The organism is Micromonospora sp. RL09-050-HVF-A, assembly GCF_019374995.1.
GTDB lineage: Bacteria > Actinomycetota > Actinomycetes > Mycobacteriales > Micromonosporaceae > Micromonospora > Micromonospora antibiotica.
In genome coordinates, this window is the sequence record NZ_JAGKQP010000002.1 from 5311567 (window position 1) to 5425268 (window position 113702).

107 protein-coding genes, 2 tRNA genes and 3 pseudogenes (2 of these 112 only partly in view) are annotated in these 113702 nt (G+C 72.6%); 71 read left to right on the forward strand and 41 right to left on the reverse strand.

The annotated features are described in order from the left end of the window. Nucleotides 1–843, reverse strand: the start of a protein-coding gene (locus tag J7462_RS23590) for an amino acid adenylation domain-containing protein (RefSeq protein WP_219466762.1). It extends 855 nt beyond the left edge of the window; 843 of the gene's 1698 nt are visible here — the first part of the coding sequence; the start codon lies at nucleotides 841–843; its stop codon lies beyond the left edge, outside the window. 453 nt (nucleotides 844–1296) lie between these two features. Here J7462_RS23590 and J7462_RS23595 point away from each other — a divergent pair, with 453 nt between their 5' ends. Continuing rightward, nucleotides 1297–1542, forward strand: a complete 246-nt coding sequence (locus J7462_RS23595) for a hypothetical protein (protein WP_219466765.1) — start codon at nucleotides 1297–1299, stop codon at nucleotides 1540–1542. 96 nt (nucleotides 1543–1638) lie between these two features. Here the strand turns inward: J7462_RS23595 and J7462_RS23600 are convergent, their stop codons facing one another. Both J7462_RS23600 and J7462_RS33415 read right to left on the reverse strand, forming a co-directional pair. Beyond that, nucleotides 1639–2235, reverse strand: a complete 597-nt coding sequence (locus tag J7462_RS23600) for an ATP-dependent Clp protease proteolytic subunit (RefSeq protein WP_208565766.1) — start codon at nucleotides 2233–2235, stop codon at nucleotides 1639–1641. 136 nt (nucleotides 2236–2371) lie between these two features. After that, nucleotides 2372–3022 carry a helix-turn-helix domain-containing protein gene (locus tag J7462_RS33415; RefSeq protein ID WP_219466766.1) on the reverse strand — a complete coding sequence of 217 codons (651 nt, stop codon included), beginning with the start codon at nucleotides 3020–3022 and terminating at the stop codon, nucleotides 2372–2374. Between the two features lie 287 nt (nucleotides 3023–3309). On the opposite strand from J7462_RS33415, the gene J7462_RS23610 reads away from it, so the two are divergent. Then, on the forward strand, nucleotides 3310–4323 hold the full coding sequence (locus J7462_RS23610) for a TrkA family potassium uptake protein (protein ID WP_219466769.1): 1014 nt from the start codon (nucleotides 3310–3312) through the stop codon (nucleotides 4321–4323). A 159-nt stretch (nucleotides 4324–4482) separates the two neighbouring features. Here J7462_RS23610 and J7462_RS23615 read toward each other — a convergent pair whose 3' ends face one another. The 3 genes from J7462_RS23615 to J7462_RS23625 form a co-directional block, all read right to left on the reverse strand. Continuing rightward, entirely contained in the window at nucleotides 4483–5517 is a 1035-nt protein-coding gene (locus J7462_RS23615) for a 2-oxoacid:ferredoxin oxidoreductase subunit beta (RefSeq protein WP_219466770.1), read from the reverse strand. Then, nucleotides 5510–7357, reverse strand: coding sequence for a 2-oxoacid:acceptor oxidoreductase subunit alpha (locus J7462_RS23620; RefSeq protein ID WP_219466773.1), 1848 nt, complete (start codon nucleotides 7355–7357; stop codon nucleotides 5510–5512). Before J7462_RS23620 ends, J7462_RS23615 begins: the two co-directional genes overlap by 8 nt. 286 nt (nucleotides 7358–7643) lie before the next feature. Beyond that, complete coding sequence (locus tag J7462_RS23625) at nucleotides 7644–9050, reverse strand: hypothetical protein (protein ID WP_308291006.1); 1407 nt, start codon at nucleotides 9048–9050, stop codon at nucleotides 7644–7646. Between the two features lie 154 nt (nucleotides 9051–9204). Between J7462_RS23625 and ndhC the strand changes: the two genes are divergently transcribed. After that, on the forward strand, nucleotides 9205–9582 hold the full coding sequence (gene ndhC / locus J7462_RS23630) for an NADH-quinone oxidoreductase subunit A (protein WP_091254266.1): 378 nt from the start codon (nucleotides 9205–9207) through the stop codon (nucleotides 9580–9582). A 140-nt stretch (nucleotides 9583–9722) separates the two neighbouring features. Here ndhC and folP read toward each other — a convergent pair whose 3' ends face one another. Further along, complete coding sequence (gene folP / locus J7462_RS23635; protein WP_208570356.1) at nucleotides 9723–10592, reverse strand: dihydropteroate synthase; 870 nt, start codon at nucleotides 10590–10592, stop codon at nucleotides 9723–9725. Between the two features lie 190 nt (nucleotides 10593–10782). On the opposite strand from folP, the gene J7462_RS23640 reads away from it, so the two are divergent. From J7462_RS23640 to J7462_RS23660, 5 genes are all read left to right on the forward strand, one after another. Continuing rightward, the gene (locus tag J7462_RS23640) at nucleotides 10783–11394 is read left to right on the forward strand and encodes a DivIVA domain-containing protein (RefSeq protein WP_219466777.1); all 612 of its coding nucleotides are present in this window, start codon (nucleotides 10783–10785) and stop codon (nucleotides 11392–11394) included. Further along, complete coding sequence (locus tag J7462_RS23645) at nucleotides 11391–11909, forward strand: SRPBCC family protein (RefSeq protein WP_219466780.1); 519 nt, start codon at nucleotides 11391–11393, stop codon at nucleotides 11907–11909. Before J7462_RS23640 ends, J7462_RS23645 begins: the two co-directional genes overlap by 4 nt. A 79-nt stretch (nucleotides 11910–11988) precedes the next feature. Next, complete coding sequence (locus tag J7462_RS23650; protein ID WP_219466782.1) at nucleotides 11989–12585, forward strand: DNA-3-methyladenine glycosylase I; 597 nt, start codon at nucleotides 11989–11991, stop codon at nucleotides 12583–12585. Next, entirely contained in the window at nucleotides 12582–13166 is a 585-nt protein-coding gene (locus tag J7462_RS23655; RefSeq protein WP_219466783.1) for a hypothetical protein, read from the forward strand. The genes J7462_RS23650 and J7462_RS23655 overlap by 4 nt, the downstream gene beginning before the upstream one ends. 65 nt (nucleotides 13167–13231) lie before the next feature. Next, complete coding sequence (locus tag J7462_RS23660) at nucleotides 13232–13984, forward strand: SDR family NAD(P)-dependent oxidoreductase (RefSeq protein WP_208570361.1); 753 nt, start codon at nucleotides 13232–13234, stop codon at nucleotides 13982–13984. A gap of 104 nt (nucleotides 13985–14088) precedes the next feature. Here the strand turns inward: J7462_RS23660 and J7462_RS23665 are convergent, their stop codons facing one another. Both J7462_RS23665 and J7462_RS23670 read right to left on the reverse strand, forming a co-directional pair. Beyond that, a complete protein-coding gene (locus J7462_RS23665) occupies nucleotides 14089–14880 on the reverse strand; it encodes an enoyl-CoA hydratase/isomerase family protein (RefSeq protein ID WP_208570362.1) in 792 nt (263 codons plus the stop codon). 4 nt (nucleotides 14881–14884) lie between these two features. Then, nucleotides 14885–15703 carry a PaaX family transcriptional regulator C-terminal domain-containing protein gene (locus J7462_RS23670; RefSeq protein ID WP_219466786.1) on the reverse strand — a complete coding sequence of 273 codons (819 nt, stop codon included), beginning with the start codon at nucleotides 15701–15703 and terminating at the stop codon, nucleotides 14885–14887. Between the two features lie 191 nt (nucleotides 15704–15894). Here J7462_RS23670 and J7462_RS23675 point away from each other — a divergent pair, with 191 nt between their 5' ends. Next, on the forward strand, nucleotides 15895–16062 hold the full coding sequence (locus J7462_RS23675; RefSeq protein ID WP_007455245.1) for a DUF3117 domain-containing protein: 168 nt from the start codon (nucleotides 15895–15897) through the stop codon (nucleotides 16060–16062). A gap of 141 nt (nucleotides 16063–16203) precedes the next feature. Next, nucleotides 16204–17673: a M17 family metallopeptidase gene (locus J7462_RS23680; protein WP_374197543.1), complete on the forward strand. Its 1470-nt coding sequence runs from the start codon at nucleotides 16204–16206 to the stop codon at nucleotides 17671–17673. A gap of 77 nt (nucleotides 17674–17750) precedes the next feature. On the opposite strand, the gene J7462_RS23685 is transcribed toward J7462_RS23680, so the two are convergent. Then, entirely contained in the window at nucleotides 17751–18359 is a 609-nt protein-coding gene (locus J7462_RS23685; RefSeq protein ID WP_244253447.1) for an O-methyltransferase, read from the reverse strand. Nucleotides 18360–18783: 424 nt separating this feature from the next. Between J7462_RS23685 and J7462_RS23690 the strand changes: the two genes are divergently transcribed. Together J7462_RS23690 and J7462_RS23695 are read left to right on the forward strand one after the other, a co-directional pair. Beyond that, a complete protein-coding gene (locus J7462_RS23690) occupies nucleotides 18784–20136 on the forward strand; it encodes a S1C family serine protease (RefSeq protein WP_219470637.1) in 1353 nt (450 codons plus the stop codon). 73 nt (nucleotides 20137–20209) lie between these two features. Beyond that, a complete protein-coding gene (locus tag J7462_RS23695) occupies nucleotides 20210–20641 on the forward strand; it encodes a preprotein translocase subunit TatB (protein ID WP_219466789.1) in 432 nt (143 codons plus the stop codon). Nucleotides 20642–20747: 106 nt separating this feature from the next. Here J7462_RS23695 and J7462_RS23700 read toward each other — a convergent pair whose 3' ends face one another. The 3 genes from J7462_RS23700 to J7462_RS23710 form a co-directional block, all read right to left on the reverse strand. Next, the gene (locus J7462_RS23700) at nucleotides 20748–21893 is read right to left on the reverse strand and encodes an Mrp/NBP35 family ATP-binding protein (RefSeq protein ID WP_208570365.1); all 1146 of its coding nucleotides are present in this window, start codon (nucleotides 21891–21893) and stop codon (nucleotides 20748–20750) included. 223 nt (nucleotides 21894–22116) lie between these two features. Next, nucleotides 22117–22770 carry a DUF1003 domain-containing protein gene (locus J7462_RS23705; protein WP_219466790.1) on the reverse strand — a complete coding sequence of 218 codons (654 nt, stop codon included), beginning with the start codon at nucleotides 22768–22770 and terminating at the stop codon, nucleotides 22117–22119. After that, complete coding sequence (locus J7462_RS23710; RefSeq protein WP_308291007.1) at nucleotides 22763–24076, reverse strand: magnesium transporter MgtE N-terminal domain-containing protein; 1314 nt, start codon at nucleotides 24074–24076, stop codon at nucleotides 22763–22765. The genes J7462_RS23705 and J7462_RS23710 overlap by 8 nt, the downstream gene beginning before the upstream one ends. Nucleotides 24077–24109: 33 nt before the next feature. Between J7462_RS23710 and J7462_RS23715 the strand changes: the two are divergent. From J7462_RS23715 to J7462_RS23730, 4 genes and pseudogenes are all read left to right on the forward strand, one after another. Further along, a pseudogene (locus J7462_RS23715) lies at nucleotides 24110–24978 on the forward strand (PhzF family phenazine biosynthesis protein). Nucleotides 24979–25064: 86 nt separating this feature from the next. Then, entirely contained in the window at nucleotides 25065–25529 is a 465-nt protein-coding gene (locus J7462_RS23720) for a hypothetical protein (protein ID WP_255598960.1), read from the forward strand. Between the two features lie 53 nt (nucleotides 25530–25582). Next, nucleotides 25583–26542, forward strand: a complete 960-nt coding sequence (locus tag J7462_RS23725; RefSeq protein ID WP_219466796.1) for a DMT family transporter — start codon at nucleotides 25583–25585, stop codon at nucleotides 26540–26542. Between the two features lie 66 nt (nucleotides 26543–26608). Continuing rightward, nucleotides 26609–28852, forward strand: a complete 2244-nt coding sequence (locus J7462_RS23730; protein ID WP_219466799.1) for an APC family permease — start codon at nucleotides 26609–26611, stop codon at nucleotides 28850–28852. A gap of 85 nt (nucleotides 28853–28937) precedes the next feature. Here J7462_RS23730 and J7462_RS23735 read toward each other — a convergent pair whose 3' ends face one another. The 3 genes from J7462_RS23735 to J7462_RS23745 form a co-directional block, all read right to left on the reverse strand. Then, on the reverse strand, nucleotides 28938–29105 hold the full coding sequence (locus J7462_RS23735; RefSeq protein ID WP_219466801.1) for a hypothetical protein: 168 nt from the start codon (nucleotides 29103–29105) through the stop codon (nucleotides 28938–28940). Nucleotides 29106–29399: 294 nt separating this feature from the next. Next, nucleotides 29400–30224 carry an SDR family NAD(P)-dependent oxidoreductase gene (locus tag J7462_RS23740; protein WP_219470639.1) on the reverse strand — a complete coding sequence of 275 codons (825 nt, stop codon included), beginning with the start codon at nucleotides 30222–30224 and terminating at the stop codon, nucleotides 29400–29402. Between the two features lie 233 nt (nucleotides 30225–30457). Further along, nucleotides 30458–31021 carry a DUF4190 domain-containing protein gene (locus J7462_RS23745; protein ID WP_208570375.1) on the reverse strand — a complete coding sequence of 188 codons (564 nt, stop codon included), beginning with the start codon at nucleotides 31019–31021 and terminating at the stop codon, nucleotides 30458–30460. Between the two features lie 184 nt (nucleotides 31022–31205). Here J7462_RS23745 and J7462_RS23750 point away from each other — a divergent pair, with 184 nt between their 5' ends. Then, on the forward strand, nucleotides 31206–32042 hold the full coding sequence (locus tag J7462_RS23750; RefSeq protein ID WP_208570417.1) for an SDR family NAD(P)-dependent oxidoreductase: 837 nt from the start codon (nucleotides 31206–31208) through the stop codon (nucleotides 32040–32042). Here the strand turns inward: J7462_RS23750 and J7462_RS33420 are convergent, their stop codons facing one another. The 4 genes from J7462_RS33420 to trxA all read right to left on the reverse strand — a co-directional run bounded on the left by J7462_RS33420 (nucleotide 32043) and on the right by trxA (nucleotide 34811). Next, nucleotides 32043–32276 (reverse strand): DUF4190 domain-containing protein, encoded by a 234-nt coding sequence (locus J7462_RS33420; protein WP_308291008.1) that lies wholly within the window; start codon nucleotides 32274–32276, stop codon nucleotides 32043–32045. It lies immediately after the preceding gene. Nucleotides 32277–32820: 544 nt separating this feature from the next. Next, complete coding sequence (locus J7462_RS23760; protein WP_219466812.1) at nucleotides 32821–33228, reverse strand: CoA-binding protein; 408 nt, start codon at nucleotides 33226–33228, stop codon at nucleotides 32821–32823. 103 nt (nucleotides 33229–33331) lie between these two features. Further along, nucleotides 33332–34378, reverse strand: a complete 1047-nt coding sequence (locus J7462_RS23765) for an Rv2578c family radical SAM protein (protein ID WP_219466814.1) — start codon at nucleotides 34376–34378, stop codon at nucleotides 33332–33334. 70 nt (nucleotides 34379–34448) lie between these two features. Then, nucleotides 34449–34811, reverse strand: a complete 363-nt coding sequence (gene trxA / locus J7462_RS23770) for a thioredoxin (protein ID WP_219466818.1) — start codon at nucleotides 34809–34811, stop codon at nucleotides 34449–34451. Nucleotides 34812–35559: 748 nt separating this feature from the next. Between trxA and J7462_RS23775 the strand changes: the two genes are divergently transcribed. The 10 genes from J7462_RS23775 to J7462_RS23820 all read left to right on the forward strand — a co-directional run bounded on the left by J7462_RS23775 (nucleotide 35560) and on the right by J7462_RS23820 (nucleotide 43552). Then, entirely contained in the window at nucleotides 35560–36129 is a 570-nt protein-coding gene (locus J7462_RS23775) for a hypothetical protein (protein WP_219466821.1), read from the forward strand. A gap of 97 nt (nucleotides 36130–36226) precedes the next feature. After that, nucleotides 36227–36850 carry an RNA methyltransferase gene (locus J7462_RS23780; protein WP_219466824.1) on the forward strand — a complete coding sequence of 208 codons (624 nt, stop codon included), beginning with the start codon at nucleotides 36227–36229 and terminating at the stop codon, nucleotides 36848–36850. Nucleotides 36851–37010: 160 nt separating this feature from the next. Then, on the forward strand, nucleotides 37011–37703 hold the full coding sequence (locus tag J7462_RS23785; protein WP_308291127.1) for a DUF6758 family protein: 693 nt from the start codon (nucleotides 37011–37013) through the stop codon (nucleotides 37701–37703). 116 nt (nucleotides 37704–37819) lie between these two features. Continuing rightward, complete coding sequence (locus tag J7462_RS23790) at nucleotides 37820–37978, forward strand: hypothetical protein (protein WP_165942702.1); 159 nt, start codon at nucleotides 37820–37822, stop codon at nucleotides 37976–37978. A 6-nt stretch (nucleotides 37979–37984) separates the two neighbouring features. Further along, nucleotides 37985–38851: a PH domain-containing protein gene (locus J7462_RS23795; RefSeq protein ID WP_219466827.1), complete on the forward strand. Its 867-nt coding sequence runs from the start codon at nucleotides 37985–37987 to the stop codon at nucleotides 38849–38851. A 103-nt stretch (nucleotides 38852–38954) separates the two neighbouring features. Then, nucleotides 38955–39791, forward strand: coding sequence for a SigE family RNA polymerase sigma factor (locus J7462_RS33020; protein WP_308291009.1), 837 nt, complete (start codon nucleotides 38955–38957; stop codon nucleotides 39789–39791). Further along, nucleotides 39788–41032, forward strand: a complete 1245-nt coding sequence (locus tag J7462_RS23805; RefSeq protein WP_219466830.1) for a hypothetical protein — start codon at nucleotides 39788–39790, stop codon at nucleotides 41030–41032. Before J7462_RS33020 ends, J7462_RS23805 begins: the two co-directional genes overlap by 4 nt. Nucleotides 41033–41067: 35 nt before the next feature. Further along, complete coding sequence (locus J7462_RS23810) at nucleotides 41068–41934, forward strand: PHP domain-containing protein (RefSeq protein ID WP_219466837.1); 867 nt, start codon at nucleotides 41068–41070, stop codon at nucleotides 41932–41934. 40 nt (nucleotides 41935–41974) lie between these two features. Beyond that, on the forward strand, nucleotides 41975–42589 hold the full coding sequence (locus J7462_RS23815; RefSeq protein ID WP_208570384.1) for a MarC family protein: 615 nt from the start codon (nucleotides 41975–41977) through the stop codon (nucleotides 42587–42589). Between the two features lie 126 nt (nucleotides 42590–42715). Then, entirely contained in the window at nucleotides 42716–43552 is an 837-nt protein-coding gene (locus tag J7462_RS23820; RefSeq protein ID WP_219470643.1) for a PD-(D/E)XK nuclease family protein, read from the forward strand. A gap of 36 nt (nucleotides 43553–43588) precedes the next feature. On the opposite strand, the gene J7462_RS23825 is transcribed toward J7462_RS23820, so the two are convergent. Then, entirely contained in the window at nucleotides 43589–44443 is an 855-nt protein-coding gene (locus J7462_RS23825; RefSeq protein WP_219466840.1) for an oxygenase MpaB family protein, read from the reverse strand. Between the two features lie 198 nt (nucleotides 44444–44641). Between J7462_RS23825 and J7462_RS23830 the strand changes: the two genes are divergently transcribed. Beyond that, nucleotides 44642–45124, forward strand: a complete 483-nt coding sequence (locus tag J7462_RS23830) for a DUF2231 domain-containing protein (protein WP_208570420.1) — start codon at nucleotides 44642–44644, stop codon at nucleotides 45122–45124. Between the two features lie 261 nt (nucleotides 45125–45385). On the opposite strand, the gene J7462_RS33425 is transcribed toward J7462_RS23830, so the two are convergent. Beyond that, a complete protein-coding gene (locus tag J7462_RS33425) occupies nucleotides 45386–45550 on the reverse strand; it encodes a hypothetical protein (RefSeq protein WP_308291010.1) in 165 nt (54 codons plus the stop codon). A gap of 825 nt (nucleotides 45551–46375) precedes the next feature. Between J7462_RS33425 and J7462_RS23840 the strand changes: the two genes are divergently transcribed. Further along, the gene (locus J7462_RS23840; RefSeq protein ID WP_255599277.1) at nucleotides 46376–46558 is read left to right on the forward strand and encodes a hypothetical protein; all 183 of its coding nucleotides are present in this window, start codon (nucleotides 46376–46378) and stop codon (nucleotides 46556–46558) included. A 153-nt stretch (nucleotides 46559–46711) separates the two neighbouring features. On the opposite strand, the gene J7462_RS32570 is transcribed toward J7462_RS23840, so the two are convergent. From J7462_RS32570 to J7462_RS23855, 3 genes are all read right to left on the reverse strand, one after another. Then, nucleotides 46712–47152: a hypothetical protein gene (locus J7462_RS32570; RefSeq protein WP_255597878.1), complete on the reverse strand. Its 441-nt coding sequence runs from the start codon at nucleotides 47150–47152 to the stop codon at nucleotides 46712–46714. Nucleotides 47153–47750: 598 nt separating this feature from the next. Next, nucleotides 47751–48128 (reverse strand): FmdB family zinc ribbon protein, encoded by a 378-nt coding sequence (locus J7462_RS23850; protein WP_208570387.1) that lies wholly within the window; start codon nucleotides 48126–48128, stop codon nucleotides 47751–47753. 393 nt (nucleotides 48129–48521) lie between these two features. After that, complete coding sequence (locus tag J7462_RS23855) at nucleotides 48522–49187, reverse strand: 5-formyltetrahydrofolate cyclo-ligase (RefSeq protein WP_219466845.1); 666 nt, start codon at nucleotides 49185–49187, stop codon at nucleotides 48522–48524. Between the two features lie 85 nt (nucleotides 49188–49272). Here J7462_RS23855 and J7462_RS23860 point away from each other — a divergent pair, with 85 nt between their 5' ends. From J7462_RS23860 to J7462_RS23885, 6 genes are all read left to right on the forward strand, one after another. Then, entirely contained in the window at nucleotides 49273–51579 is a 2307-nt protein-coding gene (locus J7462_RS23860; protein ID WP_219466847.1) for a diguanylate cyclase, read from the forward strand. 9 nt (nucleotides 51580–51588) lie between these two features. Further along, nucleotides 51589–52590, forward strand: a complete 1002-nt coding sequence (locus J7462_RS23865; RefSeq protein WP_219466850.1) for a UTP--glucose-1-phosphate uridylyltransferase — start codon at nucleotides 51589–51591, stop codon at nucleotides 52588–52590. Then, nucleotides 52587–53879 (forward strand): gephyrin-like molybdotransferase Glp, encoded by a 1293-nt coding sequence (gene glp, locus J7462_RS23870; RefSeq protein WP_208570391.1) that lies wholly within the window; start codon nucleotides 52587–52589, stop codon nucleotides 53877–53879. Before J7462_RS23865 ends, glp begins: the two co-directional genes overlap by 4 nt. Nucleotides 53880–53964: 85 nt before the next feature. Continuing rightward, entirely contained in the window at nucleotides 53965–54573 is a 609-nt protein-coding gene (locus J7462_RS23875) for a GNAT family N-acetyltransferase (protein ID WP_208570421.1), read from the forward strand. Between the two features lie 179 nt (nucleotides 54574–54752). Then, entirely contained in the window at nucleotides 54753–55565 is an 813-nt protein-coding gene (locus tag J7462_RS23880; protein WP_219466852.1) for a hypothetical protein, read from the forward strand. A gap of 260 nt (nucleotides 55566–55825) precedes the next feature. Further along, nucleotides 55826–55902 (forward strand) — tRNA-Ala (locus tag J7462_RS23885). 84 nt (nucleotides 55903–55986) lie between these two features. Here J7462_RS23885 and J7462_RS23890 read toward each other — a convergent pair. From J7462_RS23890 to J7462_RS23915, 6 genes and pseudogenes are all read right to left on the reverse strand, one after another. Beyond that, entirely contained in the window at nucleotides 55987–56880 is an 894-nt protein-coding gene (locus J7462_RS23890; RefSeq protein ID WP_219466854.1) for a S1 family peptidase, read from the reverse strand. 170 nt (nucleotides 56881–57050) lie between these two features. After that, nucleotides 57051–58124 (reverse strand): DUF4352 domain-containing protein, encoded by a 1074-nt coding sequence (locus tag J7462_RS33430; protein WP_219466855.1) that lies wholly within the window; start codon nucleotides 58122–58124, stop codon nucleotides 57051–57053. 55 nt (nucleotides 58125–58179) lie between these two features. After that, a complete protein-coding gene (locus tag J7462_RS23900; RefSeq protein ID WP_208570395.1) occupies nucleotides 58180–58836 on the reverse strand; it encodes a 4'-phosphopantetheinyl transferase in 657 nt (218 codons plus the stop codon). A 148-nt stretch (nucleotides 58837–58984) separates the two neighbouring features. After that, nucleotides 58985–59763: pseudogene (locus J7462_RS23905) on the reverse strand (peptidase). 2 nt (nucleotides 59764–59765) lie between these two features. Continuing rightward, nucleotides 59766–61046, reverse strand: a complete 1281-nt coding sequence (locus J7462_RS23910) for a VWA domain-containing protein (RefSeq protein ID WP_219466857.1) — start codon at nucleotides 61044–61046, stop codon at nucleotides 59766–59768. Nucleotides 61047–61681: 635 nt separating this feature from the next. Continuing rightward, entirely contained in the window at nucleotides 61682–63574 is a 1893-nt protein-coding gene (locus tag J7462_RS23915; RefSeq protein WP_308291011.1) for a phospholipid carrier-dependent glycosyltransferase, read from the reverse strand. A 92-nt stretch (nucleotides 63575–63666) separates the two neighbouring features. Here J7462_RS23915 and rsmI point away from each other — a divergent pair, with 92 nt between their 5' ends. Next, nucleotides 63667–64506, forward strand: a complete 840-nt coding sequence (gene rsmI, locus J7462_RS23920) for a 16S rRNA (cytidine(1402)-2'-O)-methyltransferase (protein ID WP_244253450.1) — start codon at nucleotides 63667–63669, stop codon at nucleotides 64504–64506. 66 nt (nucleotides 64507–64572) lie between these two features. Here the strand turns inward: rsmI and J7462_RS23925 are convergent, their stop codons facing one another. Further along, nucleotides 64573–65448, reverse strand: coding sequence for a hypothetical protein (locus tag J7462_RS23925; protein ID WP_374197544.1), 876 nt, complete (start codon nucleotides 65446–65448; stop codon nucleotides 64573–64575). Nucleotides 65449–65591: 143 nt separating this feature from the next. Here J7462_RS23925 and metG point away from each other — a divergent pair, with 143 nt between their 5' ends. Then, on the forward strand, nucleotides 65592–67394 hold the full coding sequence (gene metG / locus J7462_RS23930; RefSeq protein WP_219466861.1) for a methionine--tRNA ligase: 1803 nt from the start codon (nucleotides 65592–65594) through the stop codon (nucleotides 67392–67394). A gap of 60 nt (nucleotides 67395–67454) precedes the next feature. Here metG and J7462_RS23935 read toward each other — a convergent pair whose 3' ends face one another. Together J7462_RS23935 and J7462_RS23940 are read right to left on the reverse strand one after the other, a co-directional pair. After that, nucleotides 67455–68306 (reverse strand): alpha/beta fold hydrolase, encoded by an 852-nt coding sequence (locus J7462_RS23935; RefSeq protein ID WP_219466863.1) that lies wholly within the window; start codon nucleotides 68304–68306, stop codon nucleotides 67455–67457. 65 nt (nucleotides 68307–68371) lie between these two features. Beyond that, nucleotides 68372–69616: a hypothetical protein gene (locus J7462_RS23940; protein WP_208570400.1), complete on the reverse strand. Its 1245-nt coding sequence runs from the start codon at nucleotides 69614–69616 to the stop codon at nucleotides 68372–68374. A 184-nt stretch (nucleotides 69617–69800) separates the two neighbouring features. Between J7462_RS23940 and J7462_RS23945 the strand changes: the two genes are divergently transcribed. The 7 genes from J7462_RS23945 (at nucleotide 69801) to J7462_RS23975 (ending at nucleotide 75848) form a co-directional block, all read left to right on the forward strand. Beyond that, nucleotides 69801–70697, forward strand: a complete 897-nt coding sequence (locus J7462_RS23945; RefSeq protein ID WP_219466865.1) for a TatD family hydrolase — start codon at nucleotides 69801–69803, stop codon at nucleotides 70695–70697. A gap of 32 nt (nucleotides 70698–70729) precedes the next feature. Then, nucleotides 70730–71599: a 16S rRNA (adenine(1518)-N(6)/adenine(1519)-N(6))-dimethyltransferase RsmA gene (gene rsmA / locus J7462_RS23950; protein ID WP_219466867.1), complete on the forward strand. Its 870-nt coding sequence runs from the start codon at nucleotides 70730–70732 to the stop codon at nucleotides 71597–71599. A 9-nt stretch (nucleotides 71600–71608) separates the two neighbouring features. Next, nucleotides 71609–71749 (forward strand): hypothetical protein, encoded by a 141-nt coding sequence (locus J7462_RS23955; protein WP_208570402.1) that lies wholly within the window; start codon nucleotides 71609–71611, stop codon nucleotides 71747–71749. Next, entirely contained in the window at nucleotides 71746–72699 is a 954-nt protein-coding gene (locus J7462_RS23960) for a 4-(cytidine 5'-diphospho)-2-C-methyl-D-erythritol kinase (protein ID WP_208570403.1), read from the forward strand. Before J7462_RS23955 ends, J7462_RS23960 begins: the two co-directional genes overlap by 4 nt. A gap of 237 nt (nucleotides 72700–72936) precedes the next feature. After that, the gene (locus J7462_RS23965) at nucleotides 72937–74739 is read left to right on the forward strand and encodes an ABC-F family ATP-binding cassette domain-containing protein (RefSeq protein WP_219466868.1); all 1803 of its coding nucleotides are present in this window, start codon (nucleotides 72937–72939) and stop codon (nucleotides 74737–74739) included. Between the two features lie 90 nt (nucleotides 74740–74829). Continuing rightward, nucleotides 74830–75285 carry a DUF4383 domain-containing protein gene (locus J7462_RS23970; protein ID WP_208570405.1) on the forward strand — a complete coding sequence of 152 codons (456 nt, stop codon included), beginning with the start codon at nucleotides 74830–74832 and terminating at the stop codon, nucleotides 75283–75285. Between the two features lie 101 nt (nucleotides 75286–75386). Then, on the forward strand, nucleotides 75387–75848 hold the full coding sequence (locus J7462_RS23975) for a DUF4383 domain-containing protein (RefSeq protein WP_219466869.1): 462 nt from the start codon (nucleotides 75387–75389) through the stop codon (nucleotides 75846–75848). Between the two features lie 8 nt (nucleotides 75849–75856). Here the strand turns inward: J7462_RS23975 and J7462_RS23980 are convergent, their stop codons facing one another. Then, the gene (locus J7462_RS23980; protein WP_219466870.1) at nucleotides 75857–76546 is read right to left on the reverse strand and encodes a TetR/AcrR family transcriptional regulator; all 690 of its coding nucleotides are present in this window, start codon (nucleotides 76544–76546) and stop codon (nucleotides 75857–75859) included. Nucleotides 76547–76813: 267 nt separating this feature from the next. On the opposite strand from J7462_RS23980, the gene J7462_RS23985 reads away from it, so the two are divergent. The 9 genes from J7462_RS23985 (at nucleotide 76814) to cysN (ending at nucleotide 85429) form a co-directional block, all read left to right on the forward strand. Further along, nucleotides 76814–77665, forward strand: coding sequence for a resolvase (locus J7462_RS23985; protein WP_219466873.1), 852 nt, complete (start codon nucleotides 76814–76816; stop codon nucleotides 77663–77665). Between the two features lie 46 nt (nucleotides 77666–77711). Further along, nucleotides 77712–77782: transfer RNA gene (locus J7462_RS23990), tRNA-Gln, on the forward strand. Between the two features lie 74 nt (nucleotides 77783–77856). Beyond that, nucleotides 77857–79356 carry a bifunctional UDP-N-acetylglucosamine diphosphorylase/glucosamine-1-phosphate N-acetyltransferase GlmU gene (gene glmU / locus J7462_RS23995; RefSeq protein ID WP_219466876.1) on the forward strand — a complete coding sequence of 500 codons (1500 nt, stop codon included), beginning with the start codon at nucleotides 77857–77859 and terminating at the stop codon, nucleotides 79354–79356. Nucleotides 79357–79442: 86 nt separating this feature from the next. Continuing rightward, nucleotides 79443–80423 carry a ribose-phosphate diphosphokinase gene (locus J7462_RS24000; protein WP_208570410.1) on the forward strand — a complete coding sequence of 327 codons (981 nt, stop codon included), beginning with the start codon at nucleotides 79443–79445 and terminating at the stop codon, nucleotides 80421–80423. A gap of 415 nt (nucleotides 80424–80838) precedes the next feature. Further along, on the forward strand, nucleotides 80839–81531 hold the full coding sequence (locus J7462_RS24005) for a 50S ribosomal protein L25/general stress protein Ctc (protein ID WP_208570411.1): 693 nt from the start codon (nucleotides 80839–80841) through the stop codon (nucleotides 81529–81531). Between the two features lie 99 nt (nucleotides 81532–81630). Next, a complete protein-coding gene (gene pth, locus J7462_RS24010; protein WP_208570412.1) occupies nucleotides 81631–82221 on the forward strand; it encodes an aminoacyl-tRNA hydrolase in 591 nt (196 codons plus the stop codon). A 116-nt stretch (nucleotides 82222–82337) separates the two neighbouring features. Then, nucleotides 82338–83141 (forward strand): 3'(2'),5'-bisphosphate nucleotidase CysQ, encoded by an 804-nt coding sequence (locus tag J7462_RS24015; RefSeq protein ID WP_208570425.1) that lies wholly within the window; start codon nucleotides 82338–82340, stop codon nucleotides 83139–83141. Nucleotides 83142–83219: 78 nt separating this feature from the next. Continuing rightward, nucleotides 83220–84134: a sulfate adenylyltransferase subunit CysD gene (gene cysD, locus J7462_RS24020; RefSeq protein WP_219466878.1), complete on the forward strand. Its 915-nt coding sequence runs from the start codon at nucleotides 83220–83222 to the stop codon at nucleotides 84132–84134. Further along, on the forward strand, nucleotides 84134–85429 hold the full coding sequence (cysN, locus tag J7462_RS24025; protein WP_219466881.1) for a sulfate adenylyltransferase subunit CysN: 1296 nt from the start codon (nucleotides 84134–84136) through the stop codon (nucleotides 85427–85429). Before cysD ends, cysN begins: the two co-directional genes overlap by 1 nt. A gap of 287 nt (nucleotides 85430–85716) precedes the next feature. Here the strand turns inward: cysN and galK are convergent, their stop codons facing one another. Further along, nucleotides 85717–86880 carry a galactokinase gene (gene galK, locus J7462_RS24030; RefSeq protein ID WP_219466885.1) on the reverse strand — a complete coding sequence of 388 codons (1164 nt, stop codon included), beginning with the start codon at nucleotides 86878–86880 and terminating at the stop codon, nucleotides 85717–85719. Then, nucleotides 86877–87806: a UDP-glucose 4-epimerase GalE gene (gene galE, locus J7462_RS24035; protein WP_255598970.1), complete on the reverse strand. Its 930-nt coding sequence runs from the start codon at nucleotides 87804–87806 to the stop codon at nucleotides 86877–86879. The genes galK and galE overlap by 4 nt, the downstream gene beginning before the upstream one ends. A gap of 228 nt (nucleotides 87807–88034) precedes the next feature. Here galE and J7462_RS24040 point away from each other — a divergent pair, with 228 nt between their 5' ends. From J7462_RS24040 to J7462_RS24060, 5 genes are all read left to right on the forward strand, one after another. Next, complete coding sequence (locus tag J7462_RS24040; protein WP_219466905.1) at nucleotides 88035–89099, forward strand: hemolysin family protein; 1065 nt, start codon at nucleotides 88035–88037, stop codon at nucleotides 89097–89099. 33 nt (nucleotides 89100–89132) lie between these two features. Then, the gene (trpS, locus tag J7462_RS24045) at nucleotides 89133–90158 is read left to right on the forward strand and encodes a tryptophan--tRNA ligase (RefSeq protein WP_219466907.1); all 1026 of its coding nucleotides are present in this window, start codon (nucleotides 89133–89135) and stop codon (nucleotides 90156–90158) included. Between the two features lie 32 nt (nucleotides 90159–90190). Further along, on the forward strand, nucleotides 90191–90760 hold the full coding sequence (locus J7462_RS24050) for a 2'-5' RNA ligase family protein (protein ID WP_244252842.1): 570 nt from the start codon (nucleotides 90191–90193) through the stop codon (nucleotides 90758–90760). Between the two features lie 155 nt (nucleotides 90761–90915). Further along, nucleotides 90916–91827, forward strand: coding sequence for a YhjD/YihY/BrkB family envelope integrity protein (locus tag J7462_RS24055; protein WP_219470649.1), 912 nt, complete (start codon nucleotides 90916–90918; stop codon nucleotides 91825–91827). Further along, nucleotides 91827–92186: a GntR family transcriptional regulator gene (locus tag J7462_RS24060; RefSeq protein ID WP_219466915.1), complete on the forward strand. Its 360-nt coding sequence runs from the start codon at nucleotides 91827–91829 to the stop codon at nucleotides 92184–92186. The genes J7462_RS24055 and J7462_RS24060 overlap by 1 nt, the downstream gene beginning before the upstream one ends. 106 nt (nucleotides 92187–92292) lie before the next feature. Here the strand turns inward: J7462_RS24060 and J7462_RS24065 are convergent, their stop codons facing one another. Both J7462_RS24065 and J7462_RS24070 read right to left on the reverse strand, forming a co-directional pair. Beyond that, nucleotides 92293–95025, reverse strand: coding sequence for a hypothetical protein (locus J7462_RS24065; protein ID WP_219466918.1), 2733 nt, complete (start codon nucleotides 95023–95025; stop codon nucleotides 92293–92295). 256 nt (nucleotides 95026–95281) lie between these two features. Then, a complete protein-coding gene (locus J7462_RS24070; RefSeq protein WP_219466921.1) occupies nucleotides 95282–95860 on the reverse strand; it encodes a hypothetical protein in 579 nt (192 codons plus the stop codon). Between the two features lie 60 nt (nucleotides 95861–95920). On the opposite strand from J7462_RS24070, the gene J7462_RS24075 reads away from it, so the two are divergent. After that, the gene (locus J7462_RS24075) at nucleotides 95921–96568 is read left to right on the forward strand and encodes a hypothetical protein (RefSeq protein WP_219466924.1); all 648 of its coding nucleotides are present in this window, start codon (nucleotides 95921–95923) and stop codon (nucleotides 96566–96568) included. Nucleotides 96569–96683: 115 nt separating this feature from the next. After that, the gene (locus J7462_RS24080; RefSeq protein WP_219466927.1) at nucleotides 96684–97139 is read left to right on the forward strand and encodes a hypothetical protein; all 456 of its coding nucleotides are present in this window, start codon (nucleotides 96684–96686) and stop codon (nucleotides 97137–97139) included. Between the two features lie 164 nt (nucleotides 97140–97303). On the opposite strand, the gene J7462_RS24085 is transcribed toward J7462_RS24080, so the two are convergent. Then, nucleotides 97304–98938: a glycoside hydrolase family 13 protein gene (locus J7462_RS24085; protein WP_219466938.1), complete on the reverse strand. Its 1635-nt coding sequence runs from the start codon at nucleotides 98936–98938 to the stop codon at nucleotides 97304–97306. A gap of 379 nt (nucleotides 98939–99317) precedes the next feature. Next, a complete protein-coding gene (locus tag J7462_RS24090) occupies nucleotides 99318–100382 on the reverse strand; it encodes a LacI family DNA-binding transcriptional regulator (RefSeq protein WP_208568647.1) in 1065 nt (354 codons plus the stop codon). A 204-nt stretch (nucleotides 100383–100586) separates the two neighbouring features. Between J7462_RS24090 and J7462_RS24095 the strand changes: the two genes are divergently transcribed. The 11 genes and pseudogenes from J7462_RS24095 to J7462_RS24140 all read left to right on the forward strand — a co-directional run. Then, nucleotides 100587–101840, forward strand: a complete 1254-nt coding sequence (locus J7462_RS24095; protein WP_219466940.1) for a maltose ABC transporter substrate-binding protein — start codon at nucleotides 100587–100589, stop codon at nucleotides 101838–101840. Continuing rightward, nucleotides 101840–103477: an ABC transporter permease subunit gene (locus J7462_RS24100; protein WP_219466942.1), complete on the forward strand. Its 1638-nt coding sequence runs from the start codon at nucleotides 101840–101842 to the stop codon at nucleotides 103475–103477. Before J7462_RS24095 ends, J7462_RS24100 begins: the two co-directional genes overlap by 1 nt. Before the next feature lie 149 nt (nucleotides 103478–103626). Next, nucleotides 103627–104436 carry a sugar ABC transporter permease gene (locus J7462_RS24105; protein ID WP_219470651.1) on the forward strand — a complete coding sequence of 270 codons (810 nt, stop codon included), beginning with the start codon at nucleotides 103627–103629 and terminating at the stop codon, nucleotides 104434–104436. A gap of 16 nt (nucleotides 104437–104452) precedes the next feature. Next, nucleotides 104453–105823, forward strand: a complete 1371-nt coding sequence (locus J7462_RS24110; RefSeq protein WP_374197545.1) for an alpha-amylase family glycosyl hydrolase — start codon at nucleotides 104453–104455, stop codon at nucleotides 105821–105823. Next, a complete protein-coding gene (locus tag J7462_RS33745; protein WP_374197546.1) occupies nucleotides 105736–106374 on the forward strand; it encodes an alpha-amylase family glycosyl hydrolase in 639 nt (212 codons plus the stop codon). The genes J7462_RS24110 and J7462_RS33745 overlap by 88 nt, the downstream gene beginning before the upstream one ends. 359 nt (nucleotides 106375–106733) lie before the next feature. Further along, nucleotides 106734–107075, forward strand: a complete 342-nt coding sequence (locus J7462_RS24115) for a hypothetical protein (protein ID WP_091252785.1) — start codon at nucleotides 106734–106736, stop codon at nucleotides 107073–107075. 272 nt (nucleotides 107076–107347) lie between these two features. Next, nucleotides 107348–108418 carry a BMP family protein gene (locus J7462_RS24120; protein ID WP_219470653.1) on the forward strand — a complete coding sequence of 357 codons (1071 nt, stop codon included), beginning with the start codon at nucleotides 107348–107350 and terminating at the stop codon, nucleotides 108416–108418. A 263-nt stretch (nucleotides 108419–108681) separates the two neighbouring features. Beyond that, a pseudogene (locus J7462_RS24125) lies at nucleotides 108682–109890 on the forward strand (ABC transporter ATP-binding protein); the annotation flags it as partial. A gap of 411 nt (nucleotides 109891–110301) precedes the next feature. Next, the gene (locus tag J7462_RS24130; protein WP_219466954.1) at nucleotides 110302–111627 is read left to right on the forward strand and encodes an ABC transporter permease; all 1326 of its coding nucleotides are present in this window, start codon (nucleotides 110302–110304) and stop codon (nucleotides 111625–111627) included. Between the two features lie 3 nt (nucleotides 111628–111630). Beyond that, nucleotides 111631–112911 (forward strand): ABC transporter permease, encoded by a 1281-nt coding sequence (locus J7462_RS24135; protein WP_219466956.1) that lies wholly within the window; start codon nucleotides 111631–111633, stop codon nucleotides 112909–112911. A gap of 160 nt (nucleotides 112912–113071) precedes the next feature. After that, nucleotides 113072–113702: the 5' portion of a cytidine deaminase gene (locus J7462_RS24140; RefSeq protein ID WP_219466959.1), read on the forward strand. It continues 80 nt past the right edge of the window; 631 of the gene's 711 nt are visible here — the first part of the coding sequence; its start codon is at nucleotides 113072–113074; its stop codon lies beyond the right edge, outside the window.

Sequence of the window (113702 nt, forward strand, 5' to 3'; positions counted from 1 at the left end):
GGTGGGGCCGTAACCGTTGACCAGTTCGCACCGGTCGACCCAGCGCCGCGCCGTGGCCGGTGCCAACGGACTGCCGACACTGAGTAGCGTCCGCAGCCGGGGAAGGTCGTCCTCCGGCAGGGAGTCGAGCACGGCGGCGGGCAGGACCGCGTGGGTGACGGCCCGCTCCGCGAGCAGCCGCGCCAGCGGCGCACCGACCAGTGCATCCCGGTCGACGACCTCCAGCCGGCAGGCGGCACCGAGGCCGAGGAGAAGTTCGAAGATCCAGCCGTCCGCCACCGGGCTGGCATGGAGCAGGACGCGGGCGTCGTCGCCGAGGTCACCGAACCAGCGCTGCTGCGCGGCCATGAGGTTGGCGACCGCGTCGTGGCCGATCATGACCAGCTTCGGGGTGCCGGTCGTGCCGGCGGTGGGGATGACGTACGCCAGCCCGGTCGGGTCGCCGGCAGCGGGCCGGCCTCCCGGTCGCGGTGGCCCGGCGGCCGGCCGCGTCGGGTCCACCTGGCGCATGCCGGGGGCCCGGTGCAGCACGGACGTCGACACGAGCACCGTGGCGTCCGCCGCCGTCGCGACCGACTGGTTCCAGGCCGGCGGGCTGGCCGGATCGAGGGGTAGCAGGACGCCCCCGCTGCGCCAGGTGGCGAGGGCCGCCGTGACGAGGGGAACGCCGCGTTCCAGGACGACCGCCACCACGGTCGCCGGCCCGACGCCGGCCCCGGACAGGCTGTCGGCGAGCACGTCCGCCCGCTGGTCCAGATCGGCGTACGTGACCTCCCCGGTCCGGTCGGCCAGGGCCACCCGGTGCGGGAACCGGCGGGCGAGTGCGGACACCCGGTCGCTCACCGGGACGACGTCCCTGTCGCGCAACGGCGACCCCCTCGTCGACTCACCTGACCATGGACGATGATCTATCCGTGAGGCTGTCACGACGGTGCGGGCCGGTCAAGGTGCAGCCCGCTGTCCGGCAGGTGCCTCCCGTTCGCCGGGCGGCACCGGGGAGTCCGGTGGGAATGGCGGCGGAATCGCCGTACGACCCGCTTGTCCCGTACGGCCGCGTCCGCCGTTGAATTCGGGGAAAGGTCCTTTCTGGCGAGGGCGCGGTCGACCCCGTCGCATACGCCGATCGCGCCGGTCGGCGATCGCTACTACGCCGACCTGCTGTTCGGCCCGCACGATACGGGCCGGCGAGCAGGGGGGAGTGATCGCCCGCCCGGATTTGTCTGATTGATGTTCGCCTTTCTCGATCTGCCTCGGTCCACTTAGGATGGCAGTCCTGATTCGTTCGAGGAGGCAGACATGCGCCGGTTCGGAAGTCGGATCACCTCGTTCCTCGTCGTCGCTGCGGTGACCTGCCTGGGGCTGGTCGGTGCCGCCGCGCCCGCCCAGGCGAAGGGGGTGATCGTCTTCGTCGCCTACTTCGACAACGCCGCCCACTCCAACCTGGTCGGCGGTTCGACCTTCAGCGAGTGCCCCGGCGACCCGAGCTACCACTGGGGCGCCTACACCGAGTTCCACGAGATCACCTCCGAGCCCTGCCCCTGACCGTCGATCGGCCGTCCCCGGGTGAGGTGGGTGGGGCACTGGGCCGGGCCGCCCCGGAGCCGACGGCGTCGGGCTACCGGTTCGTCGACCTGGCGGTCAGCCGGGGAGCTGGTCGACCCGGGTGAGGACCTGGTCGATCAGGCCGTACTCCCGGGCCTGCTCGGCGGTGAACCACCGGTCCCGGTCCCAGTCGGCCTGGATCTCGTCGAGGGTGCGCCCGCTGTGCTCGGCGATCAGCTCCTGCATGGTCCGCTTCACGTGCAGCATGTTCTCCGCCTGGATGGTGATGTCGGCGGCGGTGCCACCCATCCCCCCGGACGGCTGGTGCATCATGACCCGCGCGTGCGGCAGGGCGAACCGCTTACCTGCCGCCCCGGCGCAGAGCAGGAACTGCCCCATCGACCCGGCGAGCCCCAACGCCAGGGTGGCCACGTCGTTGCGGACGTACCGCATGGTGTCGTAGACGGCCATGCCGGCGCTGACCGAACCACCCGGTGAGTTGATGTAGAGATAGATGTCCCGCTTGCTGTCCTCGGCGGCGAGCAGCAGGATCTGCGCACAGATCTGGTTGGCCGAGGCGTCGGTGACCTCGGTGCCCAGGAAGATGATCCGTTCCCGCAGCAGCCGCTCGAAGACCTGGTCGCCGAAGGCCGGCTGCCCGCCGTCCAGCATGCGCACGTCGTACCCGATCATGGTGACCACCCTCCGCGTTGCCGGCGGGCGACCTCGCTCCGCCCGGGGACCGGCGGGTCCAGCCTGCACCGTCGGGCGGCCACCGCCCCAGCCTTTCTGCCCCCGGCAGATCCGCCCTCGGCAGAACCCGGCCGGCCTACCCGACCAGCAGCCGCCGCCGGCCCGTGCCGACCCGCCGCCGTCCCGGCACCCTGGCGGTACGCGCAGCGGGGCGGGCGGTCGACACGACGGCGACCACCCGGACGGACACGCCGACGGTCGTCGTCCCGAACCCGAATCCGAATCCGCCGACGGTCGTCATCCCGGTCCCGCCCTCGGTCGTCATCCCGGTCCCGGCGCCGCCGACGGTTGCCGTCCCGGCCCCGCCGACGGTCGTCCCCCAGGGCCCGGCCCCGCCGACGGTCGTCCCCCAGGGCCCGGCCCTGCCCACGGTCGTCCCCCAGGGCCCGGCCCTGCCCACGGTCGTCATTCCGGGTCCGGTTCGGCCCTGGCGGGCGGTCGGCACCCGGTCCAGTCGGGCGAGGCTCCCGCCCGGCGGCACGGGGACCCGACGCTCGACCCGGCGCAGCTCGTCGCGGGCCTCTTCGAGCAGGTCGGACAGGTTGATGCCGAGTGCCCGGCAGATCGCCGCCAGCACCTCGGAGGAGGCTTCCTTGCGCCCGCGCTCGACCTCGGACAGGTAGGGCAGGGACACCCCGGCGGCGGCGGCCACCTCGCGCAACGTGCGGCCCTGACGCAGCCGTACCCGGCGTAGCACCCCGCCGATCACCCGACGCAGCAGCGACATGCGGGCCTCCTCGTGGCCGGTGTCCCGGAACCCTCCCATCATGCCCCGTCGGCGGCCCCGGTGGGTCACGGCAAGCCGACCGCACCGGGGGCCCCGGGAGCCTGCGGCACCGGGCCCCCGCACCGGCCGGTACGGGGGTGACGGGCCGGCTACCGCCGACCGCTTCCGGCGGGTACGAGGTGACGGGGTGCTCACCGTTGGTGCAGGTCGACGTCCCGGCGGGTCGACCTGCCTGGTAACCGCTATGTTGTGCTCGTGCAGGCGACCCAGGGGGAGCAGGACCGACCGTGATCCATTTCCCGGCGCAGCGGCGCGGTCCGCTCAGCGCGTTGAGTCTCCGCCTGGCCGCCGCCCTCGGTCTGGTCCTGCTCACCGTCGCGGTGGTCTATCTCGACCGCGACGGCTACCGCGACGTGGACGAGAACGGGCTGACCCTGCTCGACTGCTTCTACTACACGGTGGTCACCCTCTCCACCACCGGGTACGGCGACATCACCCCGTTCGAGCAGTCGGCCCGGCTGGTGAACGTCCTGTTCATCACCCCGGCCCGGGTGATCTTCCTGATCATCCTGGTCGGCACCACCCTGGAAGTCCTGACCGAGCAGTACCGGACCGGCCGTCGGCTGGGTCGGTGGAGGAGAACCGTGAAGGACCACGTCATCATCTGCGGCTACGGCACCAAGGGCCGCAGTGCGGTCTCCGCCCTGCTGGAGAACGGGCTGGACAAGTCCCGGATCGTGGTGGTGGAACGCAACGGCACCGCCCTGCGGCAGGCCACCTCGGCCGGGCTGGTCGCCATCGAGGGCTCCGCCACCCGCTCGTCGGTGCTGGAGGAGGCGCACGTCCGCAACGCCAAGGCCGTCATCATCGCCACCGACAGCGACGACGCCTCGGTGCTGGTGGCGCTGACCACCCGGCAGCTCACCGCCGGTCAGGTACGCATCATCGCGGCGGTCCGGGAGGCCGAGAACGCCCCGCTGCTGCGGCAGAGCGGGGCGCACCACGTGATCGTGTCCTCGGCGACCGCCGGTCGACTGCTCGGCCTCTCCACGTCCGCGCCGCCGCTGATCGACGTGGTGGAGGATCTGCTCACCCCGGGGCAGGGGATGGCCCTGGCGATGCGTTCCGCCGAGCGGCACGAGGTGGGCAAGTCCCCCCGTGAGCTGGAGTCCCTGGTCATCGCCCTGGTACGCCGGGGCAAGGTGGTCACCCTGGCGGACCGGGCCGGCGCGGTGATCGAGACCGGCGACATGCTCGTGCACGTCCGCGACGACCGACCCACCGCCACCACCAGCTCCTGACCCCGGCTGGCTCGCCCCGCACCCCGGCTGGCTGCGCCTGACGCTGGCTGTCCCGCCCCGCATCCCGGCTGGTCCGCGCCTGACGCGGCTGGTCTTCCGAACCGACGAGTGGCCGGCCCCCTGCGCGGGGAACGGCCACTTCGACGTGTCGACGGGCGACTAGCTGATCGTCCAGGTGTCGCCGGTGTGGAGGAGGTTGGTGAGTTGTTGTTCGGGGGTGTCGGTGGTGGTGTTTTTGGCGGTGGTGATTTGGTGTTGGACGAGGGTGTCGTAGGAGGGGCGGTTGATTTGGCGGAGGACGCCGATGGGGGTGTTGCGGTGGTTGTGTTCGGGGAGGCGGGTGAGGGCGAAGGCGTAGGCGGGGTCGGTGATGGTGGTGTCGTGGATGACGATGTTTTCGGGTGGGGTGGTGGCGGTGTCGCGGATTTCGAGGCCGAATCCGTGGGGTGGGTGGACGACGCAGTGTTGGTTGTTGCGGCCGAAGGTGATGGGTTGGCCGTGTTCGAGGGGGATGAGGTGGTCGTCGCGGGTGTCGGGTTGTTTGAGTTGGTCGAAGGCGCCGTCGTTGAAGATGTTGCAGTTTTGGTAGATCTCGACGAAGGCGGCGCCGTGGTGTTGGGCGGCGGCGCGGAGGACGGTTTGGAGGTGTTTGCGGTCGGAGTCGATGGTGCGGGCGACGAAGGTGGCTTCGGCTCCGAGGGCGAGGGAGAGGGGGTTGAAGGGGGCGTCGGCGGATCCGGCGGGGGTGGATTTGGTGATTTTGCCGGTTTCGCTGGTGGGGGAGTATTGGCCTTTGGTGAGGCCGTAGATGCGGTTGTTGAATAGCAGGATGGTGATGTTGACGTTGCGGCGTAGGGCGTGGATGAGGTGGTTGCCGCCGATGGAGAGGGCGTCGCCGTCGCCGGTGACGACCCAGACGTTCAGGTCGGGGCGGGTGACGGACAGTCCGGTGGCGATGGCGGGGGCGCGGCCGTGGATGGAGTGCATCCCGTAGGTGTTCATGTAGTAGGGGAAGCGGGATGAGCAGCCGATGCCGGAGATGAAGACGGTGTTTTCGCGGGGGATGTTGAGTTCGGGCATGAATTGTTGGATGGCGGCGAGGATGGCGTAGTCGCCGCAGCCGGGGCACCAGCGGACTTCCTGGTCGGATTTGAAGTCTTTGGTGGTGAGTTTCACGGCGACGGGTTCAGGCATTTTTGCAGACCTCTTCCAGCATCGTCTCCAGTTCGGCGGCGGTGAAGGGTAGGCCGCGGACCTGGTTGTAGGCGATCGCGTCGATCAGGTATCGGGCGCGGATGATCTGGGCGAGTTGGCCGAGGTTCATCTCGGGGATGACGACGCGGTCGTAGGTGGCCAGGACGTCGCCGAGGTTGGCCGGTAGGGGGTTGAGGTGGCGCAGGTGGGCTTGGGCGATGGGTTGGCCGTGGTGGCGCAGGGTGCGGCAGGCGGCGCCGATGGGTCCGTAGGTGGAGCCCCAGCCGAGCACGAGGGTTCGGGCGGTGCCGTCGGGGTCGTCGACGTCGAGGTCGGGCACGGGGATGGCCTGGATGCGGGCGGCGCGGGTGCGGACCATGTAGTCGTGGTTGGCGGGGTCGTAGGAGATGTCGCCGGTCTTGTCGGCTTTCTCCAGTCCACCGATGCGGTGTTCGAGGCCGGGGGTGCCGGGGATCGCCCAGGGGCGGGCGAGGGTGTCGGGGTCGCGTAGGTAGGGCAGGAACGTGACGCCGTCGTCGTGGTTGGGTGCGGCCGCGAAGTCGACGCGTAGGTCGGGTAGGTCCTGCACGTCGGGTAGGAGCCAGGGTTCGGAGCCGTTGGCGACGTAGTTGTCCGACAGCAGGATCACCGGGGTGCGGTAGGTGACCGCGATGCGGGCGGCTTCGAGGGCGGCGTGGAAGCAGTCCGAGGGTGACTTCGCGGCGATCACCGCGACGGGGGCTTCACCGTGGCGGCCGTGTAGGGCCATGTTCAGGTCGGCCTGTTCGGTTTTCGTGGGTAGCCCGGTGGAGGGGCCGGCGCGTTGGACGTCGACGATGACCAGGGGTAGTTCCAGGGCGACGGCCAGGGAGATCGTCTCGGATTTCAGGGCGACACCGGGGCCGCTGGTCGTGGTCACTCCCAACGCGCCGCCGTAGGAGGCGCCGAGGGCGGCGCCGACCGCGGCGATCTCGTCTTCGGCCTGCATGGTGACCACACCGAGTTTCTTGTGTTTCGACAACTCGTGCAGGATGTCCGACGCCGGGGTGATCGGGTACGCGCCGAGGAACACCGGCAGACCGGACCGGACCCCGGCCGCGACCAGACCGAGGGACAGGGCGGCGTTGCCGGTGATGTTGCGGTAGGTGCCCGGCAGCATCTTCGCGGGTTTCACCTCGTACCGCACCGAGAAACTGTCGGTGGTCTCGCCGTAGTTCCAGCCCGCCCGGAACGCGGCGATGTTCGCCGCGACGAGATCCGGACGCTTGGCGAACTTCCGTTCCAGGAACCGTAGCGTCGAGTCGTACGGGCGGGAGTACATCCACGACAACAACCCCAACGCGAACATGTTCTTCGCCCGCTCGGCGTCTTTCTTCGACACCGACAACTCCGCCAACGCCCCGACGGTCATCGACGTCAACGCCACCGGATGCACCACGAACCCGTCCAGGGTGTCATCGTCGAGGGGGCTGACCGCGTAACCGACCTTGACCAGGTTCCGGCGGGTGAACTCGTCGGTGTTCACGATGATGTCCGCACCCCGACGAAGATCCCCCAGATTCGCCTTCAACGCCGCCGGATTCATCGCGACGAGAACGTTCGGCGCGTCACCCGGCGTCAGGATGTCATAGTCAGCGAAATGCACCTGGAAACTCGACACCCCCGGCAACGTCCCCGCCGGCGCCCGAATCTCCGCCGGGAAATTCGGCAACGTCGAAATATCATTCCCCAACTGCGCCGTCTCCGAGGTGAACCTGTCCCCCGTCAACTGCATCCCATCACCCGAGTCACCCGCAAACCGGATCACCACCCGGTCCAACTGACGGATCTGCTTGGTCACGCCTGCACCTCGCTTCGCTCGGCCCCGCCGCGCGCGCGGCTGCACATGATGGTGACCCCGCCTTGCCCGGCCACGCGACCTCCCTGATGCGCCGCTGCGCGGTCCGCCCGTGGGCGGGCCCCGGCCCGCTGTCGTCTCTCGCTCCGAGCCTACGTCCCGGGCTTAGGGTCTCCTTGGTGGAGGTCCGACACCTGGGAAACTGGTCGAGGACATCTGGGAGACTATGCGGTGATTTGCGATGGCCGCCGTAATTGAGATCACCGCCCCACTCGTGGCGCCCCGCCGGTCAGCCGGAGCGCTCCGTCGCCGACGGCTCCGTCGCCCGCCCGGCCGTCCACCGTCGTAGCGAGCCGGTGGCCAGCCCGAGCGCCAGCGCCACCAGCAGGACGGAGGCCACGATCAGCCCGAGCGCGGTCCGCTGGGCGGAGGACATCGCGCTGACGTCCACCGACCCGCCCTGCGCCGCGATCAACCCCTGCGAACCGGTCGGCGCGGGAGCACCCACCGGCGAGGTGGCCAGCGCGGCGGCGGCGGTGATCCGGAAGCTCATCTGGACCTGCCGGGTCGGTCCCTGCTCCGGGTCCAGCCAGCCGATCACCGCCCCGGCCAGGGGGGCGTCGCGCTGGGCGTCCGGGGTGGCGGCGACCGTGAACCGGAGCGTCCGGGTCTGCCCCGCCGGCACGACGTCCAGGTCGCAGCGGGTCCGCGTCGGCGACATCGACGCACAGCCGGCCGGCGGGCTCAGCACGCTGACCCCGGCCGGCAACAGCACGTCGACCCGTCCGGCGGCGTCCACCCTGCCGGTGTTGCCCAGGTGGGCCGCGAGCGCGGTGGGGCCGCCGCCGATGTCGAAGACCACCTCCTCGGCGTCCAGCAGTATCCCGGGCACCGGCGGGCCGGGTGGGAAGAGGACCGCGAAGCCCTCGTGGTCCTGCGTGGTGTCACCGGCGTCCGGCCCGGTCGCGGTGACCCGTACCGTGCCGCTGAGGGGCATCTGCCGCCAGGCGGTGCCGCTGACCCGGACCTGGATCAGGCTGCTGAACCGGTCGCCGGGCGCGGTGGTCCACTCGCCGCACTGCCAGCCGCCGTCACCGGCCGCCGCGCAACCCGGCGTCCCGGCGTCGGTGAGCCCGGCCGGCAGCGTGTAGGCCAGCCGCAGCCGTTCCGGCACGACGCCGGTGTTGGTGACCGTCACCTGCAGGGTGGCGACCGTGCTCCGGGCACTCCAGTACCGGTCGTCGAGGGTGATGTCCCCGGTGGTGACCTGGACCCCGACCCGACCGCCACCCGGCTGGGCGGGGTTCGGCCCGGAGGGTCGCGCGGACCGGGTGGGCAGCGGCGGCCTCGGGGTGGGAGTGGTGCTCGGCGTGCCGGCGGCCGTCGGCACCGGCGCCGACGTCGTGCCGGTCGGCTCGGGTGCGCCGGTCGGAGTCGGGCCCGGCGGCAGCGTCGGCGGCGCGCTGGTCGTGGTCGGTCCGGTCGCCGACGGCTCGACCGGGGGCGTCGGGTCGTCCGTCGGGTCACCGCCGGGGAGCCAGTCGTCGGTCGGGTCGACGGCCACCCTCGTCACGGTGGGGGTCGCCGCCAGGCCCGGTGTCACCCCGAGGGCGACCGCCAGCCCCGCCGCCAACACCGCTCCGACCAGAGCGGGGGTACGCCGGGCGAGGGACCGCCGAACGGTACGCGCGTCCACGCGGGACAATCTGACCTCCGTGACCCTGGGTGAGAGTTCATTATTCGGTAACAGTTGCGGCGGGGCACTAGTACCGGCGGAAAATAATCGGTGACGGGTCCCGGAGCCGCTCGCGTCGTCCCGGCCGGCCCGACGCCCGGTAGGCTCAGCCACCGTGACCGGTTACCTGGGCTCGTACGCGACGCTCGGGCTGCTGCTGCTCGCTGCCGTCCTCTTCTTCGTTACGGCGTTCTCCGCCAACCGGGTGTTACGTCCCGCCCGCCCGGCCGACCCGGCCGGTAAGCGGGCCGGCTACGAGTGCGGCCTCGACCCGGTCGGTGGCGACTGGGCGCAGATGCAGATCCGCTACTACGTGTACGCGTACCTTTACGTGCTCTTCGCCGTGGAGGCGGTCTTCCTCTTCCCCTGGGCGATGGTCTTCGACCGGCCCGGCTTCGGTGCGGTGACGGTCGCCGAGATGGGTGTCTTCGTCGCCGTGGTGGCGCTCGGCATCCTCTACGCCTGGCGCAAGCGCATCCTGCACTGGACCTGACCGCCCCCGCCGCCCGGCCGGCGGAGGCGGGGGTCAGCGGGGGCGGGAGTCAGCAGGGGCGGGGCGGCGGCCCGACCACGGCCCGACCACGGCCCGACCACGGCCCGACCACGGCCCGACCACGGCGACGTCGCGGGCGCTCAGGCCAGGCCACGGCGGGTGACGGCGGGCGGCCGGTCGCCCCGGATCGAGGCCACCATGTCGAGCACCCGCCGGGTGGGCAGCACCTGATGGGCGCGGAACACCCGGGCGCCGAGCCAGGCCGACACCGCCGTCGCCGCCAGGGTGCCCTCCAACCGTTGCGCCACCGGCAGGTCGAGGGTCTCGCCGATGAAGTCCTTGTTCGACAACGCCACCAGCAGCGGCCAGCCGGTGTCGGACAGCTCGCCCAACCGCCGGGTGATCTCCAACGAGTGCCTGGTGTTCTTGCCGAAGTCGTGCGCCGGGTCGATCAGGATGCCGTCGGGGCGTACCCCCAGGGACACCGCGCGTTCGGCGAGCCCGGTCACCGTCGTGACCACGTCGGCGACCACGTCGGTGAAGGCGGCCCGGTGCGGCCGGGTCCGCGGGGCCAACCCGCCGGCATGCGAGCAGACCAGGCCGACACCGGTCTCGGCGGCCACCCGGGCGAGCGCCGGATCGGCCCCGGACCAGGTGTCGTTGAGCAGGTCCGCGCCGGCCGCCACCGCCTCGACCGCCACCTCGGCCCGCCAGGTGTCGATCGAGATGACCACCTCGGGGAACGCGGCCCGCACGGCGGCGATGGTGTCCACCGTCCGGCGGATCTCCTCGGCCACGTCGACCTCGTCGCCCGGCCCGGCCTTCACCCCGCCGATGTCGATGATCTCCGCGCCCTCGGTGACCGCCCGCTGCACCGCGCGCAGGGCGCTGTCCTGCGCGAAGGTGGCACCCCGGTCGAAGAAGGAATCCGGCGTTCGATTGACGATCGCCATCACCACCGGCTCACCCGGGGCGAAGGTCCGCCCCCCGAGCCGCAGCGCCCCGGACAATTCAGCCTCCCGCAGGTCACCGGCCGGACGACCCGGCCGATGCCGACGCTAGCCGGTCGCCCGCCCCCGCCCTCGGGCCGGTTCGGCCCCCGGTACCCGCACCGCTGCGGGCCGGGTACCGCCAGAAGATCGGTGACGATGATGGTGGTTGGGGTCGCTCCGGAGGGTGTCGCCGTGCCACGATCTCCTCATGGGTCAGACTCTGCTCATTCTGGTCGTCGCGTTGACCGTGGCGGCGGTCGTGTTCGGCGTGACGGTGCTGATCTCGGGTCGGGACGGGCTCGCCCCCGCCGAACCCGACGGCAGAGCCGTCCCGCTGCCCGGCGGCCGGCCCCTGCGGGAGTCGGACGTCGGCGCGCTGCGCTTCGACACCGCCCTGCGCGGCTACCGGATGGACCAGGTCGACCAGGCGATGCGCCGGGCCGGCTACGACATCGGTTACAAGACCGAGCTGATCGGGGTGTTGGAGGCCGAGATCACCGCGCTGCGGGAGGGCCGTACCGACGACGCCGACGTGCTGCGCCGTACCCGGGAGGAGGCCGTGGGCACCCCGCCCGACGGCCCCCCGGCGACGCCCGCCGCCGAGGCACCCGGCCCGGAGGACGGCCCGACCGTCGAGGTCGGGCCTGCGGACCCGGTCCCCGCGCCGACGACCTCCGGGGCCGGGGCGACCGGCGACCGCACCGACACCGACCAGCCCGGGACCGACAAGCCCGATACCGACAAGCCCGGGACCGACCGGGCCGAGGGTGCCGCCGCGGACCGCCCCGGCGGTGCGGTGGTCCGGTCGGAGCCGGTGTGACCGGACCCGGCCCGGCCGGTGGTGGGGTGGCCGACGAGGCCGCCCAGCCCGGCGCGGGCGAGTTCACCGCCACGGTGATCGTCAACGCTCCCGCCGCGCGGGTCTTCGCCGCGCTGACCGACTGGGAGGGGCAGTCCGACTGGATCCCGTTGACCCGGGTGCGGGTGGTCGAGGGCGACGGCGGGGAGGGCAGCCTCGTCGAGGCGGTCACCGCGCTCGGCCCGGCCGTGCTACGCGACGAGATGCGGGTGGTCCGGGTCGACGCCCCGTACGAGGTGGGTGTGGTGCACTGCGGCAGGCTGCTGCGTGGCCCCGGCGTGCTGCGGTGCACCCCGCTGGCCGACGACCGTACGCAGGTGGTCTGGCACGAGTGGTTCCACCTGCCCGGCGGGTCGGCCGGGCGGGTCGCCTGGCCGTTGCTCTGGCCCGGTTCCAAGGCCAGCCTGACGCTGGCGCTGAAGCGTTTCGCCCGCCTGGTCGAGGCCGGCCGCCTGCCCCGCCCGCCCACGCCCTGACGCCCCGCAGCGCGGCCGGCCGGGTCGCGTCACCCGGCCCCGATGCCGGGTGTCAGGCCCCTGGCCTAGCGTGTGACGGGTGACTGACCTGGTGACCGGCCCCGACGGCCTGCCCCGCTGCGCCTGGGGGGCGAGCACCCCGGACTACGCGTTCTACCACGACACCGAGTGGGGTCGGCCGGTGCGGGGCGACGACGCCCTCTACGAGCGACTCACCCTGGAGGCGTTCCAGTCCGGGCTGTCCTGGCTGACGATCCTGCGCAAACGCCCCGCGTTCCGGCTCGCCTTCGCCGACTTCCGGATCGAGCGGGTCGCCACCTTCGGCGACGCGGACGTGACCCGGCTGCTCGCCGACGCGGGCATCGTCCGCAACCGTGCCAAGATCGAATCGGCGATCGTCAACGCCCGCGCCGCACTGGCCCTGCCCGAGGGGCTCTCCGCGCTGCTCTGGTCCCATGCGCCGGCACCCCGGCCGACCCGGCCCGGGTCGTTCGCCGAGGTGCCGGCGACCACCCCGGAGTCCGTCGCGCTGGCCAAGGCGCTCAAGAAGCGGGGCTTCCGCTTCGTCGGCCCCACCACGGCGTACGCGCTGATGCAGGCCACCGGCATGGTCGACGACCATCTCGCGGGCTGCCACGCCGGCACCGTCTCCTCCCGTGATGGGATGGCTCCATGACCGTGACCGACCACCGCAGCACCGGCCCGACCGACGTCGACGGCGGGCCGGGCGGCGACGCCTGGGCGGTGCTGCTCCCGGCCGGGCGGTACGACGCCGAACGCCTCGTCCACCATGACACCCTGGAGCTGACCGTCCCGCCCGGTGTGCCCGCCCCCCGCCCCGGCGACCCGGTGGCGGTGCTGGCCGACGAGCCGTCCCGGCTGGTGGCGCTGGGCCGGGTGGCCCGCCTCGACGGGGAGACGCTGCTGGTGACCTACACCCGGCGGTCGTTCGACGCGCCGGTGCCGACCGGGCAGGTGAGCGTCGCCGGGCCGGTCACCCCGCTCGCCCCGGGCACCTACCGTGAGCTGGCCGACCGGCTCGGCCCGCCGCCGCCCCGCCGGACCTGGCTGGTCAGCCTCGACCTGCCGATCGAGGCCGAGTCGCCGGCCGAGGCGGTCCGGCTCTTCTGGTCGTACGTGCGGGAGTTGGGTCCGGCGGAGCTGCCCGCGTTCGTCTCGCCCAGCGGCGACGAGTTGGCCATGCAGGCGTTCGTGCTGGGCGTCGAGGCCAACCAGGACCCGGAGGAGGACGACTAGCCACCCGCCGACCGGGTATGGGCGCTCGGGTGCCGGCAGCCGGTCGGCGGGGTGAGGGAGAGCCGATGCGGTTCCAGGACAAGGTCGCGTTCGTCACCGGTGGTGCCTCGGGGCTCGGGGAGGCCACCGCCCGTCGGTTCGCCGCCGAGGGGGCCCGGCTGGTGATCGCCGACATCAACGCCGAGGGTGCCCAGCGGGTGGCCGCCGAGCTGCCCGACGCGCTCGCGGTGACCGTCGACACCGGTGACGCCGACGCGGTGGAACAGGGCATCGCCGACACGGTGCGGCGTTACGGCCGGCTCGACGTCATCTTCAACAACGCCGGCATCGACGGCCGGCAGCAGCCCCTGCACGAGATGGACGTGGACAACTGGCAGAAGGTCCGGCGGATCAACGGTGACGGCGTGTTCCACGTGCTCAAGTACGGCATCGAGGCGATGCTGCGGGGTGGTGGGGGTGCGATCGTCAACACCTCGTCCACGACCGGCCTGGCGGCGCAGGAGAACATCTCCCCGTACACCTTCACCAAGGCCGGCATCGTGGGGCTGACCCGGTCGGCGGCGGTGGAGTACGCGGCCCGCAACATCCGGGTCAACGCGGTCGCTCCCACGGTGGTGATGACCCCGCTGGTGCAGCACTTCATCGACAGCGCCCCCGACCCGGCGCAGATGCGGGCCCGGATGGAGTCGTTCAACCCGAAGCCGGGCATTCCCACCCCGGACGACGTGGCCGGTGTGGTGCTCTTCCTCTGCTCCGACGACGCCACCTGGATCACCGGCCACACCGTCCCCATCGACGGCGGTTACGTGGCCCGATGACGGCCGACCGGATGTCGTCCGGGATCCGCGTCACCGCCACGGCGTGGCCGGCACGGTGTCCCGGGTCGGTCCACCCGGCCCGGGACACCGTGCCGGTCCGACGCTCAGTTGCCCTGGAAGACGGGCTTCTGCTTGTTGACGAAGGCGGTGGTGGCGGCCCGGTGGTCGGCGGTGGCCCCGCAGATCGACTGGGCCTGCGCCTCGGCGGAGAGGGCGTCGGCGAGGGTGCCGGCGTCGGCGATGGACAGCTGCCGCTTGATCGCCCCGTACGCGACGGTCGGGCCGGCGGCGAGCCGGGCGGCCAGCTCGTGTGCGGTGGGCAGCACCTGCTCGTCGTCGTCGACCAGCCGGGTGAGCAGACCCAGCCGGGTCGCCTCGGCGGCGTCCACCGGCTCGGCGAGCATCAGCAGCTCGACGGCCTTGGCGTGGCCGACCAGCCGGGGCAGCGTCCAGGACGCCCCGGTGTCGGCGGCGAGGCCCACCCCGGCGAACGCCATCAGGAACTTCGTCTTCGGCCCGCCGATGCGGAAGTCGGCCAGGAACGCCAGCGAGGCGCCCGCCCCGGCGGCCATGCCCCGGACCGCGGCGACCACCGGTTTGGGCAGGTTGGCCAGCCGGGCGGCGATCGGGTTGTAGTGCGCCCGGACGGTGTCCAGCGGGTCGCGGCCCGGCGACTCCAGGACCTGGACGTGCTCGCGCAGGTCCTGCCCGGCGCTGAACGAACCGCCCGCCCCGGCCAGCACCACGGCCCGGCAGGACCGGTCGGTCTCCAACGCGGCCAGGGCGTCCCGCAGGGCCTCCTTGAGCGCCACGTCGAGCGCGTTCATCGCGGTGGGGCGGTTCATGGTCAGGGTGACCACGCCATCGGTGCGGTCGACGAGCAGCGGCTCGGTCACGTCTCTAACGGCCCTTCTGTCGGGGGACCCGGTTGCCGGCGTCGAGGCACTGCTCGACGTACCGGTCGGCGGCCGGCCGGAGCCGGGCGGCGTGCCGGTCGAAGAAGCTGGCGGCGGCGGTGCCGGGCCAGCGTTCGGGGAGCAGTGCCGGAGGGAGTTGAGGGTCCTGGAACAGGAAGGTACGCCACGCGTGCACCAGCCGGAACCGGGCCGCGTACGCCTCCTCGTCGCCGCTGCGCACGGTCACCCCGGCCAGTTGGGCGCGCTGTTCGGCGACGAACCGTTCGTAGGCGTGCCCGATCTCGCGGAGGTCCCAGGCTCGGCGGACCACTCCCATCGCGCCGGGGGTGCCGGCGGCGTGGGCGGCGGTGAACCGCTCGTAGCGCACCCCGGCCTCCTCCAGCAGCACGTCGACGTCCTCGCTGGCCCGGGTCGCCACCCAGGTGTGCTCGTCGAGGGTGCCGTAGCCGAGGAAGCTGAGGTTGGCGGCGAGCCGCTGCCGGTCCCGGCGGGCGGTCGGGGTCGCCAGGACGAGCAGGTCGAACCGCCCGTCCCAGGTGATCCGGCCGGTCCGGTAGATTCGGGCGGCGGCCTCGTCGAGCCGACGGACCGCCTTCGGTGTGATCGAGTAACCCGGGCCGGAGGCGAGCCGCAGGGGCTCCAGCCAGCCCTGGCGGACCATCCGGGACACGGCGGTCCGCACGGCCGGGGGAGCGACGCCGAGCGGGGCCAGCAACTTCACCAGGGCGGCGACCGGTGCGCGCCCACCTCTCGTGCGGAGATGGTCGCCGTAGAGGTCGAAGAGTGCCGACCGTGCCTGCATGACCGCACATTGTGACAGGCCTTCTCAAGATAAGCTAGGTGCTGTTACATCAATGCCGCTCCGGTTTGGGTCCGGCGGTGTTCATCAGGGAAAATCGTGGTCGACGCCCCCGCGTACCTTGCGGGTGGTCAGCACGAAGTGGCTGTGGGGCAGTACACCGACCCTGATGTTCAGGTCTGAGGGGAGACAACATGGCGGCGATGAAGCCGCGGACGGGCGACGGTCCGCTGGAAGTCACCAAGGAGGGTCGGGGCATCGTCATGCGGGTCCCGCTGGAGGGCGGTGGCCGGCTCGTCGTCGAGATGACTCCCGACGAGGCCAACGCGCTCGGTGACGCGCTGAAGGCGGCTGCCGGCTGATCGGCCGACACTCCGTGCGGTGCCGCGCGGAAGGTCCTGGTCCCTGAGTCACCGGCACTGCCGGTGACTCAGGGACTTCGTCTGTCCCACGCGGGTCGTCGAGGTCCCGCACCACGAATTTTCCCGGAGGTACGGTCCAGCGTGCTCGCCATCAGTCTCGCCGTCACCACCGACGGGCCGGACGTCCTCGTCCTGCCCGTCCGCGCCGCCACCGCACCGGACGACGCCGCGCCGTCGCTGGTCGCCACCGCACCACCACCCGCCGACGAGGTGCGGGGCGAGGCGGAGGCACTGCTGCCGGTGACCCGGTTGACCGGCCGGGCCGGCGAGACACTGACCCAGCTGCGTCCCGGCCGTACCCCGGTCCGGCTGCTGCTGCTCGGCGTGGGTGACGGCGGGGAACGGGCCTGGCGGACGGCGGGCGCCGCCCTGGCCCGGGCCGCCGTAGATGAGACACATGTCACGTTGGCGCTGCCTGTCGACGTGCCGGCCGGGGTGGTCCGGGCCCTCGTCGAAGGGCTGCTGCTCGCCTCGTACCGGTTCCGGCTGACCGAGGCGGGGCCGACGCCCGCACTGGCCGGGGTGACCCTGCTGACCGCCGCGCCGGACGCGTACACCGGGGCGGTCGAGACGGCCCGGACCACCGCCGCGATGACCCGGCTCGCCCGGGATCTCACCAACACCCCCTCCGCGGTGAAGAACCCGGAGTGGTTCGCCGCCCAGGTGGCCGACGCCGCCGCCGACCAACCCGACCTGCACCTGCGGGTACGCGGGCCGCAGGAGCTGGCGGACGAGGGCTTCGGCGGCATCGTCGCCGTCGGTGCCGGCTCGGCCAGCGGCCCCCGCCTGGTCGAGCTGGACTGGCGGCCGGCCGACGCCCGGCTGCATGTCGTGCTGGTCGGCAAGGGGATCACCTTCGACACCGGCGGCATCTCGATCAAGCCGGTGCCGGCGATGAAGCTGATGCGCAAGGACATGGCCGGTGCGGCGGCGGTCGTCGCGGCCACCCTCGGCGCGGCGGCGCTGCGGCTGCCCGTGCGGGTCACCGCCCTGACCCCGTTGGCCGAGAACATGGTCAGCGGGGCCGCGTTCCGCCCCGGCGACATCATCCGGCACTACGACGGCACGACCAGCGAGAGCACCAACTCCGACGCGGAGGGCCGGCTGGTGCTCGCCGACGCGCTCGGCTACGCGGCCCGGGAACTCCGCCCCGACCTGCTGATCGACCTGGCCACCCTGACCGGGGCCAACGCGGTGGCGTTGGGCAAGCGGACCGGCGCGCTCTACAGCGAAAACGACGAGCTGGCCGCCGCCGTGCTGGCAGCCGTGGCCGACGCCGGTGAGGCGGCCTGGCGGATGCCGCTGCCCGCCGACTACCTCGAACACCTGGGCAGTGACCTGGCCGACCGGCACAGCTCCCCGGACCGGGGTGCCGGCTCGGTGATGGCCGCGCTCTACCTGCGCGAGTTCACCGGTGAACTGCGGGACCGTTGGCTACACGTCGACATGTCCGCGCCGTCCTGGGCCGACGGCGACGACGCGGAGCTGACCCGGGGCGCGACCGGCTGGGGTGTCCGGGGCCTGCTGCGCTGGCTGGCGACGCTGGACTGAGCGGCCGCCGGGCCGGGTGCCCGCCCCGCGTCCCGACGCGGTCGGCGCCCGGTCGCCGGTCGGCGCCCGGTCGCCGGTCAGCACTTGACCGCGGCCAGCAGGCCGTGGCCGACCGGGAGCAGGGCCGGGATCCACTGCTCGGCCTCCCGGATCGCCTTGACCGTCTCCCGCATGGTCACCGTCTCGGCGTCCCGGGCGGCCGGGTCGCCGATCCGGCCGCTGGCGAAGCCGCCGTTGAGGGCGAGCACCCCACCGGGGCGCAGCAGCCGCAGGGCGGCGTCGACGTACGCGGCGGAGCCGGTCGCCTCACCGTCCACGAAGACCAGGTCGTACGCGCCGTCGGCGAGCCGGGGCAGCACGTCCAACGCCCGCCCGGTGATGATCCGGGTGCGGCCGGACGGGAAACCCGCCTCGACGAGGATCCGCCGGGCGATCCGCTGGTGCTCGATCTCGACGTCGATGGTGGTGAGCACCCCGTCGGCGCGCATCCCGCGCAGCAGCCACACCCCGCTGACCCCGGTGCCGGTGCCGATCTCCACCACCGCGCGGGCGTTGCCGGCGGCGGCGAGCAGGCGCAGTGCCGCCCCGGCCCCGGGGGTGACCGCGTCGAGGCCGACCTCCCGGGCGAGGCTACGGGCGGTGGCCAGCACGATGTCCTCGCCGACGTACGACTCGGCGAACTGCAACGACTGCGCCGTCGGGCTGCCGGAACTGGCGACCGTGGCGATGGGACACCTCCGGGCGGTGGCGATGGTGCGAGGGGCGGGTGGGCGGTATGAGCCTAGAGGCGAGGTACTTTCCGCGCAGCCGCGAGTCCACCCCTGGCGGTTCCGGCGGGGCGGAAGCCGCCGTGGACGGCTCCGCCCGGGGCGGGAGTTGCCCGTGGCCGCCGGCTTGCCCGTGCTGGGTGCCGGAAGGTCAGTGGCTACCCCGGGGAAGGTCGGCGGCGGCCCGGGGAAGGCCAGTGGCGGCCCGGGGGAAGGCCGGCGGCGGGCGGTCGCGGCCGGGCAACAGCTGACTGCGTCCGGCGCATCCGTGCAATCCTGGATGCGGTGCCCCCTGCGCCGTGACCGCCACCCCCGGTCGTGGCCCGGGGCGCCGGGGGACGGACTGGGAGGCACCGACGTGACCGACGGCTGGGACTGGCGAGCGCCCGGCGGGACTCCGGGGTCGGCGGGGCCGCCCCCCGGTCCGCCGCAGACGGGCCCGACGACGCCGTACGGCGGTCCGCCGTCGTCCGGCGGCCACGGCGGGTCGGCGTCGCCGTGGTGGTCCGACGCGCTCGCCGACCCGTGGCGGGACCCGTACGCCCCGTCGGCGGTCGTGCTGCCGAGCGTGCCGGCCCCCGGGGCGGCCCCGGAACCGGTCACCGACCCGGATGCGCCGGGCCGGCCGAAGCTGCGCCAACTGCTGATCGTCCCGTTGATCGTCGCGTTGCTCGCCGGCACCCTGGGCGGTGCCCTCGGTTATGCCTTCGCGGTGCGCGGCGGGGTCGGCGGTGGGGTCACCCTGGGGGCTCCGGGCGAGGGTCCGGCTCTGGCCCAGCGTCGCCCGGACTCGCTGGCCGGGGTCGCCGGTCGGGTCCTGCCCAGCGTGGTGACCATCCGGGTGGCCAGCCTGGGCGGCACCAGCGAGGGGTCCGGGTTCATCGTCAGCGCCGACGGTTACGTGGTGACCAACGACCACGTGGTCGCCGACGGCACCGGCCGGGCGTCGGTGACCTTCAACGACGGCAGCAGCTCCCCGGCGACGGTGGTGGGTCAGGACCCGGAGTCGGACATCGCGGTGATCAAGGTGAACCGCAAGGGGCTGCGGCCGATCGAGTTCGGTGACTCCGAGTCGCTCGCGGTGGGGGACCCGGTGCTGGCCATCGGCTCGCCCCTGTCGCTGGCGAACACGGTGACCGCCGGCATCATCAGCGCCCTGGACCGCACCATGCAGGCGGGGGAGCCCGGCGGGCCGGTCCGCTACTACGCCGCGATCCAGACCGACGCGGCCGTCAACCACGGCAACTCGGGTGGCCCGCTGGTCGACTCGGCCGGCCGGGTGATCGGGGTGAACTCGACGATCAGGTCGCTGGTCGCGGAGGGGCAGGAGGCGGGGAACATCGGGCTCGCCTTCGCCATCCCGATCAACCAGGCGAAGCGGATCACCCAGGACATCATCGGCACCGGCAAGGCCCGGCGTACCGTGATCGGGGCCCAGGTCGCCGGCACCGGGACCGCCACCCGGGCCGGCACCGGCGTGCGCCTGGCGGCCGTGGAACCGGCCGGCCCGGCGGCGGCGGCGGGCCTGCAGACGGGCGATGTCGTCCTGCGGCTCAACGGGCGGCCGATGAACGAGCCGACCGACCTGATCGCCCTGGTCCGCAAGTTCGCCCCGGGGTCGGTGGTGACGGTGGAGTACCGGCGTGGTTCGACCCGGCAGAACGCCTCGGTGACGCTTGCCGCGGATGCCAAGTGAGGGCCGGTCACCCCCTCCCGAAGCGGGGCCTGACGTGCGTAGTCTTGGTACGACGCGACGAGGAGGCCCCGCGGTGCTCGACAACCTGAACTGGTGGGAGATCGGCGTACTGCTGCTCCTGGCGTTGCTGATCTTCGGGGACCGGTTGCCCAACGTCATCAGCGACGGCCTGCGGATGGTGCGCAACCTGCGCAACATGGCCCGCAACGCGACGGGTGACCTGAGCCGTGAGCTGGGCACCGACATCCAGCTGGAGGATCTGCACCCGAAGGCGTTCATCCGCAAGCACCTCCTCAGCGAGGAGGACGAGCAGGCGATCCGCAAGCCCCTCCAGGGTGTCTACGACAACCTGCGGGCGGATGTCACCGGGGTGCACGAGGAACTCAAGGACATCGCCGACCGGGTCGACCCGCGCGCCGCCGTCCGGCGGAGCACCGCGACGAGCACCGCCGCCGTTCCTGCTCCCGCGCCGGCCCCCCGCCCCAGCTACGACGACGCCACCTGACGTTCTGATCCACTCGGTGCCGGGCCGGTTGCGGTGTCCCCGGCCGGGGACACCGCAACATCGGCTCACATGAGTGGACCACCCCTGCCCGCCGGGGCGGGTGTGGTCAGCGGCCGGCGGGGGTGAGACCCAGCGGCTTGCCGAGCAGCGACTCGCGACGTACCGCCAGCCGGTCGGCGACCTGGCGCAGCGCCTTCGCGGCGGGCGCGTCCGGTGCGGACAGCACGATCGGGATGCCGGCGTCGCCGCCCTCACGGACCCGGGTGTCCATCGGGATCTGCCCCAGCAGCGGCACCTGCGCGCCGATCGTCCGGGTCAGCGACTCGGCCACCTCCTGGCCGCCACCGGCGCCGAAGACCTCCATCCGGGAACCGTCCGGCAGCTCCAGCCAGGACATGTTCTCGATGACACCGACGATCCGCTGGTGGGTCTGCAGGGAGATCGCGCCGGCCCGCTCGGCGACCTCGGCGGCTGCGGCCTGCGGGGTGGTCACCACCAGGATCTCGGCGTTCGGCAGCAGCTGGGCGACCGAGATGGCGATGTCGCCGGTGCCCGGGGGCAGGTCGAGCAGCAGGACGTCCAGCTCACCCCAGTAGACGTCACCGAGGAACTGCTGCAACGCCCGGTGCAGCATCGGGCCGCGCCATACCACGGCCGCGTTGCCCGGGGTGAACATGCCGATCGAGATGACCTTCACGCCGTTCGCCTGCGGCGGCATGATCATGTCTTCCACCCGGGTGGGCTTGCCGTCCGCGCCGAGCATCCGGGGCACCGAGTGGCCGTAGATGTCGGCGTCGACCACACCGACGGACAGGCCCCGGGCGGCCAGCGCGGCGGCCAGGTTGACCGTGACGCTGGACTTGCCCACGCCGCCCTTGCCGCTGGCCACCGCGTAGACCCGGGTGCGGGAGCCGGGCTGGGCGAACGGGATCACCGCCTCGTCGGTGCTGCCGCCGCGCAGCTTGCCCTGCAACTCCTGCCGCTGCTCCGGGCTCATCACCCCGAAGTCGATCTCGACGCCGGTCACCCCGGGCACCGCGCCGACGGCGGCGGTGATGTCCCCGCGCAGCTTGTCCTTCAGCGGACAGCCGGCCACGGTGAGCAGCAGCCCGACCCGGACCACGCCGTCCTCGCCGATCTCGGCGGAGCGGACCATGCCGAGGTCGGTGATGGGCCGGCGGATCTCCGGGTCGTTGACGGTGGCCAGCGCGGCCTGGATCGCGTCGGAGAGGGTGCTGACGGGAGCTGACATGCGGGCAATGCTACGTCGGCCGGGCGGGACGACCGCCGGCAGCGGGGCCGGGTGTGAGCGAATCGATCGGTCGGTCCGGCCCGCCCCGCTCCACGGACAAACCTGGACGATCAGGTACGGGGCCCGCTGGCGCTCCGGCCCGCGACAAGCGGGTCACCGACGCGGGGTCGACCCCCGGTCGGGGCCGCCGCCAGCCCACCCGTGCCGGTCCGGCGTCGCGGGCTCAGCTCTCCGGGCGGTGGCCGTCGCGCACGTAGTCGCCGTCGAGATCGTCCCGGGGCTCGTCGAGCGGCGGCTCACCACCCCCGGAGCGTCCCTCACCCCCGGATCGTCCCTCACCACCTCCGGGGCGTGCGCTAGGCCGGTCCAGCTGCCGCAACTCCCGCTTCTGCCGGCGCTGCGCCGCCGCGTCCAGCTCCTCGGCCAACCGGACCAGCTCGGAACGGAGGAAATCCCGGGTGGCCACCTCGCCCAGGGCGATCCGCAGCGCGGCGACCTCCCGGGCCAGGTACTCGGTGTCCGCCTTCTGCATGGTCGCCCGGCGGCGGTCCTCCTCCAGCGCCACCCGGTCCCGGTCCGTCTGCCGGTTCTGCGCGAGCAGGATCAACGGGGCCGCGTAGGACGCCTGCAACGACAACACCAGGGTCAGGAACGTGAAGGTGTACGGGTCGAAGCGCAGGTCCGCCGGGGCCAGGGTGTTCCAGCCGAACCACAGGGCGATCACCACCGTCATGTAGACGATGAAGTTCGCCGTACCCATCCCCCGGGCGATCCCCTCCGACCAGCGCCCGAACGCCTCCGGGTCGAACCGGGGCAGCTGGACGCCCCGGGGCTCGCGCGGCTGGTCCAGCCGTTCGGCCCGTCGTTGGTCAGCCATCGGTGCCACCGCCCGTCGGCCCGGCCACCGCGGCGGAGGACCCTGCGTCGTCGTCGGACGGGGTGGTCACGGCGTCCCGGTCCCGCCAGTCCCGGGGCAGCGAGTGGTCCAGCACGTCGTCGACGGTGACCGCGCCGACCAGCCGGTTGTTCCGGTCGACCACGGGCATCGCCACCAGGTCGTAGGTGGCCATCCGGCGGGTTATCTCCGGCAACGGGGTGGTCGGGCGCAGCGGGTCGATGTCGTTGATCACGATCCCGCCGAGCAGGTCGGCCGGGGGTTCGCGCAGCAACCGCTGGAAGTGCACGATGCCCAGGTAACGGCCCGTCGGGGTGGTCATCGGGGCACGGGTCACGAAGACCTGCGCGGCGATCGCCGGGGAGAGCTGCTCCTCCCTGATCCGGGCCAGTGCCTCGGCGACCGTGGCGTCCGGCGGCAGGATCACCGGCTCCGAGGTCATCACGCTGCCCGCCGTACCGGAGGTGTACTTGAGCAGTTGGCGGACCGGGTCGGCCTCGTCCGGTTCCATCAGGTCGAGCAGCACGTCCTGTTCGGGCGGGGGCAGCTCGTTGAGCAGGTCGGCGGCGTCGTCCGGGTCCATCTCCTCCAGCACGTCGGCGGCCCGCTCCCGATCCAGTGCGGCGAGGATCTCCACCTGGTCGCGTTCGGGCAGCTCGCCGAGCACGTCGGCGAGGCGTTCGTCGTCGAGGGCCGCCGCGACCTCGTTGCGCCGGGCGTCGGGCAGGTCCTGGAGCGCGTTGGCCAGGTCGGCGGGGCGCATGTCCTCCAGCACCGCCAGCAGGTTGGCGGTGCCCCGGTTGTCGGCGATGCCGCTCAGCCCGCGTACCCGGTCCCAGTCGACCTGGTGCAGGTGGCCACGGCGGGTCAACCGGCTGGTCTGCTCGCGGACGGCGACCCGGGACAGCGCCCATTCGCCGCCCCGGCTGCGCTCCATCGCCACGTCCACCACCGCGCCGGGCTGGCCGCCCGGGTCGAGCTGCACCCGCCGGTCCAGCAGCTCCTGGAGGACGAGCAGCTCGTTGGGGCGTTTGGAGAAGCGGCGCAGGTTGAGGGTGCCGCTGCCGAGGACGACCGCGTCGGGGTCGATGGAGGTGATCCGGTTGATGGACAGGAAGATCCGGCGGCGCATCGGCATCTCGGCCACCAGCCCCACCACCTCGGGCGGGCGCTGGGTCGGCCGGATCCGGGCGACCGCGTCGCGAACCCGCCCCACCTGGTCGCCGTTCGGGTCGAAGACGGCGACTCCGGCGAGTCGAGCGATGTAGACCCGGTTCGGCGTACTCACGGCCACCAGCCTAAGCGCCTAGTGTTTATCACCATGTCGACCCTGGCCTACGAGATCGTGGACGTCTTCACCGACCGCCCGTTCGCCGGCAACCCCCTGGCCGTGGTGTTCGGCGCCGAAGCGCTGGCCACCGAGCAGATGCAGGCGCTGGCGATGGAGTTCAACCTGTCGGAGACGGTGTTCGTGCTGCCGCCGACCCAGGTGGGCGCCACCTACCGGGCCCGGATCTTCACCCCGACCGAGGAGCTGCCGTTCGCCGGGCACCCCAGCGTGGGCGCGGCGGTCACCGCCGGTCGCCGGGGGCTGTTCGGGGTCGGGTCGGTCAGTCAGGAGTGCCACGCCGGGGTGCTCCCCCTCGAGGTGACCGCGACGGGAGCCACCCTGACCGGCGGCACCCCCACCCTCGGACCGGAACTCGATCCCGAGCCGCTGCTGGAAATGGCCGGGCTCACCGCCGACGACCACACCGGCCCGGCCCCCGGGTGGCCGGCTGCGGGCTGGAGTTCCCCTACCTCCCGGTGCGTCCGGACGCGGTGGCCCGCGCCCGGGTCAACGCGGCGGCGGCCCAGCGGTACGGAGTCGAACACGTCAGCGTCTTCTCCTGGGACGCCGACACGCAAACCGCACACGCCCGGGTATTCGTGCCCGGCCTCGGCATCCCGGAGGACCCGGCCACCGGCTCGGCCGCCCTGGGGTTGGGGGTGTGGCTGGTCGCCAGCGGTCTGCTCCCCGGGGAGGGGCGCAGCGGGTACGCCGTCCGGCAGGGCGCGGAGATCGGCCGCCCGTCCGCGTTGACCTGCACGGTGACCGCCGAGGGCGGGATGGCGGTCGGGACGACCGTGGCCGGCCAGGTGATGCCGGTGGCCCGGGGTGAGATCGTCGTCCCACCGTTCGTGGGCTGACCGCGGTCGGGTGGGAGCTGCGAGAGGATGCGGGTGTGACGGACGAGGTGGCTGCCTCCCGGTCGACGCCACTGGTCGACGAGGCGATGAAGAAGGCCGCGGTGGCATGGGTGGGCGTCGCGGACGGGCCGGCGACCGCACTGTGGTGCGTACCCCTGGAGGGGGCGTTGTTCGTGGTCAGCGGGCCGGGGGAGCAGACCGCGCCGGGCCTGGCCGACGCCGACGCCGCCCGGGTGACCCTGCGCGGTGACCACGGCGGACGCATCGTGACCTGGCCGGCCCGGGTGACCCGGCTGGCCCCGGGCACCCCGGAGTGGGAGACGTCGGCACCGCTGGTGGCGGCGAAGCGGCTGAACGCCTCCGGCCCGACCGCCGACCTGGTGGCCCGCTGGGCGGCCGACGGCTGCGCGCTGACCCGCCTCGCCCCGGACGGCCCGCCGGACGCCGGGCCGGCCCTGCCGGACGCCTCCCTCGCCGCCGAGCCGCGCGGCGCGGCCGTGGTCCGGGCCACCCGCAAGCCGTTCCGCCTGCACCGGGTCCGCCGCCGCTGACCCACCGCCCGGCGTCCACACCCGCGACGCCGCCCGTGTGAGGATGACGCACCGTGTCCTCCGCTGCCCCGCACCCGCGCCCACCTGTCGATCCGCTGACCGTCGGTGTGCTCGCGATCGCCGTCGCCTCGGTCTCGTCGTCGGCCCCGCTGATCGCCTTCGCGGCGGCTCCCGCGCTGGCCGTCGCAGCGTGGCGGAACCTGCTCTCGGCCGCCGTGCTCGTCCCGTTCACGCTGGTCCGCCGGCGGGCCGAGCTGCGCACCCTGACCGTCGGGGCGGGCCGTCGGGAGGGCTGGTACTGCGTGCTGTCCGGGGTGGCGTTGGCCGCGCACTTCGCCACCTGGATGCCGAGCGCCCAGCTCACCTCGGTCGCGGCGGCCACCGCCCTGGGCGCCACCCAGCCGGTCTGGCAGGGGCTGATCGCCCGCTGGCAGGGTCGGCGGCTGCCGTACGCCGTCTGGGTCGGTATCGGGCTGGCGGTGACCGGCGCGGTGCTGGCGACCGGCGCGGACGTCGGCGTCTCCGGCCGGGCCTTCGCCGGTGACCTGCTCGCGGTGGTCGGCGGGATGTTCGCCGCCGTCTACACCGCCTTCGGCGAACGGGCCCGCGCCACCATCAGCACCGCCACCTACACCACCATCTGCTACGGGGTGTGCGCGGTGATCCTGCTGGTCGTCTGCCTGGCCGGCGGGGTACGGCTGCACGGCTACGGCACCAGCACCTGGCTGGCGATCGCCGGGCTGGTGGTGGGGGCCCAACTGCTCGGCCACTCGATGTTCAACCACGCGCTGCGCCGGGTGTCGGCGACCACGATCAGCGTGTTGATCCTGCTGGAGGCGCCCGGTGCGGCACTGATCGCCTGGGCCTGGCTGGGGCAGCTGCCGCGCCCGTTCGCCCTGCCCGGGTTGGCGCTGCTGCTCGCCGGGGTGGCCGTGGTGGTGCTCGGCGGGGCCCGCGCCGGCCGTCGCCCCGCCCCGCCGGCGGTCCCCGCCGACGCCGCCCCGCCCTCCTGAGCGATTCCGCCCAAACCACGGGCAGGGGACCCCGGCACGCGTGAGAGTGCGGGGGGAGGTGGGGCGATGTCGGGGCGCAACGTGGACGACGACCGCAGCGGCACCGTGGTCACCCCGTCGGCCGAGTTCCCGCCGCTCGACCCCGCCGAGGTGGACACCCTGCGCCGGGTCGGCGCGCACTGGCGGACCGGAAGCCGGCCCGCCCTGCCGGTCGACCCGACGCTGGACCGCTACCGGAACCGTCCCGCCCCGGGCCGGTTCAGCCGACTGGCCCCGATCGCGCTGTTCGAGCCGGAGCCGGGTGGCCGGGACGGGCGGGACGGGTTGATCGCCGCCGAACCGGCGAACCGCCCCGACTCCCACCTCGGCCGACGGCTGGGCCGGGTCCGGCGGGTGGTGCTCGGCCCACCGTTGGCCAGCGCTGCCGTGCTGCACGAGCGGATGCGCAAACTGGTGGCCCTGCCGGTGCTCTCCTCCGACCTGCTCAGCTCGGTGGCGTACGGGCCGGAGGCGCTGCTGACCGTGCTGGTGCTGGCCGGCAGCGGGGCGCTGGGCCTGGCGCTGCCCCTGTCGGCCGGGCTGGTGCTGTTGATGGTGGCCGTCGGGATCTCCTACCGGCAGACCATCCCGGCGTACCCGCACGGGGCCGGGTCGTACCTGGTGGCGGGGGACAACCTGGGGGTCGGGGCGGGGTTGACCGCCGCCGCCGGGCTGATGCTGGACTACGTGCTGACCGTGTCGGTGTCGATCGCCGCCGGCCTGCACGCGGTCACCTCGGCGCTGCCGGGGCTGACGCCGTTCACCGTGCCGCTCGGGGTGCTGGTGATCCTGGTGCTGCTCGCCGGCAACCTGCGCGGGGTACGCACCGCCGGCAACATCTTCGTCCTGCCCACGTACGCCTTCGTGGTCGCCGTGCTGGGGTTGCTGGTGGTCGGCTACCTGCGGGCGGCCGGCCGGGGGTTCACACCGGTGGCCCCGCCGGTCGTGCCGGCGGCAGAGGGTCTGGGCCTGCTGCTGGTGCTGCGGGCGTTCGCCTCCGGGGCGGTGTCGATGACCGGCATCGAGGCGGTCTCCAACGCGGTCCCGGCGTTCCGCCCGACGGAGTGGCGCAACGCGCGGACCACGCTGGGCTGGATGGTGGCGATGCTGGTGGTCCTCTTCGCCGGGCTGACCCTGCTGATCCACCTGGCCGGTCTGGTGCCCCGCCCCGGTGAGACGCTGCTGTCCCAGCTCGCCCGGGTCACCTTCCCGACCGGCCCCTGGTACGCCGTCGTCCAGGCGACCACCGCGCTGATCCTGCTGCTGGCGGCGAACACCGCGTTCAACGACTTTCCCCGGCTGCTGTTCTTCATGGCCCGCGCCGGTCACGCGCCGCGCCGCTTCCTGCACCTGGGCGACCGGCTGGCGTTCGGCAACGGCCTGGTGGCGTTGTCCGGGACGGCGATCGTGGTGTTCGTCGCGTTCGGCGGGCACACCGAGAAACTGATCCCGCTGTACGCGGTGGGGGTGTTCCTCGCCTTCACCCTGTCGCAGAGCGGCATGGTGGTGCACTGGCGGCGGCACCGGGACGCCGGCTGGCGGCGTCGGGCGCTGGTCAACGGGGTGGGCGCGGTCCTGTCCGGCCTGGTGCTGCTGACCGCGGCGGTGGCGAAGTTCACCGAGGGCGCCTGGGTGGTGGTCGTCGCCGTACCGCTGCTGGTGCTGCTCTTCCGCCGGATCCACCGGCACTACCGCGACCTGCACACCGCCCTGGCCCTGCGAGCCCCGCCGGCAGCTGCGGAGCCTGGGGCGGGGCCGCAGCCGGTGGCGGGAGGGGGCCCGCCGCCCTCCGGGACGGGGCACGGGGTCGGGCCGCCCCGGCCTCCGGCGGGCAGGTCCGTCGAGGGCGAGGAGCTGCCGCAGGAGCTGCGGCACCTGGTGGTGGTCCCGGTGGTACGCCTCAACCGGGCCTCGATGCGTGCCCTGGCGTACGCGGTGTCGCTGGGCCGGCCGACGCTGGCGGTGCACCTCGCTCCGGAGGACGCCGAGGCGGACCGGTTCCGGGAGCAGTGGCGGGCCTGGGGGGACCACGTGCGGCTGGAGACGATCGTCTCGCCCTACCGGGCGGTGGTCGGGCCGTTGGCGCACTACCTGGCGGCGTTGCACGTCGCCGCGCCGGAGCTGGTGCTGACCGTGGTGGTGCCGGAGGTGCTGCTGCGCCGGCCGTGGCACCGCCTGCTGCACAACCGCACCGGTCAACGGCTGCGCCGGGCCCTGCGGGCGCTGCCCGGCGTGGTGGTCACCACCGTCCCGGTCCACGTCGTCGAGTGAGGACCACCCCGGCGGCGCGGGGCGGTCGCCCACGCCACCGTTGGCCGGCCGGGTGGCGGCGTCCTCGCCTACTGCCCACGCCCGATCATGCGCTCCTGCTGGGGCGAGTCAGGATGAGGTCGACCAGGAGGATCGGCGTCATCGCGACCGCCCCCACGAGCGCCGCCTGCCAGACCGGCAGATCCGCGATCAATCCGACGACGACCAGGATCAGCAGTGCCACTGGATACGCAACCCGCACGTGACGCGCCATGACCCGACTGTAGCGACCGCCGGCACCTGCCGAGCACGCCGCGAACAGGGCCCCGGCGGACCGTCGAGCAACGCGTCGCCGGGGCCAAGGAGAACATCAGGATCGTGGAGATCTGTTGTCGCTCCAGCAGCAGGAGATCTCCACAGAACAGGGTGTCTCGCAGGGCCTGCTCGTTTCGACGGATGGGATCAGTCTGCCGGCACCGCCTTCACGTAGACGCCTTCGCCCTGGCGCCCCGAGCATCTCGGGACGGCCACGTCGGTCCCGGGGCGCAGCAGTTGGTGTGGGGCCCCGTCAGGCGGCGAGGCCGACGGCGGTGGCGCTGGCGGTCCAGAGGCGGGCGGCCAGGGCCGGGTCGGCCGCTCTCGGCCAGGGGCGGCGCAGTCGCCGGTCGGCGTAGTAGCCCCCGTCGACCAGCCGGGACGCGGGCTGGTTGGCGAGCCAGAGCAGGGTCTCTGCGCCCTTCTCCGGGCTGCGGAACGGCATCACCCGCATGCCGAGGGCGACCAGCCTGCTGTCCGCGCCGAACCGGGTCCGCACCACCCCCGGGTGGAACGAGTACGCCGGCACGTCGGGCCAGCGTCGGGCCGCCTCGGCGGCGAACAGGATGTTGGCCTGCTTGCTGGTGCCGTACGCGCGCATCGGCCGGTAACGGCGCAGCGCGGCGTTGAGGTCGTCGGGGTCGAGGGTCCCGCTGCGGTGCGCACCGGAGGCGGTCACCACCAGCCGGCCGACCCGGTCGATCAGCAGGTTGCTCAACAGGAACGGGGCCAGGTGGTTGGCCTGGATCGACAGCTCGAACCCGTCGACCGTGGTGAGCGGCTCCAACACGATCGCCCCGGCGTTGTTGGCCAGCACGTCGATCCGGTCGTACGCCGCCCGCAGCCGCTCGGCGAGCCCGCGTACGTCGTCCAGCACGGCGAAGTCGGCGCGGAAGAGCTCGGGGCGCTCGCCGGACGCCTCGCGTACCCGGTCACCGGCGGCCCGGAGGCGGGCCGGGTCCCGGCCGACCAGCACCACCCGGTCGCCCCGCCGGGCCAGCGCCACGGAGGCGGCCAGGCCGATGCCGGAGCTGGCCCCGGTCACCACCACGGTCCGCCGCCCGGCGAGATCTTCCACAGGTCCGTTCACCCCGGTCACGGCACGAGGTTACCGCGAGGTCACCAAGCCCCGGGGACCGTCGGGTCCCTGTCATGTCCAGCGCCGTGCGGGCCATCGACGCCGCCGCTCCTGCGGGTCCGCGAACACCGACACGCCCTGGCGGTCCCGGCCGGGTCGACCCGCACCCGCACGTCACCCCATCGGGGCAGTGACCCGGTGGGCCGCCCCGGGTCCCGGGGCGGCCCCGCTGCTCAGTAGCTGGTGCCGTAGCCGGTCGTCGACTCCTGGTTGGCCAGCCAGACGAAGAAGACCACCAGGGCGATGGTGGCCAGCACCGCGATGACGGTGGAGATCCAGCCGACGACGATGCCGGCGGTGGCGAAGCCGGCGCCGCCCTCGCCCCGCTCCCTGATCTGCTTGCGGGCCACGTGGCCGAGGATCGCGCCGATGATGCCGATGTAGCCGCCGAGCCCGTAACCGCACAGGCCGATCGCGCCGATGATCGAGACGATCATCGAGGCGATGGCGAGGCCGCTCTGCGGGGGCGGGGGCTGGTAGCCGCCGTAGCCGGGGAACCCGGCCGGCTGCGGGTAACCGGACGGTTGCGGGTAGGCGGCTGCGGCAGCGTACGGGTCGACCGGGCCGGCCTGGCCGGGGATGAGCGGCGCACCCGCGTACGGGTCAGCCGGGGCGTACGGGTCCTTGCCGATCGGTTGGGCGGAAACCGGTGGGCCGCTGGCCGGCAGTGTCGGATCGGGCTGGTGGCCCGACCATGCCGGGTCCTGCCAGCCGTCCGAGGGCGGGGGGTAGGTCATCTGATCTTCTCCGTCGCATGTAGGTGCGCCGTCAGGGTAGCCAGGGTGCAACAGCGGTGGGGTCCGCCCGTGGTGGCTCGTTGCCCACGTCGCACCGAGCGGGCAGGATCGCGGCATGGCTATCGACGCACGTGGGGCCGACCGATCCGGCAGCCGACCGAGGCGGGACGTGAGCCGTCCCGGCCTGGCCCGGCGCACCCGCGCCGTCGGCGGCGGCAGCGACGCCGGCCAGGACGAGCCGGTGCCGGTGGCCGACCCGGTGACCATGCGGCTGGACGGCCGGGTCGCGCTGGTCACCGGCGCGGGCAGCGCGGACGGCATCGGGTACGCGACCGCCCGCCGACTGGCCGACCTGGGTGCCCGGGTGGCGATCGTCTCCACCACCCGGCGCATCCACGACCGGGCCGGGGAACTGGGCGTGACCGGCTTCGTCGCCGACCTGACCGACGAGTCCGAGGTCGGTGCACTGGCCGACGCGGTCGCCGAGCAGCTCGGTGACGTCGAGGTGCTGGTCAACAACGCCGGCCTGGCCAGCCGGGCCAGCCCCGAGGTGCTGCGTCCGGTGGCCCAGCTCAGCTATGACGAGTGGCGCGGCGAGATCGACCGGAACCTGACCACCGCGTTCCTGTGCAGCCGGGCCTTCATCGGCGGGATGGCCGAACGGGGCTGGGGGCGGATCGTCAACCTCTCGGCGACCGCCGGGCCGGTCAAGGCGCTGCCCACCGAGGCGGCGTACGCGGCGGCCAAGGCGGGGGTGGTCGGGCTGACCCGGGCGCTGGCGATGGAGATGATCGCCGACGGGGTGACGGTGAACGCGGTGGCCCCGGGGACGATCTACACGGCGGCGTCCACGATCGCGGAGATCAAGCAGGGGTTGGGCACCCCGGTCGGCCGCCCCGGCACCCCCGACGAGGTGGCCGCCGCGATCAGTTTCCTCTGCTCGCCGGCGGCGTCGTACATCACCGGGCAGATGTTGGTGGTCGACGGCGGCAACAGCGTCCGGGAGGCGCAGTTCCGCTGATCAGTACCCGGTGTCGCTGCTGCCGCTGGCGCCGGCCCACACGACGAGGGCCAGCCAGCCGCAGCAGACGAGCACCCCGATCACGGTGAACGCGTAGCCCAGGACCAGCCCCCAGGTGGCGAGCTGGTCGCCAGCCTCGCCGGTGCGGCGGATCTGCCGCTTGGCCAGGTGGCCGAGGACGATGCCGGCCGGGGCGAAGACGAAGGCGAGGACCAGGGACAGGATCGCCAGCACGTTGGTTTCACCGCCGGGCCGCCCGTACTGCCCGGACGGCGGGTACGCCGGCTGCTCCCACGGCTGTCGCCCCCACTGTTGCTGTCCCCAGGGCTGTTCGCCCGGCGTCGGCTGCCCCCAGGGTGGTTCAGCGGGAGCCGGCGGTGTCCGGTCCGGCGACCCGTCCTGCGGTGGCTGCCCCCACGGCGGTGGCTCGTCCGGCGATGGCTGTCCCCAGGACGGTGGGGTCGGCGGAGCGGACTGCGGCGGTTCGGCCGGCTCACCGGTCGGCGGTGGTTCGGCCGGGTGGCCCGACGGGGACGGTCCGGTGGGCTGCGCCCAGGGCGACGGGTCGGGCCGGGGCGGTTCGTACGGCGATGGTGGCTGCTCCGGTCCCCCCGGTGGCGTACTCACGGTGTCCGCCTTCCGCCGCAGCTCAATGGTCCTTTCTCCTGCGGACGCTACCGGTAGCGGTGCACCTTTTCCCGGGGGTTGGCGGGACGGGGTCGCCCGGCGGTTGGCGGGACGGGTCGCCGGCGGGTCCGGCTCCGGATCGGCGTCGGTCTCAGCCGAGTCGGCTGAGACCGGCGGCGGCCCGTTCGACGATCAGACAACGGTCCTCGACGTAGTCGATGCCGGCCTCCTCGGAGATCCGCCGCGCCTCGGCCGAGACGATGCCGAGCTGGAGCCAGACCGCCGGAGCACCGATCGCGACCGCCTGACGGACCACCTCCACCGCGTCCCGGGCCGGTCGGAAGACGTTCACCAGGTCCACCGGGTGCGGGATGTCGGCCAGCGAGGCGTACGCCCGCTCACCGAACAACTCGTCCACCGTCGGGTTGACCGGGATGATCCGCCAGCCGTACCGCTGCATCTGCGCCGGCACCCGGTGTGCGGCCTTGCCCGGGTCGCGGGACGCACCCACGACGGCGATCACGGCTGAGTCGGCGAGGAGCTGCTGGGCGGTCCGCATCCGCCGAGCCTAGCTCCGAGGGTCAGAACCATCCTGCGCGCAGCGCCGGGTGGGGGCACGGCGGCGCGGCCACCGTCGCGGACGGACCAGGCCAGCCTCACAGTCAGAGCAGGGCGAGCTGTTCGCCGGTGGGCGTGGGCGACGGGTCCGGGGGCCGGCGCGTGTCGCCGGGTCCGCCCTGGTGCAGGCCGTGCCGGCGAGCCGCGATCCGCACCCGGGCGGTCACCTCCCGCTGGTACGCCTGCGGCGGGTAGGCCCCGGACCGGTACAGCTCGCGATAGCGGGGGACCAGGTGGGGGAACTCCCGACCGAGCCAGTACGCATACCACTGGCGGGCACCGGGACGCAGGTGCAGGGTCAGCGGGGTGACGCCGGTGGCGCCTGCGGCGGCGATCGCCGCGACGGTGGCGTCGATCGACTCGTCGTCGTCGCTGAGGCCGGGCAGGATCGGCGCCATCAGCACCCCCACCTCGAAACCGGCGTCGGTGAGCCGGCGCACCGCGTCGAGCCGGCGGGCCGGGCTCGGGGTGCCGGGCTCCACCGCCCGCCACAGCGCCTCGTCGACGAAGCCGACCGAGAACGACAGGCTGACCCGGGTGACCTCGGCGGCCTGCCGCAGCAGCGGCAGGTCGCGCAGGATCAGGGTGCCCTTGGTGAGGATCGAGAACGGGTTGGCGAAGTCGCGCAGCGCCTCGATGATCGGCGGCAGCAGCCGGTAACGGCCCTCGGCCCGCTGGTAGCAGTCGACGTTGGTGCCCATCGCGATCGCCGCGCCCCGCCAGCGCGGGGCGGCCAGCTCGCGGCGGACCAGCTCCCCGGCGTTGACCTTGACGATCACCTTGCGGTCGAAGTCCGCCCCGGCGTCGAGATCGAGATAGGTGTGGGAGCTGCGCGCGAAGCAGTAGACACAGGCATGGGTGCAGCCCCGGTAGGGGTTGATCGTCCAGCTGAACGGCACCCGTGACTCGCCCGGCACCCGATTGATGATCGACTTTGCCTGCACCTCGTAGAAGGTCATCCCGGCGAAGTCAGGGGTGTCGAAGGTGCGGACGATCGCTCCGGGCAGCGCCAGCGGCAGGGGTGGCGTCGCTGGCACTGCCCGGTCGGGATGCTCCTCGTCCGGGGGAGCGGAGAGGTGATCCCAGCGCATGCCGATTATTCGAACATGTGTGCGACCGGAACGCAAGTGACCTGACGTGGCCCGGCCGTGGGTGCGGTGCTCAGTGCTGGTGGTTGGCCAGCTGCTTACGCACGTCGTCCATGTCGAGGGCCTGGACCTGCTCGATCAGGTTCTCCAGGGCCGACTCGGGCAGCGCGCCCGGCTGGGCGAAGACGATCACGCCGTCCCGGATCGCCATGATCGTCGGGATGGAGCGGATGTCGAACTTGGCCCCCAGATCCTGCTGCGCCTCGGTGTCGACCTTGCCGAAGGTGATGTCGGGGTGCTTTTCCGACGAACGCTCATAGACCGGGGCGAACCGCTTGCACGGGCCACACCACTCGGCCCAGAAGTCGACCAGCACGATGCCGCTGCTCTCGGTCACCTCGTCGAAGTTGGCCGTGGTCAGCTCAACGGTTGCCATTGGACTCTCCGATCAGCGCAGATTGCGTTTTCCGTCCGGTAGAACCAGGTGGTACCCCGGCAAATTCCCGGGTGGGGGACGCCGAAACCGGCACGCTCGGGACGGCCTGATCATGCTCATCGAACCGCGTCGGTCGATGTGCGCATGCGGACTGCACTTGCATGACGCATTTGCGTGACCGCCCGTGATGGGAGCGTTTCCAGGGAGATCGCCCCCCGGACCAGCGAACACGCATCGATTTGTGGCCTGACAAGGTGCTACTTCACCTGCGGAGATCGCTCTCTCGTTGATCAATAATGACTCTCCGTATTGTTACGAAAAGATAAATGTGACCTCCGTCTCTGTCCGTTCATCGCTTCGGTGGGGCAGAATCTTCGACATCAGAGCGTGGGCGGCGGGTGCCGGGGAGGGCCCCGCCGCTCATTGCGTCTCCCCCCGGGTTGGCCCTGGTGTGACATTTCCCCGGCCCCCACGCCCCCCGCATCTCCTTAACCACCGCTAAGGCGGGAACCGGCGGTAAGACGCGCCGGGTCGGACTCCGTCGGCTCGTCGGCCAGGGCCCGGCAGGGCGTCGTCACCCGTCGACGGGCAGGACGCAGATCCGCAACAACCACGACGAGGGCCAGTCGGGCGTCTTCCGGTCCGGCCGCCACGGCGCCGGGTGTCTCGAGGCCCGCCCCGGGCGGTTCGAGGCCGGCTGTGGGGCGGATCGAGGCAGGACCGGCCCGTCGCCCGTCGCGGTGGGCATATGCTGACGGCGGAGGTCCTGATGAGCCACTCCCTCGCCGGAGAGCCGCCCTCTGCCGGACGGCGTGCCGCACCGCTGACCACCGCCGCCTACTCCGCCGTCGAGTGGGACCTGCTCACCACCCTGCCCGGCCGGGTGCTGGTGGCCGCCGCGTCGCCCGGTCCCGGTCGTCCGGCCCGGGACGTCGCCGCCGGTCTCGTCGGACTGGACGCCGTCGCCGCCGGTCGGGCCTCCGACAGTGACCTGGTACGCGCCGTGGCCGCCGCGATCTACGCCCGGCACGACGGTGCGACCGCCCCGACCGGCAGCGCGACCGCCCCGACCGGCAGCGCGACCGCCCCGACCGACAGTGCTGCTGCCCTGGCCGGCGGGCTCGCCGATCCGGCGGAGCTGCCACAGGTGTGCCGGGCCGCCGTGCGGGTGCTGCGCCGCCGGGCCGACCCGGCCGACTCCGCCGCGTACCGGCAGTGGGTGGAGTCGGTGGCGGTGCGGGTCTGCCGGACCGGCACCCCGCAACCGAGCCACCGGCGCTTCCTGGACCGCCTCGGCGACGCCCTGGACCTGCGCTGACAGGTGCACCGTCGACCGGTGGTGCCGCCGACCCGTCGTGGTGTCGGCCGGGGTGGCGTGCGGCGGTGGCGGCGGCGGGCCGTACCCTCTGGCAATCGTGACCGAGGACCAGCTCGACGTGGGTGTCGGACCGTGGGTCGGCGACCTGCCGGACGACCCACGCTACGACCCGGAGCTGCTCGCGGCGGGCGACCGGCGCAACGTGGTGGACCGCTACCGCTACTGGCGGCGGGAGGCCGTCGTGGCCGACCTGGACGAGCGGCGACACGACTTCCACGTGGCCATCGAGAACTGGCAGCACGACTTCAACATCGGCACGGTGGTCCGGAACGCCAACGCGTTCCTCGCCGCCGAGGTGCACATCGTCGGGCTGCGGCGGTGGAACCGTCGGGGCGCGATGGTGACCGACCGCTACCAGCACGTCCGGCACCACCCGACGATCGAGGAGTTCGTCGGCTGGGCCGGCGGGCACGACCTGCCGGTGGTCGGCATCGACAACCTGCCCGGTTCCCGGCCGCTGGAGACCACCACCCTGCCCCGGCGCTGCGTGCTGCTCTTCGGCCAGGAGGGCCCCGGCCTGTCCGACGCCGCGCGGGCCGCCTGCGGCCAGCTCTTCTCGATCGCCCAGTACGGCTCGACCCGGTCGATCAACGCCGGGGTGGCCAGCGGCATCGCCATGCACGCCTGGATCCGCGCCCACGCCGCCGCCCCGCCGTCCTGACCGGCACGCCGCTGGTCGGACCGTGGCCGGCCCGGCCCCGGGCGGCTGCCCCCGATCCTCGCCGGCTGGGCGGGACACCGTAGTGGGAAAGGTGGCGGCGGGTCGGCGGGGTCGGCTTGACGGACCCGCATCGTCGGGCCACGGTGGGGATGTGAGTGTCATGGTGAGTTGTCCGAGGTGTGCGGGGCAGGTGCGCCCACCGGACCTGATGCACGGTGAGTCGCGCTGCGTCCGTTGTGGGCCGGTCGCCCCGCTGCACGTGCCCGAGCACATCGACGCCGAGATCGTGGCGAGCGTGGTGGAGCGGGTGGCTGCCGAGGGTGGCCCAGAGCGGCCCGCGCTGCCGCTGTGGTGCCCGTGGCCGCTGCCGGCCGGCTGGACGGTCACCGGGGTGGCCTGGGCCGGGGACGAGGCTGGTGGTGTCCGGGCCACCGCCGTCGCGTGCGCCGGTCCGGCGCCCCTCGGTGGCGGTCCGGCCGAACTGGTCCTGGTGGCGGAGGAGCCCGGGGTCGGACTGGGCACCCGATTCGCCGGGCTGGCCGGTCCGGACCCCGGTCCAGAGTTGACGGAGGTGCTGGCCGGGCCGGGTCCCGGCCCTGGTCATCCCGAGCACGTCGAGCCGGCGCGGATCCGGGCGGGCGGTCATCCGACTCCACTGTGGTTGGTCAATTCCGCCACGGATCGAAGCGCGTACGCCGGTGAGGCTCGGGGAATGTGGCTTCATGCGATAGCCTGGCCGGCGAGCGCGGGTCACCTCCTCGCGGAAGATGTCGTCCTGCACGACCTCACCGAGTGGACTCCGCCCGAGCTCGTGTTCGGCGCACCGTCCCCGTACCTGCACGGAGGGGCTTGACGGCCCTCCGGGTGAGTCGGAGATGGGACGCAGATATTCACGCTACGACATCATGCTGATACTCTGGGTGCCGCTGCGGTAAACGGACCCGGCGCCGCGCGAGAGGATGGCCCGCTATGGTCAAGAAGGTCCTCACCTGGGCCGGTATCGCATTCTTGATCTTCTTCGTTGCCTACCGGCCAAACTCGGCAGCGGACGTCTTCAAGTCGCTCGGCGGTGGCATCGTGGACATCGCCCAGGGCTTCGGTGACTTCTTCACGAGCCTCGTCGCCTAGCCGCCGATGGGCAGCCCCTCCGGACCCCCGTTCGACCCGGACGATCCCGGCCGGGACCGCCGGGAGCGGGACACCGAACCCATCCCGAGGTACCGACCCGACGACGGGCCGGCCTACGGGTCCGGGGCGGGACCCGCCAGTGGACCGTCCTTCTCGGACGACGCCGGCTACGGCGACGTCCCGGGATTCGGGGGTCAGGGGCGGACCTGGGTCCGTGATCCGGAGGCGGGCTACCAACCGCCGGTCATCTCCGAAGAGGAGCTGTCCGGTCTGCGGTCCGACTCCCAGGGCATGGCCCCCCGCCGGGTGCTCCCCCTGGAGGACGAGCCCAGCTCCCTCGTCGCCCGCTACCTCTTCCCGACCGAGCGCTACCGGGGCGAGTGGAAGCGGCACTGGATCCACCTCGCCACCCCGATCGTCGTCGGCGTGGCGGCCACCTTCATCCTCGGCTACCTCTCCGGCTTCCTCGCCGGGCAGGACGTCGGCGCCCTCACCACCATCGCCGTGCTGCTCTGGTTCGGGGTGATGGGCTGGGTCGCCTGGAAGGTCGCCGACTGGTGGTACGACCGGTTCATCCTGACCAACAAGCGGGTCATGGTGGTCAACGGCATCGTCACGCGCAAGGTCGCCATGATGCCGCTGGCCCGGGTCACCGACATGAAATACGAGCAGACCCCGACCGGCCGGGCACTCAACTACGGCACCTTCGTGCTGGAGTCCGCCGGCCAGGAGCAGGCGCTACGGGAGATCAAGAACCTGCCCAACCCGAACGAGCTCTACCTGCGGGTGGTCGAGGAGATGTACGAGCCGCAGGCGGTCGAGGCCCGGTTGGGCAAGGAGGCCGACGAGGCCAAGGCCGACGACGGCGCCTGACACGTGTCGTCCGTCCGTCGGACGAACTGCACACCTTCCGCCGTCGACCGGGTGATGCCCGGCATGGCAGTCTGCCAGGCGGGACGGCGTGCGGAGGTGAGCGGTGGCCGACCGGGATCCGCTGGAGGACGAGTTCCGTGACTTCGTCGCGGCGCGCTCCAGTGCCCTGCTGCGGACCGCCTACCTGCTCGCCGGGGACTGGGCCACCGCCGAGGACCTCCTCCAGACCGCGTTGACCAAGACGTACCTGGCCTGGCGGCGCCTGGGTGGGATCGAGGCGGTCGAACCGTACGCCCGGCGGGTGCTGGTCAACACGTCCACCAGTTGGTGGCGGCGGCGGTGGCACGGTGAGCGGCCCACCGAGGTGCTGCCCGAGCGGGCCGGAGTGGACGAGATCGAGCAGCAGCTCGACCGCGACGTCCTCTGGCGGCACCTGCGGGCGTTACCCGCCCGGCAACGTGCCGTGCTGGTGTTGCGCTACTACGAGGACCTGTCGGAGGCCCAGACGGCGGCCCTGCTGGAGATCTCCCCCGGCACGGTGAAGAGTCAGACGTCCCGGGCCCTGGCCACCCTGCGCCGCCGGCTCGGGGCGGAGGCGTTGCACGACCTGACCCCCGAACCGGTCACCCGTCCGACCACAGCCACGACCACCCGGACCACCTCCACCGGGGCAGTTCAGGCCTCCCGGCCGCCGTCACCCGGGCGCACCACCGGGCAGACCCGGACATCCGCACCGGGCACCCCGGGCGAGCCTGTGCCGGGCCACACCGGGGTGATGCCGGCCCGCCCCGGCGCACCGGCCCGGACGGGGACGGGGCGGTCCGGCGCGGCGCGCGTCGTACCCGGGGAGCGGGCGGGTACCGGCCCGGCGTCGCCCCGGCCGGTGGGCGCGGGCGTCCTGCCGATCCCGACCGCGCCGCTCGCCACGGAGACCCGATGAAGCCCGCACCGTCGCGGCCCGGCAACCAGACCGACGGGTCGGGGCGTCAACTCCTCGTGACGCACGACGACGAGCTGGAGCGGGCGCTGCGGGAGACGTTGTCCCAGCGGGTCGCGGTGCCGCACCGGCTCCCCGTCGACCCGGCCGGGTTGGCGCTCGGTCGGGCCCGGCGGGTCAGGCGGCGGCGCACGGTCGCCGGGCTCACCCTGGCCAGCATCGTGACCGCCCTGGCGGCCGGCGGCATGACCCAGCTCGGTGGGCAGGCGGACCAGCCCACCGCCCCGACCGTCGTGCTCGGCGACCCGCAGGGGGTGGCCACCCTGTCCCCCGACCCGGTCGCTCCCCACCCGGCGGACCGGCCGACCGACGGCGAGGTCGACCTGATCGTGGCCGGTGCGCTGGTCACCGCCGCCGGGCAGCGGTACGAGCTGGGGATCGGGCCGGTCGAACGCGCGCAACGCCTGCCCGACCGCGGCGGCTGGCTGCTGACCGGGGCGGTCACCGCTGCCGGCCGTACCCTCTGGGTGGTGCCCTCGGGCGGGAAACCGCAGGCGTTGCTCGCCGGTGCCGACGAGATCGTGCTGTCACCCGACAGCCGGCAGGTGGCCTGGCGCGACGACGGCCGACTCTTCGCCGCCGGGATCGTGGCCGGGCAGCTCATCGCCTCCGTCGCCGGGCCGTCCGTCGACGCGGTCCCGGTCCGGGTGGTCGGCGACCGGGTCCTGCTGCGGGCCGCCCCCGAGGGTGGTCACCTGTGGTGGCGGTGGAGCCCGGCGGGGCCGCCCGGCATCGTCGCGCCGGACGTCCAGGAGGTCTACGGGACCCGGCCGGACGGCCGGCTGGTCGCCCGGGTGCGGGTCGGCAGCGGGAGCTGCCTGGCCCTGCTCGACCCCGACCTGGCCCCGGCGAGCACCCGGTGCGACGTGACCCCGACCGCCGACGGCCGGGGCGCGGTCTCTCCCGACGGACGTTGGTTGCTGGTCAACGGCCGACTCGCCGGATCGGACGACGCCATCCTGGTCGACCTGGCCGGCACCGTCCCAGCCCCACGCGGCGCCGGCCCGGCGATCGGCGGTGCGGTGGTCTGGACCGACGACCACGATGCGGCGTACGTCGACGGGGACGGCGACCTCGCCCGGGTGCGCCCCGACGAGGTGCTGGCGGACAGGCCGGCCACCCCGACCCCGGTGGCCGGGGCCGGGGCCGACGCCCGACCGGTGGTGGTGGCCGGCACCGGGTGACCTGCCCCGACCCGCCCGCCGGTAGCGTCGGGACCATGCCCGCCCGCCCGCTGATCGACCTGCACGCCCACTCCACCGCCAGCGACGGCACGCTCGGCCCGGCCGAGCTGGTCCGGGCCGCCGCCGACGCCGGGTTGGACGTCGTGGCGATCACCGACCACGACACCACCGCCGGTTGGGCGGCGGCGGTCGACGCGTTACCGGCCGGGCTCAGCCTCGTGCGGGGGGCGGAGCTGTCCTGCCGCTGGCACAGTGCCGAACCGGCGCTGCCGCTGCACCTGCTGGCGTACCTGTTCGATCCGGAGCACCCGGAGCTGGTCGCCGAGCTGGCCCGGGTCCGACAGGCCCGGGAGGTACGCGGGGAACGGATCGTCGAGCTGCTGCGCGCCGACGGGATCGACGTGAGCTGGCCGGAGATCCTGGCCGCCGCCGACGGAGGCACGGTGGGTCGCCCGCACATCGCCGCCGCGCTGATCCGGTCCGGCCTGGTCACCACCACCACCGAGGCGTTCGGCCCGCAGTGGCTGGGGCAGCGGTACCGGCTACCCAAGGACGACATCGACGTGTTCCGGGCCGTGGCCCTGGTCCGGGCGGCCGGCGGCGTGCCGGTGTTCGCCCATCCCCGGGCCAGCCGGCGGGGGCGGATCGTCCCGGACACGCTGATCGCCGAGCTGGCCGACGCGGGGCTCGCCGGCCTGGAGGCCGACCACGAGGACCACACCCCCGCCGAGGCGGCGCACGTCCGGCGGCTCGCCACCGACCTGGGCCTGCTGGTCACCGGCTCGTCGGACTTCCACGGCAGCCACAAGACCGTCCGGCTGGGCGCGCACACCACCGCGCTGGAGGCGTACGAGCGGATCGTCGCGGCGTCCTCCGGAGTGACCGGCGTCGCTTCCGGCTGATCCGCGTTCCGCCTGCCAGCGGCACCGCTACCCTCGTCCGGTGGATCTCAAGCTCTTCGGTGAGGTCTTCGTGACCCTGCTGGTCATCGTCGACCCGCCGGGCATGATGCCGATCTTCCTCGCCCTGACCGGCCCGCTGCCGGCCCGTGACCGTAACCGGGCCGCCTGGCAGGCGGTCGCGTTGGCGCTCGGCGTCATCGTGGTCTTCGCCGTCGCCGGCCAGACCCTCCTCGCCTACCTGCACGTCGACCTGCCGGCGTTGCAGGCGGCCGGTGGCCTGCTGCTGATCCTGGTCGCGCTGGAACTGCTCACCGGCAAGGCCGACGACCCCAGCCAGCAGGCCACCTCCAACATCGCCCTGGTGCCGTTGGGCACCCCGCTGCTGGCCGGCCCCGGCGCGATCGTGGCGACCATGCTGTTCGTGCAGCAGGCCGACGGGGTGGGACAGGTCTCGGCGATCGCCGCCGCGATCGTCGCGGTGATGCTGGCGGTCTGGATCGTGCTGCGGTTCTCCGGCGGCATCGTCAAGATCCTCCGGCCGGGTGGCATCGAGGTGCTGACCCGGATCGCCGGCCTGCTGCTGGCCGCCATCGCGGTGCAGCTCATCGCCGACGCGGTGGCCGCCTTCGTCACGCAGTACGTGAACATGAGCTGAGTCGCCCGTCGTGCCGCCGCCGGGCTGTCGCACCGGGCTGGCAGGATCACCGGGGTGCGACGAGCCTCCTCCGCCGGTACTCCCCGGCCCCGCTCCGGCCAACCCGAGCAACTCGGCTTCGCCGGCATGCCCGAACGGCTCTTCACCTGCACACCCAGCAAACTCGGCGCGTACGCCGACTGCCCCCGCCGCTACCGCTACACCTACCTGGACCGGCCCGCCCCGCCCAAGGGGCCGCCGTGGGCGCACAACTCGCTCGGCGCGAGCGTGCACACCGCCCTGAAGAACTGGTATGCGCTGCCCGTCGACCGGCGGCGCCCCGAGGCGCTGCCCGCCCTGCTCAAGGGCACCTGGGTCCGCGAGGGCTACCGCGACGACGAGCAGGAGCGGGCGGCCTACCAGCGGGCGCTGGGCTGGCTGGAGGGGTACGTCGCCACCCTCGACCCCGGCGACGACCCGCTGGGCGTGGAACGCGTGGTCGCCGTCAAGACCGCCGTGCTGGCCTTCAACGGGCGGGCCGACCGGATCGACTCCCGCCCCGGCCCGGACGGCCCCGAACTGGTAATCGTCGACTACAAGACCGGCCGCACCGGGCTGGACGCCGACGACGCGCGCGGCTCGCAGGCACTGGCCCTCTACGCGTACGCCGCCGAGCGGACGTTCCGCCGACCCTGCCGCCGGGTGGAGCTGCACCATCTGCCGACCGGCACCGTCGCCGGGCACGACCACACCGTCGAGTCGCTGACCCGGCAGCTCAGCCGCGCCGAGGACACCGCCCGGGACATCATGGCCGCCGAGCGGTCGGTGGCCGACGGAACCGACCCGGACGAGGCGTTCCCTGCCGTCGCCGGGCCCCGCTGCGGCTGGTGCGACTACCGGCGTACCTGCCCGGTCGGCGCGCAGACCCCCGGCCGCGAGCCGTGGTCGGCGATCGACCGCCCCACCGCTCCGCAGGCCGACTGACCGACCTCCCGCGTCGGGTCTACCCGTCCCGGATGGTCAGGCGGCGGCGGTGAGACGGGCGGCACGGTCCTTCGCCGCCTGCTGGATCGGGCTCTCCCGCCAGTTGCGGGGCAACGCCGCCAGGGCCAGTCGCAGCGTCCGGACGCTCAGGTCGGCCGACAGCGCGGTGGTGGGCAGTCCCAGCCCGCCGTAGAGTCGCAGCGCCCACGGTGGCAGCAGCCCGAGCGCCGTGCCGGCCACCCCGAAGTACGCCCAGCGTGGCGGCCCCAGGCTCAACCCGAGGCGGGCCGGCCGGCTCAGCTTCCACGGGATCGGCGGGGCGGTCAGGAACAGCGCGGTCTCCGCCGCCTCCCTGGTCATCCGTAGCTCGGGCCGGACCGCCCGGTAGTAGTCGGCCACCTCGGCGGCGCTGCCGGGCACCCCGGCCGGGTCGAGCCCGACAAGTGCGGCGGCCCGCCGCTGCTCGGCGTAATATCCGTCCACCTCGGCATCGGTCAGCGACAGACCGGCCCGGCGGGCGGTGCCGACGAACGACTCGGCCCCGGTGACGTGCACCCAGCGCAGCAGATCCGGCTCGTCGATCCGGAACCGCTCGCCGGTGAACGGGTCGGTGGCGCGCAGCCGGGCATGCAGGGCCCGCAACCGCCGGCCGGCCGCCTCGGCCTCGGCGGTGGTGCCGTAGTTCACCGTGTCGATGTACGTGCCGGTGCGGACCAGCCGCCCCCAGGCGTCCGACCGGTAGTTGCTGTTCTGGGCCACCCCGGCCATCGCCCGGGGGTGCAGGGTCTGAAGATAGAGGGAGCGCAGGCCGGCGACGATCAGGATCGGTTCGTCGTGCACCTTCCAGGTGACCGAACCGGGACCGAAGAGGCCGAGATCGTCGGTGTCCACCCGTCAACAGTGCCACGCTCGACGAGGTACCGCCGTCCGTCGTCGTGACCCTCGCCCGGAACCAGCGGGTGCGGGACGGGCCGGGACGCGGTGAACCGGAACCTCCGCCACCGCGTGTACGCGTACGGCGAGACGCTGCGACACCAGGCTCGACGTACGCTGTCTGCCGCAACCCGCATTCCACGCTCGGAGGTGTCGGTGTTCAAGGAGATCAACGGTCTGCCAGGTCACGTCCTGGTGGTCCATGCCGTGGTCGTCTTCGTCCCACTACTCGCGCTGCTGGCCAGCGCCTACGGGCTGATGCCGCGCTGGCGGCCCCGCCTCGACTGGGCGGTGGCCATCCTGGCCGTGATCACCCCGGTCCTCGCCTGGGTGGCGACCGAATCGGGGGAGGCGTTCGAGGAGGCGCTGCGGGCGAAGGGCTACTCGCCCGAGCTACTCGCCAAGATCCACGAACATTCCGAGTACGGCGAGACGCTGCAGTGGTTCACCATCGGGCTGGCCGTGGCGGCGCTGCTGCTGCTGGCGGTGACCAGCAGTCGGGTGCGTACCCCGAACCTGCCCGGCTGGGCACCCTGGGTCCTCACCGCGATCGTCGTGGTGCTGTCGGTGTTCGCGCTCGTCTACGTCTATCTCACCGGGGACAGCGGTGCCGCCTCGGTGTGGAGCAACACGTTCTGACCAGTCGCCTGCGTGCTGACCGGTCGGCCTGGCTGCCCGGCAGCATGGCGGCCCGGTCGGCATGGCGGCCCGGTCGGGCCCGTTCGGCCTGGCTGCCCGGTCGGTTGTCCGCCTGCTGACCGGTTGTCCGGGTGCTGAGCGGTCTTGTTCGTGCTGACCGGTCGGCCTGGTCGGCCTGGTTGGCCTGGTCGGTCGGCGCGTGGGCCGGGCAGCGCCTTCGGCGTGTGCGCCGGATGGCGTTCGGGAGTGTTCGGCGGGTGTTCAGAACAGTGCCCGGGAGCAGAGCAGACAGAGCAGCAGTAGCAACACGGTGCCGATGACCGCGCCGACGCTCCAGGTGACCCGCTGCGCCCGTTGCTCTGCCGCGTCCATCGCCTCCATGTCCTGCGCCGGCAGGGTGCGGGCGGGAGTCGCTTCCAGGTGCACCGGGGGACGCCAGCCCGGCGGCGGTGGCGTGGTGGGCGGCGGCCCGTGGTAACCACCCCGCCCCGACCAGGCCGAACTCGTCCCCGGTGCGGTACTGCCCGTCCAGGGAGTGGTCGGGACCGTTCCCGGGATCGACGTATCCACCCTCGGCGGCGCGGCCGGCTCACCGGACGGCGGGCCGGCCGGTGGGCTGGCGGGTCGACCGGACGGCAGGCCGGGTGCCGGCGCGTCGACCGGGCTGGCCCAGGGCGAGGGCTGGTGCGTCGCCCCACCTTCCGCTTCCCCGGCACCCCCGGCACCCGCGCCGGTCGCGACCCCGCTCTCTGCCCCGGCCTCCTCTGCGGCACGAGTTCCGGTCCCGGCACCTCCTCCCGTCCGGGCCTCTTGTTCGGTCGCGCCCCTTTGTTCGCTCCCGGCCCCGTGTTCGGTCTCGGCCCTGTGTTCGGTTCCGGCCCTTTGTTCGGTTCCGGCACTGGTTCTGGTCTCGGCCCTGGTTTCGGCCCCGGCCTCAGGGGCCGCGTCAACCCCGGTGGTGGGAGATCCGTCAAGGTGGTGCGGGGCACCCGTTCCGCCGGGGATGGTGCTCGGGCGAGGCTGGCGGGTCGAGGGTGTCGGCTCGGTGGGTGCGGGGGTGGGGGTGGGCGGCTGTGCGGGTGGGCGTCGCCAGTATTCGTCGTCGGGGCTGGCACCGCTGGGGGTCGTCACGCCATCCGACGCTACCAACGTGAGGGCCGGACGCGGCGGACCCTTGCCGGGGAGACCCGGCAGTTGGCCGCCGTGGTGGTGTGCGGGAAGTGGGCGGTCTGAGGAGTAACCTTGCCGCTCGTGAGCACCGAGGATCTGGCCGGCGGCGGTGTGCCCGGCGATGACGACCGCGCGGTCGACCTCAGCGACGACTTCGTGGTGCTGCCTGAGCAGACCGCCGACGACACCGACTTCGGGTGGGGTGAGCGCCGGGACGGCAACGACGACTGGTTGCTCGCCGAGCGCCCCCCACACTGGAGTTGACCATCGTCGGCCGCCGGTGGGCCGCAACATCCACTCCAGGGTGGCGACAATGCGGTTCCGGATGGGCGCGATATCGCTGTCTCGGCCCGCAGTCTGGCGGTCAGGCGGTGTGGTCGACGACGACCTTGCCGAAGACCTCGCCGCAGGAGTGGATCATCCTCGGATGACGACGCTGAAGCGGCTCCCTTCCGGCTGACCGACGGACCGTTGCGCCTGATCGGGGCGTACGGCCAGGTAGAGCGCAGACGAGCCGTCCCCGGCCCCGGCGCCCACCACGTCGAGGACCAGGGCGTCGGCCGCCAGCAGAACAGGTGCTCCAGCGCTGCGCCCGGCCGGCAGCACGAGCAGGTCGACCCGTGCACCGGGGCGCAGGACCGCGAGGGCGGCCGGTTCGGCCAGGCGGACGGGCACTCCCACGAAGCCGCTCGGCAGCGGTACGGCAGTCGGGGTGCCTTCCTCGGCGGGCCTTCCGGTCTCCTGCGTACCGGACCGGGGGTCGCCCACCCCGTCGGGGACGCCGGCCCCGCTGACGCCCGGTCGTACCGTCCGATGGTGCGGCTGGCCGGACTGGCCGCCGACGGCGGGCCCGGCCACGGTCGGTGGGTCCGGACATCCCGCCGCGTTGAATGTGCCGGCGGGAGGTCCGGCCGCGCTGGGCCTGCCGGTGGCGGGATCTGTGGCATGGGGCCTCCCCATGGGAGGTCCCGCCGGGCCGAGGGCGACGGCAGGTGGTGGGGCACCGGTGGAACAGCCAGCCGGGGTGTCCATGACGATCACCGCCAGCCCCAGCAGGACCGCCACCAAGGCCGCCCGCAACATGGTCCCCCCACCGGGGCGACGCGGCCAGCGGAATGCTCGCAGCGAGCCTTCTCCATCGACCGCACCGGTCACCATGCAACACCCTCTGCCGCTCACCGGATGCCCTGGCGGCACCCCCCGGCCCAGCAGGCTATGTCGCACCCACCCAAACCCCACGCCCCCTCACCCACACCCTGTGGACAACACCCCGCCTGTGGAAAACCCCACCCCCACCCGTCCCCCCACCCCCGTCCCCCCACCCACCCACAAGTGGCGTGATCAAGAGGTTTGCGTCAAATACCGCGATCAACTTGACGCAAATCTCTTGATCACTGCGTCAACGTGACGCAAAGCTCTTGATCGCGGGGGCGGGGTGGGGCGGTGGGGGAGGGGGTCAGGAGGTCGTGGTGGTGGGGGCGGGCTTGGTGGAACTGGTCGAGCCCGACGGGCCGGAGGTGGTGGACGAGGAGGACGAGTTGGGGGTCGAGGAACCGCCCGAGGTCGACGACGAGCCGGAGCCCGAGGAGTCGCCACCGGAAGAGGTGCCCTCCGACTTCGCCGGCTTCGTCGTGCCGCCCTTGCCCTCGGTGCCCGCCGCCCGGGAGTCGGTGCGGTAGAAGCCGGAGCCCTTGAACACGACCCCGACCGAGTTGAAGACCTTGCGCAGCCGCCCCTCGCACGCGGGGCACTCGGTCAGCGGCTCGTCGGAGAACGACTGCACCGCCTCGAGCTGGTGGCCGCACGCGGTGCAGGCGTACTGGTACGTGGGCACGTTCTCCTCCGGATCTGGTTCAGCCGATTGGCACTCGACGTATTCGAGTGCCAATGGTGCGTCATCGGACCCGGGTTCGTCCAGCGGACGTGATCGTCACCCACCCGCCGGGAGGTCCGGACCAGCGGGGGAGCAGGCGCGAACCGGACCTCGGCGAGCCGGGTCCGCACCCCACCACCGGCGAAGTTCGACGCCGTCGGCGCACCGCCCGCCGTCGGCGCACCGCCCGCCGTCGGCAGGGCGCCACCAGCGAAGTCCGACGTCGTCACTGCACCGCGCCGCCGCAGAGCCCGACGCCGTCACCGGACCGCAGAATCAGCGGAGTCCGACGTCGTCAGCGCACCGTGCCACCACGGAGCCCGACACCGTCAGCCGAAGCGGGGCCCGACGCCGTCAGCCGACCGCAGCATCAGCGGAGCCCGACGCCGTCAGCGCAATCCCGTCCCGGGTGAGCAGGCGCAGACCTTCCGACGGGGTGAGAGCCGCCCGCACCGGCCGGTCGTGCGGCTGGGCGGGCAGCACCGGGAGCAGTTCACCGTCGTGCAGCAGCGCCACGGTCATGGTGGCCGCCGGTACCCGGGCCAGCGCCCGGTCGTAGGAGCCGCCGCCCCGGCCCAGCCGTAGGCCGTGCCGGTCCACCGCCAGGGCGGGCACCACCACCAGGGATGCTCCGACGATCGCCGTCCGGCCCCGCCGGGGTCCGTCCGGCTCGCGCATCCCCCGGCCGGCGGCGACCAGGGTGCCCGGTCCGGCGTACGGGGCCCAGTCCAGGTCGAGGTCGTCGCGGAGCACGGGCAGCAGCAGCTCCGCCCCGGCCGGCAGCGCGGCCCGGAGCACCTCGGGCAGGTCGGGGCCGCCCGGCTCGGAGCCGACCGGCACGTACCCGGTCATCGTGGCCGGCCGCAGGCGGCGTACCAGCGCGGTCAGTTCGGCTTGGACGCGCGTCGCGGCGGCGGAGCGGTGGGCTGCGGTGAGCGCCCGGCGGTGGGCGAGCAGCACGGCGCGTGTCTCGCGTTTGGCCGCGTGGAGGGCTTCCGCTTCATCAGAAAAATCGGGCACGCAACACTCCTGACGCAACGCTGTCAATGTGGTCGCTCTGTGTCAGCATCGCAGGAACGGGCCTGGAACTTCCGGGGGGACAGCGTTGACGCTACGCGGGCGGTTGACGGCGGCCTTCCTCACGGTGGTGCTCGGTCCCGTGCTGCTCGGCGCGGTCTTCGTCGGCACCACCCTGTCGACGGTGGACCGCACCCGGTCCACCGAACGGCTCGGCCTGGCCGCGTCCGCCGTGCGTACCTCGATCGACGCGTTGTGCCAGCAGTTGCGGGCCGCCGCCGACGCGGTGGCCCTGCGCCCCGACCCGGCGACCCGGGCGGGCGCGGCCGGTCAGGTGGTCAGCCGGGGGTTGGCCACCGCCGTGCTGGTCACCGACGTGACCGGTGGCACCACGTACGCCACCCCGGGTGGGCCGGCGACTCCGTGGCAGGACTGCGCGGGCGTCCGCACCGGCGGACCGGTCCGGGCGCTGAGCGCCCGGGTGGACCTGCGTGACCCGGCGGGCACGCCGCTCGGCGCGGTGGCCGCCGCCGAGGTGGTCGACCCGGCGTTCGTGGCCCGGCTGGCCGCCGCGACCGGCGTCGCGGTCACCCTCCTCGACGACACCGCCGGCCCCGACCGGATCACCCACACCACCGAGACCCGTCGGGTACGCGACGCGGTGCTCGCCGCGGCCGGCACCCTCGATGGTGACCGGGTCACCGCGACCCGGGACGGCCGGTACGTGCGGCGGCTCGGGCCGGCCCCGGGGCAGCCGTTGCCTCTGGTCCTTTCCGTGGCCGGGGAGCGACCGTCGGGCCTGCCGGCGGCACTGGTCGGGGCGGTGCTGCTCGCCGTGGTGGTGGCGGTGCTGACGGCGTGGCGGCTGGCCCGGGTCACCACCCGGCCGTTGGTGGAGTTGGCCGGTGCGGTGGACCGGGTCGCCCGGGGTGACCTGACCGCCCGGGTGCCGGTGCGCAGCCGGGACGAGATCGGCGGGCTCGCCGCCGCGTTCAACCGGATGATCCGGGAGACCGCCGGGTACGTGGCTGCGCTGACCAGCAGCCGGGACCAGTTGCGGGGGCACCTGAGGGTGCTCGGGGACACCCTGGCCAGCACCCACGACCTGCAACGCATCCTGCGGGTGATCCTGCACAGCGCGATCGCGGCGACCGGGGCGCGGGCCGGGGCGGTGCTGCTGGTCGACGACGCCGGGGTGCTCGTCGGGCAGTGCGCGGAAGGGCTGGCCGGGCGTTGCCCACCGGGCACCGAGCCGGAGGAGTTGCGGGTGCCGGTGGGCACGGGGGTGGTCGGTGCGGTCGCCGCCACGGGTGAACCGCAGCGGGGCCGGGTCCCGTCGGGCCCGACGCCGACCGGCGAACCGTGGTGCGAGACGTACGTGGCGGTGCCGTTCACCGCACCCGGTGGGGACGCCGCCGGCCGGGACCCGGCGGTCGGGGTGCTGGTCCTCTACGACCGGTTGGGCGTCGGCGAGTTCGACGACGACGACCTGGCGACCCTGCGGACCTTCGCCGGGCACGCGGCGGTGGCGGTGGAGAACGTCCGGGTGCACGAGGAGGCGCAGCGGTTGTCGTTGACCGACCCGCTGACCGGGCTGTGGAACTACCGGTACCTGCGTGAGTCGCTGCGCCGGGAGGTGGAGCGGGCCAGCCGGTTCGGCCGGATGCTCAGCATCCTCGTCCTCGACCTGGACCGGTTCAAGATCGTCAACGACAGTTACGGGCACGCCGCCGGGGACGCCGTGCTCGCCGAGTTCGCCCGCCGGGTCCGGGGCGAGATCCGCGAGGTGGACCTGGCCTTCCGGCAGGGCGGTGAGGAGTTCGTGGTGCTGCTGCCGGAGACCGACGCCCGGGGCGCGGCGACCGTCGCCGAGCGGTTGGGCGCGGCGGTGCGGGAGGCCCCGGTCGTGGTCGCCGGCCACGCGGGTGTCCCGACCACGATCGCGGTGTCGGTCTCGATCGGCATCGCCGTCTATCCCGACCACGCCTGCACCGGCGCGGAGGTGCTGGACGCCGCCGACGAGGCGTTGTACGCGGCCAAGGGCGCCGGCCGTGACGGCTACCGGGTGGCGACGGCGCGGCCCCGACCGACGCCGGCAGCCGACGGTGCGGTCGAGGAGATCGCCGTACCGGCGGGGGCGACCAGCCCGGACGACGGCCTGCCCCGGGCCGGTCCGCCCGTCGGGCCGACCAGCGCCACCCGGCCACCCGCCCACCGGCCGCCCACCGACCGGGTAGCCGGCGACGACCTGCCGACCGACGGGTCGATCGACCTACCTGCCGACGGGTCGACCGGTGGGCCGGCCGGTCGGCACGCCGTCGGTGCTCCCGGTGTGACGCAGCCGGGCGGCGCGTCTTCCGGTCCTCACCCGCCGCGGCAGAGCCGTGGCCGATAGTCTCGCGGCATGTCGGAGCACTCAGCGAACCCCTCAACGACCGCCGCGACCGGTCGCGCCCGCGCGGTCAAGGCCGTGATCCCGGCCGCCGGCCTGGCCACCCGGTTCCTGCCGGCCACGAAGGCGGTGCCCAAGGAGCTGCTACCGGTGATCGACCGACCGGTGCTCCAGTACATCGTCGAGGAAGCCGCCCAGGCCGGCATCGGTGACGTGCTGCTGATCACCGGTCGCGGCAAGACGTCGATGGTGGACCACTTCGACCGTCGCCCCGACCTGGAGGCCCGGCTGGAGGCCAAGGGCGACGCCGAGCGGCTCGCCGCGGTCAAGCGCCCCAGCGAGCTGGCCGAGATCTACACCTGCCGGCAGCCGGAGCAGCTCGGCCTCGGCCACGCCGTCGGGTACGCCGAGTCGCACGTCGGCGACCAGCCCTTCGCGGTGCTCCTCGGTGACGAGTTCGTCAAGCCGTCGGAGCCGCTGCTGCCGGCCATGTTGGAGCTCCAGGCCCGTACCGGCGGGGTGGTGCTGGCGTTCTTCGAGGTCGACCCGGCCGAGACCAAGCGGTACGGCATCGCCTCGGTCGAACCGGCCGAAGCGGAGCTGACCGACATCGGAGAGGTCGTCCGGGTCACCGGCATGGTGGAGAAGCCCCAGCCGGAGGACGCCCCGAGCAACCTCGCCGTCCTCGGCCGGTACGTCCTGCCGGGGCGGATCTTCGACGCGATCCGGCGTACCGAACCGGGCAGCGGCGGGGAGATCCAGCTGACCGACGCGATGGAACTGCTGCGCAGCGAGGGGGTGCCGGTGCACGCGATCGTCTACCGGGGCACCCGCTACGACACCGGCATGCCGCTGGGCTACCTCCAGACAGTCGTGCAGATCGCCGTCGAGCGGGAGGACCTCGGCGCCGAGTTCCGCGCCTGGCTGACCGAGTTCGTCAACAACGGCGACGAGACGGTCACCGCGGCGATCATCAACGGGGTACGCGACACGGCGGGCGGCTCCGGTACATGACCTCGACGGCCGACGCCGAGGCGGCCGCGAACGAGTTGACGCCGCTCGCCGACTACCTGGGCAGCGTGCTGCGCAGGTTGCGCGCGCTGCCCCCGCTCGACCTCGACCTCACCCAGGCGTACGGCAACGTCCTCGCCTCGGACGTCGTCGCCCCGCACTCGTTCCCCGCCTTCGACCAGGCGGCGGTGGACGGGTACGCCGCGCGCTGGGAGGACCTCGTCGGGTACGGCCCGATCCCCACGCAGGGACCGGGCCGGGCGGTGCGGCTCAACGTGGTCGGCGACCTGGGCGCGGCGAGTTGGCGGCCGGTCCGGCTGACCCCCGGCTCGTGTTTCTCGGTGGCGGCCGGTGCGCCGATGCCGATCGCCGCCGACGTGGTGGTGCCGGTGGAGTGGACCGACCAGGGCATGGCGGCGGTGGAGATCTTCCGTACCCCCAAGCGGGGGTACGGTGTCCGTCGTGCCGGTGAGGAGTTGCCCGCCGGTACCGTCCTCGCCCGCGCCGGCACGTACGTCGCCCCGGCGTTGGTGGCCGTGTTCGCCGCCACCGGCATCGGACACGTGGTGGTCCGGCCCAGCCCCCGGGTGGTGATCGTGGCCACCGGCGACGAACTCGTCGACGTGGGCCGGGGCAGCCAGCCCGGTCAGGTGGTGGACGCCAACTCGCACGCGTTGACCGCCGCCGCCGCCGAGGTGGGCGCGTTGGCGTACCGGGTGGGGATCTGCGACGACGACCCGGAGGGGCTGCGTGGCCTCCTGGAGGACCAGACCCTGCGGGCCGATCTGATCATCACCACCGGCGGCACCGGCACCGGCCCCGGTGACATGGTCCGGCGGATCCTGTCCCGCCGGGAGGGCGGCCGGGCCGGGCCGGTGACGTTCACCGATGTGGCGCTGTACCCCGGCACGGCCCTCGGGTTCGGTACCGTCGGGGCCGAGGAGGTGCCGGTGGTCTGTCTTCCCGGTGAGCCCGGTGCGGCGTTGATCGGCTTCGAGGTGCTGGCCCGGCCGGCGATCCAGCTGCTGGCCGGTGCGGAGCCGGTGTTCCGGCCGAGCGTACGGGCGCATCTGTTGGAGACCATCTCGTCGCCCGGTGGGCTGCGCGAGTTCCGGCCGGCGCACGTGGCCGAGCGGCGCGGCGGGGGCTACACCGTGCAGCCGCTCAGCGGTGGGCCGTACACCCTCTCCGGGTTGGCCGAGGCGAACGGCCTGATGGTGCTCGGTGAGCGGGTGACCACTGCGGCGGCCGGCTCCACGGTGGACGTGTTGTTGCTGGACCGACGGCGGTGAGCCGGCGCGGGTCGGCCGCCGCCCCGGGCGTGGACGGGAGGTCGGCGCGGTGAGCTGGTTCGGGCGGGTGCCGGGGTGGCCGGTGATGCTGATGGACGGTCCGGTGGTGCTGCGACCGTACCGGCGGTCCGACGCCACCGCCTGGTCGGCGGTTCGTCGGGCGAACCGGGCCTGGTTGGCGCCCTGGGAGTCGCACCTGCCAGGCAGTTGGGACGAGACGAACTCGCCGGCTGCGTTCCGTTACGTGCACGCCGACCAGCGGCGTTCGGCGCGTAGCGGTGAGGGGATGCCGTTCGCGGTCTGCCTGCGCGAGGACGGGCAGGAACGGCTGGTCGGGCACCTGAACGTGGGCAACATCGTCCGGCGGGCGTTCTGCTCCGGCTACGTCGGCTACTGGGTGGACTCCCGGGTGGCCGGGCGTGGGGTGATCCCCACCGCGATGGCGCTCGCCGTCGACCACGCGTTCGGCCCGGGTGGACTGCACCGGGTCGAGGTGAACATCCGGCCGGAGAACAAGCCGTCCCGGCGGGTGGTGGAGAAGCTGGGCTTCCGCGAGGAGGCGTACCACGTGCGCTACATGCACATCGACGGGGTCTGGCGGGACCACATCGGATACGCGCTGACCAGCGAGGAGGTGGCCGCCGAGGGTGGTCTGCTGGCCCGCTGGCACCGGATGCGTCACGAGGCCGGGTGAGTCGTCCCACGGATGGGATCCGGCGCGGCGCGTCGGCATCCCGGTCGGCGGCCCGTAACCTCAAGTAACTGCAAGCTGCGGCAAGCACCGCCCGACCGCAGGATCTGCGTCGAGAGTGATCTTTCGGGGAAGATCTTGCTGATGTTCGGTGGTTGCCCCGAAATTCGGTGACGGGAGGGGTGAGGGTGCCGACCTCGGTGCTCCTCGCCGTCCTCGCCGCCGCCGGCCTGCTCGCCCTCGCGCCGGCGCTGGTCCGTCGGTACGACGCCACCGAGCGGCTGGTGGCGGAGCGGGCGCAGTCGACGGCGCGGGTGCTCCAGCGCCGCCGGCGGCGTCGTACCGTCCCCGGTCGGCGACCGGTCAACCAGCCCCGGGCGCTCGTCGTCACCCTCGCCGAGGACGCCACCACCGGGAACCTTGCCGCCCCGGTCTCCGCGCCCCCGGCCCCCGGCCGTCGTGCCGCCCTGTCGGCGTCCGCCCGCCGCTCCGGCCGGCTGCGCGCGGTGCCGCCCGCCCCCCGGCAGGCCCGTCGGCGTCCACCCCGGCCGCACACCCCGGCCGTGTACCGGCGGCGTCGGGTGCTCGCCGCGCTGCTGCTGCTCAACCTCGTCGAGCTGGTCGGCGTGATCGTGGTCAGCCCCGGCTTCTGGATCAGTTTCTCGGTCACCGCCGCCCTGCTCGTCGTGTACGTCGTACACCTGCGGCGGCGGGCGCTGGCCGAACGCCGTCGGCGGCGGCTACGGGCCCGGGAGGCGGCGTGGCTCGCCGCCCGGCAGGCCGAGGTGCGCCGCGAACAGGCCCGTCGGGCGGCGGCCCGCCGGGAGGCGCAGCGCCGCCTGGCCGCCCAACGCGAGGCGGTACGCCGCACGGCGATGGGCCTGGACCGGCCGACCGACCTGCCGGCGGCGGCCAGCGGGGGTGGTTCGGTGTCCTACCGCCGCTCCGGCGGCCTGCGTGGCCGCCCCTACCAGTCCGGCCGCGACCCCCGCTGAACCCGGGTCCGGCCTGCCGCCCCGCCCGCCCTACGTGCTCGCCCTGCTCGGGCTGGTCGGGTCTCCTGATCGACTCACGTGGGCCGAAGTGGCGCTACCCGGGCGCTCGGATACCCCAACGTCGGCTCACCGGTGCGGCGGACCAGCCGGTTCGCGCGGCGGGAGGGGTGATTCGCCCGGGGGGCGGGTGGGCTGTTAGTCTTGCTGCCGGCCCGCCCGGTGAAAGCCGGGTGGGACCGAAGCCGGTTCCATCCGGCGGAGGGGCTGTGGCGCAGTCTGGTAGCGCACCTCGTTCGCATCGAGGGGGTCTGGGGTTCGAATCCCCACAGCTCCACCAGCAACATTCGATCAAGGGCGGGCCCCACTCGGGGCCCGCCCTTGATCGTCGTGGGCCGGGACCGGGCGACGCCGACCGGGGCGCTCAGGGGATGGTCACGCCGTAGACGGCGAGCGCCTCGGCGATCGGCTGGTAGAAGGTGGTGCCGCCGCTGGTGCAGTTGCCGCTGCCGCCGGAGAGGATGCCGAGGATCACCCCGGTCCCGGCGACGTAGAGCGGCCCGCCGCTGTCGCCGGGCTCGGCGCAGATGTTGGTGCGGATCAGCCCGGTCACGCTGCCCTCGGCATAGTTGACCGTCTGGTTGAGGCCGGTCACCGTGCCGCACCGGACGCCGGTGGTGGTGCCGCTGCGGCAGACCGCCTGACCCACGTACGGGGTGCCGACGCCGTTGATGGTGAGCAGGCCGGGATGGGTGTAGACGGCGCTCGGGTGGCTGACCCTCCCGGTGTAGCGCACCAGACCGAAGTCGTTGCCGGGGAAGCTGCTGCCGGCCCGGCTGCCCAGCACGGTCGTCCCGCCGCTGTCGGCGTACCAGGTCGTCGCGGCGGCGGTGCAGTGCCCGGCGGTGAGGAAGTAGTAGGTGCTGCCGCTGTGCACGTTCGCGCCGAGCGAGCAGCGGGTGCCCCCGCCGTAGACGGCCTGCCCCCCGGCGATGAGCAGGCGCAGCCGGCCGGGCTCCCGGCGCAGGTCCGCGCCGGCCCGCGCGGCGGTGGCGCGCAGCGCGCGTACCTGCTCGGGTGCGACGGTGTCGTCGACGGTGAGCGTCAGGCGACCGGTGACCGGGTCGGGTCCCCAGGCGGTGCCGACGGTCCGCACGTCCTGCACGGTCGGCCCGACGGCCCCGGGAGATGCGGCGGCCGGTCCGGCGGCACCGGGGTGCACGGCGGCCGGGTCGGTGCCGCCTGCGTACGCGCTGGCCGGGGTCGCCGGCAGCACGACGACGGTCAGGGCCAGGGCGACGAGCGAGAGACGACGCATCTCCCACCTCCCTCTGGATCGGTAGAGTTCGATTCGTTAAGCATCCGCCGATGCCGGGGCCGATTCAAGCGACGGCAGCGATTCCGGCCCGCCCGCGGTGCTGCCGGGGCCCGACAACGCAACGGGCCGGCCCCCGTCGAGGGAGCCGGCCCGGCACGGGACCCGGGAGATCAGGGCTTCCAGGAACCCGCCGCCTCGAACCGGTGCTGGTATTCGACCACGCCCTTCTTGTCGGCGACGTCGAACACCACCGCACCGGAGCGCTTGCTGCCGGCCCGGATGTTGCTGCCCGAGTCGAGCATGTCGCCACCGCAGCCGGAGAGCGCGCCGGCCAGCCCGTTGACCGTGGTGCCGTTGTCGGCCACCCACTGGAAGTAGAACGGGTTGATCGACGCGGTGCCCTTGGTCACCGTGGCGGTGACGTCGGCGATCAGGTACATGCCCTTGTCCGGCGGCGGGGCGAACGAGCGGCACCCCTTGGTCGAGGTGCTGAAGCTGCGGACGGTGATCTCGATGGTGCCGTCGTCGTCGCTGATCACCAGCGTCTCGCCGGCCTTCAGGTTGAACGTCTCGTCGTCGGTGGACGACGGTGCCGCCGACGGCCTCCCGCCCGGCAGCGTCGGCGCAGCGGTGGCACCGGGGGTGGGCAACGAGCGTTCCCAGTCATCGGCCGCCTCGTTGGCTTGGTTGCCCCCGACGACCGCGGCGACCACGATGCCACCGCAGCAGAGCAGCACCAGCACGGCGACCACGATGCCGATGACGATCCAGACCTTCTTGCCCGAGGAGCCGCCCGGCGGCGGACCCAACGGATAGCCGGGCGGAGCCGGAGCACCGGGCGGCGGCGGGTAACCCCCACCGGGCGGCGGATAGCCCCCACCGGGCGGCGGATAGCCCCCACCGTGAGGCGGGTAACCCGCACCCGACACCGGTGGGTAGCCCGCGCCGGACACCGGTGGGTAGCCCGCGCCGGACACCGGTGGGTAGCCCGCGCCGGACACCGGCGGTGCCGTCCCCGGCTCGTACGACGGGAACGGCTGTCCCGACGTCGGCGGCGGCGGGTACGTCGGCTGCGGTGCTGCAGAGACCGGCGGCTGCGGCGCGTACGGCGACGGCGGAGCGTACGGGTCGGTGGAGTAGGTCGGTTGCGGCGGTTCGGGGACCGGGGGCGGCGGGGCGGTCGGATCGACCGGGGGCGGCTGGTTGGGGTCCTGCGGCCCGGAAGGGGGTTGGGGCTGGCTCACCGTACTCCTCGCACACGGTCGTCACTCGGGAAAGCTGGTGGTGCTGACGAAGGGGTCAGCGTAGTGGCAGCACCGCCGCCGTGCGGACCAGATCGCCCTCGATCACGAACCGGCCGGTGACCACCGAGGGCGGATCCGCCACGGTGGCCGCCGACACCCGCGCCGGGTCGATCCGGGCGGTGAAGACGCCGGTGTCCGGGTCCAGGTCGACGGTGGCGTCCAGGAAGTCCAACCAGGAGCCCACCACCGGGTGCCAGACCTTGTAGACGGTCTCCTTGGCGCTGAACACCACCACCGGCCAGCTCACCCCGGCCGGCAACCGGGCCAGCCGGTCGGCCTCCTCGGGGCGCAGGATCATCCGGCGTACCCCCGGGTCGAGTTCCCGGTGCCGCTCGGCGTCCATGCCGACCGCACGCAGGTCGGCGCGGCGGGCGACCGCGGCGGCGCAGTAGCCCCGGGTGTGGGTGATGGTGCCGATCAGCCCGGTCGGCCAGACCGGTGCGCGGTTCGGTGCGGCGGGGACCGGCGTGGCCGGTAGGCCGAGGGCGGTCATCGCGCGTCGGGCGCAGACCCGACCGGCGGTGAAGTCCCGTCGCCGGCTCTCCACGGCCCGTTCGCCCAGCCCGGCCCGCTCCTCCGGGAGCAGCTCACCGACCCAGTCGGCGCCCTCGGCCACCGCCACCGAGACCGCCGCCGGCAGCAGGTCACGCATAACCCACCCCTCTCCGGTACGACCACCGCCGGGTCCGCCCGGTGTGCGGACCATCGGCCATGGTTGGTGAACGTACCGCAACCGGGCGACACCGGAGGGTCCCGTCGTGGTGGCCGGCCCGGCACCCGGGGTCGGCCACCACGACGGGTCAGCGGCGGCGGGGGCGGCGGGTCAGCGCGAAGCCGAACACCCCGGCCACGGCGGCGAGCACGCCGCCGACCGCGCTCCACGCCCAGCGGGAGCCGAGCGCGGGCAGCCAGTCGCCGTCGAACCAGTCGTCGTCGGCGTCGGCGGGTGCGGCCGCCGGCTCACCGGTCAGCACCGCGCCGGCCTTGGTGTTCGGCACCAGCGGCGCCTTCAACTCGCCGTCGTCGCGCGAGCCCTCGCCCTCGGCGGAGACCAGCAGCTCCACGTCGACGGGAAGCCCCAGGTCGGGTTCGGGCAGGTCGGTGACCGACAGCCGGACGTAGTAGGTGCCGGGCAGCGGGTCGGCCGACCACGGCTCCGCCCAGGAGCGCACCTGACGCAACGTGCAGCCGAGCGCCACGCTGCCGGCGGAGGCGGCCACCGTCGGGGTCTGCGCCCCGGCCGTACACGCCTGCCGGCGGCGCAGCCCGTCGAACACCTCCACCGTCCAGGTGGACGCGCCGGTGCGGGCCTTGGGCAGGGACACCGTGGCGGTGACGTCGTGCTGCTGTCCCGCCGAGGCCGGGAACGACCAGTACAGGAAATCGCCGGTGGAGGCGTCCACCCGGACCGGTTGGCCGGCCGCGATGCCGGTGGCGGTCAGGAAGGACGTGCCGGCCCGGGTGACCGGGGTGGCGCCGGGGAGGGGGTGGGCGCGGCCGGGGCCGGCGTCGGGGCGACGAGCAGGGTGAGTCCGGCGGCGGCCAGTGCCGCGCCGGTCCGCATGATCGGGGTACGCATCGTCAGTTCGTCCTCCACGTCGCCACCCACCAGCGGGTGAGCAGCCCGACGACCAGGCCGGTGAGTAGGCCGGCCAGGGTGAGCAGGAGCAGCAGCACCCAGCCGCGCCCCAGGTCCGGCGCGGTCGGGGCGGGTGACGAGGCGACCACGTCGATGGTCAGCTCGACCGGCATGCCCGGCTCGGCCCGGGTGCCCGGTCGGGGTGCGAACGCGTTGCTGACCACCAGGCAGACCGTGGTGGCCGGGACCGGCGCGTCGCTGGCCGACGGGCTCGGCGACACCTCGTCCTCCGCCCCCGACCAGCGCAATCCCGCCGACACCACGTCGGTACGACCGCTGCCCGCGTCGACGCCCCGGACCAGTTCCCGGCCGTCGGCGGCGGTCGCCCGCAGCAGCACCGCGTGGTCGGGGTTCACCGGCCGGTCCAGTGCCACGCTGACCGAGGCGCGCAGCTCCTGCCCCGGTCGGACGGGCACCCGGTACCAGCGGTGCTCGGAGAACGCCTCCCGGTCGGCGTAGACGCCGGGGGCGAGCAACGGGGCGTCGGCGCACCCGGCCCGGCCGGTGACCACCGTCGGTGCGGCGGTGTAGGTGTCCTTCGCGCGCTCGACGAGCTGCTTGATCCGACCGGTCAGCTCGTCGGCGCTCTGGGCCGCCGTGTAGGTGCCGCCGGTCGCGGTGGCGATGCAGAGCAGCTGCTTGCGGACCTTCTCGTCCGGGGCGAGGCCGAGCGTGTCGACCACCAGTTTGGTGCCCTGGGCGGCCAACTCCCGGGCCACCTCGCACGGGTCGGGCGGGGCGCAGGTGTCCTCGCCGTCGGTGATCAGCACGATCCGGCGGGCGGTCGTGCCGGTGCCGAGGTCCCGGGCGGCGGAGCGCAGGGCCAGCCCGACCGGGGTGAAGCCGGTCGGGCGCAGCGTCGCCACCGCGGCCTTGGCGGCGGTCCGGTCCACCGGGCCGACCGGCACGATCTGCTGGGTGTCCAGGCAGCCCTGCTTCTTGTCCTTGCCCCGGTAGGTCGCGCCGAGCACCCGGATGCCGAGCTGGGTCTCCTCGGGCAGCGCGTCGACCACCTCGTTGAACGCCTGCTGGGCGACCGAGATCCGGCTGCGTCCGTCGATGTCGTTGGCCCGCATCGAGCCGCTGACGTCGAGGACCAGCTCGACCTTGGGTGGCTCGGCGGGCTCCTCGTTGTCGGCGAGGGCCGGCACGGGGCCGGTCAGCGCGGTCGCCGCCAACACTCCGATCAGGACGGTCGTTGATCGTCGTCTCGTGTTGATCACCGGGCGAAGTGTAGTGAGATCCACTATGGAGATTCGTCGGGGTGCACCCGGGCGAGTCTCGACCACGGGATCGTCGGCCCGGCGCGGTGCGTCGGCGGACCGGTGTGAGATCGATGACCGTCGACCGTCCGTTAGATGCTAGATGTAAAGCATTTGCCGCGCGACGCATCGGTCGGAAATCTGACCCAAGTCGACCCGTTGTGCCGGTGGCATAACGTGGTTAAGCTCTCCATGCGCGCCCCAATCGCCCGCTTCCCCCGTGGCAGGCGATCGGGGCGCGTCCTTTCGTTGCGGCACACTCGTGGGACACCCCCTCCCGCGCCACCGCCACCGCCACCGCCACCGCCACCGCCACCGCCACCGCCACCGCTCCCGGTGCCGCCGACGGTTCCCGCCGGAGATCCCGGCCGATGCGATCCGCCCCCGGTCTTCCGCCCCGCTGCCGGCCCGTCGTCTCCCCGGCCCGCCAGGTGTCTGATCCCGACCCGTGGTGCCTGCGGTGTCGGCCGGCGCCCTCCCGTCTGCCCTCGTCCACTGTGGTGCCGGGTGACGACCGTCCCGGAACGCGCCGGACCCGCCTCGACCGGTGGGGTCGGGCGGGTCCGGGGCAGACGCGCAGCAGTGGACGGGGTGGGTCAGATCCAGCGGCCGTCCAGCCACATCCGGGCGGACCAGTCGTCGTACGGCAGGAGGTTGCCGACGAAGATGGGATAGAAGTAGGCGAAACAGAGCGCCACCAGCAGCACGTACGCGCCGACGATGACCCCGCCGATCAGTCGCCGGTCGGCGAGCTGCTCGGCCGTGGCGGCATCGGCCTGCGCGACCATGACCGTGGCCTTCGGGCCGACCGGCCGGCCGACGTCCGACCCCGTGTCGTCGGGTGCGGTGCCGTCCGGTGGCGTGACGTCCGGGGCGGTGCCCGCCGGTGGTGTGTCGTCCCGGGCGGTGCCGTCGGGTGTGGTGCCGGGCTGGGCGGTGCCGTCGGGTGGTGTGCGGTCGGGGGCGGTCCCGGTCTGGACGCGGCCGGTCGGGGTGGTGGGGTCCGGGGTGGTGGGGGTGGCGATCGCGCCGAGCACGTAGACCACCGCCAGCACCAGGAACGGCAGCGCCGGGGCGGCGTAGAAGGAGAACATCGTCCGGCCGTCGAGGGCGTACCAGAACCAGGGCAGCAGGCCGGCGGCGACCGCCGCCAGGATCGCCCCGGCCCGCCAGTCCCGACGGGCCACGCCGAGCCAGAGCGTGGCGGCCAGGGCCGGCAGGAACGACCACCAGAGCAGCGGGGTGCCCAGGAGCAGGATCTCCGAGGCGCAGGTCGGCGCACCGCAGGCACCGTCGCCGGACCAGTGGAACGCCACCGGCCGGCCCAGCAGCAACCACTGCCACGGCCACGACTGGTACTTGTGGGCGGTCTCCAGGCCGGTATGGAACTCGAACGCCGCCTTGTGGTAGTGGAAGAGGTTGTTGAGCGCGCCGATGATCGGGGTGTCGTTCAGCCCCGGAAGGTTCGGGTACTTGGCCGCGGACCGGTAGTAGCCCTCGTCGGAGAGCAGCCACCCCGACCAGCTCAGCACGTACGTCCCGACCACCAGCAGCCCGGCGAGCACCAGCCAGGGCAACTCGTCCAGGAGCGCGTCGCGCCACGGTCGGCGGGTTCCGGCCGACCGGCGGACGCCGACCTCCCAGAGCAGCACCAGCAGCCCGAAGACCGGCACGAAGTAGATCCCGCTCCACTTCACCGCACACGCGCAGCCGAGCAGCACCCCGGCGAGCAGCCGCCACCAGGGCCAGTTCCGCCAGCCACCGGCGGGTCGGCCGGCCCGACCGGGGAGGGTCGGGTCGAGACCCTCGTCGAGGGCGCGGGCCCAGCGCCGTCGCCGGGCGTCCCGGTCGAGCACCAGCGCGCCGAAGGCGGCGAGCACGAACAGCAGCAGGAAGATGTCGAGCAGCGCGGTGCGGGAGAGCACCAGGTGGAAGCCGTCCAGGGCGAGCAGCAGACCGGCGGCGCAACCGAGGGTGGTGGAGCGGAACAGCCGGCGGGCGATGCGGGTCAGCAGCAGCACCGAGACGATGCCGGCGAGCGCGGCGCCGATGCGCCAGCCGAACTCCGGGGCGGTGGTCATCAGGTGGCCTGGTACGGAGATGTTGGTTTCCGCGTCCTGGTAGCCGAAGGCCCACTCACCGAGCCCGATCAGCCACTTGCCCAGCGGCGGGTGCACCACGTAGGAGGGACCGTTGTCCTTGTAGTTCCACTCGACGCCCTTGTCGATCAGGCCGTAGCCGTCCCGGGCGTAGTAGATCTCGTCGAAGATCTTGCCCTTGGGGCTGCTCAGCCCGAGCAGGCGCAGGACGGCGGCGATCGTCACCACCACGGCGGTGGCGATCCACGAGTTCACGTCCAGCCGGGTCTCGACGGTGGCCAGCCTGCGGCGGATGATCGCCGGCACGCCGCCTCCTCCGCCCTCGGGAGGCGGGGCCTCCGGGTCGGTCCGGTCCGCGCTCGCACTCTGTGCTGTCGACGCACTCGTCACCCGGCGATCGTAGGCTGCGAAGGTGCCCGGTGGCGCCCATCGTCCCCGAGATTGGTACGACTATCGATGAAGGAGCACGTCTCGTGGGTGAAATGTCCGAGATTGGACGGCTGGTTCTGCTCGGTGCGCCACTGGGCAACCCGGCCGACGCGTCCACTCGGCTCCGCGATGTCCTCGCCACCGCCGACGTGGTCGCCGCCGAGGACACCCGCCGGCTGACCCGGCTCGCCCGCGATCTCGGCGTCACCGTCGGCGGCCGGATCGTCTCCTACTTCGAGGGCAACGAGGAACGCCGTACCCCGGAACTGGTCGACGTGCTCCGGGAGGGCTACCTGGTCGCGCTGGTCACCGACGGCGGCATGCCCAGCGTCTCCGACCCCGGCTACCGGCTGGTCACCGCCGCACTCGACGCCGGGGTGCCGGTCACCGCCGCGCCCGGCCCGAGCGCCGTCACCACCGCCCTGGCCCTGTCCGGGCTGCCCAGCGACCGGTTCTGCTTCGAGGGCTTCCTGCCCCGCTCGCCCGGCGGCCGGCGGGCCCGGCTCAAGGCGCTCGCCGCCGAACCGCGCACCCTGGTCCTCTTCGAGGCCCCGCACCGGATCGCCGCCGCCCTGACCGACCTCGCCGCCGCGTTCGGCGTCGACCGGCCCGCCGCGCTCTGCCGGGAGTTGACCAAGACCTACGAGGAGGTCGTCCGCCGGCCGCTCGGCGAACTGGCCGACTGGGCGGCCCAGGGTGAACCGCGCGGCGAGATCACCCTGGTCGTCGCGGGGGCCCCGGAAACCCCCGCCGAGCGCCCCGACGACGACACGCTGCGGGCCCGGGTGGCCGACCGGGAGGCCGCCGGGATGTCCCGGCGGGACGCGATCAGCGACGTGGCCACCGGGTACGGGCTGCGCCGCCGGGACGTGTACACCGTCGTGCACCGCTGAGCCGTGGTACGGGCCGATCCGCGCGGGCCGATCCACTGGACCGCGACGCGCGTCGGCCCGCCCGCCTCACCAGGCGGCGACGAGGAAGCCGAGGGTGATCAGCGCGGGCCCGGCGTACCCGCCGCCGGTCGCCCAGCGGCGCTGCCGGGGGTCGGCCAGCAGGCTCGCCCCGGTCCACCGGACGATCCCCGCCGAACAGCCGGCCACCGCCAGCAGGCCGAGCAGCCAGCGCAGGTGCGCACCCGCCCCGGTGTCCACGTACGCGGTGTCTGCGCCCGGCCCGGTCACCCGCGCCGGCAGCGTGGTGCCGGTGTCGGTGTGATCGGCGGGGACCCCGCTGACCCGTATCCCGTGGGCCAGGAACCGGTCGTCGCCGGCGGCGAAGATGCCCCGGCAGCGTTGGGTGAGCCCACCGCCCGAACAGTGGGTGATCATCACCGTCCCCCTCGTGGAGTGCCCGACGGCCAGCCAGAGCGGACCGGCGCTCACCCAGGCGAAGAACGCCGCCACCAGGCTCAACGCCAGCAGTACGGCGAGCCCCCGCACCGGGTCCGGCGGATGGGTGAGCCGGGTGGGCCGGGGTCGGCGCGGGGACCGCAGCCGCTGCTTCGGCTCCTTGCGCAGCGGGGTGCCGTCCCAGTGCACCTGTTCGATCGGGGCCCAGAAGAAGGAGTCGTCGTCCGTACCGCCGTCGGGGGAGCGGCCGGGGCGGTGCTTGCGCGGTTGACGGACCGGGACCCGCCGGGGCACCGCGTCGACCGGCGCTCCGGTGGTCGGCTCGACCTCGACGGTCGCGTCGTCCGGGCCGGGGACGGGTCGGGGCTGCGGGGCGACGGCCGACCCGCGCGGCGGCGGGCCGTCCCCGGGGCCCGGACGCGGTGGTCGTCGGGTGCCCGCCGTCGATTCGTCGTGCCCCGATCGTCTGCCCGTCACGTCAGCCATTGGACACCGCGTGGCGCTCGGTGTCCGTGAGCTGACTCCGCGTGTCGGTGGGCAATTCCGGTGGACGGCAATTCCCGCCGCTGCGGCGCGGGTGACCCTATTGGTTCGCCGCCCCCCGACCCGGGTCACTAGGCTTGCTGGTCATGAGTCACGTTCTCGCCGCGGTCGCCTGGCCCTACGCCAACGGTCCGCGCCACATCGGCCACGTGTCCGGCTTCGGCGTACCCTCCGACGTCTTCGCCCGGTACATGCGGATGGCCGGTCACGACGTGCTCATGGTCTCCGGCACCGACGAGCACGGCACCCCGATCCAGGTGCAGGCCGACGCCGAGGGGGTCACCCCGCGCGAACTGGCCGACCGGTACAACCGGGTGATCGCCGAGGACCTGCTGGCGCTGGGCCTGTCGTACGACCTGTTCACCCGGACGACCACCCGCAACCACTACGCGGTGGTGCAGGAGCTGTTCGCCGGGCTGCACCGCAACGGCTACATCGTCCCCAAGGTCACCACCGGGGCGATCTCCCCGTCCACCGGGCGGACCCTGCCCGACCGCTACATCGAGGGCACCTGCCCGATCTGCGGCTACGACAGCGCCCGCGGCGACCAGTGCGACAACTGCGGCAACCAGCTCGACCCGATCGACCTGATCGACCCCAAATCCAAGATCAACGGCGAGACGCCGGAGTTCGTGGAGACCGAACACTTCTTCCTCGACCTCCCCGCCCTCGCCGACGCGCTGCGCCAGTGGCTCGACACCCGCGAGGGCTGGCGGCCCAACGTGCTGCGCTTCTCCCGCAACCTGCTCGACGACCTCCAGCCCCGGGCCATCACCCGGGACCTCGAATGGGGCGTGCCGATCCCCCTCGAAGGCTGGCAGGACCGCGGCGACAAACGGATCTACGTCTGGTTCGACGCGGTGATCGGCTACCTGTCCGCGTCCATCGAGTGGGCCCGACGCACCGGCGACCCGGACGCGTGGCGCAGGTGGTGGTCGGCCGACGGGGAAGGCAAGGACTCCCCGGGCTACTACTTCATGGGCAAGGACAACATCGTCTTCCACTCGGTGATCTGGCCGGCCCTGCTCGGCGGCTACTCCGGGGCCGGGGCGCACGACGGCCAGCCCGGCGAGCTGGGCCGGCTCAACCTCCCCACCGAGGTCGTCTCCAGCGAATACCTGACCATGGAGGGGCGCAAGTTCTCCTCGTCCCGCAAGGTCGTCATCTACGTCCGGGACTTCCTGGAACGCTACGACGCCGACGCGCTGCGCTACTTCATCGCCGTCGCCGGCCCGGAGAGCAACGACACCGACTTCACCTGGGCCGAGTTCCTCCGCCGCAACAACGACGAACTCGTCGCCGGCTGGGGCAACCTGGTCAACCGGTCGGTCTCCATGGCGGCCAAGAACTTCGGCGCGGTCCCGCCGGTCGACCCGGCCGGGCTCACCGAGGCCGACGAGGCGCTGCTCGCGGTGGCCCGCGCCGGCTTCGCCACGGTCGGCGACCTGATCGCCCGGCACCGGCAGAAGCAGGCCATCGGCGAGGCCATGAAGGTCGTCGCCGAGGCCAACCGCTACCTGTCCGAACAGGCCCCCTGGAAGCTCAAGGTCGACGCCGACAAGCCCCGGATGGGCACCATCCTGCACGTCGCCCTCCAGGTGATCAGCGACGCCAACACCCTGCTCACCCCGTTCCTGCCGCACTCCGCGCAGCAGATCCACGAGCTGCTCGGCGGCACCGGCGTGCACGCCCCGATGCCGGTCCTCGAAGAGGTCGACGACCTCGACGGCGGCCCCGGCTACCCGGTGCTCACCGGGGACTACACCGTCGGCGCGCGCTGGGAGTCCGTGCCGCTACCCGCCGGCCGGCCGCTCACCGCGCCCAAGCCGGTCTTCCGCAAGCTCGACCCGTCGATCGTCGACGAGGAACTGGCCCGGCTGGAGAGCTGACCGGCCGCCACGGACGGGCAACGGCCCCGGGGGAACCCCCGGGGCCGCGCCGGCACAACGTCAGGCGTGGGCCATCGACGGCGCACCGACGAACTCCATGAGCGCCCGGTACACCTCGGTCGGATGCGTCCACGGAATGCCGTGCGGCGCACCCTTCAGGGTGACCAGCTTGCCGTTGGGCAGCATCGGCGCCAACCGCTGACCCGTCTTCGGGTACGGCAGCACGTTGTCCTTGTCGCCCTGGATGATCAGCACCGGGACGTCGATGTTGGGCACGTCGCCCCGGAAGTCGGTCTGCCAGGCGTCCACCGAGTCGTGGGTGCCCTTGGCCGACGCCTGCGCACCGATCTGCCAGTGCGCCCGGTACGCCTCCTCGCTGACCCACCTGCCCTTGTTCTCGCTGTAGTTGAAGAACGCGTCGCAGAACTGCGTCAGGTAGGCGAACCGGTCCGCGACGATCGCCTGCTGGAACCCGTCGAAGAGGCTCTTCTCGACGCCCTCCGGGTTGTCCTCCGTCTGCAACAGGTACGGCGCCAACGGCGCCATCAGCACCGCCCGGTCCACCCGGTCCGCCCCGTACGTGCCGAGGTAGCGGGTCACCTCGCCGGTGCCCATCGAGTGACCCACCAGGATCGTGTCGCGCAGGTCCAACTCGGTCATCAGCACGTCGAGGTCGGCGGCGAACGTGTCGTAGTCGTAGCCCGTCGCCGGCTGGGCCGAGCTGCCGAACCCACGCCGGTCGTACGTGATCACCCGGTACCCGGCCGCGAGCAGCGGACCCGACATCTTCTCCCAGGTCGCCCCGTTGAACGGGAAGCCGTGGATCAGCACGATCGGCTGACCCTGGCCGTGGTCCTCGTAGTACAGGTCGATGGGGGCGGAGTTCTCCGTACCCACGGTGATGAAGGGCATGCGCTTCTCCTGATCCGTCGGTGTCGGACCCCCCGCGCATTCCCCGACCGACCCCCGGTATGCCCTCACAGCGCGTACGGCAGGTCCACCACCTGGTCGTCGGTCACCTCGGCGGTCGGCGCCCACGTCTCGTACACGCCCCGTTCGTGGCACTGCGCCCCGGTGTCGCGCACCGCGTCCGGATCGGGGCGGCGCAGCCGCAGCCGCAGCCAGCCCGCCTCCTCCCGGAGCACCAGGCACGGCACCCCCCGCCACCGGACGTACCGCAGCCGGCGGGCCACCTGGTCCACCGGGTACCGGGCCGCCCGGGTCATCGCCAACACCCGGAACCCGCCCGGCAGGTCCGCCACCGCCTCGTACTCGCCACCCGCGTACCCGCCGACGAGCTGGGTGGAGCGGGGCACCTCGCCGGTCGGCACGTACTCCTGGTCGGGCGACAGGCCCGGCACCGCGGCCAGCAGGTGCCGCCACTGCGGCCCCACCATCCGCAACCAGCCCCGCTGCTCCGCCTGGTAGCTGTAGAGCACCACCTCGGCCCCCTCTGCGGTGTACGCCAGCAGGGTGGCGTTGGCCGGCATCGGCAGGTCGGCGAAGTCCCGGGTGACGAACTCGGGGATCAACTGCGCCGAACTCGGCACGAACCCGGTGCCCAGCACCGGCGGGCCGAGCCGCTCCCGGGGCGCCAACCCCAGCAGGCCCCGGTGCGCCTCGCCGACCGGCACGTCGTAGTCGCCCGGGTCGGCGGCCCGCCAGCGCAGCGCGTACCCGATGTCGGTGCCGTCGCCACTGGTGCCGTCACCGCGCAGCACCGCCAGCGCGGCCGGCGTGCGCAGGTGCGCCACGTCGTGCTCGCGGTAGCAGAAACCGTGCGGCAACCAACCCCGTACGTACCCGGCGAGCTGCCGGGCCGAGAGCACCTTGACCATCCGGGTGCCCCGGCGCAGCACCGCCGACCCGCGCACCGCAACCACCGTCGGGTCGCCGGCCGCCGTCGGCTGCTGACTGAGCTGGTGCACGTACGACCAGCCCCGGTCCCGGTGCACCGGCATCAGCAGCGCCGCCTCCGGCTCCTCGGCCGGCGTCCCGCCGCCGGTCACCTCGGTCACCTCGGTGACGTGCACGAACCGCCGCCACGGCCAGGTCGAACCCGGGCGGGGCGCCCACTCGAAGCCGGGTGCCGCCTCGGCGCTGAACAGCTCGTAGGCCGCGCCCCGGGCCAGCTCCTCCGCCGGGTGGACCACCCCGCCGTAGGTGACGCGTAACCCGGTCCGCTCGGAGGCGGCGCCGCTGGCCCGGTCGGTGACGCTCATCCCGGCGAGGCTAAGCCGGTCAGATGCCGGCCCGGTGAACATCCGGTGGCGTACCGGGAACGCTCCCGACCCGGGACCCCACCGCGCCGGCACTGGCCGTCCCGCCGCCACCCCTCGATCCACCGACGCCGTCGGCGGCACGGACCCGGTCCGGGTCGGTGCCGACCGGGACGCCGGGTGTGTGATGCTGACCGCGATGACCGGACCGACCGAATCCCGCAAGCAGCGCGCCGCCCGCCGGGCCGGTGAGTTCCCGCCCGCCCCGCCGCCGCTGCCCCGTCCCGTGCTGGACAGCCACACCCACCTCGACATCACCGTCGCCGAGGCCGGGGCGCCCGGCGGCGACACCACCGACCCGGTGGCCGCCGCGATCGGGGTGGCCGCCACCGTCGGCGTGGACCGCCTCGTGCAGGTCGGGGTGGACGTCGACTCGTCGCGCTGGGGCGCCGACGTCGCCGACCGGTACCCGGCGGTGCTCGCCACCGTGGCGCTGCACCCCAACGAGGCACCCCGGCTGGCCGACCTGGACGCCGCGCTGCGCGAGATCGAGACGCTGGCCGCCCGGGACCGGGTCCGGGGCGTCGGCGAGACCGGGATGGACTTCTTCCGTACCGGCGACGACGGCCGGGCCGCCCAGGAGGAGAGCTTCCGGGCCCACATCGCCATCGCCAAGCGGTACGGCAAGGCCCTGGTCATCCACGACCGGGAGGCCCACGCCGACGTGCTGCGCATCCTCGACGACGAGGGCGCCCCGGACACGGTGGTGCTGCACTGCTTCTCCGGCGACGCCGACTTCGCCCGCGAGTGCGTCCGCCGGGGCCACCTGCTCAGCTTCGCCGGCACGGTCACCTTCGGCAGCGCCGCCGCGCTACGCGAGGCCGCCGCGCTCACCCCGATCGACCAGTTGCTGGTGGAGACCGACGCGCCGTACCTGACGCCGATGCCGCACCGGGGCCGGCCCAACGCGTCGTACCTGATCCCGCTGACGGTGCGGTCGCTGGCCGAGACCACCGGGGCCGACCTCGACGAGCTGTGCGCGGCCATCTCCGCCACCGGGGACCGGGTCTTCGGCCCGTGGTGAACGCCCCGGAACCCACGACTACGCTTCGGGGCGTGACCGGCCTGCTCGGCCCGGCGGAGATCCGGGAACTCGCCGCACGCCTCGGCGTCAACCCGACCAAGAAGCTCGGCCAGAACTTCGTGCACGACCCGAACACCGTCCGTCGGATAGTCACCACCGCCGGGCTCACCGGAGACGACGTGGCGCTGGAGGTCGGCCCCGGGCTCGGCTCGCTCACCCTGGCCCTGCTGCCGGTCGCCGCCCACGTACACGCGGTGGAGATCGACCCGGTGCTGGCCGGCGCGTTGCCGCAGACCGCCGCCGCCCACGCCGGCCCGGACGCCGCCCGGCTCACCGTGCACCGGGCCGACGCGTTGCGGATCACCGCCGACGCCCTGGCCGACCCGCCGCCGACCGCGCTGGTGGCGAACCTGCCCTACAACGTGGCCGTGCCGGTGGTGCTGCATCTGCTCGCCGGGCTGCCCACCCTGCGGCACGGGCTGGTGATGGTGCAGAAGGAGGTCGCCGACCGACTGGTCGCCGGCCCCGGCTCCAAGGTGTACGGCATCCCGTCGGTCAAGCTCGCCTGGTACGCCCGGTCCCGGGCCGCCGGCCGGGTGCCACCGAACGTGTTCTGGCCGGTGCCGAACGTCGACTCCGGCCTGGTCGCCTTCACCCGCCGCGAACCGCCCCGCGACGACGTGCCCCGGCAGGCGGTCTTCGCCGTGGTCGACGCCGCGTTCGCCCAGCGGAGGAAGACGTTGCGGGCCGCGCTGGCGGGCTGGGCGGGCGGCCCCGACCGGGCCGCCGCGGCGCTCACCGCCGCCGGGGTGGACCCCGGCGCACGCGGGGAGTCACTCACCGTGGAGCAGTTCGCGGCGATCGCCGCGTCGGCTCCGACCGCCGCGCCGGTCGCACAGTAGGCTGACGCCGTGCCCGCCGAGGGACACGCCGCGCCTGCGCGTACGACCTGGTTGCCGGCCGGTTCGCCGCCGGCCGCCGACTCCGCCGAGGAGCTGATCGTGGAGATGCCGTTCGACATCCGCCCGTGCCGGTGGGACGTCACCCGGTGACCGAGGCCTGGCGACCGGACGACGACGACCAGCATCGGCGCGGCAGCAGCGGACCGGTCCGGGTCCGGGTCCCCGCGAAGGTCAACCTGCACCTCGGGGTGGGCCCGCTGCGCCGGGACGGCTACCACGAGCTGAACACCGTCTACCACGCGATCTCGATCTACGACGAGCTGACCGCCCGACGGGGCGACACGCTCACCCTGACCATGGAGGGTGAGGGCACCGGCGAGCTGGCCCTGGACGACTCCAACCTGGCCATCCGCGCCGCCCACGCCCTCGCCGGGTACGCCGGGGTGCTGCCGCACGCCCGGCTGCACCTGCGCAAGCAGATCCCGCTCGCCGGTGGGCTGGCCGGGGGCAGCGCCGACGCCGCCGCCGCACTGGTCGCCTGCGACGCCCTGTGGGGCACCGGGCTGTCCCGCGACGAACTGGCCGGGATCGCCGCCGACCTCGGCTCGGACGTGCCGTTCCTGATTCACGGCGGCACCGCGTTGGGCACCGGCCGGGGCGAGGCGGTCAGCCCGGTGCTGGCCCGCCCCACCTCCTGGCACTGGGTGGTGGCCGTCGCCGACGGTGGCCTGTCCACCCCCGCCGCCTACCGGGAGTTGGACCGGCTGCGCGACGCCGGCACCGCCGGCACCCCGTTGGGCAGCACCGACGGACTGCTCGGTGCGCTGCGCCAACGTGACCCCCGGGTGCTGGCCGGATGCCTCGGCAACGACCTGCAGGACGCCGCCCTGTCGATGCGCCCGGCCCTGGCCGACACGTTGAAGGCCGGGGAGGCCGCCGGGGCGCTCGCCGGGATCGTCTCGGGCTCCGGTCCGACCTGCGTCTTCCTGGCCCGGGACGCCGCCGACGCGCAGCGGATCGCCGCCGAGGTGGAATCCGCCGGGGTGTGCCGGGAGACCCGGGTGGCCCACGGCCCCGTGCCCGGTGCCCGCGTCGGCTGAGCCTTACCCAGGGTCGGGATCGACTCCCGTGGGCCGGGGGCGCGGTATCCGGCGACCGGGAACCCGCAACATCGGCCCCGATGAGTTGATCAACGTGCCTCGACCTGCTGTCCGGGGCGGTCCGACCCCGGTTCCGGCACGGGCGGGTGGGGCGGCGCGGGTGCCCGCGTACCCTTGCCCCAGGCGTCCCGAGGTGCCCGCCGGCACCGGGACGCCTTGATCATGAGAGGTGGGACCGTGGCCAACATCGTCAACCTGGACCGGGTGTCCAAGGGGTACGGCGCCGCCGGGCCGCTGCTCACCGACGTCTCGCTCGGCCTCGACGACGCCGACCGGATCGGTGTGGTCGGTCTCAACGGGGCCGGCAAGTCCACCCTGCTGCGGATGCTCACCAAGCAGGAGGGCCCCGACGACGGCCGGGTCACCCACCGCCGCGACCTGCGGGTGCTCTGGCTGCCGCAGGCCCTCACCCTCGCCCCCGAAGCCACCGTCCGGGACGTGGTGCTCGGCACCGCCTGGCTCGCCGAGGGCATGGGCGCCGAACACGAGTGGGCCGGCGACGCCGGGGTCCGGGCCATCCTCGACGGCCTCGGGATGCCCCACCTCGGCCTCGACCAGCCGGTCGGCCCGATGTCCGGCGGTGAACGCCGTCGGGTGGCCCTGGCCGCGCTGCTGGTCCGCGAATCCGACCTGCTCATCCTCGACGAGCCCACCAACCACCTCGACGTCGGCGGCGTCGACTGGCTGGCCAAACACCTGGTCGGCCGCCGGGGCGCGCTCGTCGTGGTCACCCACGACCGGTGGTTCCTCGACGCGGTCTGCACCACCACCTGGGAGGTCGCCGACCAGACCGTCCGGGCCTACGAGGGCGGCTTCGCCGCCTGGACGCTGGCCCGGGTCGAGCGGGAACGGGTCGCCGCCGCCACCGAGGCCCGCCGGCAGAACCTGCTCCGCAAGGAGATCGCCTGGCTGCGGCGCGGCCCGCCCGCCCGTACCTCCAAGCCGAAGTTCCGCATCGACGCCGCCAACGCGCTCATCGACGACGTGCCGCCGCCGCGCGACACCATGTCGTTGCAGCGGATGGCGACCGCCCGGCTCGGCAAGCAGGTGTACGACCTGGAGCACGTCCGGTTGCACGCCGGCCCCAAGGAGATCCTGCACGACACCACCTGGCAGGTCGGCCCCGGCGACCGGATCGCCATCCTCGGGCGCAACGGGGCCGGCAAGACCACCCTGCTGCGGCTGCTGGCCGGCATCACCCACGCCGACGGCGGCCGGTTCCACACCGGGTCCACCGTCAAGCCGGCGTTCCTCTCCCAGGAGCTCGCCGAACTCCCCGGCCACCTGCGCGTCCTGGAGGCCGTCGAGGAGGTCGCCCGCCGGGTGCAGCTCGGTGACCGGGAGATCTCCGCCGCCCAGCTCGCCGAGGTGTTCGGCTTCGACGACCGGCGGCTCTGGACCCCGGTGAGCGACCTCTCCGGTGGGGAGCGCCGCCGGTTGCAGATGCTCCGGCTGCTCGCCGGGGAGCCCAACGTGCTGCTGTTCGACGAGCCCACCAACGACCTGGACACCGACACCCTCGCCGCGCTGGAGGACCTGCTCGACTCCTGGCCCGGCACGATCATCGTGGCCAGCCACGACCGCTACCTGATCGAACGGGTCACCGACGCCGCGTACGGGATGTTCGGCGACGGCCGGCTGGTGCACCTGCCGGGCGGCGTCGACGAGTACCTGGCCCGCGCCGCCGGACCCGGCCCGGCCCGGACGGCGACCGCCCCCACCGGCACGCCCGACGCCCCGGCCGGGGGCGGCATGTCCGCCGCCGACGCCCGGCAGGGCCGCAAGGAGCTGACCCGGCTGGAACGGCAGATCGGCAAGCTCGACCAGAAGGAGGCCGCCCTCCTCGACCAGCTCGCCACGCACGCCACCGACTACGCCCGGGTCGCCGACCTCGACGCGCAGCTCAAGGAGGTACGCGCCGAACGGGAGCGGACCGAGGAGACCTGGCTGACCCTGGCCGAGGAGATCCCGCCCCTGTAGACCGGGGACGACCCCGTGTGCGGCGTCACACCCCGGCGTACGGGACAATCGTCGGCGACCCTCACCTCGAACGGCGTTGGAGACACAGTCATGGCCCACACCCCCGTCAACCACCCCGCGCGGCCGGTCTACCGGGCGATCGGCGGGCTCATCGGTCTCTACCTCGTGGTCTTCGGCGCGCTCGGCGTCATCGCCAGCGCCGGCAACGACATCTTCGCCCAGGACGACACCAAGGTCCTCGGTCAGGGCACCAACCTCGGGTTCTCGCTGCTGTCCGTGCTGTTCGGGGTGGTCATCCTGGTCGGCACGGTGATCGGCCGCAACCTCGACGTGGCGATCAACCAGTGGTTGTCCTACACCCTGATGGTGATCAGCCTCGCCGGCCTGGCCTTCCTCCAGACCGACGCCAACGTGGTCAACTTCAGCATCCTGACGGTGATCGTGCTGATGACGCTCAGCCTCGTCCTGCTGATGGTCGGCATGTACGGCAAGGTCGGCACCGACGACGAGCAGGAAGCCTGGCAGAAGGCCCGCCTGGTGCTCTGACCCGGCCCGCGGGGTGGGCCGGGTGCCTGGCGTTTCGCCCACGCCGGACGGCGGGACGGGGGACAATTCTCCTGATATCGCGTCCGCGTGCAGGAGGGGTCATGGCGCACTTTCCGGTCAACCACCCGGCCCGCCCGCTGTACCGGGTCTTCGCCGGGCTCGTCGGCGTCTACATCCTGGTCTTCGGGGTGTGGGGCGTCGTGCAGTCCTGGGGTGAGCCGCTCTTCGCCCGGGGTGGTCACTGGGCGCTGGGCCTGCGTACCAACCTGGCGTTCTCGCTGGTCTCGGTGCTCTTCGGGCTCGTGCTGATCATCGGGGCGTCCCGGCGCGGCAACCTCGGGCACGTCATGAACCTCACCGCCGGGGTGGTCTTCATGGTCACCGGCATCGCGATGATGAGCGTGCTCCAGACCCGGGCCAACGTCCTCAACTTCTCCATGTCGACGGTGATCGTCTCGTTGCTGTTCGGGCTGCTGCTCCTCGCCACCGGCCTGTACGACAAGATCGGCACCGACGAGCACGCCGAACAGGAACGGGCCGACCGGCTCCACCCAGCCCGCTGAGTCGTCGCTCAGCCGAGCTGGCGGGTGGTGATCAGGCCCGGGTTCGCCTCCAGGTGGGACAGCCCGTTCCAGGCCAGGTTCACCAGGTGCGCCGCCACCGTCTCCTTACGCGGCCTGCGGACCTCCAACCACCAGCGGCCGGTCAACGCCACCATCCCCACCAGGGCCTGCGAATACAGCTCGGCCAGCTTCGGGTCGTAGCCCCGGCTGGAGAATTCGGCCGCCAGGATGTGCTCCACCTGGTGCCCCACGTCGTTCATCACACTGCTGAAGTTGCCGGTCGCCGACATCAACGGCGACTCCCGCACCAGCACCCGGAACCCGCTGGTCTCCTCCTCGATGTAGCCCAGCAGGGCCAGCGCCGCCTGCTCCAGCAGCTCCCGGGGATGACCGGCGGTCAGCGCCGTGCTGAGCCGGTCCAGCAGGGCCCGCACCTCCCGGTCGACGACCACCGCGTACAGGCCCTCCTTGCCGCCGAAGTGCTCGTAGATCACCGGCTTGGAGACCTGCGCCCGCGCCGCCACCTCCTCGATCGAGGTCGCGTCGAAGCCCTTCTCGGCGAAGACCTGCCGACCGATCGCGATCAGCTGCTCGCGCCGCCGCGCGGCCGACATCCGTACCCGGGACGCCGGTTTCGCGTCCGCCGCCGACAGCGCCCGTCGGGCACCGGTGTTCTCCCCGTCCGGGGCCTGCGCCATGTCGTCACCTCGTCGGCGCTCGGTGACGCCCTGTCGTGGAATGCTCCGGTCGTGCCCGCCTGTCTCGGTCACCCGGCCATCCTGCCAGGTGATCCACCCCGGCACCGCCGGGTTCGGTGCCGGATCGGCTCCCGCACCCGCCCGGCCACGACCCGGCGTGGACCCAGGCGGGCGGGCGCGGCTGCCGACGGACCCGCGGGCCGCCGCCGGGGGCCCGGTGGATGGCGACCGGGGCTGGTGTCGTACGCCTGTTCTAATCTGCCGGTCATGACCGATCCCGCGGCCGCCGAGGTGCGCCGGCTGCGCGCCGAGGAGGGGCTCTCCGTCCGGCAGATCCAGGCCCGCACCGGTCTGGGCCGCAACCGGGTGTACGCGCTGCTGCGCGGCGTTGCGGCACCGGCGTGGACCCGACGGCCGACGGCCAGGGACGGGCTGCGCGCGGCGGCGGTGGCACTGCGCGGCGAGGGCTGTTCGGTCAACGACATCGCGGTCCGGCTGGGGGTGGCGAAGTCGACCGCCTACCTCTGGGTCAGGCACCTGCCCCTCGACCCGGACGAGGAGGTCGCCGCCGAGCGTCGACGGGCGCACTCCAAGGTGATGACGGATGCCCGGTGGTCGGCCCACCGGCAGGCACGGGACACCGCCCGGGCGGCGACCGTGGCGGACGCCGCGACCTGGGTCGGGTCGATGCGGCACCGTGAGCTGATCATGGTGGGCGCTGCGCTCTACTGGGCGGAGGGGGAGAAGGCCAAGCCCTGGCGGCCCCACGAGTGTCGGGTCAGGTTCATCAACAGCGATCCAGGGCTGGTCGACATCTTCGTCCGTTTCGTCGAGGCGATGGGCGCACCGCGGGCGACCCTGCGCTTCCGGGTGAGCATCCACGAAACCGCTGACTCCGAGGCGGCTGTCCGTTGGTGGGCTGAGCGGGTGGGTGTCCCGGCCGAGACGTTCCGCCCCACGTCGCTCAAGCGTCATCGCCCGACCACGGTGCGGCACAACACCGGTGAGGACTATCGAGGTTGTCTGATCGTCGACGTGCCCAGGTCGCGGCAGATGTACTGGCGGATAGAGGGGATCATGAAGGGAATGGGCGATGGCGGCGACGGTGAGGGGCGGTAAGGTGTAGGAGGTCGACCGAGCTACTCGGTTTGTCCGTTATAGACCGTCCCGGGTCGTCTAATGGCAGGACGTCAGGTTTTGGTCCTGATTGTAGGGGTTCGAGTCCTCTCCCGGGAGCTTCTGCTGATCCGCCCCCGTCGTCTGGTTAGCATGGCGTCGAGACTGTCGCCTTCCCCGACGGGAGCCCACCCGTGTCCCAGCCCCACCGCCGTACCGTCGTCGTGCTCGCCGCCGGGGAGGGCAAGCGGATGAAGTCGGCGCTGCCCAAGGTGTTGCATCCACTGCTCGGCCGGACGCTGCTCGGTCACGTGCTGGCCGCCGCCGGCCCGCTGGGCGCGGACCGCACCGTGGTGGTGGTCGGGCACGGCGCCGAGCAGGTACGCGCCCACCTGGCCGAGATCGCCCCGGACGCCACCGGGGTCCTCCAGGCCGAGCAACTCGGCACCGGGCACGCCGTGCGGATCGCGTTGGACGCGGTGCCGGAGTCCACCGGCACCGTCGTGGTGATCAACGGGGACGTGCCGCTGCTGCGGACCGGGACGGTGGACGCACTGGTCACGGCGCACGAGGGTGAGGGCGCGGCGGCCACCGTGCTCGCCGCGGAGGTGCCCGACCCGACCGGCCTGGGGCGCATCGTCCGGGACGCCGCCGGCCGGCTGGAACAGATCGTCGAGGAACGCGACGCGACCCCCGCCCAACGCGCGCTGCGGGAGATCAACGCCGGCATCTACGCCTTCGACCTGGCCCGGCTGCGGGCCGCGCTGGGCAAGCTCTCCACCGACAACGACCAGGGCGAGGAGTACCTCACCGACGTCTTCGGGCTGCTCGTCTCGGCCGGTGAGCCGGTGGGCGTGCACGTGGCCGCCGACCACGTCGAGACGCTGGGCTGCAACGACCGGGTGGAGCTGGCCGGGTTGCGCCGGCTGCTGCGGGACCGGGTCAACGAGGCGTGGATGCGGACCGGGGTGACGATCCTCGACCCGGCGACGACCTGGATCGACGTGACCGTCACCGTCGAGCGGGACGCGGTGCTCGACCAGAACACCCAGTTGCGTGGCGCGACGGTGGTGGGGGCCGAGGCGGTGGTCGGGCCGGACGTGACGCTGATCGACACGGTGGTGGGCCCGGCGGCGACGGTGCTGCGCAGCCACGCCACCGGCGCCGAGGTGGGCCCGGGGGCGAGCGTCGGCCCGTACGCCTACCTGCGGCCGGCGGCGCGGCTGGCCGAGAAGGCGAAGGTGGGCACCTTCGTCGAGGTGAAGAACTCCGACGTCGGGCCGGGCGCGAAGGTGCCGCACCTGTCGTACGTGGGGGACGCGACGATCGGGGCGAGGGCGAACATCGGCGCGGCGACGATCTTCGTGAACTACGACGGGGTGAACAAGCACCGCACGGTGGTCGGTGACGGCGCGTTCGTCGGCTGCGACACCAACCTGATCGCACCGGTCGAGGTGGGTGCGGGGGCGTACGTGGCGGCGGGCAGTGCGCTCAGCCAGGACGTGCCGCCGGGGGCGTTGGGGGTGACCCGGGCACCGCAGCGCAACATCGAGGGTTGGGTGCTGCGCAACCGGCCGGGCACGGTCTCCGCTCGCGCGGCGGAGCAGGCCCGCGCGGCTGGTGAGGATGCGTCGGGCGGGTCGCCGTCGGCAAGTGAAGGTGAGGCAATCCACGGGGGTGCCGAGACGGTGTGAGGGTCGGCGGGGCCGGGGCATACTGCAACCGAATACCCCGGCCCACCACCGCCGGGCACCACCGACCAACGGGAGCAGACGGGCCCATGGGCAGCATCGTCGCCGAAAACCGTAAGAGCCTGATGCTCTTTTCCGGACGTGGCTTTCCGGAGTTGGCCAAGGAGATCGGTGAGGTGCTCGGCGTGGCGCCGACCCCTTCCGACGCGTACGAGTTCGCCAACGGTGAGATCTTCGTACGGTTCCGCGACTCGGTACGTGGTTCGGACGCCTTCGTGGTGCAGTCCGTCACGCACGGGGTCAACACCTGGGTCATGGAGACCCTGATCATGGTCGACGCGTTGAAGCGGGGGTCGGCGAAGCGGATCACCGTGGTCCTGCCGTTCTACCCGTACTCCCGGCAGGACAAGAAGCACCGCGGTCGCGAGCCGATCTCGGCGCGGCTGGTGGCCGACCTGCTCAAGACGGCCGGGGCGAACCGGATCCTCACCGTCGACCTGCACACCGCGCAGATCCAGGGCTTCTTCGACGGCCCGGTGGACCACCTCTTCGCGATGGACATCCTCGCCGAGTACGTGGAGCACAAGTTCGCCGGCCGGCCGATGACGGTCGTGGCCCCGGACTCGGGGCGGGTACGGGTGGCGGAGCGGTGGACGGACCGGCTGGGCGGCTGCCCGCTGGCGTTCATCCACAAGACCCGGGACCCGTTGAAGCCCAACCAGGTGGTGGCGAACCGGGTGGTCGGCGAGGTGGAGGGCCGGGTCTGCCTGATCGTCGACGACATGATCGACACCGGGGGGACGATCGCCAAGGCGGCCGAGATCCTCAAGGAGTCCGGTGCGGCGGAGATCGTGGTGGCCTCCACCCACGCCCTGTTGTCCGACCCGGCGACCGAGCGGTTGAAGAACAGCCCGATCACCGAGGTGGTGGTGACCAACACCCTGCCGTTGCCGGCGGACAAGCAACTGGACAAGCTCACCGTGCTGTCGATCGCGCCGCTGCTGGCCCGGGCGATCCGGGAGGTCTTCGACGACGGGTCGGTGACCACCCTCTTCGGTGGCCTGAGCTGACGGGGCACCTGGTCAGCAGCGGCGGCTGACCGCCGGCCGGGACGGCGTACGACGGCGTCCCGGGCCGGTGGGCCGGTGTGGTCGGGGCCGCGTCCGGCAATGCGGTCCGGACCCGGTGGGCCGGCCCGGTCGGGGCACGTCGGGTGGCGCGGCCGACGGTGCGGTCCGGCCCGGTGGGGCGGGGCCGCGCCCGGAGACGGGGACTGCCGGAGAGCGCGGAAAGACCTCGGGTAGACTGGTGCGGTTGCCACGGCGAGGGTGCCCGGCGGGTCGCTGATCGAGCGCCGCACGGAGGCACCGTCATCGACGCGGTGCTCCGGGCAGTCGTTCATGACGCATGAGCCCCAAGCGAGCCCCTCGCCCCAGCACCGCCAGACGACAAGCCGCCGTAGCGTTGAGCATCAGGAGTTTTCCCGTGTCCGAGGTAAAGATCAGCGCCGAGCCCCGTACGGAGTTCGGCAAGGGTGGTGCCCGTCGTACCCGCCGGGCCGGCAAGGTGCCCGCCGTGCTGTACGGCCACGGCGAGAAGCCCAAGCACATCGCGCTTCCGGCGCGGGAGTTCGCCGCCGCGATCCGTAAGGGCGGTGCCAACCAGCTCTTCGCGATCGAGGTCAGCGACGGCACCCAGGTGCTGGCCCTGCCGAAGGCGATCCAGCGTGACCCGATCCGGGACAGCTTCGAGCACGTGGACCTGCTGCTGGTCCGTCGGGGCGAGAAGGTCACCGTCGACGTCCCGGTCCAGCTGACCGGTGAGGCCGCGCGGGACACCCTGATCGTGCACGACCACGACACCCTCTCGGTGACCGCCGACGCCACCAAGGTGCCGGACCACCTGGAGGCCTCGATCGAGGGCCTGGAGGCCGGCAGCCAGGTCACCGCCGCCGACGTCGAGCTGCCCTCGGGTGTCGAGCTGGCCGCCGACGCGGACCAGACGGTCGCCTCGGTGACCGCCGCCCCGACCGCCGAGCAGCTCGAGGCGACCCTGCCCGAGATCGAGACCCCGGCGACGGAGGCCGAAGAGGCCGCCGAGGGTGCGGAGACCGCCGAGGCCGGCGAGACTCCGGCCGCCGAGGGCGCGGAGAGCACCGAGGCGAAGACCGAGGCCTGACCGGTCGCATCGTTCACGGCAGGCGCTCCCGTCGCGGGGGCGCCTGCCGGCGTATCGGGGCACCGGCGGCGGGCAGACGGCGAGCGGGAGGTACGGGACGTGACGGACGAGACGGGGCCGTGGCTGGTGGTCGGCCTGGGCAATCCGGGTCGGGAGTACGCCGGCAACCGGCACAACGTCGGCTTCATGGTCGCCGAGTTGCTCGCCGTACGGCTGGGTGGGCGGTTCGGGCGGTACAAGCGGGTGGTGGCGGACGTCGCCGAGGGGCGGCTCGGTTTCGGTGGGCCGAAGCTGGTGCTGCTCAAGCCGCAGACGTACATGAACCTCTCCGGTGGGCCGGTGGCCGCGCTGGCGCAGTTCCACAAGATCCCGGTCGACCGGGTGATCGCCGTGCACGACGAGTTGGACATCCCGTACGGGCAGCTGCGGGTGAAGCAGGGCGGTGGCGAGGGCGGGCACAACGGTCTGCGCTCGATGTCGAAGTCGCTCGGGACGAAGGACTACGTGCGGGTGCGGTTCGGCATCGGCCGGCCGCCGGGACGGCAGGACCCGGCGGATTTCGTGCTGTCGGATTTCGGCACTGCGGAGCGCAAGGAGTTGGAGTTTCTGGTGGATCGGGCTGCTGACATGGTGGAGTCGGTGGTCAGCAAGGGTGTGGAGCCGACCCAGAACGCCTACCACGGGGCCTGATTTCGCGGGGGCGTACTCGTGGCGCGGCGGGGATGGCGGTAGTCTGCGCGTTCTGACGTGGCGTGCCCCCAACGGGCCGTGGTTGGGACGGGAGCGAGTTCGTGGGCAGTCCTCCGATGATCGACGGCGCGTTCGCCCGCTGGCTGGCGGACCGGGCCGGGCAGGCCCTGCTGGCGCTGCGCGACGAGATGGGGTTCGCGGACGCGGCGGCGTTGAAGTCGGCCGGGGACAAGGTCTCCCACGATCTGATCCGCAGCGAGTTGGCGAAGTGGCGGCCCGGTGACGCCGTCCTCTCCGAGGAGGACGAGGGGTCCCGGCTGGTGGACTCCACGGACGGCGTCTCCCGGCTGACCGCCGACCGGGTGTGGATCATCGACCCGTTGGACGGCACCCGGGAGTTCTCCGAGCAGGGGCGTGCCGACTGGGCGGTGCACGTGGCGCTCTGGGCGCGCAACGCGCCGACGCCGCACGGGCTGGTGGCGGGCGCGGTGGGTCTGCCGGCGCAGCACCGGGTGCTGGGCACGGACTATCCGCCGGCGTACCCGCCGATGACGGTGGAGGCGGCGACCTCGGGCGACCGTACGCTGCGGTTGGCGGCGAGTCGGAGCCGACCGCCGGCCTTCCTCACCGACCTGGCCGAGGATGTGGGCGCCCAACTGGTGCCGATGGGTTCGGCGGGGGCGAAGATCGCGGCGGTGGTGACCGGTGACGTGGACGCCTACATCCACGCGGGCGGCCAGTACGAGTGGGATTCGGCGGCCCCGATCGCTGTGGCGACGGCCACCGGTCTGCACGCTTCCCGAATCGACGGTTCTGCGCTGAGATACAACGAGGCGGATCCGCGCCTGCCGGACCTGCTGGTCTGCCGCAAGGATCTCGCCAGCCGGTTGCTTGCAGCGCTGCAGAGGCATTCCGGGTAGCCTGAGCGCTGTTTTTGATTTGTCCGACCGGAAAGGTCTGGAATCCATGAACGGATCCGCGCCGATCGAGCCTGTGGCATGACCGCCCCCGGCCGCTTCTACCAGGTCTCCCACCTCGACGCGCTCGAGGCGGAGAGCATCTTCGTGATGCGTGAGGTGGTCGCCGAGATGGAGCGGCCGGTGCTGCTCTTCTCCGGTGGCAAGGACTCGATCGTGATGCTGCGCCTGGCGCAGAAGGCGTTCGCGCCAGCCAACATCCCGTTCCCGGTGATGCACGTCGACACCGGGCACAACTTCCCCGAGGTGCTCGACTACCGCGACGAGCGGGTCGCCGAGCTGGGCCTGCACCTGATCGTGGCCAGCGTGCCCGACGCCCTGGCCGCCGGGACGGTCCGCGAGTCCGGTGACGGGATGCGGAACCGGATCCAGACGCCGGTGTTGTTGGACGCGGTGGAGAAGCACCGGTTCGACGCGTTGTTCGGTGGGGCGCGGCGGGACGAGGAGAAGGCGCGGGCGAAGGAGCGGGTGTTCTCGTTCCGGGACGAGTTCGGGCAGTGGGATCCGAAGAATCAGCGGCCGGAGTTGTGGTCGTTGTACAACGGTCGGCATCATCCGGGTGAGTCGATCCGGGTGTTCCCGTTGTCGAACTGGACCGAGTTGGACATCTGGCACTACATCGCGCGGGAGCGGGTGCCGTTGCCGTCGATCTACTACGCGCACGACCGTGAGGTGATCGAACGCGACGGCATGTTATACGCCGTGAACGAGTTCTTCCAGCCCCGGGCCGGCGAGCAGCGGTTCAAGGCCCGGGTGCGGTACCGCACGGTCGGCGACGCCTCCTGCACGGCGGCCGTCCGCTCGGATGCCGACACGGTGGAGAAGGTGATCGACGAGGTGGCCGCGACGCGGATCACCGAGCGGGGCGCCACCCGGGGCGACGACCGGGTCAGCGAGGCCGCCATGGAGGACCGCAAGCGGGAGGGCTACTTCTGATGAGCGCCGAGACGGTGTCACCCGAGGTCGAGGCCCGGCCGATGGATCTGCTGCGGTTCGCGACCGCGGGCAGTGTGGACGACGGTAAGTCGACCCTGATCGGTCGGTTGCTCTATGACACGAAGTCGTTGTTCACCGACCAGTTGGCGGCGGTGGAGGCGGTCAGCGCGGCCCGGGGTGACGAGTACACCAACCTGGCGTTGCTCACCGACGGTCTGCGGGCCGAACGGGAACAGGGCATCACCATCGACGTGGCGTACCGGTACTTCGCCACGCCCCGGCGCAAGTTCATCATCGCCGACACCCCGGGGCACACCCAGTACACCCGCAACATGGTGACGGGCGCGTCCACGGCCGATCTGGCGTTGATCCTGGTGGACGCCCGTAAGGGCCTGGTGGAGCAGTCGCGGCGGCACGCGTTCCTGTGTTCGCTGCTGCGGGTGCCGCACCTGGTGTTGTGCGTCAACAAGATGGACCTGGTCGACTACTCCCAGGAGGTCTTCGAGCAGATCGCCGACGAGTTCACCGCCTTCGCGGCGAAACTCGACGCGCCGGACCTGACCGTGGTGCCGATCTCCGCGCTGCGTGGCGACAACATCGTCACCCGCTCGGAGCACATGCCGTGGTACGAGGGCCCGTCACTGCTGCATCACCTGGAGCACGTGCACATCGCCTCGGACCGCAACCTGGTCGACGTCCGGTTCCCGGTGCAGTACGTGATCCGCCCCCAGTCGACCACGGTCACCGACTACCGGGGCTACGCCGGGCAGGTCGCCTCCGGGGTCCTCAAGCCCGGCGACGAGGTGATGGTCCTGCCGTCCGGCTTCACCAGCCGGATCGCCGCCATCGACACCGCCGACGGCCCCGTCGACGAGGCGTTCCCGCCGATGTCGGTCACCGTCCGCCTCGACGACGAGATCGACATCTCGCGCGGAGACATGATCTGCCGGCCGAACAACGCCCCGACCGTCTCGCAGGACATCGAGGCGATGGTCTGCTGGATGGACGAGACCCGCCCGCTCCAGGTCGGCGGCAAGTACACGATCAAGCACACCACCCGGACGGCGCGGACGATCGTGCGTGGCCTGTACTACCGCCTCGACGTGAACACCCTGCATCGCGACGAGACCGCCAGTGAGCTGCGACTCAACGAGATCGGCCGGGTCCGGTTGCGCACCACCGTCCCGCTGCTGGCCGACGAGTACCGCCGCAACCGCACCACCGGCGGCTTCATCATCATCGACGAGGCCACCAACCGCACCGTAGCCTCCGGCATGATCGTCGACACCGCCTGACCCACCCCACCCAGCGCCCCGCCCAATCCCGCCTCGTCCCGTCCCGCCTCATCGGCTCTCGGTGATCAAGAGCTTTGCGTCAGTTTCCGCCCGGCAGACGACGCAAAGCTCTTGATCACCGAGCCCCACCGCGCCTTTCCCCGCCCCACCGGCCCTGCCGCGCCTCATGTCCGGCTGCCCGTCTCGCCCCGGTGATCAAGAGCTTTTGGTCAGATTTTGCTGGTGGGTTGACGTAAACCTCTTGATCAACGGGGCGAGGGCGGGGTGGGGGCGAGGGTGGGGTGGGGTTAGGGAGGGGGTGGTGCCGGGGAGGGGTGGGCGGTGAGGGTGGTGGGGGTGGAGAAGCCGCGTTCGGCGTAGGCGGTACGGACGGCCGCCGCCACCGGTTCCGCAGCCGCCGCTTCGACCAGGGCGAGGACGCAGCCGCCGAAGCCGCCGCCGGTCATCCGGGCACCGAGGGCGCCGGCGGCGAGCGCCGCCTCGACGGCGGTGTCGACCTCGGGGACGGTGATCTCGAAGTCGTCCCGCATGGAGGCGTGCGAGGCGGTCAGCAGCGGCCCGATCTCGGGCACCCGGCCGGCGCGCAGCAGTGCGACGGTGTCGAGCACCCGCTGGTTCTCGGTGACCACGTGCCGGACCCGGCGTCGGGTCTCGTCGTCGGGCAGCCGGGCCAGGGCGTCGTCGAGGCCGGCGGCCGGCACGTCGCGTAGCGCCGGCACCCCGAGCAGGGCGGCGGCCCGTTCGCAGGCGGCGCGGCGGGAGGCGTACTCGCCGTCGGCGTGCCGGTGCGGGGCGCGGCTGTCTATCACCAGGATGGCCAGGTCGGCGGCGTCCAGGTCGAACGGGATGTGTTCGACTGTCTCGTCCCGGCAGTCGAGGAAGAGGGCGTGGCCGGCGCGGCAGCGGAGCACCGCCGACTGGTCCATGATGCCGGTCGGCGCACCGACGTAGCCGTTCTCGGCGCGCTGGGCCAGCCGGGGGCGGTGCTCGTCGGGCAGGTCCAACCCGCCCAGGTCGACCAGGGCGGTGAGTACCGCCGCTTCCAGGGCCGCCGAGGAGGAGAGCCCGGAGCCGAGCGGCACGTCCGAGGCGATGGCCAGCCGGGCGCCGGGGACGGCGTACCCGGCTTCGCGCAGGGCCCAGACCACGCCGGCGACGTACCCACCCCAGCCGGTGACCCGTCCCGGGGTGTCGGCCTCGGTGGCGCCGAAGTCGACCGGCCGGTCGGCGATCTCCGACCGGACCGTCCAGCGTTCGCCGGGCTGCGGGCCGGCGGCGACCACGGTACGCAGCGGAAGGGCGAAGGGCAGCACGAATCCGTCGTTGTAGTCGGTGTGCTCGCCGATCAGGTTGACCCGTCCGGGTGCCGCCCAGCGTCCGGCGGGCGTCGCGTCGTACCCGGAGGAGAAGCCGGCGGTGGCGCGGTCGGCGACGTCGGGCCGGCCCGTCACGACTGCTCCAGCACGTGCGAGCGGTAGAACGCCCAGGCGTCGCCCACCATGTCGGTCAGGGTCGGTTTCTCGGGCACCCAGCCCAACTCCTGGCGGGCCAGTGCCGAGGAGGCGACGAGTTCGGCCGGGTCGCCCTCGCGGCGGGGAGCGGTCTCGACGGGCACCGGGTGGCCGGTGATCTCACGGACCACGTCGACTACCTGCCGGTTGGTGAAGCCGTTGCCGTTGCCGAGGTTGTAGATGCGGTGCCGGCCGGGCACGGCGGCGGTGAGCGCCAACAGGTGGGCGCGGGCCAGGTCCTCGACGTGGATGTAGTCGCGCACGCAGGTGCCGTCGACGGTGGGGTAGTCGTCGCCGAAGAGTTGGAGTTTCTCCCGGCGGCCGGCGGCGACGTCGAGGGCGATGGGGATGAGGTGGGTCTCCGGGTCGTGCCGTTCGCCGATGGCGAGGCCGTCGCGCAGGTAGGCGCCGGCGACGTTGAAGTAGCGCAGCGACACGGCGGCGAGGTCGTGTGCGGTCGCCTCGGAGGTGAGCACCAGGTCGACGGCGAGCTTGGTGGCGCCGTACGTGTTGGTCGGGGCCTTGACGGCGGTCTCCGGGATGGGCAGTTCGACCGGGTTGCCGTAGACGGCGGCGGTGGAGGAGAAGACCAGGCGTGGCACCCGGGCGGCCCGGACGGCGTCGACCAACGCGATGGAGCTGACCGTGTTGGCGTGCCAGTACCGCTCGGGGTGGACCATCGACTCGCCGGCGGCGATCAGCGCGGCGAAGTGCAGCACCCCGTCGTAGCCGGCGTCGGGGGTGAGGACCCGGGCGGCCTCGTGCACGGGCAGGTCGACGTGGGTGGCGTCGGGGGCCAGTGCGGCCCGGTGGCCGGTGCGCAGGTCGTCCAGGACCGTCACCTGGTGGCCGGCGTCGAGCAGCATCCGGGTCACCACGCTGCCGATGAACCCGGCGCCGCCGGTGACGAGCAGTTTCACGTCGGTCCTCCTGCCTGGCCGCGCCCGCTGCGGCCGTTCGTGATCACCCTACGGGCGGGTGCTGTCGTCGCGCTGTGCGTCGCGGGGTCGGCACTATTCCATCACGAACCTTCATAGTTGAACAGATCCGCACATCGTCCACCGTTCGTGGTTGGCGGCCCTACCATCACTTCCATGCGGGAAGCGGGCGGTCCCGGGCCCCGCAGACGCGCGCCGGGGCGGACCAGACGCGTACCCGGGCCGGTGGCCCGCGGTGTCGCCCGGCTGGTCGTCCGGGCCGCCGACGGCGCCACCCGGCTCGTCACCGACCTGCTCGGCGCCAGCCCCGCCGCCGGTCGGGAACGGATCAGCGAGCACGAACTGCGTGACCTGGTCGCCGCGAACACCGTGCTCGACCCCGACGAACGGCGGATCATCGACGAGGTGCTGGTCGCCGGGGCCAGTCTGGTCCGCGAGGTGATGATGCCCCGCACCGAGGTGGTCTTCCTCGCCGCCGGACTGACCCTCGCCGAGGCCGAACGGCTGGTCCGGGCCGAGCCGCACACCCGCTACCCGGTGGTCGACGGCACCCACGACGACGTGGTCGGCTTCGTCCACCTGCGCGACGTGCTGCTGCGCCCCGACCTGGACCGGGCGACCACGGTGGGCCGGGTGAGCCGGGAGGTGAAGCGGTTGCCCGGCAGTAAGCGGGTGCTCGCCGCGCTGACCGAGATGCGCCGGGAGGGCCACCACCTCGCCGTGGTGGTCGACGAGTACGGCGGCACCGCCGGCATCGTCACCTGCGAGGACCTGATCGAGGAGTTGGTCGGGGAGATCCACGACGAGCACGCCGGTCCACCCGAACCGGTGTCGGCCGGTCTGCCGGCCGTGGTGGACGGCCGGCTCAACCTGGCCGACTTCGCCGAACGGACCGGGGTGCCGCTGCCCACCGGCCCCTACGAGACGGTCGGCGGGTACGTGATGGCGGCGCTCGGCCGGCTCCCGGTGGCCGGGGACGAGGTCCCGGTCACCGCGTCGGACGATCCGTCGGCGACGGACCCGGCCGACGGCTGGCTGCTGCGGGTGCTCACCCTCGACGGGCGTCGGGTGTCCCGGGTCGCGGTCTCCGCCGCCCGCCTGCCCGAGCCGCGCCGGGAGGCCGCCGCTGCCGCGGCACCGGCCGACGTCGCGCGGGCGTCGGTACGGGAGGTCACCGCCGCGGCGGAACCGGCGGCGAGTCGACCCGCCGGCCCGTCATGACGTACGCCGGAGGTTGCTGACAGAATTGCCGGCATGTCCGACGTTCCCGCCCGCCCCCGCGTCTTCTCCGGCATCCAGCCGACGGCCGACTCGTTCCACCTCGGCAACTACCTGGGCGCGGTGCGGCACTGGGTGGCGTTGCAGGACACCCACGAGGCGTTCTACTGCGTGGTCGACCTGCACGCGATCACCGCCGGGCACGATCCGGCGGTGCTGCGGCAGCGCACCCGGGTGGCCGCCGCGCAGCTCTTCGCGGTCGGTATCGATCCGGAGCGCAGCGCCCTGTTCGTCCAGTCGCAGGTGCCCGAGCACGCGCAGTTGGCCTGGGTGCTGGGCTGCATCACCGGTTTCGGTGAGGCGAGCCGGATGACCCAGTTCAAGGACAAGTCGCAGAAGCAGGGCAGCGACCGGTCCAGCGTCGGCCTGTTCACGTACCCGATCCTCCAGGCCGCCGACATCCTGCTCTACCAGGCCGACGCGGTGCCGGTCGGCGAGGACCAGCGGCAGCACCTGGAGCTGTCCCGGGATCTGGCCCAGCGGTTCAACTCGCTGTTCGGGCCGACCTTCACGGTGCCCGCCCCGCACATCGTCAAGGACACTGCCAAGATCACGGATCTTCAGGAGCCGACGGCGAAGATGTCGAAGTCGTCGTCCTCACCGACCGGCATCATCGACCTGTTGGAGGATCCGGCCCGCTCGGCCAAGAAGATCCGCTCGGCGGTGACCGACACCGGCCGGGAGATCGTCTTCGACACCGAGACCAAGCCCGGGGTGTCCAACCTGCTCACCATCCACTCCGCGCTGTCCGGCCGGAGCATCGACGACCTGGTGGCCGCGTACGCGGGCCGGGGGTACGGCGATCTCAAGAAGGAGCTGGGCGAGGTGGTCCGCGAGTTCGTCACCCCGATCCAGGAACGCACCCGGGGGTACCTCGACGATCCCGCCCAGCTCGACAAGCTGCTCGCCGCCGGTGCGGAGAAGGCCCGCGAGGTCACCGTGCCGACGCTGCGCACAGCGTACGAGCGGGTCGGGTTCCTGGCGCCGGTCCACTTCGAGTAGTCATGGGCGGGGCGGCGGTACGGGTCGAGACGATGGCCGGAGGGGTGGCGCGGAGCGTGGATCGCAGGGACGAGGTTCCGGTGGCCGGCGACACCATCCAGATCGGGATCGCGGTCGACATCCCGGAGCCGTGGGGTGAGCTGCTCACCCGACGGCGGGTGCAGACGGGTGACCCGCAGGTCGTCCCGGCGCACGTGACACTGCTCGGTCCGACCGAGATCCCGGTGGCCGCGTTGGGGGCGGTCGAGGCGCATCTGGCCGAGGTGGCCGCCACCCACCTGCCGTTCACCCTGCATCTGCGGGGCACCGGCACGTTCCGGCCGGTGACCCAGGTGGTCTTCGTCGCGGTGGCGGCCGGGATCAGCGAGTGCGAGTTGCTCGCCGCCGCCATCAACGCCGCGCCCCAGCTGCACCGGGAGCTGCGCTTCCCGTACCACCCGCACGTCACCGTGGCGCAGGACGTCGCCCCCGAGGCGCTGGACCGGGCGTACGAGGACCTGGCGGACTTCTCGGCGATGTTCGAGGTGGAGGCGTTCACCCTGTTCTCGCACAGCGGTCAGACCCGGTGGCAGCCGCGCCGGGACTTCCGGCTCGGCGGCTGACCCGCCCGCCGGTGTCCGGTCGCAGCGCCAGCACGGGCGGCACCCCCGTTCACCGGTGGCCGGCACCCCTTCCGCCGGCGGCCGGTTGGCGGGCCCGGTGACGACAGATCGGCGAGGATGACGTGGTGGATGCGTGGGGCCGGTGGACGGCCGGCATGGACCGCCGGTTCGCCGTGGCCCGGCACCGGTGGCCGCGGCTCGACCATCTCTGGCGGGCGGTGGACCTCTACGGCGAGGTGCTGGGCGGACGGTTGGCCGCCGCCATCGCCTACTACGGCTTCTTCGCGGTCTTCGCCCTCGCCCTGGTGGCGTACTCGGTCTTCGGGGCGATCCTGGAGGACAACGACGAGGTCTCCGACGCGGTGGCGGCGTTCCTGCGGGACAACCTGCCCTTCCTCGACCCGCAGCAGATCGCCGAGAGCAGCAACGCGGTCGGGGTGGTGGGCCTGGTCATCCTGGTCTTCACCGGGATCGGCTGGGTGGAGGCGATCCGGTCGTCGCAGCGGCTGATGTACGGCTTCAACCAGCAGCCGGGCAACCTGTTGGTCCGTCCGCTGGTGGACCTGGGCGTGCTGCTGCTGGTCTTCGTCATGCTCGGCGTCTCGGTGGCGGCGGTGGACGCGTTGGAGTCGGTGCTGCGGTTCCTGCTGCGGGCCACCGGCTCGGTGGGGCTGACCACCATCAGCGCGGTGCTCAGCGTGCTGGTCAACGCGGTGCTGGCGACGGCGCTGCTGGTGGTGGTGCCCCGGCTGCGGATGAGCCGGCGACGGCTGCGGCCGGTGGTGCTGCTGGTGGCGGTCGGGATCACCCTGCTCAACACGGTCGGCCGGTTCTACATCGTGCGGACCGAGCGGAACCCGGCGTACGCGGTGGTGGCCGGTGCGGTGGCCGTGCTGCTCTACCTCTACCTGCTCAACCAGCTGGTGCTCTTCGGTGCCGCGCTCGCCGCCACCAGCCGGCACGGCCGGGTCGTCGACCTCTCCGAGGGTGCGGTGATGCGGCAGGTCAACGTCGAGGCCGACGTCGAGACCGAGACCGATCCGGGTACGCCGGGAGGAGCGGGCTGATGCTGATCGAGATCGACCCGGGCTCGGCGGTGCCCCCGTACGAGCAGGTGCGGGCGCAGCTCGCCGCGATGATCGGCGACGGCCGGTTGGCGGTGGGCACCCGCCTGGCCCCGGTGCGGCAGTTCGCGGCCGAGCTGGGGCTGGCGGTGAACACGGTGGCCCGCGCCTACCGGGAGCTGGAGTCGGCCGGGCTGTTGGAGACCCGGGGCCGGCACGGCAGCTTCGTCGCCCCGGGGCGGGACGACGCGGCGGACCGGTTGCAGCGGGCGGCGGCCCGCTACGCCGAGGAGGCGACCCGGCTGGGCGTGCCGCCAGACCGCGCGTTGGCTCTGGTCCGCGCCGCCCTGGACACACCCTGACAGAACCGAGCCGAGGACAGGGCAAACGCCCCCGGTGACGCGGTACTCGTCACCGGGGGCGTTTGCTGACATTGCGCATCGGCTGGTCGGTCCGATGTCGGCGCTGCTAGTAGGGATCCTTGCAGTCGTGGCCGGTGCGGTTGGCGATAGGGACGAACGCCATGGCGTCCCAGGCGATGTCGACGTTGCTGCCGGGCCCTGAATTGTTCAGCAGCACATACGATCCACGACCCAGATTGTAGGCACCCAGGTAAACCCACTTGTCGTGACCGTTGATCCCGGGCAGCCCGGTGCCCTGATCCAGTTCGCAGGTGTACTCGCTGCCGTCGTTGCCGCCGCGGATGACGTATTCTGCGTTCTCGTACTCGCCCCCGTGGCTGGGCAGGTGCGCGACGATGTCGAACCGCATCCGTTCTCCCGGTTGCAGGTCCAGGTTAGGTGTCCAAGCGCCGACCAGGTTGTGCTTGGGGTTGGCGCTTCCGTTGACCGTCGGATAGACGTGACTGAACCACATGTGCCCCTGGTAGCCGGCGCCCAGTTGATGCAGGTCGATGTCCGCGTAGAGGGCGTTCGTGCTGCCCGTCGGCGAACCGGCACGGAGGGTGAACTTGCCGTCGTTCGGGTCGCTGGTGCAGCCCAGCGCGTACTGTGACGAGTCGATCGTGGTGTACACGATGCTGCTCTTACGGGTGGCGTCCTTGTCCGGATCGGAGTTGCCGGTGAAGACCGAGCAGTCCCGGTCGTAGACCCGCTGTACCCCCGGCTCTGCGGACGTCGAGCCGTAGGTCAGCTTTTCCTTCGCACATGCCGCGGCGATGCAGTTGGCGAAGCTGGCACTGCCGTGCCACCAGCAGGCCTCACTGTCGGCCGGGCACGGACTCGCGGTGTTCGGGGTGCAGCTGTTGATGGTCGGCGAGCAGAACGTGTAGATGCCCGGCAGCGACAGCACCTTGGTGAAGCGGCTCGGGTAGGTCGGAGATTTGGCACCGTATGTCGGCTGGGCGTACGCCTCCGTGGCGATCGGGTAGCCCTTCAGCTGCGGGGTTTCCACCCAGCCCATGATGCGTTCCGGGTACGACCAGTGGCCCGGCGTCTCCGCATCGGCGTACGAGTTCCGCAGGAATCCCGCCCGGGCCGGGTCGTAGGTCGGATTGGCCGGGTTGTTCAGCCAACCGATGCCCCATCGGCCGTTGTTGTTGCTGGCCTCGCTACTCGGGTGATAGCCGCTGTTGTAGGCCCAGACGGCGAGGAACCAGTTCTCGATCCAGGTGGGATCGTTGTTGTTGAGGGTGCTCCGACCGAGCGGTTCGTTGTAGATCTGGTTCCACTTGTCGATCAGGATGTTGAGCCCGGCGGCGATGTTCGCCGCGTAGTCGACTGAGATCGCGATCTGCTGGTTGCGGCTGTAGACCGTGTCGCCGACGCTCATTCCCGTGGTCACCTGGCCGATGCCGTACCCGCAGTCGGCCTTCGGGTAGTTGATGACGTCGATACTGGCTCCGGCGTTGCCGTAGTAGTCGGCGATCAGCGGGTTGCCCAGGTCGCCGGGGACGGCGTGCCAGGAGGCCTGGGAGAGGTTCGTCTCCTGGGCCAGGATGCCCAGCATGAGCTGTGCCGGCACTTCACCGCCGCCGGCCACCGCACGCTTCGGGAACAGCCCTTGCGGGCTGTAGGAGGGCAGCCCTGACTTCAGGTAGTTGGCCGGACGGGAGGTGGTGAGGGTGCCGTGTACCGCCCGGTCCACCGCCCATTCGACCATGCCGGCGCTTGCCTGCTGCGCCTGAACCTTCGGGTCGTTGCGCCGGACGGCGCACTTCGGGCTCGAGATCGTCGGGTCGACGGCCGGTGCGCTCGCGGTCGGCGCGGCCGCCGCGCGGGTCGGTATCGCATCGAGCCGAGGCGCTGTCCGGGAGGTGTCGAAGGTGACGGTGGAGCGGCGGCCGCTGGCGGTCGCCTGGACTGCCACCTGTACCCGGCCGGCGTCGGCCCGGTCTGCGGGCGACAAAGGTGCGCGTACCGCCTGCTGGCCCTGTGCGGTGGCGACGTCCTCGGCCAGCAGGTGACCCCGTGCGGAGACGGCTCGGACTTGACGGTCCGATCTGATCACCGTCAGATCCGGCCAACTGCGGTCGGGGGCGGGTGCGGTGCCGACGAGCACGTTCCGTCCGCCTGCCTGGCCCATCAGCTGCAGGTGACCCTTGCCGCCGACGACGACGGTCCGGAGCCGGTCTGCCTGGTACCGCTGGGCCACGGCCTGCTCGCCCGAGATGGCGACCAGATCGACGCCGCTGCGCGCGGTGCCGCGAAGAGTAGAGACCGGACCGGCCGGGCGGGCCACCTCGGTGAGTGCCCCGGTCGGGTCGACCTTCACCAGATGTCCCCGGGCGATGCCGTAGTCGCCGTCGGCCGACGGCGCCGGTGTGGTGAGCTGGGCCGCGATCCGCCGGGTACGGGTGACCCGGTGAGCGGCCGCATCCACGGTGAGCAGATCGGTCAGTTGCATGTCCTCCCCGACCGCACGGGTGAGCAGTACCCGGTCGTCCGGTCCGCAAGCGGGGTTGAAGTAGGCCAGCTGCAACCCTGTCGCCACGGTGGTCGACTTGCCGCTGGCGATGTCGACTACTGCGGCGATCCCTCCGGCCCGCACCAGATTGGGCTTGTTGGCGGCCATCTTCGGCGCGAACACCGCTACCGCGTAACGGCCGGAGCCGGTCACGCAGGTCTCACCCATCCACGGACCCATGTCCAGCGACGAGGCCGACAGGGTGGCCAACGTGGACCAGGCGAAGGCGTTGCGTTCCCGGGCGATATAGAGGTGGAAGCCGTTACTGTCGCCCACCCCGGTGACCAGGACGTCAGAGGAGGCGGGCCAGTTCTTCCCGAGTGCTGTGTCGGGGTCGTGGACCGCTGACGGATCTGTGGTGGAGGCTCCGGCCGGCCGCCCCTGCGCCGCAGCTGGCACCGCATTCGCGGTGCCGGCGAGGGCGACCAGTACGGCTATGGCCGCACATGTTTTCCTACTGGTTCTTTTCAACTTCCCCCCGTTTCAAAAAAGCGTCTGTCAGTGGCAGGGTGTTGCCATGCCGGATAAGTGGTCATCGCCATGCGGTGCAGGTTTCATTGCCTTCCGGGTTGCCCGATGGCGACGACGCGCACAGTTGCAGCGAGTACTCCCAGCTGAACATCGTGGTGACGTAGTTGCCGCTACCGTTCACGCTCAGTGAGGCCGCTGTCTGCGTCAGTCCGCCGTACGTGGGCTGCCAGTCCAGGCGAACGGTGGAACCGTCGGCAAAATAGGTGGCAGTGTAGTCGCCCCACATTGCGCCGCAGGCTGGTGAATAGTAGAGGTCGCCGTGTGCCACGGTGCCGTCCGGATCATTTCCGTCCACGCGACTGAAGCTGGAGATGGCATAGGCGCCGGTGATGCATCCATTGGCGGACGCCATCTTGCCATTGCAACCGGTCCGGCTGCAGCTCGCGGCTGCCGCAGGTGCTGTCGGTGGCAGGGTTGCGACAAGGCTCGCGCAGGTCAGTGCGGCCAGCGTCGCTGTTCGCAGCTTTGTCAAGTAATCCTCCCCGTGGATTTCCGCGGCGATTGCCGCGAGTTTGATAGTTGCAGAGGTTGATCTGAATGCGCAATATTGACAAATGTTCATTGCGCGGCTATTCTCCATGATGGCTGGCAATGTGTGGTGGCACCATTGCCGATTAAATGTGGCACGGGGGGCACAATAGTGAACGAGTTCGAACGGGAAGCCGGATCGGTGCCGGCGGATGGCGGGACGACGTCGAAGACGTCAAGAAGGTGGCTCCTGCTGACGGTGCCTGTCGTGGTGTTGGCCCTACTCCTGACCGCCGTGGTGTGGCGCGACAGGAGCGCGGCCCCCCAGCGGCCCCCCGGCACGCAGGGAGACAGAGGCGAACCCCTGCCGCCACCGACCCCCACCGCCACCCGCACCGGACCCGTTCCGGCGTTCGCCGGCATCACCCCGGCCAAGGTCACGGACGCCTGGGTCGAGCGTTGGTCCGGCCCGGTCACGGTCGACGGTGCGCTGCGCATCGTCAATGTGACCTTGCCGGGCACGCGGGACGAGCTGGCGGCTGCGGTCGGTCAGCCGGACAAGTACCGCCGGAACGAAGTGGCGCACATCTTCTGCAGGGTGAAGCTCCGTGGTTCCGTGCAGCGGCTTCTGTTGAAGAACCTGGTCGAGGGTTGCCTCGGTCCGGTCCTCACTGCCAAGGAGCGCACGGCGACGCTCGACTGGCTACTGAAGGCGGATTTCTCCGCTCCGAGTGATCATATTCGGCAGTCCACCCGGTTCGAACTGCTCGCGATCCACAATGCCGACGAGAATCTCATGCTCAGCCTGAACGCGCGCTGATCCGAGGCGGCACGACGTCAGGACCGGCCGGTCGCCTCCGCCGCTGCTGAGTCGGGTCACCGTGGGTTGAGGCGAATACTGCCCACGTTCGAGGCCGAGCCGACATGATGAGCCGGTGGGCGCACTCGTGACGCTGGACCTGCCGGACGACTCGCCGCTGCTCACCCTGCCCTGGATCGTCACGTTCGGCCCGCTCGCCGATCCGGCCGAGTGGGAACCCGTGGTCTGCGGGCCGTACGAGCGACCGCACGCGCTGGCCCTGGCCGAGGCGGTGGTGGCCGACGAACGGTTCATGGCGGTGGTCGAACCGCTGGTGCCCGCGCTGTCGCCCGGGGAGATCCGTCAGGAGATCGCCGCGTCGCAACTCGCCGCCGCCGACGAGGAGGCCCGGATCGAGGCGGCCGACCTCTACGGGGACTTCGACGACGTCCTCGACGAGCAGGACATCCTCGACGAGCAGGAGGACGAGGCGGTCGCCGGGCCCGACCGGCCGCAGCCGCCGCCCGTACCGACCGAGGCGCAGGTGCGGGCGGGCTTCGGGCGGATCGCGGGGCTGCTGCGCGGGCGCTGACGGGTCGGGCGACGCCGGTGCGCGGTGGTGCACCGGCACCCCGGGAAGCGGACCTCCCGGGACGCCGGTGCCACCTTCACCCCCCCACCACAAGGGGTCGGCAGCCCAGTCGCCCGTCGGCGCGGGGCACAACGGACGACCAGGTCAAAGGCGGGTTACCCGGCTCAGCGCCGTTCGAACCACGCGGCGGCGTCCACCGGCAGGACGTGTCCGGTGTCCTGCTCGGTGAGGTCGGCGCTGGCCACCAGGGGGTGGCCGTACCCGTCGATCCGGACCGGGGCGCCGCTGAGGTTGACCACGCAGGTCAGCCGGGCGTCGTCGGCGGCCCGGTGGAACGCCAGCACGCCGGGCCCGGTCTCCAACCAGACCACCGGGCCGGCGGTGGCGGCCAACGCCGGGTGCTCGTGCCGCACCCGCAGCGCCGCCCGGTACAGCTCCAGCGTCGAGCCGGGCGTCCCGGTCTGGGCGGCCACCGAGAGGGCCCGCCAGGTCGCCGGGGCCGGCAGCCAGCTCAGCGCGCTGCCCTGCGGACCGAAGCCGTACGGGGCCAGCTCGCCACTCCACGGGATGGGCACCCGGCAGCCGTCGCGGCTCTCCCCGGTACGCAGGAACGCCGGGTCCTGGCGGAGCGCGTCGGGCAGGTCCAGCACCTCGGGAAGGCCGAGTTCCTCACCCTGGTAGAGGTAGGTGGAGCCGGGCAGGGCCAGCATCAGCAGGGCGGCGGCGCGGGCCCGGCGCAGGCCGATCTCGCCGTCGCCGTACCGGGTGACGTGCCGCTGCCGGTCGTGGTTGGACAGTACCCAGGTGGTCGGCGCACCGACGATCGTCGACTCGGCCAGCGCGGTGTCGATCACCTTGCGGAACGAGTCTGCCGACCAGGTGGCGTCGAGGAAGTCGAAGCTGAACGCCTGGTGCAGCTCGTCCGGGCCGATGTAGCGGGCCAGTCGCTGCGGGGTCTCCGCCCACGCCTCGGCCACCGCCATCCGGCCACCGGGGTAGCTGTCCAGGATCGGCCGCCAGGCCCGGTAGATGTCGTGCACCTCGTCCTGGTCGAAGTAGGGCAGCCGGCCCTTGCCGAGCAGTTCCGACTGACGCCGGCCGGTGGTCATCGAGTTGAAGCCGACGTCCGGCAGCCCTTCCGCCTTGATCATCCCGTGGGCGACGTCGATGCGGAACCCGTCGACGCCCCGGTCGAGCCAGAACCGCAACACGTCCTCGAACTCGGCGCGCACCTGCGGGTGCCGCCAGTTCAGGTCGGGCTGGGCGGGGTCGAACAGGTGCAGGTACCACTGGCCGTCGGGCAGCCGGGTCCAGGCGGGGCCGCCGAAGATGCTCTCCCAGTCGTTCGGCGGCAGCTCACCGTGCGCGCCCTGACCGTCGGCGAACAGATAACGCTCCCGCTCCGGGGAGCCGGGGCCGGCGGCGAGGGCGGCGGTGAACCACGGGTGCGCGCTGGAGGTGTGGTTGGGCACCAGGTCCACGATGATCCGCAGGCCCAGCGCGTGCGCGTCGGCGATCATGGCGTCGAAGTCGGCGAGACTGCCGAAGAGCGGGTCGACGTCGCGGTAGTCGGCCACGTCGTAGCCGGCGTCGATCTGCGGCGAGGTGTAGAACGGGGTGAGCCAGAGCGCGTCCACGCCGAGGTCACGCAGGTAGGGCAGCCGTTGCCGGATGCCACCGAGGTCGCCGACGCCGTCGCCGTCGGAGTCGGCGAAGCTGCGGACGTACACCTGGTAGACGACCGCGGCACGCCACCAGTCGTCGGAGGTCTGCGGCGTGGGGTCGGTGGCGGTGGTCATCGGCGGAGCTCCCCGTTCTGTGGCGGGACGGCGGCACCCGCGCGGTGGTGGGTGACGGACGCGGGTGTGGAGAGAATGCCGGCCGAATGCTGCAAGAGTCAAGCAGGGCTTGCGCAAGAAACGACGCCCGTCACCCGCGGCCAGGGTGGGGTCGGCCCGCCCCCGTCCCAGCAGCCGGGAGGTGGGCCCGGCGACGGAGCGCCGCATCCGCCCGGTCCGGCGTCGGTTCGCCGCCGGACCGGGTGGGCTGGCGGATCAGGTGGAATGGCGGATCAGGTGGGCCGGGCAGGCTGGCAGGCCGGGTGGCTCACGGCCTGGGCGCAGATGCGGGCTCCGCAGCTCAGGCGGAGGCGGGGCGGCAGTGGAGCTGGGGCGTGGCTCAGGCGGGGACGGCGAGGGCGGTGGGTGCCGGGCGGGGTCGGCCCGGGCCGGCCTGGCCGGCCACCGCAGTCGATCCGCGTACCACCAGCTCCGGGCGGAACAGGTATTCCGAGTGCGGGGCGGCGTGCCCGTTGATCTCGTCGACCAGGGCCCGGACCGCCGCCACCGCCATCGCGGCCACCGGCTGCCGCATGGTGGTCAGCGGCGGGTCGGTGAAGGCCATCAGCGGTGAGTCGTCGTAGCCGACCACCGACAGCTCGCCGGGGACGGACAGGCCGCGCTGCCGGCCGGCCCGGACCGCACCCAACGCCATCAGGTCGGAGCCGCAGACGATCCCGGTGACCCCGCGTTCGATCAGTCGCCCGGCGGCGGCCTCGCCGCCCTCGACGCCGAACAGCGACAGCTCGGCGAGCGCGTCCAGCTCGCTGCCGGTGGAGCCGAGCCGGGTCATCGCGGCCCGGAAGCCGGCCACCCGGCGCTGCACCGGCACGAACCGGTCCGGCCCGGTGATCAGGCCGATCCGCCGGTGCCCGAGCGCGACCAGGTGCGCCACGGCCAGCTCGGTGGCCTCCCGGTCGTCGCAGGAGACGAAGGGTGCGGCGATGCCGGGGGCGTACCCGTTGATCATGACGACCGGCAGCGGCCGGGCGATCAGCGCGCGGTACCGGTCGTGGTTGGCGGCCGTGTCGGCGTGCAGGCCGGAGACGAAGACGATGCCGGAGACCTGCCGGTCGAGCAGCATCTCCACGTACTCGTCCTCGGTGACCCCGCCCGGGGTCTGGGTGCACAGCACCGGGGTGAACCCGCTCTGCGCCAGCGTCGACTCGATGACCTGGGCGAACGCCGGGAAGATCGGATTCTCCAGCTCCGGCACCACCAGCCCGACCAGCCCGGCGCTGCGCTTGCGCAGCCGGGCCGGGCGCTCGTAGCCGAGCACGTCGAGGGCGGTCAGGACGGCCTGCCGGGTCTCGGGGGCCACGCCGGGGCGGTCGTTGAGCACCCGCGACACCGTGGCCTCGCTGACTTCGGCCTGTTGGGCGATGTCGGACAGTCGAGCGCGCATGGCGGAACTTTAACCCAAGGGCAAGTTCTTGCGTACGTCTCTGCAAGCCCTTCCATAATATGCAACCTCTTGCTAACGTCCCGGCAACACGCGACAGCAGCGGCGCGGCCTGCCCGGCGCCGGTCAGCAAGAACTTTCAGTGTTCCCACGACGAGGCCGCCCTTCCCCCCGGTGGTCGGCTTCGCCATGACGACAGGAGTACCGATGCGCATCCGTACCGCGGGTGTGGTCACCGTTCTCGGCCTGGCGCTCGCCGCGTCGGGCTGCGGCGGCGACAACAGCAACGACGAACCGGCCACCAAGGCCACCTCCCAGGCGGCGGGCGGCAAGCTCGTCATCTGGGCGGACGACAAGCGCACCGCGGCCCTCAAGCCGTTCGCCGAGAAGTTCGGCCAGGACAACGGCGTCACCGTCGAGGTGCAGGCCGTCTCCAAGGACCTCCAGACCAACTTCGTCACCGCCTCCCAGCAGGGCAGCGGCCCGGACGTGGTGGTCGGCGCGCACGACTGGATCGGCAACCTGGTGCAGAACGGGGCCATCGACCCGGTGCAGCTCGCCGCCGAGCAGAAGTCCGGCTTCAACGAGACCGCGATCAAGGCGGTGACGTTCAACGGTCAGCTCTACGGCGTCCCCTACGCCACCGAGAACGTCGCGCTGATCCGCAACACCGCGCTGGCCCCCGAGGCGCCCAAGACGATCGAGGACCTCGTCGCCACCGGCAAGAAGCTCAAGGCCGACAAGAAGGCCAGCGAGATCCTCTGCCTCCAGTCCGGACAGAACGGCGACGCCTACCACATCTACCCGCTGTACACCTCGGCCGGCGGGTACCTCTTCGGCACCGCCGCCAACGGCGACTACGACCCCAAGGACCTCGGCGTGGGCAAGCCGGAGTCGATCGCGGCCTTCCAGAAGATCGCGAAGCTCGGTGAGAAGGGCGACGGCGCGCTCAAGCGCTCCATCACCGGCGAGAACTCGATCGCCACCTTCACCGGTAAGAAGTGCGCCTTCCTGGTCTCCGGCCCGTGGGCGATCGCCGACGCCAAGAAGGCAGGCATCTCCTACGACATCTCCCCGGTCCCCGGCTTCGCCGGTGGCAAGCAGGCCCAGCCGTTCGTCGGCGTCCAGGCGTTCTACGTCGCCGCCAAGGGCAAGAACAAGGCGCTGGCCCAGGAGTTCGTCACCAACTACGTGACCACGCCCGAGTTGGCCGTGGCGCTCTACCAGGCCGAGCCGCGCCCGCCGGCGTTGACCGCCGCGTTCGACCAGGTCAAGGGTGCCGACCCGGACCTGGCCAAGTTCTCCGAGGCGGGCAAGGGCGGCCAGGTGCTGCCGGCGATCCCGGCCATGGCCGCGATCTGGGACCCGTTCGGCAAGGCCGAAGCGGCAGTCATCGGCGGTGCCGACCCGGCGAAGACCGTCACCGCCGCCGGCAAGACGATCTCGGGTCAGATCAAGTAATGAGCACGCTGTCCGGTCCGGGACCTGCCCCGCAGGCCCCGGGCCGGGGGCCTGCGCGTTCCGGGCCCCCGGAAACCTCCCGTACCGCGCGCCAGCACGCGCCGATCACCGCGACCGGCCTCGCCGTCAAGGTGGTCCTGCTCGGCCTGGTGGCCGGGATCGCGATCTGGGCGGCCTTCCCGCTCGTCGCCGCCCGGCTCTGGGTCGGTCTCGCCGTCCTGGCGGTCACCACCGTCGGCCTGGGCTACCTCTACCTGACCCGCCGGCACATCCCGGCCAAGTACCTGGTGCCAGGAACGATCTTCCTGATCGCCTTCCAGGTCTTCCCGGTGCTCTACACCGCGAGCACCGCGTTCACGAACTTCGGCGACGGCCACCGGGGCTCCAAGGACGACGCGATCGTCGCCATCGAGACCTCCTCGGTCAAGCAGGTCCCCGGCTCCGCCGAGTACGCCCTCGCCATCGCCACCACCGGCGATCCGACCACCGGCCCGCTGGTCTTCCTGCTCACCGACCCGGGGACCGGCCGGGTCTCCGCCGGGGACGCCGCCGGGCTGCGCCCACTCGACGCCGCCGACTTGACCGTCGCCGGCAGCGGCAGGGTCACCGCCGCCAAGGGCTACACCGTGCTCAACGTCGGCCAGGCCAGCGTACGCAGCGAGGAGATCACCGCGCTGGTGGTGCCGACCTCCGGGGGCGCGGTGCGCTCCAACGGCCTGTCCCGCGCCTACGAGGGCAAGGCCGTCCGGGCGTACGACCGGGGCTGCGACTGCGTCACCGACGGCGAGACCGGCAGGACCTGGACGGCCGACCCGGACACCGGTGCCTTCGTCGCCGCCGACGGCGAGCGGCTCGCCCAGGGCTGGCAGGTCGGGGTGGGGTTCAAGAACTTCGCCCGGGTGCTCACCGACCCGGACATCTCCGGCCCGTTCTTCGGCACCCTGCTGTGGAACTTCGCCTTCGCGGTCGGCTCCACCGGGTTCACCTTCGGACTCGGCATGGCGATCGCCCTGGCCCTGCACTCGCCCCGGATGCGGGGCACCAACGTTTACCGGGTGTTCCTGATCCTGCCGTACGCGATGCCGTCGTTCGCGATGCTGCTGGTCTGGCGGGACATGTTCAACACCGACTTCGGCCTGGTCAACAACCTGTTCGGGCTCGGTGTCGACTGGTTCGGCGAGGCCTGGTCGGCCCGGCTGGCGGTGTTGCTGGTGCAGCTCTGGCTCGGGTACCCGTACATGTTCCTGGTGACCACGGGCGCGCTCCAGGCGATCCCCAAGGAGCTGACCGAGGCCACCTCGGTCGACGGCGCGTCGCCCTGGCAGTCGTTCCGGGCGGTCACCCTGCCGCTGCTGCTGGTCGCGCTCTCGCCGCTGCTGATCGCGTCGTTCGCCTACAACTTCAACAACATCAACGCGATCTGGTTGACCACCGAGGGCGGCCCGTTCGCGCCGGACAACCCGACCAACGGGGCCACCGACCTGCTGATCACGTACACCTACCGGCTGGCCTTCGGCGCGCAGGGCGCCGAGTTCGGCCTGGCCGCCGCGGTGTCGATCTTCATCTTCGCGATCGTGGCCACGGTCTCGGCGGTCAGCTTCCGGCGCACCCGCCAGCAGGAGGAGGTCTACTCGTGACGACCCGTCCCCACGCCGCCGGGCCGGCGGCCCCCGCCGCACCCGTCGTCCGGTCGGATGCCGCCGGCCCGCGTGCCGGTCGGCCGGCTGCCGCGGTACGCGGTGGCCGACGTCCGGGCCGGTGGTTCACCCAGGTCGGCTGGCGGCACGTGGTCGGCGTGCTGGCGGTGGCGTTCAGCCTCTTCCCGATCCTGTTCGTGCTCTCCGCCGCACTCAACCCGCTCGGCACCCTCTCGTCGACCGAGCTGCTGCCCACCGGGGCGTCGCTGTCGAACTTCGGCGACCTGTTCGAGCGGACGGAGTTCGGCCGCTGGTTCCTCAACTCGCTGCTCATCGCGGGCGGGGCGAGCTTCGCGTCGATCTTCCTGTCCGCGCTGGCGGCGTACGCGTTCTCCCGGATGCGCTTCGCCGGGCGGCGGGTCGGGCTGCTGACCCTGCTGCTGATCCAGATGTTCCCGCAGTTCCTGGCGATCGTGGCGATCTTCCTGATCTTCACCCGGGTCACCGACCTGTGGCCGTCGATCGGCTTCAACACCCCGTGGGGACTGTTCCTGCTCTACATGGGCGGCGCGCTGGGCATGAACACCTGGCTGATGAAGGGGTTCTTCGACACCCTGCCCCGCGAGCTGGACGAGTCGGCCACGATGGACGGCGCCAGCCACGCGCAGGTCTTCTTCCGGATCATGCTGCCGCTGGTGGCGCCGATCCTGGCGGTGACCGCGCTGCTGTCGTTCATCGGCACGATCAACGAATTCATGATCGCCAACGTGTTCCTCACCGACACCGGCTCCAAGACCCTCGCGGTCGGCATGTTCGGCCTGGTGGCGGGGGAGCGGAACAACAACTTCGGGATCTTCGCGGCGGGCACCCTGCTCACCGCGATCCCCACCGTGCTGGTCTTCCAGCTCCTCCAGCGCTACATCGTCTCCGGCCTCACCGCCGGGGCCGTCAAGGGCTGAACCGAAAGGCCACGCCATGTCCCTGTCGCCGCACCACGACGGCTCGGCGCTGTACGTGCCCGAGCAGGAACCCGCCCTCGGGCAGACCGTGCCGGTCTTCGTCCGGGTACCCGACGGCACCGACGTCCGGCAGGTGCACGTCCGCACCACCGCCGACGGTGAACCGCGTTTCGTCGAGGCCACCGTCGACCGCCGCGACGGCCACGACGTGTGGTGGCGGGCCGACGTCGAGGTCCGCAACCCGGTCAGCAACTACCGGTTCATGCTGACCGGGACGACCGGCTACCGCTGGCTCAACGCCGCCGGTCAGGTCGACCACGACGTGCCCGACCACGGCGACTTCAAGCTGGTCAGCCACGCCCCGCCGCCGGCCTGGGCCCGGGACGCGGTGATCTACCAGATCTTCCCCGACCGGTTCGCCCGCTCCGCCGCCGCCGCCGACCGCACCCCGCCGGACTGGGCGATCCCCTGCGACTGGGACACCCCGGTCATCGGGTACGGCCCGCAGACCCCACGCCAGTTCTACGGCGGCGACCTCGACGGCATCACCGAACGGCTCGACCACCTGGACCGGCTCGGCGTCAACACCGTCTACCTGACGCCGGTCTTCCCGGCCCGCTCCAACCACCGCTACGACGCCGCCGGCTTCGACACCGTCGATCCACTGCTCGGCGGGGAGGCGGCGCTGGTCCGGCTGGCCGACGCCGTCCGGGCCCGGGGCTGGCGGCTGCTCGGCGACATCACCAGCAACCACACCGGCGACGCGCACGAGTGGTTCACCCGCGCCCTGGCCGACGGCGACGCCCCCGAACGGGAGCTGTACTACTTCGACCCGGCCACCGGCTACGAGTCGTGGAACGGGGTGCGATCGCTGCCCAAGCTCAACTGGGGCAGCGCCGAACTGCGCCGCCGCTTCGCCACCGATCCGGACTCGCCGCTACGCCGCTGGCTGCGTCCGCCGTACGGGCTGGACGGGTGGCGGGTCGACGTGGCCAACATGACCGGGCGGCGGGGCGCGGACGCGTACACCCACGAGGTGGCGCGGTTGCTGCGGGAGGTGGTCGTGCAGACCCGCCCCGACGGGCTGCTGCTCGCCGAGCACGGTCACGACCACACCGGTGACCTGGACCGCGACGGCTGGCACGGCACGATGAACTACGTCGGCTTCACCGACCCGGTCTGGTCCTGGCTGCGCCGCGAGGGCCCTGCCCACCGGCCGGCCGGCGCACCGGGTCCTGCGGGTTCTGCGGGCGGGCGGGGGCCGGGGCCGGGGGCTTGTCGGGGCAGGGCGGTGAGCCGGTGCCGAACTTCCTCGGGACGCCGGGCGGGGTGCGGCGGCGGGACGCCCGTGCCGTGCTCGCCACCATGGACAGCTTCCGGTCGCTGATCTCCTGGCGGTCGTACACCCATTCGTGGCAGTTGCTCGGCTCGCACGACTCGGCCCGGATCCGCACGGTGGTTGGCGACGCGGCCCGGCAGGAGGTGGCCGCCGGGCTGCTCGCCACCATGCCCGGTACCCCGGTGGTCTTCGCCGGTGACGAGCTGGGCCTGACCGGCGGCAACGGCGAGGGCTCGCGTACCCCGATGCCGTGGCACCGGCCGCAGAGCTGGGACGCCGGGACGTTCGCCGCGTACCGGGCGTTGCTGGCGCTGCGGCGGGACACCCCGGCGCTGCGGCACGGCGGACTGCGCTGGGTGCATGCGGACGCCGACACACTGGTCTTCCTACGCGAGGCGACGGCCGGCACGGTGCTGGTACTGGCCCGCCGGGCCGCCGGCCCACCGGTGCGGCTGACCGGCCTGCCGTACGGGGGCAGCGCCGCATCCCGTCCGGCCGGTGAGAACGTCTACGGGGGCGCCCCGGCCCTGCACCCGTCCGCCGACGGCAGCACCACCCTTCCCGGCGACGGCCCCACCTTCCAACTCTGGCACCTCTGACCCCCACCCCACCCGCCCCGCACCCCGCACCCCCACCCCGCACGCCCACCCCCGCACCGCCCGCGCCCCGCACCACCCCGCGCCCCGCACCTCCACACCACCCCGCCCACCCCCGCCCACCCCCGCTCCCGCCCCACCCGCGCCCGTCTTGCCCTTTCCGTGGGGGTCTCCTGGAAGATCGTGCTCGAACCTGGTTGTAGTGGCTTCCGTGCGAGCAGGCCACTACACCATGGTTCGAGCACGATCTTGAGCTGCGGAGCGTGGGCGGGCGGCCTGCCGTGGCCGGGGGAGATCACGGATTGAGCTCAGCCGGCGGGGCACCTACTACAAAGTGTCGTTGATGGGGGAGGATGGCTCGCGTGGAAGCTCTCCGACTGATCCTTCTCTACGTCCATCTGATCGGCTTCGCGCTGCTCCTCGGCGGTGCGGTCGCCCAGTACGTCAGCGGCCGGCTGCGGATCAACGCGGCCATGCTCTGGGGCTCGGTGATCCAGTTGCTGACCGGCGTGGGCCTGTCCGCGCCGCTACGTGACGGCGACGAGCCGGCCCCCGCGAAGCTTGTTACCAAGTTGGTGCTGGCCCTGCTCATCTTCGTCATGGTCTTCTTCTCCCGGAAGCGGGAGCAGGTGGCCCGTGGTCACTTCCTGGCGATCGTCGGGTTGACCCTGGTCACGGCCGCCGTGGCGGTGTTCTGGCGGTAGCCGGCGACGGTCGGCGGGGCCGCCGGGAAACGGGCGTTCGCGACACCGGGCCGGTCGGCACTGGCACGCTGAGTGATGTGCCCCACGCCCGGGTTACGCCGGGATAACGAGCGTTCAACAGTCGTGCACGATTGGCGGCCGGTGGGTGGACGGCGGGCTACGCTCCCGTCCGTAACGTGGGATGCCGGCGGCACAACGCTCGCCGGTTCAAGGGCTGCCACCGCACGAGGCGGTGAGCAATGGAAGGAGACGTCTTGCGCTCTGTGCGTGGGATGCGGATCGCCTCTGCCATCGCGGCGGGTGGGCTCGTGCTGGGTGCCGCCGCGTGTGGTGAGGCGCCGGACGACGACAACAACGCCGGTGGCAGCGGCGACAAGAAGTACAGCGCCTGCATGGTGACCGACGTCGGCGGCATCGACGACAAGTCGTTCAACACCTCCGCCTGGAAGGGCCTGGAGGAGGCCAAGAAGGCCAACGACAAGATCGACATCAAGTACGTCGCGTCCAAGGCCGAGGCGGACTACGAGGTCAACCTGACCGGGTACGTCAACCAGAAGTGCGACTTCATCCTGGCCGTCGGTGGCCTGATGCAGGACGCCACCAAGAAGATCGCCGCCGCGAACCCGAACCAGCAGTTCGGCATCGTGGACGCGAACCCGGCCACGGCCAACGTCTACCCGATGCAGTTCGACACCGCCCAGGCCGCCTTCCAGGCCGGTTACCTGGCCGCCGGGATGACCAAGAGCGGCAAGGTCGGCACCTACGGTGGCCTGCCGATCCCGCCGGTGACCATCTTCATGGACGGTTTCGCCGACGGCGTGGCGCACTACAACAAGACCAAGAGCAAGAACGTCCAGGTGCTCGGCTGGGACAAGGCGACCCAGAAGGGTTCCTTCACCAACGACTTCGCCAAGCAGGACGAGGGCAAGAAGGTCTCCGACGCGCTGGTCGCCCAGGGCGCGGACATCGTCATGCCGGTCGCCGGCGGCGCGGGCCTCGGCACCACCTCCGCGGCGAAGGCCTCGGGTGGCAAGTACTCGGTCGTCTGGGTCGACGTCGACGGCTGCGAGAGCACCCCCGACTGCGCGGCGCTGCTGACCACCGTGGTCAAGAACATCCCGGACGCCGTCAAGGACGCCGTGCTCAAGGCCGCCGGTGGCGAGAAGCTCGCCGCCACCCCGGGCTTCGTCGGCAACCTCGCCAACAACGGTGTCTCGATCGCCCCGTACCACGACTTCGACAGCAAGGTCCCGGCGGACCTCAAGGCCGAGGTCGAGAAGCTGAAGGCGGACATCGCCGCCGGCACCATCACGGTCACCTCGAAGGCCCAGCCGACCAAGTGACCGCCGCGTCGGCCGCCGCGATGGGATCATCGGCAGCGGCGGCCGGCGGGCACCAGGCATGACGACCGGCCGTCCCGGCGTACGTGGGGAATCCACGGGCGTCGGGGCGGCCGGTCCGCGCACCGGCCGGCCGGCACCCCGGTGGCCGGTCGACCGGCAGCTAGGCTGCACCATCGCTCGCACTCCAGGAGGTTGCGCTGAGACTCGAACTGCGCGGCATCACCAAGCGGTTCGGTGATCTGGTCGCCAACGATCACATCGACCTGACGGTGGAGCCTGGAGAGATCCACGCCCTGCTCGGCGAGAACGGCGCCGGCAAGTCGACCCTGATGAACGTGCTCTACGGGCTCTACCAGCCCGACGAGGGCGAGATCCTGGTCGACGGCCAGCCGCTGCGGCTCAAGGGCCCCTCGGACGCGATCCGGGCCGGGATCGGCATGGTGCACCAGCACTTCATGCTGGTGCCGGTCTTCACCGTGACCGAGAACATCATGCTCGGCGCGGAGCAGGTCCGGGGCGGCGTCGTCGGCTTCCTCGACCGGCGGCGGGCCCGCCGCGAGGTGGCGGAGGTCTCCGCCCGGTACAACCTGCGGGTCGACCCGGACGCGGTGATCGAGGACCTGCCGGTCGGCATCCAGCAGCGGGTCGAGATCGTCAAGGCGCTCACCCGCGACGTCGACCTGCTGATCCTGGACGAGCCGACCGCCGTGCTCACCCCGCAGGAGACCGAGGAGCTGCTCACGGTCATGCGGTCGCTCAAGGCGGCCGGCAAGTCGATCGTCTTCATCACCCACAAGCTCGGCGAGGTCAAGGCCATCGCCGACCGGATCACCGTGATCCGGCGGGGCCGGACCGTCGGCACCGCCTCCCCCGAGGCGAGCCGGGACGAGTTGGCCGCGCTGATGGTCGGCCGCAACGTCCGGCTCACCGTCGACAAGCAGCCCGCCACCCCGGGCCGGCCGATCCTGGAGGTCGCCGGCCTGGTCGTCGACGACGACCGGCAGATCCGCGCGGTGGACGGCATCGACCTGACCGTACGCGCCGGTGAGGTGCTCGGCGTGGCCGGCGTGCAGGGCAACGGGCAGACCGAGCTGATCGAGGCGATCATGGGGCTGCGCCCGACGCTCGCCGGCACGGTGACCCTCGACGGCGAGCCGATCCACGGCTGGTCCACCAAGAAGGTGCTCCGCGCCGGGGTCGGCTACGTCCCCGAGGACCGCAGTGTCGACGGCCTGGTCAAGGAGTTCAGCGTCGCGGAGAACCTGGTCCTCGACATCTACGACCGGCCGCCGTTCGGCAAGGGGCTGGCGCTGCGGCCGGACGCGATCGCCTCGTCGGCGCGGGAGCGGATCGAACAGTTCGACGTGCGTACCCCGTCGGCGGACGCGGCGGTGGGCACCCTCTCCGGCGGCAACCAGCAGAAGGTGATCGTGGCCCGGGAGCTGTCCCGGCCGCTGAAGCTCTTCATCGCCGCCCAGCCCACCCGGGGCGTGGACGTCGGCTCGATCGAGTTCATCCACAGCCGGGTCATCCGCGAGCGCGACGTCGGCACCGCCGTCATGGTCGTCTCCAGCGAGTTGGACGAGGTGATCGGCCTCGCCGACCGGATCGCGGTGATGTACCGGGGCCGGATCATCGGCATCGTCGGCCCGGACACCCCGCGCGAGGAGATCGGCCTGCTGATGGCCGGCATCACCCCCGACGCCGCCGGGTCGGCCCGGCGGGCGACCCGACCGGGGTGGCCGACGGTACGACCGGCGACGCGGCACCGACCCCCGAGAGCCCTGGCAACGAGGACGAGGCATGAGCGAGCGGCAGCGAGTGAATCATCGACACCGCGCCCCGGTGCCTCCCGCCGGCACCGCGTGCAGCGAGGTGACGGCATGAGCGACCCCAACCCGGTGTCCGGCTCCCCGGACAAGGAACCGGCGACCGAGGCGGAGCTGACCGCGACCGGCAAGGCCGACCGGGGCGCCACGATGACCGCACCGAAGCAGCCCGCGCCGGGGCCCCGGCCCACGCTGGGCCGGCTCTTCCTGGACAACCTCTGGGCCGCCAACACGGTGACCGTCACCGTCCTCGCTCTGGTGCTGGCGATGCTGGTCGGCGCGGTCCTGATCATCGTGTCGGACCCGGAGGTGCTGGCCACCTACGGCTACATCACGGCCCGCCCGGCCGACGCGCTCGACGCCAGCTGGACGGTGGTCAGCGAGGCGTACGCCAACCTGTTCAAGGGGGCGGTCTTCGACCCGGAGGCGTCCGGCTTCACCGCCGCGATGAGCCCGATCTCGGAGACCCTCACCTACACCGCGCCACTGGTGTTCACCGGCCTGTCGGTCGCGCTCGCCTTCCGGGGCGGGCTGTTCAACATCGGCGCGCAGGGCCAGGCGACGATGGGCGTGATCCTGGCCGCCGTGGCCGGGTTCGCGTTGCCGCTGCCGCCGGTGGTGCACCTGGTCGTCGCGTTGATCGCCGGTGCGGTCGGCGGCGCGGTCTGGGGTTTCGTCCCCGGCATCCTCAAGGCCCGGACCGGTGCGCACGAGGTGATCAACACGATCATGCTCAACTACGTCGCGGTCTACTTCCTGTCCTGGATCATCGTGCAGAACGGTGTGCAGAACCCGGACCGGGCGGACGCGATCAGCCGCCCGGTCGACTCCTCCGCCGCGCTGCCCCGGCTGCTCGGCGACAACCTGCGGGTGCACGCCGGGATTCTGCTCGCGGTGCTGGCCACCTGGGCCATCGCCTGGCTGCTCAACCGGTCGACGCTCGGCTTCGAGCTGCGGGCCGTCGGGGCCAACCCGGATGCGGCGCGGACCGCCGGCATCAGCGTCACCAAGACGTACGTGCTGGTGATGGTGATCGCCGGGATGCTCGCCGGCCTCGGCGGCAGCCAGATGGTGCTGGGCTCCACCGCGAACGCGCTCACCCCGCTGGTGATCGCGCAGATCGGCTTCGACGGCATCCTGGTGGCGCTGCTCGGCCGGGTGAAGCCGTGGGGGGTGCTGCTGGCGGCGCTGCTGTTCGGCGCGCTCCAGGCCGGTGGCAACCGGATGCAGTCGTACTCCGGGATCTCGCTGGAGCTGGTCACCGTGCTCCAGGCGCTGATCGTCATCTTCATCGCCGCGCCGGCCCTGGTGAAGGCGATCTTCCAGCTCCGGGCCGCCCGTGCCGCCCGGTTGCAGACGAGCCTCGCGAAGGGCTGGTGAGGCATGTCCACCACCGCTGTTCCCGACGTCGCCGTGGCCGCGGTCGACGAGGGTTTCTGGACCCGCCCCCGTAAGGTCGGCCTGGTCCTGCTGGCGTTGGGCGTGCTCGCCGCCGTGCTGTTCGGGGCGCTAGCCACCGGCCAGCAGGCCCGGTTCACCCTCAGCGAGACCGAGGGCGGCGCGGCGCTGGAGATCCAGGGCACCCTCGGCGCGATCCTGTTCGGGGTCGTCGCCGCCGCAGCCGGCGGCGCGCTGCTGGCCGGGGTCCCGAAGCGCTGGTTCACAGTGGTCCTCGGGGTGGGGCTGGTCGGCTTCGTGCTGAGCTTCCTGTGCTGGCAGGTCTCCGCCGCCCCCGAGGGCCGCAACTTCATGCCGATGGTCAACATCGTGCGGGGCACCTTCGTCCTGGCCCTGCCGCTGGTCTTCGGTGCGCTCGCCGGGGTGCTCTGCGAGCGGTCGGGCGTGGTCAACGTCGCCATCGAGGGGCAGTTGCTGATGGGCGCGTTCAGCGGCGCGCTGTTCGGCAGCCTCAGCGGCAGCGTCTGGGTGGGTCTGGTGGCGGCGGCGATCGGCGGTGCGTTCATCTCGCTGCTGCTGGCCGTCTTCGCCATCCGCTACCTGGTCGACCAGGTCGTCATGGGGGTGGTGCTCAACCTGCTGGCGGTCGGCGTCACCGGCTTCCTCTACGAGCGGCTGATGCAGACCAACGCCGACAAGTACAACAGTGCGCCGCGCTTCGGCAACTGGGAGATCCCGCTGCTGAAGGACATCCCGCTGCTCGGCCCGGCGCTGTTCCGGGGCAACATCTTCCTCTATCTCGGCCTGCTGCTGGTGCTCGTCATCCACCTCGCGCTGTTCCGGACCCGGTGGGGTCTGCGGACCAGGTCGGTGGGCGAGCACCCGACCGCCGCCGACACCCTCGGGGTCAAGGTGCTGGGCCTGCGCTACCGCAACGTGCTGCTGGCCGGGGTGGTCGCCGGCATCGGTGGCGCGTCGTACACCCTGGCGCTCTACAGCTTCACCAAGAACATGATCGGCGGTAAGGGCTTCATCGCCCTGGCCGCGTTGATCTTCGGCCGGTGGAGCCCGACGGGGGCGCTGCTCGCCGCGCTGTTCTTCGGCTTCGCCGACCAGCTCGCCACCTACCTCGGCGCGATCGGCAGCAGCATCCCCAGCCAGTTCCTGGCCATGCTGCCCTACCTGGCGACCATCCTGGCGGTGGCCGGGCTGGTCGGTCGGGTCCGGGCGCCCGCCGCCGACGGCAAGCCGTACGTCAAGGGCTGAGAGACCGGCCCGGTGCGGGCCCGGCGGGGACCTCCCTGCCGGGCCCGCACCGTTCCCGACGACGCCGTCCGGGTACGGCCCGCCGGGCGGCGGTGGACGACGGGCGGCTGACCGGCACCCTTCCCGCACCCGGGCGGGGTGACCTGGGCAGAATGAGGGGATGAGCGAGATCGACTGGGAGCGTCTGCGGGCCGCCGCCACCGAGGTGATGCGGCACGCCTACGTGCCGTACTCGAAGTTCCCGGTCGGCGCGGCGGCCCTGGTCGACGACGGCCGGGTGGTGGTCGGCTGCAACGTGGAGAACGCCGGCTACGGGGTGACCCTCTGCGCCGAGTGCGGGGTGGTGTCGGCGCTGCACGCGACCGGCGGCGGGCGGCTGGTCGCGATGTCCTGCGTCGATGCGAACGGTGAGCCGCTGATGCCGTGCGGCCGGTGCCGGCAACTGCTCTGGGAGAACGGCGGCCCGGAGTGCCTGGTCGAGTCGAGGACGGGCCCGCTGCGGATGGCGGAGCTGCTGCCGCACGCCTTCGACGTGGCCGACATCGAGGCGGTCGTCGGCGGGACCCCGGTGCCGGTGGTGCCGGACCGGTTGGCCGCCTGGCGGGGCCGGGGCACCGTCTTCGTGCACCCGGACCTCTCCGCCGGGCAGCAGATCTGGACGGCGTACTGGGAGCGGTCGGCGGGGGACACCGACGAGGCGGGGCCCGGGGTGCTGGAGGAGGCGCCGAGCTGGGGCGACCCGGCGGAGGCGATCACCTGGGGACTGGCCCGGACGCCGAGGGTCGTGGTGG

What these genes read in the sequence shown, in the direction of transcription:
- J7462_RS23700 (WP_208570365.1), bottom strand. Translation starts at nt 21,893, where the DNA reads ATGTCAGCTCCCGTCAGCACCCTCTCCGACGCGATCCAGGCCGCGCTG.
- J7462_RS24055 (WP_219470649.1), top strand. Translation starts at nt 90,916, where the DNA reads ATGGACCGCCGGTTCGCCGTGGCCCGGCACCGGTGGCCGCGGCTCGAC.
- rsmI (WP_244253450.1), top strand. Translation starts at nt 63,667, where the DNA reads ATGTCCGAGATTGGACGGCTGGTTCTGCTCGGTGCGCCACTGGGCAAC.
- J7462_RS24070 (WP_219466921.1), bottom strand. Translation starts at nt 95,860, where the DNA reads ATGGAGAATAGCCGCGCAATGAACATTTGTCAATATTGCGCATTCAGA.
- J7462_RS23925 (WP_374197544.1), bottom strand. Translation starts at nt 65,448, where the DNA reads ATGGCTGACGTGACGGGCAGACGATCGGGGCACGACGAATCGACGGCG.
- cysD (WP_219466878.1), top strand. Translation starts at nt 83,220, where the DNA reads ATGACCGCCCCCGGCCGCTTCTACCAGGTCTCCCACCTCGACGCGCTC.
- J7462_RS24090 (WP_208568647.1), bottom strand. Translation starts at nt 100,382, where the DNA reads ATGCGCGCTCGACTGTCCGACATCGCCCAACAGGCCGAAGTCAGCGAG.
- J7462_RS23730 (WP_219466799.1), top strand. Translation starts at nt 26,609, where the DNA reads ATGTCGGGGCGCAACGTGGACGACGACCGCAGCGGCACCGTGGTCACC.
- J7462_RS23945 (WP_219466865.1), top strand. Translation starts at nt 69,801, where the DNA reads ATGCTGACCGCGATGACCGGACCGACCGAATCCCGCAAGCAGCGCGCC.
- J7462_RS23790 (WP_165942702.1), top strand. Translation starts at nt 37,820, where the DNA reads ATGGTCAAGAAGGTCCTCACCTGGGCCGGTATCGCATTCTTGATCTTC.
- J7462_RS24040 (WP_219466905.1), top strand. Translation starts at nt 88,035, where the DNA reads ATGCGGGAAGCGGGCGGTCCCGGGCCCCGCAGACGCGCGCCGGGGCGG.
- J7462_RS23745 (WP_208570375.1), bottom strand. Translation starts at nt 31,021, where the DNA reads ATGACCTACCCCCCGCCCTCGGACGGCTGGCAGGACCCGGCATGGTCG.
- J7462_RS23795 (WP_219466827.1), top strand. Translation starts at nt 37,985, where the DNA reads ATGGGCAGCCCCTCCGGACCCCCGTTCGACCCGGACGATCCCGGCCGG.
- J7462_RS23660 (WP_208570361.1), top strand. Translation starts at nt 13,232, where the DNA reads ATGCGGTTCCAGGACAAGGTCGCGTTCGTCACCGGTGGTGCCTCGGGG.
- J7462_RS23595 (WP_219466765.1), top strand. Translation starts at nt 1,297, where the DNA reads ATGCGCCGGTTCGGAAGTCGGATCACCTCGTTCCTCGTCGTCGCTGCG.
- J7462_RS23820 (WP_219470643.1), top strand. Translation starts at nt 42,716, where the DNA reads ATGCCCGAACGGCTCTTCACCTGCACACCCAGCAAACTCGGCGCGTAC.
- glp (WP_208570391.1), top strand. Translation starts at nt 52,587, where the DNA reads ATGACCTCGACGGCCGACGCCGAGGCGGCCGCGAACGAGTTGACGCCG.
- J7462_RS23655 (WP_219466783.1), top strand. Translation starts at nt 12,582, where the DNA reads ATGACCGTGACCGACCACCGCAGCACCGGCCCGACCGACGTCGACGGC.
- J7462_RS23940 (WP_208570400.1), bottom strand. Translation starts at nt 69,616, where the DNA reads ATGAGCGTCACCGACCGGGCCAGCGGCGCCGCCTCCGAGCGGACCGGG.
- J7462_RS23805 (WP_219466830.1), top strand. Translation starts at nt 39,788, where the DNA reads ATGAAGCCCGCACCGTCGCGGCCCGGCAACCAGACCGACGGGTCGGGG.
- J7462_RS24000 (WP_208570410.1), top strand. Translation starts at nt 79,443, where the DNA reads ATGGGCAGCATCGTCGCCGAAAACCGTAAGAGCCTGATGCTCTTTTCC.
- metG (WP_219466861.1), top strand. Translation starts at nt 65,592, where the DNA reads ATGAGTCACGTTCTCGCCGCGGTCGCCTGGCCCTACGCCAACGGTCCG.
- J7462_RS23675 (WP_007455245.1), top strand. Translation starts at nt 15,895, where the DNA reads ATGGCGGCGATGAAGCCGCGGACGGGCGACGGTCCGCTGGAAGTCACC.
- J7462_RS23785 (WP_308291127.1), top strand. Translation starts at nt 37,011, where the DNA reads ATGGTGAGTTGTCCGAGGTGTGCGGGGCAGGTGCGCCCACCGGACCTG.
- J7462_RS24015 (WP_208570425.1), top strand. Translation starts at nt 82,338, where the DNA reads ATGATCGACGGCGCGTTCGCCCGCTGGCTGGCGGACCGGGCCGGGCAG.
- J7462_RS24135 (WP_219466956.1), top strand. Translation starts at nt 111,631, where the DNA reads ATGTCCACCACCGCTGTTCCCGACGTCGCCGTGGCCGCGGTCGACGAG.
- galE (WP_255598970.1), bottom strand. Translation starts at nt 87,806, where the DNA reads ATGCTGCTCGACGCCGGCCACCAGGTGACGGTCCTGGACGACCTGCGC.
- J7462_RS24100 (WP_219466942.1), top strand. Translation starts at nt 101,840, where the DNA reads ATGAGCACGCTGTCCGGTCCGGGACCTGCCCCGCAGGCCCCGGGCCGG.
- J7462_RS23980 (WP_219466870.1), bottom strand. Translation starts at nt 76,546, where the DNA reads ATGGCGCAGGCCCCGGACGGGGAGAACACCGGTGCCCGACGGGCGCTG.
- cysN (WP_219466881.1), top strand. Translation starts at nt 84,134, where the DNA reads ATGAGCGCCGAGACGGTGTCACCCGAGGTCGAGGCCCGGCCGATGGAT.
- J7462_RS23670 (WP_219466786.1), bottom strand. Translation starts at nt 15,703, where the DNA reads ATGCAGGCACGGTCGGCACTCTTCGACCTCTACGGCGACCATCTCCGC.
- J7462_RS23760 (WP_219466812.1), bottom strand. Translation starts at nt 33,228, where the DNA reads ATGCGGACCGCCCAGCAGCTCCTCGCCGACTCAGCCGTGATCGCCGTC.
- J7462_RS24060 (WP_219466915.1), top strand. Translation starts at nt 91,827, where the DNA reads ATGCTGATCGAGATCGACCCGGGCTCGGCGGTGCCCCCGTACGAGCAG.
- J7462_RS24130 (WP_219466954.1), top strand. Translation starts at nt 110,302, where the DNA reads ATGAGCGACCCCAACCCGGTGTCCGGCTCCCCGGACAAGGAACCGGCG.
- J7462_RS24085 (WP_219466938.1), bottom strand. Translation starts at nt 98,938, where the DNA reads ATGACCACCGCCACCGACCCCACGCCGCAGACCTCCGACGACTGGTGG.
- J7462_RS23600 (WP_208565766.1), bottom strand. Translation starts at nt 2,235, where the DNA reads ATGATCGGGTACGACGTGCGCATGCTGGACGGCGGGCAGCCGGCCTTC.
- J7462_RS23705 (WP_219466790.1), bottom strand. Translation starts at nt 22,770, where the DNA reads ATGGCTGACCAACGACGGGCCGAACGGCTGGACCAGCCGCGCGAGCCC.
- J7462_RS23985 (WP_219466873.1), top strand. Translation starts at nt 76,814, where the DNA reads ATGACCGATCCCGCGGCCGCCGAGGTGCGCCGGCTGCGCGCCGAGGAG.
- J7462_RS23935 (WP_219466863.1), bottom strand. Translation starts at nt 68,306, where the DNA reads ATGCCCTTCATCACCGTGGGTACGGAGAACTCCGCCCCCATCGACCTG.
- J7462_RS24095 (WP_219466940.1), top strand. Translation starts at nt 100,587, where the DNA reads ATGCGCATCCGTACCGCGGGTGTGGTCACCGTTCTCGGCCTGGCGCTC.
- J7462_RS23775 (WP_219466821.1), top strand. Translation starts at nt 35,560, where the DNA reads ATGCTGACGGCGGAGGTCCTGATGAGCCACTCCCTCGCCGGAGAGCCG.
- J7462_RS24120 (WP_219470653.1), top strand. Translation starts at nt 107,348, where the DNA reads ATGCGGATCGCCTCTGCCATCGCGGCGGGTGGGCTCGTGCTGGGTGCC.
- J7462_RS24110 (WP_374197545.1), top strand. Translation starts at nt 104,453, where the DNA reads ATGTCCCTGTCGCCGCACCACGACGGCTCGGCGCTGTACGTGCCCGAG.
- J7462_RS23875 (WP_208570421.1), top strand. Translation starts at nt 53,965, where the DNA reads ATGCTGATGGACGGTCCGGTGGTGCTGCGACCGTACCGGCGGTCCGAC.
- J7462_RS23865 (WP_219466850.1), top strand. Translation starts at nt 51,589, where the DNA reads ATGTCGGAGCACTCAGCGAACCCCTCAACGACCGCCGCGACCGGTCGC.
- J7462_RS23615 (WP_219466770.1), bottom strand. Translation starts at nt 5,517, where the DNA reads ATGCCTGAACCCGTCGCCGTGAAACTCACCACCAAAGACTTCAAATCC.
- J7462_RS23720 (WP_255598960.1), top strand. Translation starts at nt 25,065, where the DNA reads ATGAAGAAGGCCGCGGTGGCATGGGTGGGCGTCGCGGACGGGCCGGCG.
- J7462_RS33415 (WP_219466766.1), bottom strand. Translation starts at nt 3,022, where the DNA reads ATGTCGCTGCTGCGTCGGGTGATCGGCGGGGTGCTACGCCGGGTACGG.
- J7462_RS23890 (WP_219466854.1), bottom strand. Translation starts at nt 56,880, where the DNA reads ATGCGTCGTCTCTCGCTCGTCGCCCTGGCCCTGACCGTCGTCGTGCTG.
- J7462_RS23900 (WP_208570395.1), bottom strand. Translation starts at nt 58,836, where the DNA reads ATGCGTGACCTGCTGCCGGCGGCGGTCTCGGTGGCGGTGGCCGAGGGC.
- J7462_RS23765 (WP_219466814.1), bottom strand. Translation starts at nt 34,378, where the DNA reads ATGCGCTGGGATCACCTCTCCGCTCCCCCGGACGAGGAGCATCCCGAC.
- J7462_RS24050 (WP_244252842.1), top strand. Translation starts at nt 90,191, where the DNA reads ATGGCCGGAGGGGTGGCGCGGAGCGTGGATCGCAGGGACGAGGTTCCG.
- trpS (WP_219466907.1), top strand. Translation starts at nt 89,133, where the DNA reads ATGTCCGACGTTCCCGCCCGCCCCCGCGTCTTCTCCGGCATCCAGCCG.
- J7462_RS23975 (WP_219466869.1), top strand. Translation starts at nt 75,387, where the DNA reads ATGGCGCACTTTCCGGTCAACCACCCGGCCCGCCCGCTGTACCGGGTC.
- J7462_RS23735 (WP_219466801.1), bottom strand. Translation starts at nt 29,105, where the DNA reads ATGGCGCGTCACGTGCGGGTTGCGTATCCAGTGGCACTGCTGATCCTG.
- J7462_RS23810 (WP_219466837.1), top strand. Translation starts at nt 41,068, where the DNA reads ATGCCCGCCCGCCCGCTGATCGACCTGCACGCCCACTCCACCGCCAGC.
- J7462_RS23640 (WP_219466777.1), top strand. Translation starts at nt 10,783, where the DNA reads ATGGGTCAGACTCTGCTCATTCTGGTCGTCGCGTTGACCGTGGCGGCG.
- J7462_RS23970 (WP_208570405.1), top strand. Translation starts at nt 74,830, where the DNA reads ATGGCCCACACCCCCGTCAACCACCCCGCGCGGCCGGTCTACCGGGCG.
- trxA (WP_219466818.1), bottom strand. Translation starts at nt 34,811, where the DNA reads ATGGCAACCGTTGAGCTGACCACGGCCAACTTCGACGAGGTGACCGAG.